The organism is Streptomyces sp. NPDC101178 (assembly GCF_044767965.1).
Taxonomy (GTDB): Bacteria; Actinomycetota; Actinomycetes; order Streptomycetales; family Streptomycetaceae; genus Streptomyces.
Genome location: NZ_JBIWOZ010000004.1, coordinates 605625 through 720967, shown reverse-complemented (window position 1 = coordinate 720967; position 115343 = coordinate 605625). Strand labels below are relative to the sequence as shown.

The window sequence follows — 115343 nt, the reverse complement described above, 5'->3', positions numbered from 1 at the left end:
TCCAGCGCCTTGCGCTCCGTCGCGGTGGGCGCGTCCAGATCCGAGAGTTCGCACTTGGTGGAGAGCGCCCGTTCGGGGTCGTTGCCCACCATCTGCACCCGGGGCCGGCCGCTCGGTCCGACGACCACGTCGGAGGCGATCCCCGCCCGGTTCAGGCACTCCGCGTTCCGGTCGGCCATCCGCCGCAGCGCCGTACGCTCGGCCGCCGGCAGCAGGAACGGCCCCACCGCCCGCGGGTCGATCCGGTCCGCGGCCGTGCCCTGCCCCTCGGTGGACCGGGCGGCGAGCACGGTGTCCACGGACAGCGGGTCGACCACCGCCGAGGCCTCCGGCGGCAGCGCGGGCGGGGTCGTCGCGGTGGCGGAGTCGGCGAGCGGCTGCCGGTTCTGCATGGTGAGCGCCACCCGGCGGCCCGACTGCTCGGCCAGCTCCCGCACCGTCGCGTCCACCCCGTCCCAGGTCCGGTTGCGGGCGGCATAACCGAGCAGCGTGTCGTAGATGCGGGCGTCGGCGGTCAGGTTCTGGCCCTGCTCCTGCAGAATCGCACCCGAGGTGGTCTGGACGGCCAGCCAGGCGGTGGCCGCCACCGAACACGCGGCGACCAGCGCCGACACCCCGAGCAGCCGCCCCAGCAGACTCCGCCGCAACGGCACCCGCGAGGCCCTGGGGGGTGTCTTGCCGATCATGCCGGGCTCGCGGGGTCCGGTGCCGCACCTCGCGGCGTTGTCGTCACTCGCCGGCGCTCCTTCGCCGGATCGGTCAGCTTGTAGCCGACCCCGAAGACGGTGAGCAGGCGCACCGGCCGCCGGGGCGCGGGCTCGATCTTCTTGCGCAGGTTCATCACGTGCACGTCGACCGTCCGGTCGCTGATGTAGCGGTCGAAGCCGTGCAGCTCCTCCAGCAGCCGCTGACGGCTGAACACCCGGTCCGGACCGGCCGCCAGCGCGGCCAGGATCCGGAACTCGCCCCGGGTGCACTCCACCGGCTCGCCGTCCACCGTCACCTCGTGCCGCTCCGGATCGACCACGAGCCCACCCACCCGCAGCACGTGGTCGTCGGCCGCTGATGCCGCACCACCCGGCCGCCGGGCGCGGCGCAGCAGCGTACGGACCCGGGCCATCAGCTCGCGCGGGCTGTACGGCTTGGTCATGTAGTCGTCCGCGCCGAGGTCGAGCCCGAGCAGCAGATCGTCCTCGGTGGACCGCGCGGTGAGCATCAGCACCGGCAGCTCCCGCGCCTCGGCCCGCAGCACGCGCACCACGTCGAGACCGTCCGCCCGAGGCATCATCACATCGAGCACCAGCAGGTCGGGCTCCCGGTTCCGGACGGCGTCGAGCGCGGCGAGCCCGTCGCCCACGATCCGTACGGCGTGTCCTTCCCGCTCCAGATAGCGGCGTACGAGCTCGGCCTGCTTCTCGTCGTCCTCGGCAACTATGACGTCTGCGCACACGCCCCCGATCGTAGAGCGCGGCTGCGGTGCGGGGCCGGGGCGGGTTCCGGAACACGGAAGCGGGGGAGGAGCCGGGTGGGCTGAAGGGCGGCGGCTGGTGGTCGTCCACGCCACCTGGAGCCGCCACTCCCTGCTCGGCCCTGAACCGGAGGCACCGGTTCCAATGTCGATCTTGTGATCAAACCTGTGCAGATGTCGTACGAGAGCGGTCAACTCGGTAGGTGCGAGCGGCCAAGACCATGCAGAAAAGCGCGTGATTCGGCCCCTCCGGTTCACCGAACCTCCTTATAGTGGTGCCGCGTTGATCGTATGGTCGCAACGCGCGAAGCCGTCGCCACTGGAGTCCGTACGATGACGAACCCCTCGTCCGCCATGCCCGCGCCCTCGGCCGGTGAAGGCGGTGGCTGCCCCATGGGCCACGGCACGGGAGCCGTTCCGCTCAGCGGACCCGGCTTCCACACCGAACCGCAGGCGCTCTACCGCACCATGCGGCGCGATCACGGCCCCGTCGTCCCGGTCGAGCTGCCCGGCGGATTCCCCGCCTGGCTGGTGATCGGCTACCGGGAGCTCCACCAGGTCACCAGCGACGGGGAGTTGTTCCCCCGGGACGTCTCCCTGTGGAACCAATGGGAGAACATCCCCGCGGACTGGCCGCTGCTGCCCATGGTCGGCACTCCCATGCCGTCCATCTACTTCACCGCCGGAGCCGAGCACCGGCGCCATGTGGAGATGGTCGTCCCCGCGCTCGAAGCCGCCGACCCCTTCGAGATCCGGCAGCACTGCGAGCAGCTGGCGGACCGGCTCATCGACGCCGTGTGCAGCCGCGGCACCGCCGACCTGGTCGCCGAGTTCGCCGAGCCGCTCCCCGTCCTCGTCCTCGCCCGCCTCGTCGGCTTCCCCGATGACGAGGGCGCCGACATCGCCCAGGTGCTCAAGGATCTGGCCGACGGCGGCCCCGGAGCCCAGAAGGCGCACCTCCGCTTCGGTGAGCACATGCACCGGCTCGTCGCGGCCAAGCGGGCACGCCCCGGCGACGACGTGACCTCGCGGATGCTGGCCCACCCGGCCCCGTTCACCGACGAGGAGTACGCGCTCGACCTCATGGCCGTCACGGCCGCCGGCCACCTCCCCACCGCCGACTGGATCAGCAACTCCACCCGGCTGATGCTCACGGAGGACCAGTTCGCCGACGCCCTCTCCGGCGGCCGGCACAGCGTCGCCGAGGCCATGAACGAGGTGCTCTGGGAGGACGCGCCGACCCAGATCCTGGCCGGCCGGTGGGCCGCGCGCGACGCCCGGCTCGGCGGCCAGAACATCGAGCGCGGCGACATGCTCCTCCTCGGTCTCGGTGCCGCCAACGGCGACCCGCACATCCGCCAGCAGGTCACGGATCTGGTGGTCCGCTCCGGGCGCGGCGGCAACAACGCCCACATGGCGTTCAGTCACGGCGAGTACCGCTGCCCCTTCCCCGCGCAGGAGATCGCCGAGATCATCGCCCGTACCGGCATCGAAGTCCTCCTCGACCGGCTGCCCGACCTCGAACTGGCGGTCCCCGCGGCGGATTTGGTGCGCAGGCCCTCCGCCTTCCTGCGCGGGATGACCTCACTGCCCGTCCGCTTCACCCCCGTACGCACGACAGGAGACGCGTTGTGACATGCCCGCACGCCGGCGCCGCCGGCACCGCCGCAGCAGACCTCGGTGCCGGGGCGATCACCATCGACCCCATGGTCCAGGATCTCGACGGAGAGACCGCACGGCTGCGTGACGCCGGTGTGTTCGCCCGGATCGAGCTGCTCGGCGTCCCCGCCTGGACGGTCACCCGCCACGCCGAGGCGCGCCAACTCCTGGTGGATCCACGGCTGGTGAAGGACATTGACGCCTGGGGCCTGTGGCGGAGCGGAGTGGTGACACGTGCCTGGCCGCTGATCGGCATGATCGACGCCGGGCGGTCCATGTTCACCGTGGACGGGGCCGAGCACCGGCGGCTGCGCACCAAGACCTCGCAGGCGCTCACCCCGCGCCGGCTCGAAGCGATCCGCCCCGCCATCGAGAAGTTCACCGACGAACTGCTGGACCGCCTCGACGCGGCGCGCGGCGAGGACGGGGTCGTCGACCTGAAGGCGGTCTTCGCCCAGCCGCTGCCGATGAAGGTGGTCGGCATGCTGATGGGCGTCGACGAGTCGCAGCACGCCATGCTGACCCGGCAGTACAAGGCGTTCTTCTCCATGCTCACCCCGCAGGACGAACGCCTCGCGTTGCTGGCCGAGTTGGACGTCTTCTACACCGACCTCGTACGCGAGAAGACCGCGCACCCGACGGACGACCTGACCAGCGCGCTGATCCTGGCCGAGGAGGGCGGCGAGCCGCTCACCGAGGAGGAGGTGGTGGGCAATCTGAAGGCGATGGTCGCCGCCGGGCACGAGACGACGATCGGCCTCATCCTCAACGCCGTACGTGCGCTGCTCTCCCACCCGGACCAGCTGGCGAAGGTGCTGTCCGGCGAGGTCGGCTGGGACGCGGTGATCGAGGAGACGCTGCGCTGGGACACGCCCACCACCCACCTCCTGATGCGGTTCGCGACCGAGGACATCACCGTCGGCGACACCGTGATCAAGGAAGGCGAAGGCGTCGTCATCTCCTACCGCGCCATCGGCCGCGACACCGGGCAGCACGGCGAGGACGCCGACGCCTTCGACATCACCCGCGCCACCCGCAACCGCCACATGACCTTCGGCCACGGCCCGCACATCTGCCCCGGTGCCGCGCTCTCCCGCGTCGAGGCGGCCGTCGCCCTGCCCGCGCTCTTCGCCCGCTTCCCCGGGCTGCGCCTCGCGATCCCGGACGCGGAGATCACCAAGCTGCCGGTGATGACCCAGAACGACATGGTGGCCTTCCCGGTGCTCCTGGGCTGAGACCCCGGGGGGCTCCGGAACGGTTCGCCGTACGCCGTCCACGAGCTCCCCGACGCGGCACCCTGGCGGGACACCCGCAGGTGTCCGCACGCATCTCCGAGTGAGGTGCGTCACGCAGAGTGAAATTCTTCGCATACATTCCGGCGGACGGGGGAGGGGCCCGGACCGCTGGTGTGGCCGTACCCCGGTCCGCCGCGCAGTACGCCCCCGTCCGAACCGAACGGGGGCATTTCGGGTACGGAAGGCGAAAAACGACATGTCGGCGCTCAGCACCATCCACATCGACGGCACCTGGCGGGCTGCCGGATCAGGCGCCACGCGCGAGATCCTCGACCCCGCCGACGCCACCGTCCTGGCCGTCGTCGCGGAGGGCGGCGTCGCGGACACCGATGCGGCGATCGCGGCGGCGCGGCGCGCCTTCGACGACGGCCCCTGGCCGCACAAGCCCGTCGCCGAGCGCGCCGGGCTGCTGCGCCGGGTCGCCGACCTCCTCCAGCGGGACCGCGAGGAGATCGCGATCACCGAGAGCCGCGACACCGGCAAGACCCTCGAAGAGGGCCGGGTCGACGTGGACGACGTGACGAACGCCTTCCGCTACTTCGCCGACCTCGTGATGAACGAGAGCGGCGGCCGGGTCGTCGACGCGGGCGACCCCGACGTCCACAGCATCGTCGTGCACGAGCCCGTCGGCGTCTGCGCCCTCATCGCTCCCTGGAACTACCCCCTTCTCCAGGCCAGCTGGAAGATCGCCCCGGCCCTCGCCGCAGGCAACACCTTCGTGCTCAAGCCCAGCGAGGTCACCCCGCTCTCCACCGTCCACCTGATCAAGCTGCTCGCCGAGGCCGGCCTGCCCGACGGCGCCGCCAACCTCGTCACCGGCGCGGGCGACCCGGTCGGCGCCCGGCTCTCCGAGCACCCGGACGTCGATCTGGTCTCCTTCACCGGCGGCCTCGCCAGCGGTACGAAGGTGGCGCAGGCGGCAGCCCCCACCGTGAAGAAGGTGGCTCTGGAGCTCGGCGGCAAGAACCCCAACGTGGTCTTCGCCGACGCCTGCGCCACCGAGGACGGCTTCGACACCGCCGTCGACCAGGCCCTGAACGCGGCTTTCTTCCACAGCGGCCAGGTCTGCTCCGCCGGCGCCCGTCTGATCATCCAGGACACGGTCAGCGAACGGTTCGTCACCGAGCTGGCCCGCCGCGCCGACGCCATCCGCCTCGGCCGGGGCACCCTCGACGGTGTGGAGTGCGGCCCGCTCGTCTCCGCCCAGCAGCTCGCCAAGGTCGAGGCGTACGTCGCCTCCGCCCGCGAGGAAGGCGCGGTCGTCCGGGCCGGCGGCGAACGCCCGAAGCCCAACGATGTACGCCCCGAAGGCGGCTACTTCTACCGGCCGACCGTCCTGGGCGGCTGCCACCGGGAGATGAAGGTGGTCCGCGAGGAGACCTTCGGCCCGATCCTCACCGTCGAGACCTTCCGTACCGAGGAAGAGGCCATCACGCTGGCCAACGACACCGACTACGGCCTCGCCGGCGCCGTCTGGACCACGGACGCGGGCCGGGCCCGCCGGGTCGCCGGACGGCTGCGCCACGGCACCGTCTGGATCAACGACTACCACCCCTACCTCCCGCAGGCCGAGTGGGGCGGCTTCGGCAAGTCCGGTACGGGACGAGAGCTCGGCCCCACCGGCCTCGCCGAGTACCGCGAGTCCAAGCACATCTACCAGAACCTCAACCCGCGCCCCCAGCGCTGGTTCGCCGGCTGACACCTGCGGGGGCCCCGTTCACAGCAACCCCGGGGCCCCGCCCGGCTGTTCGCAGCACCACGCACATGCACGAACCTTGCAGAAGGAGCAGTGACCGATGCCTCCCACCCCCCGCAGCACCGCGGTCCCCGACCCCGAAGGCCCCGTGGCCGACTACGTGATCGTCGGCGGCGGCACCGCCGGATCGGTCATCGCCTCCCGGCTCACCGAGGACCCCGACGTGAGCGTCACGGTCATCGAGGGCGGCCCGACCGACATCGACCGCGACGACGTGCTGACGCTGCGCCGCTGGCTCGGCCTCCTCGGCGGCGACCTCGACTACGACTACCCCACCACCGAGCAGCCGCGCGGCAATTCGCACATCCGCCACAGCCGCGCCCGGGTGCTGGGCGGCTGCTCCTCGCACAACACGCTGATCAGCTTCAAGCCGCTGCCCGGCGACTGGGACGAGTGGGCCGAGGCGGGCGCCGAGGGCTGGGACGCGGCCGCGATGGACCCGTACTTCGCCAAGCTGCGCAACAACATCGTGCCCGTGGACGAGAAGGACCGCAACGCCATCGCCCGCGACTTCGTCGACGCCGCGCAGGCGGCGGCCGGGGTCCCGCGCGTGGACAGCTTCAACAGCAAGCCGTTCCACGAAGGCGTCGGTTTCTTCGACCTGGCCTACCACCCGGAGAACAACAAGCGCTCCTCCGCGTCGGTCGCCTACCTCCACCCGCACATCGAGGCCGGCGACCGCCCGAACCTCCGCATCCTGCTGGAGACGTGGGCGTACCGCCTGGAGTTCGACGGCACCCGCGCCACCGGCGTACACGTCCGGACGAAGGACGGCGAGGAGATCCTGCTGCGCGCCGCCCGTGAGGTCATCGTCTGCGCGGGCGCGGTGGACACGCCCCGGCTGCTGCTGCACTCCGGGATCGGACCGCGCGAGGACCTGGAGGCGCTCGGCATCGAGGTGCGCCACGACCTGCCGGGCGTCGGCGAGAACCTGCTCGACCACCCGGAGTCCGTCATCGTCTGGGAGACCGACGGACCCATTCCGGAGAATTCCGCGATGGACTCCGACGCGGGACTCTTCGTCCGCCGCGACCCCGGATCCCGGGGCCCGGACCTGATGTTCCACTTCTACCAGATCCCGTTCACCGACAACCCCGAGCGCCTCGGCTACGAGAAGCCCGAGCACGGGGTGTCGATGACGCCGAACATCCCCAAGCCGCGCAGCCGCGGCCGCCTCTACCTCACGAGCGCCGACCCCGAGGTCAAGCCGGCTCTGGACTTCCGGTACTTCACCGACGAGGACGACCACGACGGCCGCACCCTGGTCGACGGCATCAGGCTCGCCCGCGAGATCGCCGCCACCGAACCGCTCGCCCACTGGCTGAAGCGCGAGGTCTGCCCCGGCCCCGAGGTCACCTCCGACGAGGAGATCAGCGAGTACGCCCGCAAGGTCGCCCACACCGTCTACCACCCGGCCGGCACCTGCAGGATGGGCGCCACCGACGACCAAGAGGCGGTCGTGGACCCGCAGTTGCGCATCCGCGGCCTGGACGGGATCCGGATCGCCGACGCGTCCGTCTTCCCGACCATGCCCGCCGTCAACCCGATGATCGGCGTCCTCATGGTCGGCGAGAAGTGCGCCGAACTCCTCGCCGGACAGGTGCACACCGCCGCTCCGGTCACCAGCACCAGTACCAGCACCGGAGGCGATGTCCGATGACCGGAACCGAGAAGCAGAGCGTGGAGAGCACGGACGACGCCGTGTTCTCCGTACGCAACCTCTGGAAGGTCTTCGGCCCCAAGGCCGACCGCGTCCCCGGCAGCGAGCACGCCTCGCTCCCGCCCGCCGAACTGCGCGAGGCCACCGGCTGCACCGCCGCCGTACGCGATGTCTCCTTCGACGTCCGCAAGGGTGAGGTCTTCGTCGTCATGGGCCTGTCGGGCTCCGGCAAGTCGACCCTCGTCCGCTGTCTGACCCGGCTGATCGAGCCCACCAGCGGCACGCTCGCCATCGACGGCGAGGACGTCCTCGCGATGGACCGCGCCCGGCTGCGCGAACTGCGCCGCCACCGCGCCGCGATGGTCTTCCAGCACTTCGGACTGCTGCCGCACCGCACGGTGTTGGACAACGTGGCCTACGGCCTGGAGATCCAGGGCCTGAGCAAGGGCGAACGCCGCGCCAAGGCAGCCGAGTTGGTGGAGAAGGTCGGCCTCGCCGGCCTGGAGGACCGCCGTCCGTCCCAGCTCTCCGGAGGTCAGCAGCAGCGCGTCGGCCTCGCCCGCGCACTCGCCGTCGACCCGTCCGTCCTCCTCTTCGACGAGCCGTTCAGCGCGCTGGACCCGCTGATCCGCCGCGAGATGCAGGACGAGGTGGTCCGGCTGCACCGCGAGGAGGGCCGCACCATGGTCTTCATCACCCACGACCTCAGCGAGGCGCTGCGCCTGGGCACCCGGATCGCGCTCATGCGCGACGGCGGCATCGTCCAGCTCGGCACGCCCGAGGAGATCGTGGGCTCGCCCGCCGACGACTACGTGCGCGAGTTCGTCCGGGACGTGCCGCGCGAACAGGTCCTCACCGTCGCCACCGCGATGCGCCCGCCGCTCGCCGGAGAGAGCGAACGCGGCCCGGCCGTGCGCCCCGACGCCACCGTGTACGAGGCCATCGAAGCGGTCTCCCGCTCCGGCGACCCCGCCGCCCGGGTGATGGACGAAGGCCGGCTCGTCGGCGTCGTCGACCAGGCCCGCCTGCTGGACGTGGTGGCCGGAACGGCCGCTGTCCACGCCCCCGACGCCCCGGACGGCACCCGCGAGGTGACCGTCTGATGGCCACCGCCCAGGCAACCCCGGTCCGCCCCGCGCGAGCGGGCGAGCGCCGAGGCCCGCTGGCCGCCCTCCGCGAGCGCCCGGCTGCCGGAAAGCTCCTGCTGCTCGCGCTCGCCGCCGTCATCCTCGTCCCGCTCGCGCACAGCCGCTGGGGCGGCGGCATCTGGCCGGACGCGCTCACCGCCGACCTGTCCGGGCCGCTCGGCGACGTCACCGACTGGATCGTCTCCAACCGGGACGACCACCCCCTCTTCCTCTACTTCTTCGGCCACATCAGCAACGCCGTCGTCCTCTCCGTACGCGGTGTCTACCTGCTGCTCCTGGCCCTCGGCTGGGCCGGCGTCACCGTGCTCGCCGCCGCCGTCGCCTGGCGGGTCGCGGGCATCCGGCTCGCGCTCACGGCGGCCGTGTCGTTCCTGGCCTGCGGGCTGCTCTCCATGTGGGTGCCGACCATGCAGACGCTCGCGCTGATGGTGGTCGCCGTCCTCGCCTCCGTCGTCCTCGGCCTTCTCCTCGGCCTGGCCGCCGGCCTCTCCGACCGCGTCTTCCGCATCCTGCGTCCGGTGCTCGACACCATGCAGGTGCTGCCCGCCTTCGCGTACCTGCTGCCCGTGGTGCTGATCTTCGGCATCGGCGTGCCCGGAGCGGTCCTCGCCACCGTCGTGTACGCGGCTCCGCCGATGGCCCGGCTCACCGCGCTCGGCCTGCGCGGCGCGGACGGCGGCGTCATGGAGGCCGTGGCCTCGCTCGGCGCGACCGGACGGCAGCGGCTGCTGAGCGCCCGGCTCCCGCTGGCCCGCAAGGAACTGCTCCTCGGCCTGAACCAGACCATCATGATGGCGCTCTCCATGGCCGTCATCGCCTCCGTGATCGGCGCCGGCGGCCTCGGCGACCGCGTCTACCAGGCGCTCTCCTCCGTCGACGTGGGCGCCGCCCTCGCCGCCGGCATCCCGATCGTGCTGCTGGCCGTCGTCCTGGACCGTACGACGGAGGCGGCCGGCCGCCGCATCGGCGCCGAGCCCACCGGCCCGGCCCTGCTGCGCGGTTGGCGCGGCTGGACCCTGGTCGCCGTGGCCACCGCCGCCGTGGCCCTCGTCGGACGGCTCACCGACGGCCGCGTCTGGCCCGACGACGTCACCGTGGCCATCGCCGGACCGGTGAACACCGCCAAGGACTGGATGGTCGACCACCTCTACACCGGCGTGCCCGTCGTCGGCGGCACCGCCGACCTGGCCTCGCACTTCACCAGCGGCGTCCTCAACCCGCTGCGCAGCGGACTCACCGGCCTGCCCTGGTGGTCGGTGCTGCTCATCGTCGCCGCGCTCGCCTGGACCATCGGCACCTGGCGGACCGCCGCCACCGCCGTCCTCGCGATGGCCGCGATCGGCGTGCTCGGCGTCTGGGAGCCCTCGATGGACACGCTCAGCCAGGTGCTCGCCGCCGTGGCGGTGACCCTGGTCATCGGCTTCGCCATCGCGATCGGCGCGGCCCGCAGCGAACGCCTGGAACGGCTGCTGCGACCGGTTCTGGACATCTTCCAGACCATGCCGCAGTTCGTCTACCTGATCCCGGTCGTCGCCCTCTTCGGCGTCGGCCGCGCCCCCGCCGCCGCGGCGGCCGTCGTCTACGCGCTGCCCGCCGTCGTCCGCATCACCACGCAGGGCCTGCGGGGCGTCGACCCGGCCGCGATGGAGTGCGCCCGCTCGCTCGGCGCGACGCCGGGCCAGCAACTGCGCCAGGTCCAGATCCCGCTGGCCCGGCCCTCCCTGCTGCTCGCCGTCAACCAGGCGGTGGTCCTGGTCCTCGCGGTCGTCATCATCGGCGGACTCGTCGGCTCCGGCGCACTCGGTTACGAGGTCGTCCTCGGCCTCGCCCAGGGCGACCTGGCCACCGGGCTGGTCGCCGGAGCGGCGATCGTCTGCCTCGGGCTGATGCTCGACCGGGTCACCCAGCCCACCATCCGCCGCCAGCGACAGGAGAGCTGAGATGAACCGCTCCCGAACACGCCTGCTCGTGGCGCTCGCCTCGGCCACCGCACTGCTCACCACGGCGGGCTGCGGCGCCGCCGACATGACGAAGCAGTCCTCCCCGTTCGCCGCACCCGCCGGGGTCAAGACGGTGACCCTCTCCGTCCAGTCCTGGGTCGGCGCGCAGGCGAACGTCGCCGTGGCCGAACAACTCCTCAAGGAGAAGCTCGGCTACCGCGTCGACCTCGTCCAGACCGACGAGGTTCCCGCCTGGGACGCCCTCAGCCAGGGCCGCGTCGACGCGATCCTGGAGGACTGGGGCCACCCGGACCAGGAGAAGCTGTACGTCGACGAGAAGAAGACCATCGTCCGCGGCGGCGACCTCGGCGTGACCGGCCACATCGGCTGGTACGTGCCGAAGTACTGGGCCGACGAGAACCCGGACGTCACGGACTGGAAGAACCTCAACAAGTACGCGAAGGAACTGCGGACCGCCGAGAGCGGCGGCAAGGGCCAGCTCATGGACGGCTCGCCGTCCTACGTCACCAACGACGTGGCCCTGGTGAAGAACCTGGACCTGGACTACAAGGTGGTCTTCGCCGGCTCCGAGGCGGCCCAGATCACCCAGATCCAGCAGTTCGCCAAGGAGAAGAAGCCCTTCCTGAGCTACTGGTACCAGCCGCAGTGGCTGTTCAACGAGGTGCCGATGGTCGAGGTGAAGCTCCCCGAGTACACCGACGAGTGCGCGGCCAAGGACCCGAAGGACATCGACTGCGCCTATCCGACGACGCCGTTGCAGAAGTTCCTCAACGCCGACTTCGTCGAGCGCGGCGGTGACGCGGCCTCGTTCCTCAAGAAGTTCCGGTGGTCGGAGAAGGACCAGAACGAGGTCTCCGAGATGATCGCCTCCCAGCGGCTCACACCGCAGGAGGCGGCGAAGCGCTGGATCGACCGCCACCCGGACGTCTGGAAGAAGTGGCTTCCCCGGAGCTGACGGCCCGGCGCCCGGCTCCGTGACGGAGCCGGGCGCCCAGCGGACCGGCTACCGCGCGCGCACCGTCGCCAGCACATCCCGGTCCGGCTGAAGCGTCAGGCTGGGTACGGGCTCGACGGTGCCCGGGTCGACGTCCAGGTCGAAGCGTCGGGCCAGTACGGCCAGGATGAGGACCGCCTCCACCATCGCGAAGCGCGTACCGATGCACACCCTGGGTCCGCCGCCGAACGGGAACCACGCGTACTCCGCGATCTCGTCGCCGCCCGTGGCGTCCCAGCGCTCCGGCCGGAACTCCTCCGGCTCGGGGAACCACCGCGCGTCGCGATGCGTGGCCCACTGGCTCGTCCACACCCGGGTGCCCTCGGCCATCGGCAGGCCTCCGATCGTCGCTCCTTCCTTCGCGACGCCGGTGATCAGCCAGATCGTCGGATAGAGGCGCAGGGTCTCCTTCACCACCGCCTGGGCGTACGTGAGTCGGGCGTAGTCGTCGAACTCGGGCTCCCGGTCGCCGAGCACCCGGTCCAGCTCCTCGGTGAGCGCCTCGCGGACGCGCGGGTTGCGGGAGAGCAGGTACCAGGCCCACACCAGTGTCGAACTCGTCGTCTCATGGCCGCCGATGTACAGGGTGACCGTCTCGTCGCGGATCTCCTCGTCGCTGAGCCGCGTGCCGCTCTCGTCGACGGCGGTGAGCAACCGGCTGAGCAGATCGGGCCGTTCGGTCTCGCCGTCCCGGTGCCGGGCCACGACCCGGCCCACCTCGGCGTCGATCACAGCCGCCGCCTTCCTGATCCGCGCCCGGCCCGGAGTCGGCACCCAGTCCGGCAGCAACGCCCCGATCCCGGCGAACTCCTTGCCGATCTCCATCTGGGCGACGTCCATCGCCCGGCCCATCGCCTCCGAGTCCGCCGGAGTGTCCACGCCGAAGATGGTGCGCACCGCTATCTTCTGCGTCAGAGCCGCCATCTCCCGCTTGATGTCGACGCGTTGGCCGTCCGACCAGGTGTCGGCCAGGTCCACCGCGGAGGACGCCATGGTGGCCGCGTACGACTTGACCTGCTTGGGTCGCACCGAGGGCTGCACCAGCGAACGTTTACGCCGCCAGTCCCGGCCGCGCGCCACGATGATGCCGTTGCCCATGACGGCCCGGAACGCGACGCCGAGCGAGGGCTGGTCGAACGTGCCCTCCGTCTCGGTCAGCAACTCGCCGATGCACTCCGGATCGGCGATGAACACGCACCGGTTGCGTCCGAACCGCCACCGCACCATGTCCCCGTGCCCCCGCAGGAGTTCGAAGAAGGTGAGGGGGTTCTTACCGAACTGCGGCAGGTTCCCGAGCAGCGGCAGCCCCTTGGGGCCCGCGACGATCTCATGGCCGCGGGACGGGGTGTCGAGCGCCGGGCCGGTCTGCGTGGACATCGAAAGGACTCCGCTCCCTGGGATGCGCCACGGGTGGCGCGCCATCGTTCGAACCTCATCGAACGCGATGAGGGCGGTACTCCGCCAGGGCGCCGGTCCGGCGTGGCCGGAATCCGTCATCAGCCTCGTGGAGTACGCGAGTTGTCGAGCGTAGTCGCAGCGGCCACCAGGTTCGAACAAAAGATGACGGCAGATTTTCCCTCTCATGTGACAATCCCGTCATGTCGATCGATGCAACGCCGGACCGCGCCAGGGCGCTGTGGCGGGAGCTGGCAGCCGCACCGGACGCCGCCTTCGGAACTCCCGGAGTATGCGTCTCCCCGGGCTCGTCCCTGGCGCCGCCGTCCTGGGTGGGCGTGGTGACCATCGGGGACACGGCCCTGATCACCACGCCCACCGACCGGGCGGCCGATTCCGTGCGAACGGCCCTGAACGGCCTCCCCGCCACACGCCTCACCGATCCGGCGGCCCTCACCGCCCTCCTCCCGGTGTCCGACACCCTCGGCCCTGCGGTCCTCGCCTACCTGACCCCGGACGCCCTCCGCCCGCCCGGGCCCACCGACACCCCGACCGAGCGCCTGACCCCCGGTGACACGGCGCTGCGAGCCCTGTCGGAGGAGGCGGGGGAGGCGGACGCGGGGGAGAGCGGGCTGGAGGAGATCACCTCACCGGTCTTCGCCGTGCGGGACGAGGGCGCGCGGGTCCTCGCCGCCGCCGGCTACGCCCACTGGCCGCGCGACACCGCCCACCTCTGCGTCCTGACCGCACCGGACGCACGGGGCCGCGGCCTCGCCCGGCAGGTGGCGTCCGAGGCCACCGCCCATGCCCTCGCCGCCGGACTGCTCCCGCAGTGGCGGGCCCGGCCGGCCGCCTCCCGCCGGGTCGCGGCGGCGCTGGGCTACCGGGAGCTGGGGGCCCAGCTGAGCGTACGGCTGCGGTGAGGGCGGTCCGAGGGCTCCCCGCGGACCGGGTAACGTCTTCGGGGTGTTCTTCCAGGCGCCGACGGACGGGTGAGAGCGTGCCGGGCCCCGCTGACGTCCTTCACCGCCGCATCCGTAGATCACTTCACTTCATCGACCGGGAGAACCCGTGACCGACAGCAAGAACATCAACAACCCCGTCGGCCAGGGCGGCGGTCAGCGCAAGCGGCAGTCCCGCGCGGAACGGCAGAACAACGGCCCGCACCGCAACCTCGACCGTCAGAACGCGGCCGACCGGAAGGCGGAGCTGGTGCGCAAGATGCGGGAGAAGGCGGGCGCGGCCGAGAGGGCCGGGCAGTCGGACGACGACACCGCACAGAGCTGAGACCGCCCGACCCGGCGATCGCCCCCGGGGAGCCGGGCAGGGACCGGCTCAGAGCCCCACGATCAGCTGGATGCAGACGATCTTGACCAGGATGGCCAGCGCGAAGAGCGTCGAGTAGCCGTTGTTGATCCGGCTGTCGCTCGCGCGGCTGTTCGCGTACGCCACGAGCGCCGGGTTGCCCACATAGCCCGACAGCAGCCCCATCGTCCGCTGCCGGCTCTGGCCGAGCCCCTTCGCGATCAGCACCATCAGCGAATAGCTCACCACCGCGCCGATCGCCAGCACGGCCGCCAGCTTCAGGCCGAAGAGCGAGAAGACGTTCTCGCGGAACGAGTAGCCCGAGGTCAGCCCCACCACCGCGAGGAAGAGCAGCAGGCCGATCTGGCGCAGGGTGAGGTTGGCGCGGGTCGGCAGGGTCCAGACGAGCGGGCCCGTGCGGCGGCGCCAGCCGAGGATCATGCCCATCACCAGCGGGCCGGCACCCGTGCCCAGCGCCAGCGTGGTGGAGCCGAGCGTGAGGGACGGGATGCCGATCAGGAAGCCCAGCGTGAGACCCAGGCCCAGGCTGACCGCGCTCACCTCGCTGACCTTCGCCTCCGTGTCGCCCAAGTACGTGGTGACCTCACCCGTCCGCTCGCGCGGCATCACCACCCGGATCCGGTCGTCGAGCTGGAGCAGCAGGTCGTCGTGGGCCAGCATGTCGAAGTCGCCGCGCCGGACCCGGCTCACCACGGCCCCGTACTTCTCGCCCAGACCCAGTTCGGCGACCGTGTGCCCGGCCAGCTCCGGATTGGTGAGCAGGACCCGCCGGTAGTCCACCGTGGAGCGGTCGTCCAGCAGGTCGCGCGGGGCGAGAGCGCCGAGCGCCTCCGTCGCCTTCCGCACGTCGTCCTCGCCGCCCACCAGGACGACCTGGTCGCCGGGGGACAGGCGGTCCAGGTGCCGGGCGACCCGGGTGGTGGCCCCGGCGGGGCGGTACTCGCTCGCCAGCACCCGGTGGCCGGCCACTCCGGGGACCTCGGCCCAGCGGGTTTCGCGGGCCACCTGGACCGTACGGGTGACGAGCGTGGACGGAAGGCCCGAGTCCGGGTCCCGGCGCGCGGCCCAGTGGCGGCGGGCCGCGACGGCCGCGAGGAACAGGATCGTGATCACCACGGCCAGCGGATAGCCGATGGCGTACCCGACGGCGGGCTGGGTCGGGTCCGCCGAGGCGTCCTGGGCGGCGGCCAGGCCCGGAGTGGTCGTCCCGATGCCCGCGTACCCGCCCGCCAGGAACGGGCCGCTGATCCCGAACCAGCCGTGTCCGACCAGGCCGACCACCACCGCCGTCACCGCGAGGGCCACCACCGCCCCGGCCATCACCGCCAGCTGGCCGCGCAGTTCACGGAAGAACGCGGGCCCCGACTCCAGCCCGACCGTGTACACGTACAGGGCCAGACCCAGCGCCGACACCCCGGCCGGTACGGCGGCGGCGATGTCCTCGTCCAGCGCGCCCACGAAGAGGCCGACGAAGAGGACACCGGCCGCTCCCAGCCGTACCGGGCCGAAGCGCACCATGCCGAGCAGTGCGCCGAGCGTGACCACCGCGAACACGGTCACCCACGGGTTGTCCGCGAAGAACTGCCACACCGGCGGTGCCTCCCCGTCTCGAAGCGAACCCGTTCAGGATCTTCGAGGAGCGGGGAGGCCGCCACCTGACATCAAGGAGCGTCAGGCCCCGTGCGGCACGTGCGCCGGGCGGCCGCGGCCGCGCGTCAGCGAGTAGCCGAACACGGCAGCGAGCGCGGCGAGCACGCCGCCGCCCACCGTCCACAGCCAGCGGGTCGTCCACCAGCCCGAGGCCCAGCCGTCCTCCGGCTCACCGGTGGTCCGGGCCTGCGTGGCTCCCGACGCGTCCGTCACCGAGATGCCCGGCACCAGCGGCTCTGCGAGCGTGCCGTCCACGTGGTGGGCGCCGCCGGCGTCCACCATGTCGGCCCGGACCTCGGCCTCGAACGGCAGGCCCAGGTCGTCGGCCGGGAGGTTCACCACCGTCAGCCGCACGTAGTAGCTGCCCGGCAGCGGGTCATTCGACCACGGCTCGGACCAGGACCGTACGGTGCGCAGCACACAGGACAGCTCGACCGCCGAAGCGTCGGCCGCCGCCTTCCTGGTCTGGTGGCCGTACTGGCACGCCTGGCGGCGGCGCAGCCCGTCGTACACGTCGATCTGCCAGGTGGAGCCCGAGCGCTCCACCTCGCTCGTAGGCAGCTTCACCGTCGCCTTCACGGTGGCGCGCTGTCCGGCGTCGGCCGGGAACACCCAGTACAGGTAGTCGCCCGACGACGCCTGCGCGGTGCCGGTCCGACCCTGCTGGAGCGCGGTCGCCGTACGGAACGTGGTGCCGGCCTCGGTGGGCCCTGGTCCCTCGTCGCCGGGGCTCGCGCTCGCCGACGGGTCGTCGGCCACGGCCGTGCCCGCCGAGGTGAGCAGGGTCAGCCCGGCGAGCAGCGCACCGGCGAACGCGCGCCGAACGCCACGGGCGCGGCGGGAAGTCGTCGTCACCATCAGTTGGTCCTCCATACGGCGATGCGCCAGCGCGAGATCCAGCCGAACAGCAGCCCCGCGACCAGTCCGGCCAGGACGAGGACGCCGAGCAGCCACCAGCCGCGGCCGAGCCCGAAGGCCGCCACGTCGGACGCCTGGTCCGGTCCGTCCACCACGTCCACGGTCAGCTCGACCGGCAGACCGGGCGTCCGCTTCACCGAGGCGGGCGCGGAGAAGGCGTGGGAGAGCTGGAGGCAGACCGTCTCGGCGGCGGGCTTGCCGCTGTCGTTGTCGCCGTCCTCGATCTCGGCCTTCGGGTAGCGCAGGCCGGACGAGATCACATCCGTACGTCCGGTGCCGGACGCCTCGCCCCGGACGATCTCGCGTCCGGCATCCGTCGCCGCGCGCAGCAGCACGCCGTAGTCGTCGTCGACCGCACGGTCGGCCGCCACGCTCACCGAGGCGCGCAGCTCCTGGCCGGGCAGCACGTCGACCCGGTACCAGCGGTGCTCACCGATCACCTGGCGGTCGGTGTAGAGGCCCGGCTTCAGCACGGGCGCGGCGGAGCAGCTGTCCGCGCCTTCGGTGGCGACCGGGGTCACGACCGGCTCGGCCGCCCGGTCCACCAACTGCTTCACGCGGCGCGAGAGGTCGTCCTTGTGCTGGACGGCCGTGTACGTGCCCCCGGTCGCCTCGGCGATGCAGGTGAGCTGCTGGCGGATCTTGGCGTTCGGCACCAGGCCGAGCGTGTCGATGACCAGGTGCGTGCCGCGCGCGGCGATCTCGCGGGCCACCTCGCACGGGTCGAGCGGGCCGCAGGTGTCCTCGCCGTCCGTGATGAGGACGATCCGGCGGGTCGCCTCGCCGCCTTCGAGGTCGTCGGCCGCGCCGAGCAGCGCGGGGCCGATCGGGGTCCAGCCGGTGGGCGCGAGGGTGGCGACGGCGGTCTTGGCCTCGGTGCGGTCCAGCGGGCCGACCGGGTAGAGCTGCGCGGTGTCCTTGCAGCCGACCTTGCGGTCGTCGCCCGGATAGTCGGCGCCGAGCGTGCGGATGCCGAGGTGGACCTCTTCGGGCACCGCGTCCAGGACGTCGTTGAACGCCTGCTTGGCGGCGGTCATCCGGGACTGGCCGTCGATGTCGCGGGTGCGCATGGAGCCGCTGACGTCGAGGACGAGTTCGACCTTGGGAGCGGAGGTGGCCGGTGGTTCGTCGGCGGCTGCGGGGAGCACGGAGCCGAGCCCGGCGGCCAGGGTGGCCAGCGCTATGCACACCCCGGTCGTCAGCCGATTTCTTGTGATCATCGCCGGATCTTATGGAAAATCAGTTCGTATTCCCAACCGGGGCCTTGAGCCGCCGGACCCGGCTCGTCCCTCAGCCGCCGAGCAGCGGCTCCGCGGCCCGGTCCAGTACCGAGGTGACCCGCTGCCAGGTCTCCATGTCCCTCTCCTGGGCGTCCAGTTGACTGCCCGTGTCGCCCGCACCCCAGGAGGTCGCGAGCGCCACCGGGTCGCCGCCGCCCGCGGCCGACGCGGCGAGCGCTGCCGCGCCCAGGGCGACCAGCTCACCGCCCGCCGGGATGACGAGCGGGCGTCCGGAGAGCCGGCCCACCGTCTCCACCCAGCTCCGTCCCTGCGCGCCGCCGCCGATCAACCGCAGCGGACGGGCGGCCACTTCGGGTGCGTCCGGGTCCAGGCCGCAGGCCCGTAGCAATGTGTCCAGAGCCCGCAGCACGGTGACGGCCGCGCCTTCGTAGGCGGCGCCGAGCAGTTGCTGCGGGGTCGTGTCGTGGCGCAGTCCGGTGAGGAGCCCGGAGGCGGTCGGCAGGTCGGGCGTGCGCTCGCCGTCGAGGTACGGCAGGAGTACGGCTTCGCCACCGGGGGTCGTGTCCTCGCGGTGCAGGCCGAGCAGCGAGGCGACCTTGTCCACGGCGAGCGTGCAGTTGAGGGTGCAGGCCAGCGGGAGGTACGTGCCGTCGGCGGCGGCGAACCCGGAGAGCGCCGGTGCGGTGGAGCGGGTGCGGGAGGCGGCGAAGACCACGCCGGAGGTGCCGAGGGAGAGGACCGGGTGGTCCAGCAGCCCGGCGCCGCCGAGCCCGAGGCCCACGGCCGCGCTCATGTTGTCGCCGGTCCCGGCCGCGACCGCGATCCCGGCGGGCAGCCCGAGCGCCTCGGCCGCCGCGTCGGTGAGCGAGCCGATCCGGGTGGCCCCGGTCGGTGCGACCTCGGGGAGGAGGGCCGGGTCCAGGCCGAGGAGGTTCAGCGACTCCGGGTCGTACGCGCCGGTGGCGGTGGCGTACCAGCCGGTGCCGGAGGCGTCCCCGGGATCGGTCGCCGCGACGCCCGCGAGGCGCTCGGTGAGGAAGTCGTGCGGCAGCCGTACGCCCGCGGCTCCCTTCGCCGCTTCCGGATCGTTCTCGCGCAGCCACTGCCACTTGGAGGCGGTGATCGAGGCGACCGGTACGGAACCGGTCCGCGCGGTCCAGGCGTCAGGACCGCCGAGCGAGGCGGTGAGGGCGGCGGCCTGCGGAGCGGAGCGGGTGTCGTTCCACAGCAGCGCGGGCCGCAGCGGACGGCCCGAGCGGTCCACCACGACGAGCCCGTGCTGCTGTCCGGCCACCGCGATCCCGGTGACCGAGCGTGCGGGCAGGCCCGACTCCTTCAGTCCGGCCGCCACCGCGTCACCGAGCGCCCGCCACCAGACCTCCGGATCGCTCTCCCGGGCGCCGCCCTCGCCGGTGACGACGTGCGGGGCGCGGCCCACCGCGAGCTGCTCGCCGGTCACGGCGTCGATCACGGCGGCCTTGGTGGACTGGGTGGAGCTGTCCACGCCGATGACGACGGTACGGGACGACATGGGCGGCCTCTTTCGCGGGGATCGGGCTCATTCGGCTGTGCCGCGAACAAATTACGTGATGCGCGGCCTCGGGAACAGGCCCCGGAGCCACCCGCCGCCGACCAGGGGGTTACGCCGGACGGCGACCCCGTGCATGATTAGTCATGACACTGAACAAATAGGGGCTCAAGGCTTCCGGCCCAGCCCCGACGGCAGGCGAAGGCGGTCGGACGACGATGACGGAACGCTTCACCCCCACCCCCGAGGACAAGTTCAGCTTCGGCCTGTGGACCGTGGGCTGGCAGGGCCGCGACCCCTTCGGCGACGCCACCCGCGCGGCCATCGACCCCGTCGAGTCCGTCCAGCGCCTCGCCGAGCTGGGTGCCTGGGGTGTGACCTTCCACGACGACGACCTGATCCCCTTCGGCGCGCCGGAGACCGAGCGCGAGGCGATCGTCAAGCGGTTCCGCCAGGCCGTCGACGCGAGCGGCCTCGTCGTGCCGATGGTGACGACCAACCTCTTCACCCACCCGGTCTTCAAGGACGGCGGGTTCACCGCCAACGACCGCGACGTACGCCGTTACGCGCTCCGCAAGACCCTGCGCAACATCGACCTGGCCGCCGAGCTCGGCGCCACCACCTTCGTCGCGTGGGGCGGCCGCGAAGGCGCGGAGTCCGGCGGCGCCAAGGACGTACGCCTCGCGCTGCACCGGATGAAGGAGGCCTTCGACCTGCTCGGCGAGTACGTCACCGAGCAGGGGTACGACCTCCGCTTCGCCATCGAGCCCAAGCCGAACGAGCCGCGCGGCGACATCCTGCTGCCCACCATCGGCCACGCCCTCGCCTTCATCGAGCGCCTGGAGCGGCCCGAACTGGTCGGCGTCAACCCGGAGACCGGGCACGAGCAGATGGCCGGGCTCAACTTCCCGCACGGCATCGCCCAGGCCATGTGGGCCGGCAAGCTCTTCCACATCGACCTCAACGGCCAGTCCGGCATCAAGTACGACCAGGACCTCCGCTTCGGCGCCGGCGACCTGCGCCAGGCGTTCTGGCTCGTCGACCTGCTGGAGAGCGGCTACGAGGGCCCGCGCCACTTCGACTTCAAGCCGCCGCGCACCGAGGACTACGACGGCGTCTGGGCCTCGGCCGCCGGGTGCATGCGCAACTACCTGATCCTCAAGGAGCGGGCGGCGGCCTTCCGCGCCGACCCCGAGGTCCGGGCCGCGCTGCGCGCCTCCCGCCTGGACGAGCTGGCGCGGCCCACCGCCGGGGACGGCCTGGCCGCCCTGCTCGCCGACCGCACGGCGTACGAGGAGTTCGACGTGGAGGCCGCCGCGACACGCGGCATGGCCTTCGAGGCGCTGGACCAGCTGGCCATGGACCACCTGCTCGCGGTGCGCTGACACGACGGACGGGTGAGCCGGGAGGCGCGGGCCTTCCGGCTCACCCGTCCGACGGCTCCGCGTACGCCACCGGGTCGTCCAGCACGTCCTGCACCACCAGCGCCGCCGCGCCCCGCGCCGCGTCCCCCGCCACCGACGACGCGCGGAGCCGGCCGCTGCCCGGGGACCAGAGCCCCGACACCACCCGGCGGGTCAGCTCCTCGTCGGCCGGAGGCGCCAGCCACGGCATCAGCCCCCGGTAGATCCCGCCGAGCACCACCGCGTCCGGGTCGACCAGGTTCACCGCCCCCGACACCACCCGGCCCAGCATCCGCCCCGCCTCGGCGAGAGCCGCCACCGCCCGCCCGTCCCCGGCCCGCGCGCGCCGCTCCAGCTCCAGCACGCCGGAGCCGCCCCCGGCCTCCGGCCCGTCGACCCCGGCCGCCCGCAGGAGCGCGCTCTGGCCGGCGTACTGCTCCAGGCAGCCCCTGGACCCGCACCGGCACTCCGGCCCGTCCGGGTCCACCACCACATGCCCGATCTCCCCGGCGAACCCGTGCGCCCCACGCAGCAGTTCGCCGCCCAGCACCAGCGCGCCGCCGACGCCGATCTCACCGGTCAGATACAGGAAGCTGCGTACGTCACCGAGGCCGCCGAACCACAGCTCGGCCAGCGCGGCGAGATTGGCCTCGTTCTCCGAGGCGACCGGAAGCACGGGGCGGCCGGGGCGCAGCGCGGCGAGCGCGTCGCCGAAGAGGGCCTGCGCCGGTACCTCGTTCCAGCCGAGGTTGGGGGCCTGCCGTACCGCGCCGCCGGAGACCAGGCCGGGCAGCGCCAGCGCGGCGCCCACCGGGCGTAGCTCCTGCTCGCGCGCCGAGTCCAGGGTCCGCGCGGCGATCGCGGCGGCGCGGGCGAGCACGTCCTCGGCGGGCGCGCCCCGGTTGTCGAGGTGTTCGGTCTGCCGGACCCGGCCGGTGCCCGCGAGGTCGACGACGCAGACCGAGACGTAGTCGATGTTGATCTCCACACCGAGTCCGGCGGGACCGGTGCGGGCCACCTTGAGCGCGGTGCCGGGACGCCCGGCCTGGCCGCTGAACGTCTTGCCCGACTCGGTGAGGAACCCGCTCTCCATGAGCTGCTCGACGAGCGAGGAGACCGCGGCCCGGGTCAGTCCGACCCGAGCGGCCACTCCGGCGCGGGTCGCCTCACCGCTCTCGCCCTCGTCCCGCACGGCGCGCAGTACCAGGCTCAGATTGTGCCGTCGCACGGTGTCCTTGTCGGCCTTGGGCCCCAGCGGAGTGAGGATGCTCTTCATATCGTCGCCGAGCCTATGCGATGGCGGGCACGGCGGGCAGCACGGCGGAGCCGGCCCCCTCCGCGACGTGCGGGAGGGGGCCGGTCCTCGGTGGGTCAGGGCTTCGCGCCCCGGGCCTTCAGCATGTCCGCCATCAGCCCGATCTCGGACTGCTGGCCGCTGACCATGCCCTGCGCCAGGTTCCGGATGACGTCCGTTCCCGCACCCTCGGCGCCGGCCCGCGCCATGTCCACACCGGCGCGGTGGTGCACGGTCATCAGCCGCAGGAACAGCACCTCGGCCGCCTTGCCCTCGGCCGCCTTCAGCGCCTCCAGCTCGGCGTCGGTGGCCATGCCCGGCATCAGCGAACCGTCCCCGGTCGGCTTGACGGTGTGGCCCATCCACGCCATCGGCGGCTTCGCCGAACTCTTCGGCAGCCCCCACTGGTCCAGCCAGCCCAGCATCATGCCGCGCTGGTTGGCCTGGGTGTTGATGATGTCGTACGCCAGGCGCCGCACGTCCTCGTCCTCGGTCCGGTCCCGCACGATGAACGACATCTCCACCGCCTGCTGGTGGTGGATCGCCATGTCCCGGGCGAAGCCCGCGTCCACCGACTCCTCCGCCGGAGCGGAGAGCGACGCCTTCGCGGACGGGGACGCCGCGGACGGCCGTACCACCATCACCACCACCAGACCCACCGCGAGCAGCAGCACGGCGGCGCCCGCGAGCACCATCCGCCGGGTGGCGGAGAACGGGCCCGTCGCGGAGGTCACTTGTCGAGCCCGCCGGTGCAGGCGGCACCCGGCTCAGGGGTCTGCGGGCCCTGCACGTACTTGCTGAAGAACTGCCCGACGCGGGAGTCGGAGGCGTCCTTGACCGCCACCTGCTTACCCCACGCGCTGAGCATGAGGGGTTCCTTCTGGTCCTTGACCGGGCTGATGAAGCTGTACGGGGTGGACTTGACCTTGTCCGTGAGCGCCTTGACGTCCGCCTCCGGAGCCTTGTCGTTGTACGTGACCCAGACGGCGCCGTGCTCCAGGGAGTGGACGGCGTTCTCCTTCGGTATCTCGGCGGTGTAGACGTCCGCGTTGCAGTTCATCCAGACCTGGCTGTGGTCGCCGCCGACGGGCGGGTTCATCGGGTAGTCGACCTTGGTCGCCACGTGCTCCCGGCCCAGGTCGTCCCAGCTGCGCTCACCGGTGACGGGGGAGGCCTTGGCCTGCTCCTCCTTCGCCTCCTTCTCGTTCGCCTGGTACACCAGGTAGCCGCCTCCGGCGACCAGCGCGAGGACGACGGCGACCGACGCGCCGATGGTGATGAGGCGGCCCCGGCGCTCACGGGCGCGCTCCTTGCGGCGGGCCTCCTCCAGCTTGGCGCGGCGCGCGTTGGCGGGGGAGTTCTGGTTCTTGGCGGAAGCCATGGAAGGTCCTCGTCGTTCAGCGGATGCGGGATGCAAACGGAGAGACATGCGGGGATGCATGCGGGATGCGGGTGCGGAGGGTCGTGCGGGAAAGCGGCGGGGAGCGGACCCGGCTCTAGATCCGCTGGACCTGAAGACGCAGCTGATCGACGGAGTGGACGCCGTCGTGGGAGGGCCCGCGGATGGCGGCCGCGCCGCTCAGCGGGGCGGCGGGCACGAAGGCCACGGGCGAGGGGAGCGCCACCGGGGCCGACGCCACCGGCAGCACGACGGCCGCGGAGTGGGTCGAGCCGCCGTGGCAGGAGGTCCCGAGGCCCCGGTCGGCCGGGGCGGCCAGGACGACCGGCTCGACGGCGAGATGAGGCACCGGCGTCAGCGTCCGTACGGGGGCCGGGTCCGGAGCCTCCACCGCCACCGGCACGGTGGCGGCGGCCGAGGTGGTGACGGAGCAGCAGAAGAGCAGCGCCAGCAGGGCGAACAGCGGACCCAGGGAGGCGGGCAGGCGTGAGCGGTACCGCTGCCGGTCGATCCGAGCGCTCACCCTGGTCATGGCCCGTCATCGTAGTAGGTGCATGAAGATTCAAAGAATATGGGTCACCGTTCCGCGGGCCAGTGTGCCGGACGCTCGCGAGGTGCGACAGAGGGTATTTCTTTTACGGGTGTAATACCTGTTAACGTGTTTTGGGTGAGTGATACATCCACCCGGCCTCTGCGACTCTTCGTCCGTCCCCTTCCCCTCGCCGCCGCGCTCCGGCTCGGCCGCCCCTCGGAGACCTGGTTCAAGCCCGCGCTCAGCGTGGTCGTCGCCTCCGCCGTACCGCATCTGACGCTTCTGGTACTCGGCCGGCTCGACCTCGTGATGTACACGATGGCCGGTTCGCTCTGCGCGCTGTACGGCCACGGCCTGCCGTACGCCCGGCGGACCAGGACCGTGGGCGGCGTCGTGCTCGCCATGACCGCCGGGCTCGCGGTCGCGCTGGTCACCGCCTCGCTCACGCATTCCACCGCCGTGCTCGTCGCCGTCGGCGCGCTCCTCGCCGCCGCGCAGAAAGCGGCGTGCGACGCGGTCCGGATCGGCCCGCCCGGCCACGTCATCCTCACCTTCGTCAGCTCCGCCGCGCTGTTCGCCCCGCAGCGCCTCGCCCAGCTCCCGGCCCACCTCGCGCTGACCCTGGCCGGGGGCGCGGTCGCCTGGCTCGTCTGCACGGGGCCCGCGCTGATCCGCCGCGAGGGACCCGAGCGCCGTGCGGTCGCCCGCGCCCTCGAAGCCGCCGCCGACTGCGCGGCCGAACCCGGACCCCGTACGCGCCACAGTGCGGCCGCCGCCGTGCACGCGGCCTGGCAGTGCCTGCTCGCCTCCGGCCGGCCCACCCCCGTACGCCGCTCGCTGGAACGGCTGGTGGTGCACGCCGAGACGGCCGTCGCCTCCGCGCACCCGGACGACGCCGAACGGCTGCGCGCCTGGGCCGCGCAGACCCGGGCCCGGGTGCCGGTCCCGGAACCGGCGCCCGCGCCCGGCACGACCGCCGAGCTGTACGGGATCGCGGCCGAGCGGGCCTCCGGTGGCCGCCGGGCCCTGCTCCGCGGCCTCGGCCCCGGATCGCACCTGCTGCCCATCGCCGTGCGCACGCTCACCGGCTGCGCGCTCGCCGGATACCTGTGCGCCGCCCTCGGTGTCGGCCGCCCCTACTGGGCCATCGTCACCGCCGCCTCCCTCTACCAGGCCAACACCACCCTGACCTGGAACCGGGCCCTCCAGCGCACCCTCGGCAACGTCCTCGGCGTTCTCGTCTTCGCCGCGGTCCTGCCGCTGTCCCGCACCGGCCCGCTCGCGCTCGTCCTGTGCTGCCTCTTCTTCAGCTTCGCCGCCGAGGCCCTGATCACCCGGAACTACTGGCTCGGCTCCGTCGCCGTCACCCCGATGGCCCTCCTGGTCCTGGAGTTCGGCGGGGCCCACCCGGCCGGCGAGCTGATCGGCGACCGGGTCCTCGACACCGTCCTCGGCGCGCTCGCCGGATTCCTCGCGGCGGCACTCGTCACCAACCGGAGGGCGGCGGGCCGCGTCGAGCGCGCCCTCGAAGCCGTCGCGAAGGCCCGTACGGAAGCGGAGCGGTCCCTGGAGCGTCCGCACGCCGAGCGGGCGCGGGCCCGCCGCGCGCTGACCGCGAGCCTCGTCGAACTCCGCGAGGCCGCCGACATCGCGGCGGGGGAGTGGTGGCAGCGCGCCCTGCCCGAGCAGGAGCTTCTCGCGGCCGAGCGGGCCGGACACCGTACGCTCGCTGCGACAGCACAACGGCTCGGCCCGCCGGCCCGTGCCCCGTGGACGCGGCGCGGTGAGGCGGCCCGGGCCCCTTCGATCGGAGCGGCGTGAGCGACGACATCGTGGCCTCGGTGGTGCGGCAGTGGCAGGCCGTCAACCCCGAGCTCGACACCGGCCCGATGGAGATCATCGGCCGGATCAACCGCTGCGCCGCGCTCCTCCAGCAGGCGGAGGACGCCCCGCTGCGGTCCGCCGGACTGACCCGCCCCGAGTTCGACCTCCTCGGCGCGGTACGCCGTACCGACCGGGAACTCACGCCGGGCGAGCTCGCCCGGGAGACCTTCTCCTCCGGCGCCGCCGTCACCAAGCGGCTGCGGGCCCTCCAGGAACGCGGCCTGGTGGACCGCCGGGGCGACGAGCGCGACCGGCGCGTCGCCCACGTCCGCCTCACCGGGGAGGGACGCGCCCTGGTCGACCGGCTGCTGCCCGAGCAACTCGCGTACGAGCGGGCGGTACTGTCGGGCCTCGGCGAGGAGAGCCGGGGCGAACTCGGCTCGGCGCTCAGTGAGTTGCTGGTACAGCTGGAGGGGCGGATCGGCGGGGCGCGGCGCTGAGGGCTTCGTACGAACGGGGTGGGAACCGGTCAGGCCGGTGGTGGCGCGGCCGCCGGCAGGGCCGCCGACTGCCTTAGCCGCTCGGCCCGTTCGGCCACCTCCGCCTCGCCCGACCGGTCCGCCGGAGCCGCGGCGACCAGGGCGAGCCGGTCCCGCCAGCTGGATCCGGCCAGCGGGACGGCGACCGTCGTCATGCCCGGGACCGCCGCGCCCCGGCTGACCGCGTGGCCCGTCCGCCGGATCAGCGCCAGCTCGTCCAGCAGGGCCGTCCGCGAGGTGAGCGTGGCCGCAGTGACCGCCTCCAGCTCCTCGTACGGGTACAGCGCGCACACCTGGTCCGCCGTCATGCGGGAGAGCAGCAACAGGCCGCCCGAGCCCGCGTGGGCCGGGCCTGTCCGCCCCAACTCCAGCGCCACCCGCACCGGATGGGACGATTCGCGGCCGTCGGTGACGATGACATGGTCGCCGATGAGCGCCACGCTCCACACCGTCTCACCGGTCCGCCTGGCCGCGTCCTCCAGCACGGGCCCCAGCCGCTCGCGGGCCGCGCGGCCGAAACCGGCGGGCCGGCCGAGCCGCACCAGCTCCGGCCCCGCCGCGTAACCGCGTCCCGAGGTGTCCCGGATCGCGAACCCCCGGCTCTCCAGCGTGCTCAGCACCCGGTGCGCGGTGGACCGTCCGACGTGGAGGCGCTCGGCGGCCTCGGTGACGGTGAGGGTGTCATGGGTGAGGAAGAGCCGCATGGCGCGGAGCCCCGTATCCAGCGAAGCGATCGTGTAGTCACCTGTCGCCGCCATGGTTCCGCCCGCTCCCTCTCGTCACTCCGGGTACCCGCCGACACCGCCACCGGGCAGTCGCCGACCGCCATGATCGCCGCTGCGGCACCGCTCGCGCGGGGTGCCCGACGAGTCCGTGGAATCTGCGGCCGTATACGCGTCAGCGCGGCGATTTTCCGGGTCACCCCTGGAGTGGTCGGGAATCCGCACCTTTCGATCCAGCTCGATCATGTGTGCCTCTGTCCTGTTCTGCGGTATGAAATTCACTGCGAGGAAGGTGAATTGAGCTGGTATCACCGATATCGGAGTCAACTCCGTCCTGACGAGCGGGACGCAGACGCCGAACTGTGGTCCATTTCCGGACGTCGTCACTCCTCGCGCACGCTCCACAGCGGTGCGTGCGAAAACTGGCGAGTGTATTCCCCTTCTCGGGCTCCCGCAGGGGGTTGGGTGAATATGCCGATCCCCTGTTCTGATCTGGCTAAGCTCACGCGCAGTGAAGTCGAGTTGATGCGAATTCGAGCACTTGTTCCTGAGTCTCCGCTCACGTGCGTATACATCCCGGAATCAACCGCCAGAGGGTTTAGATGGTCCGTGTTGAATCACCGCCGACCGACAGAGCAGTTCCCGTCGTCCGCGTAGTCCTGCCGCCCGTGGTCCTGCTGGCCGGCGCCACCGCCGCGGGCGCGGCCCTGGTGGTCCCGGCCGCGCGGATACCAGTCGCCGTGTGCGGCGCGATCACCACGCTGGTGGTCGCCGTGCTCACCGCGGCGCTGCACCGCCGCAGGCGCGCCATGGCCGCCCAGCGCGCGGAGTACGAGCAGCGCATCGCCTACCTGGAACACCGCATCCTCAGCCATGACTCCGAGACCGTACGGCTCACCAAGGAGGTCATGCCCGCCGCCATCCGGCGTCTGCGGGTGGGCAATTCGCCCGAGGAGGTCATGCGCGACATCGTCGACGCGGATGTGGCCAACCGGCATCTGCCCAAGGCGCTGCGCGAGCAGATCTACCAGGTCCTCGAAGTCATCGACAACGAGGAGGCCCGGCGTGACTCCGCCCAGCGCGCCTTCGTCAGCGTGGCCCGCCGCGTCCAGGCGATCGTGCACCGCCAGGCCAGTGAGCTCCGTGAGATGGAGGACCACTACGGGCGCAACCCCGAGGTCTTCGACGACCTGCTGCGCATCGACCACGGCACCGCGCTGATCGGCCGGCTCGCCGACTCCATCGCCGTCCTCGGCGGTGCCCGGCCCAGCCGCCAGTGGCCCAAGCCCGTACCGCTGTTCAGCGTCCTGCGCGGCGCGATGTCCCGGATCCTGGAGTACCAGCGCGTCGATCTGCACTCGATCGCCAAGGTCGCCATCGTCGGCACCTCGGTCGAACCGCTCATCCACGCCTGCGCCGAACTCCTCGACAACGCGACCCGCTACTCGCCGCCGCAGACCCGGGTGCACGTCACCGCGGTCGAGGTGCAGACCGGCATCGCCATCGAGATCGAGGACGGCGGCGTCAGCCTCAGCGAGGAGGCCCGCGCCCGGGCCGAGAACATGCTCGCCCAGGCCCAGGCCGGCATCAACATGAACGACCTCGGCGAGTCCCCGCGGCTCGGCATGGCCGTCGTCGGACGCCTCTCGCGGATGTACCAGCTCCAGGTGTCGCTGCGTCAGTCGGCGTACGGCGGTGTGCGCGCGGTCCTCATCGTGCCGCGCGACATGATCACCACCGGCCCGGCACCCGGCATCGCCCACGGCATCGGCGCCACCTCGCGGCCCACCAGCTCGCTGGACATGTCGCAGCTCCAGCACGTGGTGCCGCCGCCCGGCAAGCGCAAGCCCAAGCCCAAGCCCGCCGCCACCGGCCCGGTGCCCTCCGTGGCCGCACCGGTCCCCACCGGCACCCCCGTGGCCGCCGCCCGCCCGGCCGCGCCCGCACCGGCCATGGAGGACGACGTCCCGGTGGTCACCGAGTGGACCGAGAACGGACTGCCGCAGCGCCGCAGCCGGGGCCGCGCCCCGCTCGGCTCGCACAACCTGCCGCAGCAGCCCGCGCCCCCCGCCCCCGTCAACGGCCAACTGCCGGGCCGGGGCGGACACCCGGACGGCGGCTACGGCGGATCTGCCGGACACGGCGGTTCCGGTGGCTCCGGCGGTTCCGGTGGCGAGAAGCCGCCCGGCCTCTGGCTGGAGGCCTTCACCAAGGCCGTCAACGGCGTACCGCAGGAACCGAAGCACGGCGAAGACTCCGACGACGCGTGGGACAAGGGAGACCTGAAGTGATCCAGCAGCGGGGAAACATGGACTGGATGCTCAAGGAGCTGGCCGACGACGTGCCGAGCATCCACCAGATCGTGGTGCTCTCCTCCGACGGGCTGCGCATCGCCATGCACGGCGGCGATCCGGACGTCGCCGACCGGCTGGCGGCCGCCTGTGCCGGGTTGCAGAGCCTGGCCGCCGCGGTGGCCACCGAGATCCCGTACAGCGACGGGCTGATGAAGCTCGTCGTCATCGAGGTCACCGGCGGGTTCTTCTACCTGATGGCCGCCGGGACCGGCGCGTATCTCGCCGTGCTGGCCGGTGAGACCGTGGACGCCGGCCTGGTCGGAGCCCGTATGCGGGACATGGTTGTGCGGATCGGCGCCCACCTGACCAGTCCGCCCCGCCACGGCGGGCAGTCCGGATGAGCGGACCCCGACGAGAACGCCGCACCACCGATCCGGCGCTCAGCGACCCGGAACGGCTGTACGTGATCACCGGCGATCTCGACGACAGCGAGCGCGCCGCGCTCGACCTGGTCACGATGGTCGTCGCGCAGGCCGAGCCCTCGCCGACGTTCCAGCCGGAGCAGGCCGCGATCCTGCGGCTCTGCCAGGCCCCGTTATCGGTCGCCGAGATCTCCGCCTACCTCAGCCTGCCGTTCAGCGTGGTCACCTCGCTCCTGAGCGATCTCCTCGCGACCGAACTCATCGAGTCGCGTGCGCCGATCGTCCGCGCCACACTCCCCGACAGGTCCCTTCTCGAAGCGGTGATGCATGGACTTCAGAAGCTCTGACACGATCACCGGACCCCGCACCGAGGACGTCCTTCCGACCACGGCCACCGCTGCGGTGAAGGTCGTGATCGTCGGCGGGTTCGGGGTCGGCAAGACGACCATGGTCGGCTCGGTCAGCGAGATCCGGCCCCTGACGACCGAAGAGACCATGACCCAGGCCGGCGTCGGCGTGGACGACAACGCCGGGGTCGAGACGAAGACCGCCACCACCGTGGCGATGGACTTCGGCCGGATCAGCCTCAGCGAGGAGCTGATCCTCTATCTGTTCGGCACGCCCGGCCAGGAGCGGTTCTGGTTCCTGTGGAACGGCCTCTTCGAAGGAGCCCTCGGCGCGGTCGTCCTCATCGACACGAGACGGCTCGAAGTCAGCTTCGACGTCATCGGCCGGCTGGAGGAGCGCGGAGTGCCGTTCGTGGTGGCCGTCAACACCTTCCCCGACGCACCGCACCACCCGGTCGAGGCCCTGCGCAGAGCGCTCGACCTGCCGGACGAGGTCCCGATGATCGACTGCGACGCCCGGCTGCGGGCCTCCAGCCGCGATGTGCTGATGACCCTGATGCGCTATCTGCACAGCCTGGCGGTCCCGCTGGCCTGACGGCTCCGGCCGGTCGGCGCCGGGACGGTTTCCAGGCCGCCCCGGCGCCGGGGCCGCGCGCCGTTCCCCCGGCGCGCTGCCCGTACACCCCGTACAGCTCTTTCCCACCCCTGTCCGATCCATGGCCGTCCTGATCCCTGGAGCCACTGTGACCACCCCCTTCCACCACGAACCCGGCGCCGTCCCGCCGCCCCAGTGCCCGGCCCACAACCTCGGCACCGGCCCCGGCGGCCTGCGCCGGCTGTACGGCCCCGAGGCGGAGAACGACCCCGCCGGCCTCTACGACAAGCTCCGCGCCGAACACGGCACCGTCGCCCCGGTCCTCCTCCACGGCGACGTCCCCGCCTGGCTCGTCCTCGGCCACAGCGAGAACCTCCACCTCACCCGTACGCCGTCCCAGTTCTCCCGGGACTCCCGCCGCTGGCGGGCCCTCCAGGACGGCAGCGTCGCCCCGGACCACCCGCTCGCCCCGATCTTCACCTGGCAGCCCGTCTGCGTCTTCGCCGACGGCGCCAAGCACGAGCGGCAGCGCGGCGCGGTCACCGACAGCATGGAGCGCATCGACACCCGTGGCGTGCGCCGCCACATCAACCGCTTCAGCAACCGCCTGGTCAACGACTTCTCCGAGAAGGGCAGCGCCGACCTGGTCAGCCAGTTCGCGGACCATCTGCCGATGATGGTGATGTGCGCGATCTTCGGCATGCCCGAGGAGTACGACGAGCGGCTCGTCCAGGCCGCCCGCGACATGACCCGTGGCACCGAGACCGCCGTGGCCAGCAACGCCCACATCGTCGGCGTGCTGACCCGCCTGGTGGAGAGCCGCCGCGCCGCCCCGGCCCCCGACTTCGCCTCCTGGCTGGTCGAGCACCCCGCGACCATGACCGACATCGAGGTCGTCGAGCACCTGCGCCTCATCCTCATCGCGGCCTACGAGTCCACCGCCAACCTCATCGCCAACGTGCTGCGCATGGTCCTCACCGACCCGCGCTTCCGCGCCCGGCTCAGCGGCGGCCATATGACCGTGCCGGAGGCGGTGGAGCAGACCCTCTGGGACGAACCGCCGTTCACCGCCGTCTTCGGCCGCTGGGCGGTCGGCGACACCGAGCTCGGCGGCCAGCAGATCAAGGCGGGCGACGCACTGCTCGTCGGCATCGCCCCGGCCAACACCGACCCCACCGTCCGCCCGGACCTCACCGCCAACATGGAGGGCAACCGCGCCCACCTCGCGTTCAGCGGCGGCCCGCACGAGTGCCCCGGCCAGGACATCGGCCGGGCGATCGCGGACGTGGGCGTCGACGCGCTGCTGATGCGGCTGCCGGACCTGGAGCTCGGTGTGGAGGAGAGCGAGCTGCACCGGGTCGGCAACATCATGTCCCGCCACCTGGTGGAGCTGCCGGTGAAGTTCGCGCCCAGCCCGCAGCAGAAGCTGGACGCCGACCCGCTCTCGGTGATGGCCCGCGCGACCCGTCCGGCCGGCGACTGGGAGATCTCCTCCCCGGCCCGTCAGGTCCCCGAGCCCGCGCACTCGCCGGCCGGAACGCAGCCCGCCCACGCCCCGGGCGCGGCCCCGCAGCCCCGCCAGGCACCGGCGCCCGCCGAGCCGGCGCCGGGAGGTGCCGTGGTCCCCCAGCAGCGCCGCCCGGCCGCTCCCGCGCGGCTCTGGCAGGCCGTCTCCCGCTGGTGGAACGGCTACTGACCCGTTCCGGCGGTGGCACCGGGCCCGTACGACAGGCCCGAGGCTCCGGTGCCGCCGCCGACCTGCGCGGGGCGCACCCCCGTACCATCGAGCAGCGTGAAGCTGACAATTCTTGGCGGTGGCGGATTCCGGGTGCCTCTCGTGTACGGGGCCCTGCTCGGCGATCACGCCGAGGGCCGCGTCTCGCAGGTCACTCTGTACGACACCGACGCCGACCGGCTCACCGCCGTCGCCCGGGTCCTGGAGGAGCAGGCGCGGGGCATCCCGGACGCGCCCGCCGTCGTCGCCATCACCGAGCTGGACGAGGCGCTGCGCGGCGCCGACTTCGTCTTCTCCGCGATCCGCGTCGGCGGCCTCGCCGGACGGGCCGCCGACGAACGCGTCGCCCTGGACCTCGGCGTGCTCGGCCAGGAGACGGTCGGCGCCGGAGGCATCGCGTACGGACTGCGCACGGTCCCCGTAGCCGTGGACCTCGCCCGGCGCATCGCCCGGCTCGCCCCGCACGCCTGGACCATCAACTTCACCAACCCGGCCGGGCTGGTCACCGAGGCCATGTCCCGCCACCTCGGTGACCGGGTCATCGGCATCTGCGACTCACCGGTCGGGCTCGGCCGCCGCATCGCCCGGATCCTCGGCGCCGCCCCGGACCGGGCCTGGATCGACTACGCCGGGCTCAACCACCTCGGCTGGGTGCGCGGCCTGTACGTCGACGGGCGCGATGAACTGCCCCGGCTGCTGGCCGATCCGGAGCTGCTGGGCTCCTTCGAGGAGGGCCGGCTCTTCGGCCCGGAGCTGCTCCGGTCGCTCGGCGCGGTCCCCAACGAGTACCTGCACTACTACTACTTCAACCGCGAGACCGTCCGCTCCTACCAGGAGGCCGAGCAGACCCGGGGCGCCTTCCTCCGCGACCAGCAGGAGGGTTTCTACGCCCGGATGCGGGAGCCCGGCACACCTGCCCTCGCCACCTGGGACCGCACCCGTGCCGAGCGCGAGGCCACGTACATGGCGGAGAACCGGGACGTCGCCGGAGCGGGCGAGCGGGAGGAGAGCGACCTGGAGTCCGGCGGTTACGAACAGGTGGCCCTCGCGCTGATGCGGGCCATCGCCCGCAACGAACGCACCTCGCTGATCCTCAACGTCCGCAACCGCACGGCCCTTTCGGCCCTGGACGCCGAAGCCGTCGTGGAGGTGCCCTGCCTGGTCGACGCCAACGGCGCCCATCCGGTGGCCGTTTCGCCACTTCCGTACGACGCCGTCGGTCTCGTCACAGCGGTGAAGGCCGTGGAGCGTACGGTGCTGGAGGCGGCGGAGAGCGGATCGCGGGCGGCGGCGGTACGGGCCTTCGCGCTGCACCCGCTGGTCGACTCCGCGGCGGTGGCGGCGAAGCTGGTGGACGGCTACCTCGCGGCCCACCCGCAACTCGCCTATCTCGACCGGCCGTAGCGGGCCGGCTCAAGGGGCCGGGACGACACTCCTGGCCCAGGTCGGAGCCACCCCCGCCACCTGGCAGACCATCAGGAAGAGCGGAATGGGCGGGGTGTACGGGGTGAGGCCGTCCGGCGAGTGGATCAGGCGCGGCCGCACGGCGGGGACGTCGGCGCCCCGGGCGTACATCACCTGCTCCGGCCAGTCCAGATCCAGATCGGAACCGGCCGGGACGATCCACCACCAGCGGTCCGCGTCGGCGAACACACAGCCCGTACGCGGGAGATGGGACATCAGCCGGAATCCGTGCCGGGCGGGCACGCCGACCGCGTCGCACCCCAGGCTGGTCGACATCGCGGGCGGCAGCGACAACCGCACCCGCCCGCCCCGCGGTTCCTCGGCCGTCCGCGGCCGGTGCGCACCGCGCAGCCGGGACAGCGCGTTTTTCAGCATGGCTGCTCCACGCCGTGCGGCAGCTCCGCCCACACGATGCGCCCCGAGTCGTCCCCGGCGTCATGGGACCCCCACGAGCTGCTCATCGTGTCCACCAGCAGCAGCCCGCGCCCGTGCTCGTCGTCGGAACAGCGGCGCAGCCGGGGGCCGCCGGGCTGGTGGCCCTGGTCCTGGACGGCTATCCGCAGACGTCTGCCGAGACACCGCAGCTCGCACACCACCCGGGTGCTCGCGGTGTGCACGACCGCGTTGGTGACCAGCTCGGACACGATGAGCACGGCCGCGTCGTACACGTCGCCGCCCAGCTTCCAGCTCTCCAGCCGCGCCCGGGTCAGCTGTCGCGCACCGGCCACCGACTCCGGGTGCGCGGGCAGCGCGAAGCAGTAACGGAGCGCTTCCGTCCCGGGGCTGAGATCCATGAGCCGGGGGATGAGCGCACTGCCAGGTGCCACGACCGATTCCTCACAGTGGGGGCTGCGTCACGCCTCATTCCCCGGTGTGGTGAGGAGCGGGCATGACTGAGCGAACTGGTTCGATGGCCAACTCTCCCCCTGTCGAGGACACTTGGCAAGAGGCACTCTGAATATTTCAGAGTGCCTGTGTCGTTGGGGGCGCACGCGTGGCACACTGCTCGCAAAACAGCGCATGGGGAGGTCTCAAGTGAGCGAACCGCGGTCCGCCCCGACCGTGGGCCAGGTGGTGCTCGGCAAGCGGCTGCAGGATCTGCGGGAGCGCGTCGGCCTGACCCGCGACCAGGCGGCGAAGGTGCTCAGGGTCGCTCCCGCGACGATACGCCGGATGGAGACGGCCGAGGTCGGCCTCAAGATCCCCTACGTCCAGCTGCTGCTGAAGGCCTACGGCATCGCAGACGACGAGGCCGAGGCCTTCGTCGGCCTCGCCGAGGAGGCCAACAAGCCGGGCTGGTGGCAGCGGTTCCACGACGTGCTGCCGGACTGGTTCAGCATGTACGTCAGCCTGGAGGGAGCCGCGAGCCTCCTGCGCATGTACGAGCCGCACTTCGTGCCCGGCCTGCTCCAGACCGAGGAGTACGCACGCTCGGTGATGCGCACCGGAGCCGTCGGCCAGACCCGGCCCGAGGAGATCGAAGGCCATGTGGCCCTGCGCATGGAACGCCAGTCGCTGCTCACCAAGGACGACGCGCCGCGACTCTGGGTGATCATGGACGAGACCGTCCTGCGGCGGCCGGTGGGCGGCGCACAGGTGATGCGCGCCCAGATCGACAAGCTGCTCGAATCCGCCGAGCTGCCCCATGTCACCCTGCAGATGGCGGAGTTCGCGAGCGGTCACCACCCGGGCACCTACGGTCCGTTCGTCCTCTTCCGCTTCGCCATCCCCGAACTCCCGGACATGGTCTTCAGCGAGTACCTCACCGGAGCGGTCTACTTCGACGCCCGGCCCGAGGTTGCCTCGTACCTCGAAGTCATGGACCGCATGGCGGCTCAGGCCGCGACTGCACAACGCACGAAGGAAATCCTCCGGGACTTCCGCAAGGAGCTGTGATGAACCACATATACAACGGCATGCCGGCCGCCGACCTCGGCTCCGAAGGCTGGTACAAGCCCTGGAGCGGCGGCAACGGGGGCAACTGCATCGAGGCCATGAAGCTCGCCGACGGCCGGGTCGCGGTGCGCCAGTCCGCCGATCCGGACGGCCCCGCGCTCATCTACTCCAACGGCGAGATCGCCGCGTTCATCCAGGGCGCCAAGGCGGGCCAGGCGGACTTCCTTCTCACCTGACGCACCACCACTCATCCTGTCCGACCCCTATCCATGGAGTACGCCATGACCGGGCAAGACCCCCAGGCCATCGAGATCGACACGAGCAAGCCGCATCCCGCCCGGATGTACGACTGGTTCCTCGGCGGCAAGGACAATTACCCGGTCGACGAACAGATGGCGCGCCAGCTGCTCAAGCTGGACGCGCGGGGCCGGGACATGGCCCGCGTCAACCGGGCGTTCATGCACCGGGCCACCCGCTGGCTCGCCGAGAGGGGTGTGCGCCAGTTCCTGGACATCGGCACCGGCATACCCACCGAGCCGAACCTCCACCAGGTCGCGCAGCAGACCGCCCCCGACGCCCGGATCGTCTACTGCGACAACGACCCGATCGTCCTCGCCCACGCGGCGGCCCTGCTGCGCTCCACGCCCGAGGGCGCCACCGAGTACATCCAGGCCGACGCCCGCAAGCCCGAGGCGATCCTGGCCGAGGCCGGAAAGGTCCTGGACTTCGGGAAGCCGATCGCGCTCTCGCTGCTGGCGCTGCTGCACTTCATCGACGACGAGGACGGCGCTGCCGAGCTGGTCGACAAGCTGGTCGACCAGCTCCCGTCCGGCAGCTACCTGGTGCTCTCGCACACCACCGGCGACTTCAACCCGGAGGGCGCGGCCCAGGCGCGGGCCATGTACAAGGAGCGCGGGATGACCCTGCGCCCCCGCTCGCGCGCCGAGCTCACCGCCTTCTTCGACGGCCTGGAACTGGTCGAGCCGGGCGTCTGCCTCGCCGCCGACTGGCGTCCGGAGCTCGGCGAGGTCATCGACGTACCGGGTGACGAGCCGATCCCCGGTTACGCGGGAGTCGCGCGCAAGCCCTGACCCTCACCGGGTGGCCCGTCGTCGTGTCCACATGGCCCGGTACGGGTCGTGGGCGTCGCCCACGACCCCGTACCGGAGGGCTCGAAGAGCAGCAGGGCGGCACCGTCCGCCGAGCGCGGGCGGTGCCGGACGGAGCGCGGACCGCCGCCGGTTCGCGGCGGGGCGGTGAGCGGCGGGCTCCGCGGACGCCGCCGAACCCGGCCGGGTGACAATGGACCCATGTCACGACGCACCTCCCGCCCCCGGCAGCCCGCCACCCCGCGGGTACCGCGCACCACCCCCGCCTCGCCCTGCCCCTGCGGCCTGACCGCGACGTACGGGGAGTGCTGCGGCCGCTTCCATTCCGGCAGCTCCGCCGCTCCGACCTGCGAAGCCCTGATGCGCTCCCGGTACGCGGCGTTCGTCGTCCAGGACGCGGCGTACCTCCTGCGCACCTGGCACCCCGAGACCCGGCCGCCGGGTGTCGACTTCGACCCCGCGATGCGCTGGACGGGTCTGGAGATCCTGGACACCACCGAGGGCAGCGGCTTCCACACCACCGGGACCGTCACCTTCCGCGCCCACTACACCGACGACGGCCGCCCCGACTCGCTCCACGAACACAGCCGCTTCGTCCGCCACGAGGGTGCCTGGGTCTACGCGACGGCCGTCTTCGTCGACTGAGGACCGGGCGAGCAGACCGGGCGGGGCCTTCAGGCCGGCGCCCCCACCCGCGTGGACCCTCCCGGGTGCGGGGCCGGCGACAGCTCCTGCGCCAGGTCCTCCGCCAGGAGCCGTTTCGCGATCATGTCCACGGCGATGCGGAGCTGTCCGTCGTCGGGCCGGGCCCCGTCCTCCGCGAGCCGCTCGTTGAGCCAGCGGCCCCAGGCGTCGGAGATCACGTTCGCCTCGCGCCGGCCCGCCGCCGTATGCGAGAAGAGGCGGCCGTCCCCGGTCAGATAGCCCTCCTCGATCATCCGGTCGAAGACGGGCACCAGCACCTCCGGCGGCAGGCGGTGCCGGGCCGCGATCAGCCGCAGCCCCGCGTGGCCGACCATCCGGGTGAAGAGGTCCACCTGCATCACCGCCCACGCGCCCGCCATGTCCAGCCGGGTATCGGACTCCCTGATGATCCGCCGGGCCGTGTCCGGGCCGGCGCCGTGCAGGATCTGGGCCACCGCGATCTCCAGGAGCTTCTCCGAGTCGCCGCTGCCGGGCTGGGCGAAGCCGTCACCCATGTCCGTCGAGGCGAGCCGGGCCGAGTCGCGGAGCTTCACCTCCTTGAGGAACAGCGCGACGACGAAGCCGGTCAGCGCAACCGGGACCGTCCACAGGAACACGGTGTGCAGGGTCTGCGCGTACGCCTGGGCCAGCGGTTCCACCTGGGCGGCGGGCAGCGCGTGCAGGGCCTGCGGGCTCTCCGAGGCCCTCGCCAGGACCGCCGGGTCACCGCCCGCCGCCACCGCCTGGCCGACCCCGTCCCGGAGGTTGGGCGTCAGGGCGTTGGCGTAGATCGTCCCGAAGACCGCCGTGCCGAAGGCGCTGCCGAGCGTACGGAAGAACGTCACGCCCGAGGTCGCCGTGCCCAGGTCCGCGTAGTCGACGGTGTTCTGCACGGCGATCGTCAGCACCTGCATGGCCAGCCCGATACCGAGCCCCAGCACCACCATGTAGAGCGACTCCAGCCACACCCCGCTCTCCGGCCCCATCCGCGACAGCAGAAACAGCCCGGCCGCCATGATCAGCGTCCCGACGATCGGGAAGACGCGGTAGCGGCCGGTCCTGCTGACCACGGTCCCGCTGAAGATCGAGGCGACCAGCAGCGCGGCGACCAGCGGCAGGGTCCGCACGCCGGAGAGCGTCGCCGAGTCCCCGTCCACGTACTGGAGATAGGTCGGCAGGAAGATCATCGAGCCGAGCATCGCGAAACCCACGATGAAGCTGAGGATCGAGCAGACGGTGAACACCGGATTCCGGAACAGCCGCATCGGCAGCATCGGTTCCTTCGCCCGCGTCTCCACCAGGCAGAACAGCGTCAGGGCGATGATCCCGCCGATGAACAGCCCGATGATCGTGGGCGAGCCCCAGCCGTACTCGTTCCCGCCCCAGCTCGTCGCGAGGATCAGCGCGCTCGCGCCGACGGCGACCAGCGCGATGCCCGCGTAGTCGATGACCGGCCGTCCGGCGGCCTTCACCGACGGGATGTTGCGGGCGGCGGCGATCACCACCACGATCGCGATCGGCACGTTGACGTAGAAGGCCCAGCGCCAGGTCAGATGGTCGGTGAAGAGCCCGCCGAGCAGCGGTCCGATCACCGTCGAGATGCCGAAGACCGCTCCGATCGCGCCCTGGTACTTGCCGCGCTCGCGCAGCGGGATCACATCCGCGATCAGCGCCATCGACGTGACCATGAGGCCGCCGGCGCCGATGCCCTGCATCCCGCGCCAGATGATCAGCAGCAGCATGTCCGAGGCGAGACCGCAGAGGAACGAGCCGGTGATGAAGACGATCGCCGAAACCTGGAAGACCAGCTTCCGCCCGAACAGGTCACCGAACTTGCCGACCAGCACGGTGGCGACCGTCTCGGCGAGCAGATACGCGGTGACCACCCATGACATGTGCTCGGCCCCGCCCAGGTCCGAGACGATCGTCGGCAGGGCCGTGCCGACGATCGTCTGGTCCAGCGCAGCCAGCAGCATGCCGAGCACGATCGTGGCGAAGACGATGTTGCGCCGCCGCCGGTCGAGGACGGGCGGCGGCGCGGCGGCACTCTGCGCGGCGGGGGCTTGCTCGCTGGCAGTGGTCACCCCTGCACCCTCACACCGCGCTCCGCCGCCCGCATGCGGGGACCGTCCGGATGGGCGTCAGCCGATCAGCGAGGCGATCGACGCCTTCAGCCGCGCCACGAACGCCTCCCGGACCTCCTCGTCCACCCGGTCGAGCGAGAGGTACGGGTTGAGGTCCTCCAGCTCCACGAGGAGCAGCCCGCCCTCCTCCGTACGGCAGGCGTCGACCCGCTGGATGCCGTGACCGAGCGCGTTCCACGCGATGAACCGGCGGGCGAACGCCAGATCCCCGGCACTCGCCGCGTAGGGCTCCAGCACCCACCGCCGCTCCGGGTCCGGCGCGTACAGCGCGTACTGGAAGTCGTGGTCCACGAAGTAGAAGGACACCTCGTACCGGAAGCCGATCCGCGGCTGCACGAGCAGCACGCCCTCGTCCTCCCGCTCCAGCTCGGCCGCCGCCTCCGCCCCCGCGACGAACCGCAGCCCGACCGAGTCCGCCCCCAGCTTCGGCTTGACCGCGTACTCCCGCGCCTCGGGCAGCAGCCCCAGATCCGCCGCCCGGTCCACCGTCGGGATCACCGGGAACCCGGCCCGGCTCAGCTCCACCAGATACTCCTTGCCCGCCATGTCGCCGCGCCCGTCCAGCGGGTTGTAGACCGGCACCCCCGATTCCAGGGCGCGTGCGCGGAACGTGTCGTACGCCTCCCGGTAGTGCAGGACGGGACCGCTGTTGCGTACGAGGGCGAGGTCGAAGCGGTCCAGCAGCGCGGCCGCGTCCCGGGGGTGGCAGAGCGCGACGTCGAAGGCCTCGCGGAGCCGGGAGGCCAGGTGGATGTCCTCGTCGCAGTAGCGGCGGCCGCGCGCCTCGTACCCGAGATCGGTGACGAGGAGGAGGCAGGGGCGGTGGGCACCGGCGGGGGCGGTCATGGCTTCTCCGGGGTGAGCGCGGGGCGGGCGAGGGTGACTCCGCTTCCGCGCAGGATGCCGCACGGAGAGCCCGCGTGCCGAATTCCGGTCGTGCGGCGAGGCCGCCTCATCCCCTTTTGCGGTGAAGTCCTCCTCAGTCTCCTGAGCCGGTGGCGCCCGGTGCCGACCATGGCAGCGTGCCGGGTGCCCGTCGGCACCCGTCTCGTCCCCGTCCGGTCCGCGGCCTCACAGCTCCTCGTCCCGGGCCAGCCTCCGTGCCCCCGGCAGGTGCCGGTCGAGTTCCCCCGCGGCGAACCTCGTCATGCCCACCACGTGCCAGAACTCACCCGCCACTTCGCCCTCGGACTTGTACCCCCCGTCCGGTGTCAGGGCCGCCCAGCCGCCCTGCACCCCGATGAGTGTGGCCTTCCGCGTCACGGTCGCCGTGCCGGCCGGGCCCGGGTCCGAACCCACCCGCCACAACCGGACCGTTCCGTCGTCCCCCGCGCTCGCGAGGTGATTCCCGTCCGGGCTGAACGAGAGCGAGTAGATCCGTCCGCTGTGCCCGTGCAGGACATCCCTCTCCTCCCCTGTCTCCGGGTCCCAGAGCCTGATGACGCGGTCGTCACCCGCCGTCGCGAGCAGCGGAAGCGTCGGGTGCGCGGCCGCCGTCCAGAGCTTGCCCGTGCTGTGCCGCAGCACGTGCCGGGCGACGCCGTCACGCCAGATCACCGCTGTGCCGTCCCATGAGGCGCTGGCGAGCCAGGAGAGGTCCGGGCCGAAGGCCACGGCGTAGACCCGGTCGCCATGGCCGCGCAGGGTCTTGGCGAGGGTGCCGTCCCGGGTGCGCCAGACGCGTACGCGCCCGTCGTCGCAGCCGGTCGCCACGGAGGCACCGTCCTTGGCGAACGCGACGGACCGCACCCGGCCCTGGTGGCCGTCGAGATGGAGGTCGTGGGAGCCGGTGGCGCGCCGCCACAGGCTCACCGAGTCGTCGTCGTTGGCCGTGGCGATCTGCTCGCCGTCCGCGCTGAACGCCTCGGCCCAGCTGCGGTCGGTCTCGATGTCCAGCTCGCGCAGGAACGTACCGCCCTCGGCATCCCACAGCGAGACGTGCCCCGTGCTGCCCGCCGTGGCGAGGACACTGCCCACGGGACTGAACACGGCCGAGATCAACCGGTCGCCCCGGCCGACGAGCTCGTGCAGACAGCGGCCGGTGCGCACGTCCCACAGGCGGACGATCCCGTCGCTTCCCGCGCTCGCGAGGCAGCGTCCCGTCACGTCGAAGGAGACCGCGTTGACGCGCCGCCCGTGCCCGCGCAGGATCGGCTTGCCCTGGCCCGTCGCGGCGTCCCAGATCTGCACGCCGTCGTCCCCGGCCGTCACGAGCTGCGAGTCCTCCGGCCGGAACCGGCACGACCAGGCCGAGCCCTGGTGCCGGGTCGGCTGCAGGCGCTCGGGCACGGCCTCGTAGCCCTCGTGACCCGCCGAGAGCTGCCAGAGGCGGACGGCGCCGGTCGAGTCGCAGGCCGCGAGGCGGCGGCCGTCGTCGGCGAAGACGATCTGGTAGACACCTCCCGAGCCCTTTTCGAGCGGCGGCCCCGGCAGCCCGGTGCGCGGGTCCCACAACCGCACCCCGCCGTCGGTGTCACCGCTCGCCAGGAGGTCGCCCCCGGGGTGGAAGTCCAGGGTGTAGACGCGGCCCGAGTGTCCCCGCAGCTCGTGCAGGAGCCGCTGGTCACGGGCGCGCCAGATACGTACGGTTCCGCGGTCCGCGACGCCTTCGTCGGCGGTGGCCAGGAGACTTCCGTCCGGACTGAAGCGGACCCGGAACACGGGGCCGTCGTGCTCCGGGAGGCTGGCGATGAGTTCTCCCGTCGCCGTGTCCCAGATCCGCACGGTCCCGCTCCGGTCGCCCGTGGCGAGGGTGCGCCCGTCGGGGCTGAAGACGGTCGTGTAGACGAGGACGGTGTGTCCGGGGAACGCGTGCAGCCGTTCGCCGCTCGCGGTGTCCCAGAGCCGTACGACGCCGTCGCCGTCACCCGTGGCGAGCATGGTGCCGGTCGGGTTGAGCGTGATCGGCCAGACGCCGTCCGGATGGACGGAGAGCTTGGCACGGCAGCGGCCCGATACCGGGTCCCACAGGGCCACGGTGCCGTCCGCGCTGCCCGTCGCCAGGACGGAGTCGCGGAACCGGACGGCGTAGACCCGGGCGGTGTGGCCGTGCAGGACGCGCAGCGCCCCGCCGTTCTCGGGCGCGCAGATCAGGACGCTGCCGTCCTGGCTGCCCGCGGCGAGCAGTTCCCCGTCCGGGCTGTACGCGACGGGCTCGGGCAGTCGTCCCTGCTGCCGGCTGAAGCCGTAGGGGACGCTGACGGAGGCCGGGCGCAGCACGGTCTCCAGGGGTACCCCCGGGGCGATGCTCGCGGAGGCCAGCTCCTCCGACCGGGCCGCCTCGTCGTCGAGTTCGGTGCGGATGAGGACGGCGCGCCGCCAGCGGCTCCCGGCGAGCTGCGCCCCGCGCAGGTCCGAGCCGATGAACCGGGAACGGCGCAGGTCGGCGCCCCGCAGGTCGGCCCCGTGCAGGTTCGCGCCGTCGAGCCGGGCACCGGTGAGGCGGGCGCCCCGCAGGACGGCACCGGAGAGGTTGGCACCGGTGAGCTGGGTGTCCGTGAGGTTGGCTCCGGTGAGGTCGAGGCCCGACAGATCGCGGCCGGAGAGGTCCTCGCCGGGGAAGTGCACGCCGCGCAGGTCGGCGTCGACCGACACACGGCGCCGCCGGGTGAAGCGGTAGGCGTTGGTACGGGCGGCGTCGGTGGCGGCCGCGGCGGTGCCGCGCCCGGCGGCCGCCCCCGCTCGCCCGGTGCCCGCGGTTCCTCCGGCCCTCTCGTCGGGGTCCTGCCCGGGGCTCTCCAGCGTCTGCCGTACCCACTCGGTGATCTGCTCCGAGTCCGCCAGGTCGCAGAAGAAGTCGACGGCGAGCGGCGAGAGTTCCCGCTTCGTGAGGAGTGTGTCGTCACCCTGGCCGAGGCGTCGCGCGGCCTCTCTCGCCACGAGCCACTCGATGACCGACTCATGGATGAAGTGGAAGACGCCGTCGTCGACACGGACGAGGAGGGTGCCCGCGCCGACCGCCTGGGCCTCGTGCGTGAAGAGCGCCCTGTCGTCGCGTTGTCCGAAGGTCTCGGTGACGATCTGGGTCAGCTCGGCGAGGGGGAGACTGCCGCGCCCGCTCTCCCACAGGCGCAGTGCCAGCGCGGTGACGGACCGCCACAACTGGTCGAGCTCCAGCCCCGGCGCGGCGCCCGGGCCGCCCTGCCCGCGCCGCTCCTCGAAGCGGAGCCACGTACTGAAGACGTCCTCGTACAGCCGGGCCGCGCTGAGTGTTCCCCCGGAGCGGGCGACGGCCCGGATCTGCTGCTCGTCGAGCGCCGCCACGAAACTGAGCAGCCGGGGGTTGCCGCACAGCTCCAGCAGTTCGGGGATGCCGAGGAGCAGCTCGTACCGGCGGGCGGCCGCCGCGTCCTCTCCGTAGCAGTTGGTGAGGTAGCGGCGGATCTGGTGGGGCGTGAAGCCCTCGACGGACAGGAGCCGGCGCTGTGGGAGGAGTCCGATCTGCTCGCCGAGCGGGGTGAGGACCTGCTCGCGGGAGCGGAAGTGCTGGGTGCGGCCGCTGATGACGATCTTGGCGTGGTCGACCGCGGCCTTGAGGAGCGTGTGCAGGTGTTCGGCCGCCCGTTCGTAGCTGACCCGGTTGACGAGTTCGTCGAAGCCGTCGAAGAGGAGGACGACGCGCCCCTGGCGCAGCATGTAACGCAGGGCGCGCAGGTCGATGACATCGACACCGCGGTTGGCGAGATGGGCGGCGACGAGGCCTTCGAGGCTGTGCGAGCGGTCCAGCGAGCGGAGGGGGATGAGCAGCGGGGCCAGGTGCGGGAGGCGTTCGGGGATGCGACGGGCCAGCTCCCGCAGTGCGAAGGTCTTGCCGTGGCCGAAGCTGCCCAGGAGGAGGATCACGCGGCCCTGGTCGGTCTCCAGGAGCCGGAGCATCTCGTCGACGAGGTCATCACCCTCCCCGTCGCCCGGGTGGACCTCGTCACGGTAGCGCTGCGGGAGGTACAGCTCGGGGGCGTAGGGCCCTTCGGCGGAGAGCTCCGCCGTCTGCGTGGCGACGTAGCCGCGCAGGTCGATGAGGCCCTGCAACTCCAGAAAGCTGCGCACCCGTACTCCACGGCGCGCCGCACGCTCGCGCAGTCCGGGATCGGGCCGCTCACCCGCGTACACCAATTCGGCGTCGGTTCCCGAGTCGTCGGCGTGGACCAGGGCGAGCAGGCGGTCGAGATCGTCGTCGGTGGGGGTGCCGGGCTGGACCGCGAGGCGCAGCAGCCGCACGACGTCGTCCTCGTCCCAGGCGGCGACGATCTGGGTCAGGTCATCGGGCGCGACGGGCCGTACGTCACGCAGGCGCACGTCCGGGCGACGGGCCCGCAGGACGTCCTTGACCCGCTCGGCGAGCTGGGCGCCCGGGTCGTTGACGGTGCGGTTGTCCGAGCTCGCCGACCCGTGCGCGGGGATCTCCTCGTCGCCGGTGTCGTCGGGGAACCGGGGCGCGGAGTGCCAGTCGACCGGATGGACGACGGGCTCGGCGGTGGAACCCTCCTCATGGGGTGTCCACCGCTTGACCCCCCGCGCATCGACGCGCAGGAGGCTGAACCGCCCCGGCCCCGCGGCCCCGAGCAGAGGCAGGGCGCCGGTGGCGGAGGCCAGTTCGGCGTGGGTCGGCGTGGCATTCAGGTCCCTGCCGTCCCCGCCGGGGCCGTGCAGAAGGAGGTGGAGGCGGGGTGCGAGGAGCCGTTGGAAGACATCGGTGTCGCGCAGCGGTCCGGGCGCCTCCCCGGTACCGCTGCCCGGCCCGGACCCCCCTCCACCGCGGGCGTGGGGGAGGAGCGGGTGCCGGATGAGCCCGACCCGGAGCCAGCCCTCCTCCTCGTACTGGCGGAGCGTCTCGGCGAACCAGGCTGCCTGTGCCCGCCCGACCAGTCCGTACCGGTCCTCCAGGCGGTGGGTGCGGGCGATCGAGGAGTTGAAGCCGGCGACGACCGTGCGCAGTTCCGGTACGGGGAAGAGCGTCCACGGCTGGTCGGAACCGAAGACGGTGTCGAGTCCCTGGTACAGCCCCTCGAACAGCCGGCTGAAGTGACGCCACTTCTGCCAGTACGGCGGCTGCGGACGGATCTCGTCGGCCTCGCAGCTGTGGAAGTACGCCTGGCAGGCGGCGTCGCTGACGTCCTGGTTGCCCGGCACGACGAGCACCCGGTGCGGGGCGAGGCGGAGCTGTGCGCGCAGCCCGGTCAGGAAGTCGAGCGCCTGCGCGCAGTTGCGGGGCGAGCCCGATGCGGTCACGTCGCCGGAGACGAGGACCAGGTCCGGTGAGGGAGCGCCGCCGTCCCGCAGCTCGATCAGCCCGCTCTGGACGTCGCGGAGCAGTTCCTCGGGCTCCCGGCCGCGCCCGAACTCGGGCCCCGCGAGGTGCAGGATGTTCACGGCTTCCTGCCGGGCGCCGCCCGGCACCGCCGGAGGGTAGTACGGGGCGGCGTCCGGCCTTCGCCGGCCACCCCGTTCGGCACTCCCGGTCAGCGGCTGCCGCCAGGATTGCGCGGGCACGGCGGGGGACAGGGTCTGCCCCCCGCCCGGGTACGAGGGGCTGTCGGCGGGGCGCGCGTGACCGTCGAGCGCCTGCTCGACCCGGGTGAGGAGCAGCCCGCGTGCGGTGCGCGCGTCGGGAACGCCGACCAGGTCGACGTAGGTGATCGTCGCGAGCAGCCCCTCGACGGGCGCCTCGTCCACGCGCACGGTCAGCAGCCTGCGGTCGGGCTGGTCCGGCTCGGAGCGCAGCGCCGCCTGCCACTCCATCCGCCCGTACCGGGAGCCCTGGTAGTTCCGGGAGAGGACGGCGATGACGGCGACGGACTCGCTGACACCGCGGTCCATGTAGTCGATGAAGTTGCTGCCCGCGACGAAGTCCCAGGCCTGGATGACCGTACGGAAGCCGGCTTCCTCCAGCGTCCAGGCGATCCAGGAGGCCCATGCCTCGTCGGCCGGGGAGTAGCTGATGAAGAAAGTGCCTTGCCGCTGCGGCGTGCCCGTGCTGCCCGTCATCATCCGCCCATCCTAGAAACCCCGGACGAAACCCTGCCGCTGGACAACCGGCCAAATTGGCGTCCGTGATGCGGAGTTGACGCGAAATGGTGGGACGGAGCGGGCGGCTGCGCCCCGTGGGGAGTACCTCTCGCGCGGATGTGCCAGTTGACCGGGTCCGCTGGCCGGTTCCCGTTCCTCCCGCCCGCCACATCCCCGCGCGTCACTTGGGCAACCTTGCTTCTCACCCGTACCGGTGTGCGAACCTTGCGCAGTGCCGACACCCGAATCCCCGCGCAGACGCTTGCACCCCCTGGACCTGCTGGCCTGTTCGCTGCTCGCGATCGGCCTGGCCCTGCTGGCGACCGGCGCCCTGCCCGTCCAGGCGGCCGGCGACGTGGCACACCGGACGGCACCCCTGCTCGTCTTCCTCGCCACCGTCATCGTCATGGCCGAACTCATGGGCCGCGCGCAAGTCTTCGACGTGCTGGCCGGGGGGATCTCGCGCATCGGCAGGGGCAGCTACGTACGCCTGTTCGGCCTCTGCGTGCTCTTCGCCTCGGCGACCACGCTCGTTCTCAACCTCGACACGACGGCGGTCCTGCTCACCCCCGTCATGCTGGCGATGGCGGCCCGGGCGGGCATCGCGCCCCTGCCGCTCGCCATGACCACCGTGTGGCTCGCCAACACCGCGAGCCTGCTGCTGCCCGTCTCCAACCTGACGAACCTCCTCGCGGCCGACCGCGTCGGCCTCTCCGCCGGCGGCTTCGCGGCCCGTATGTGGGCCCCGCAGGTGGCGGCCGTCGCCGCGACGGCGGTGTGCTTGTGGGCGATGTACTGGAGGAGGGGACGGCGCGGTGCCGACCGCTACGTGCCGACCGCCGCGTTCCGTCCCGCGGATCCCGTCCTCTTCCGCGTCTGTGCCCTGGTCTGCGCGGGCTTCCTCGTCGCCATCCTGGTGGCTCCCGTACCGCTGTGGGTGAACTCCCTCGCCGCCGCGCTCGTCGTGCTCGTCGCCTTCGCGCTCCGCCGACCGGGCGAACTGCGGCTGTCGCTCGTGCCCTGGCGGCTGCTGGTCATGGTGCCCGGCATGTTCCTCGTCGTGGAGACCGTCAACGTCCACGGTCTGCACAGCCTGCTGACGCACGCCATGGGAGCGGGCGAGCACGCGGCCGGCCTCTTCCGCTCCGCCGCGGTCGGCGCCGGGTTCTCCAACGTGCTCAACAACCTGCCGGTCTACCTCGCGGGCGAGTCCGCTGTCCCGGAGGGCAACCGGGACCAGTTGCTCGCCCTCCTCATCGGTACCAACGTCGGTGCCCTGGTGACCCCCTGGGCCTCACTCGCCACCCTGCTGTGGTTCGAACGCTGCCGCACCGCCGGGGTCAGGATCCCGCTGGCCCGCTTCATGGGCACCGGGCTCGTCCTGGCGGTCACCGGCACGGCGGCGGCAACCGGCGCACTCGCCCTGACGAACTGATCACGTCGACGCCACGGGCCTCACACCAACGAGGCTCCCGTCGCCTCCCGCGTGAGCGCCACCAGCCGGTCGATGACGTCGGGCCGCCCTGCCACGAAGCAGCGCGTCGTGTCGGGACCGGTGAAGCCGATCCGGAACGGGCCCCCCTCCAGCGTACGGAACTCGCACCCCGCCTCCAGTGCGAGCAGCGCGCCGGGCGGGAAGTCCACCGCCTCCGCGCAGTACCCCACGAAGCCGTCGATCGTCCCGCGCGCCAGCATCGACCACCCGATCAGCGGCGCCCACAGGGCGAGGACGCGCCGAGTGTGGCGTTCCAGCGCGATCCGCAGCGCCGAGGCGACCGGATCGTCCTTGCGCACCGAGTGCCCCTGCGTCCACGCCACGACGAGGCGTGATGCGGAGGCGGTCACCGGGGTGTCGGCAAGGGGCACCCCGGCGACGGATACCGCTTCGGGCGCCGGTGCCGGCCGTTCGCCACCCCCGTCGGGTCCTCCTCCGCGCCGGTGCGTCCCGCCGCCCCGCACCGCGTGCCAGGTCACGCCGGTATGCGGCTCGTGGACCACGCCGAGGACGGGCGCTCCCGCCACGCACAGCCCGATCCCCACCGCGTACACGGGCAGCCCGGCAGCGACGTTGTTGCTCCCGTCGAGCGGGTCGACGAGCCAGGTCCGGTCGGCCGCGCCCGGGAGGATCCCTGCCTCCTCCGACCAGACGCGATCCTCGGGGAACCCCTCGCGGAGACGGTCGAGCACGATCCGCTCCGCCGCCAGGTCGAGTTCGGTGACGACGTCGCCGTCCTCGCCCTTGACACCGATCCGCCACACGTCGCCGAAACGGCCGCGCAGCATCCTCCCCGCCTCCTCGGCCGCGGCCAGGGCGACCGCCAGTTCGGCCGCGTACCCGCGGTGCCCGTCAGCCGTCCGTTGCATCGATCCTCCTCAGAGCGGCCCGTACCGCCACGACGGTCTCCTCCCTGCCGCAGATCTCCCGTACCGAACGGTGGCCTTCTCCGGACAGGAGCCCCAGGGACATGTCCTTGCTTCCGGGCTGTGTCTCGCCGAGCACCAGTGTGGCCGCCGGACGGCCGTCGGCCACCACCGTCGCGTGGAACTCACCGGGCCTGACGACGTAGACGTCACCGGTCGTGCTGTGTCCGAAACCGTCCGGTACTCCGCGGACGAACCGCGTGGTACGGAGCACCTCGTCCGTGCCGTCCGGGCCGCTGCGCACCTCGTACACGCGGTGGGTCGGCGCCACGGGATCGTCGACGACCCGCACGGAGTGGTTCGTCACCTGCCCGAACAGGACGAGGCTCACGAGCGACCAGCTGTGGGCGTGGACGAGCGGCGCATCGCCCTCGCCCCCTTCGCCGCCGCCCGTCCCGGCGTCGAACAGATGTACGCACACGCCTTTGGTCCCGTCCCTGAGAACCGGCAGGCACAGGAAGCCGAGGGGGTGGCGGACCGCGGACAGGCTCCGGCGTCCTTCGGCGACCGCCCGCAGGACGGAGACGGCGAGGTCGCCCGCGGCGGCACGGTCCGCCGACGACGGCCCGGCGCCCGGTGAGGGGCCTGGACCGGGGTCCGGGGCGAGCAGCCTGCGCAGAGCGTCGTAGTCGATGTCCGGACCGTGGGGGGCATCCATGGCGTGGCGCGTCCTCGCCTTTCGGATCGGTGCGGCCGGTGGCCGGCGACGGGTCAGATCGGGTACGGATTCTCCGCGCGCAGGGCCTTGTCGACGACATCCCGCACCGCTCCGTCGGAGTAGCTCGTGGGCAGCGGCAGGCCGACGCTCTCGAAGAAGGCCCGTGCCTGGTCGGCGGTCGGATCGGCGTCGAGGGCCCGGGCCTGGCTCAGTTCGATCTCGCGGGCCTGGCTGCGGCTCTGCCGGAGCTCGACGCCGTAGTAGCGGTACAGCGGATGGTTCTCGGTGACCAGGAGTCCGGGTTGCGCGGGATCGTCCTGAGTGATGATCAGGCGGGATGGCGAGACGTCGAAGCGCAGCGTCGGCGCGGTCGAGGACAGGTAGAGGTGCACGGTCATGCCGGGGAAGCGCTGGAGGTGCCAGCCCGCCGCCAGGACGGTCGCGTACGACTCGTTGCTCGTCCGCTCCGGGGTCCACGTCTCCGGGGCGGAGGAATTCTGCCGCCGCGCGTACAGGCGGCGGAAATTCGCGTAGGCGGCGCAGGCGCGGGCGTCGGCCGGGTCGACGACCTCGATCGAGAACGTGAAATTCGAGCGGTTGCGGCGGGCCCGGTCCACGCATTCGGGCAGTGTCACGGCCCGCAGGTAGGTGCCGGTGCCGCCCTTGAACTCCCAGGAGCCGCCGCGCTCCCGCGCCGTGCGCAGCTCGGCGCCGATCTCGCTCCCCGTGAGGGTACGGACCATCTCCATGCCCTCGAAGGCCCGCTGGATGCCGTCGACCGCGTCGGCGAGGTGATCGGCGCGGGCCCGCTGGCGCAGCGATCCGGCGGCGATGGCGCCGAGCACGAGAACGGTGGCCGCGGCCGTCGCGTCGTCTCCCAGGGTGTCACCGAACAGGTCCATGACGCCGACGGTGATCGCGCCGACCACTGCGAGCAGCAACTCGAAGTTCCGCGCGATCCAGTTGAGCAGCCTCTCCAGGCGCCCCGGCCTCTCCGGTCCGCCGACCATGCTCTCCTCCATCGTCCCCCGTGAACACCGACCGCACCGATGCTAGGGGCGGGGTCGCGAGCCCACCAGAACGTCTTTCAGCCGCCGGGGAGCGCGAGGGTGGTACCGAGATCGGGAGCCCCGCGCCCGGGCTCGTCCCCGCGCGCCGACGACCGCGCGCGCCGCTGATGCCGCCCGATCACGCGAACGATCCCGGCACCACCGCGAGCCGGGGGTGGTGAGCGGCCAGGATCTTGTTGGCGCGGGCCAGCTCCGCCAGAGCCTGCTCGCGGTCGGCCTGGTCCTCGACGCCCAGCCGGGGGCCCCGGAACCTGCGGACCTCACGGGCCGCGCAGTCGGCCTCGAACTCCGCCTCCAGGATGCGCGGCGGGATGCACGAGCCGATCAGCGCCGCGACCCGGTCCGGGATCGGCACGGGGACGAGGAGGTGCGAGGCGGTCATGGGGTGTTCCCTCTCGGATGGTCGGCCAGGAGGCGGTACGTGAGTGCTGCCGCCGGATGAGCGGCAGACTCCTCCTTGTGTACGGGACGTGGTTCCGGGTTTCTCGTCGGAGACGTCTCCGTGTCGCAACCGTTTGGGACTGACCGTCTATTTCGCCTTACGCGCGAGTAAGTTGACCTGTCGCGCCGAACGTGATCCAAACGAGAGGCTCGATCGAGCCCGGCATGATCGGCAGCACGCCTCCTAGGGGGATGTGCCGGCCGAGCGGGTGCGCAGCCGTAACGCGCGGAGCACGGCCTCGGTGGCGAAACGGCTTTCGGGGTCGACGAGTTGATCACCGAAGATGGTCTCCAGGCTGCGCATGCGGTAGCGCACGGTCTGCGGGTGCACATCGAGCAGTTCGCCCATCTGGGCCGCCGTGCCCCGGGTGTCGAGCCAGATCCGCAGCGTCTCGATCAGCCGCTCGCGGCGGGTGGTGCTGATCCCGGCCACGGCGGCCAGCTCCCGCTGGGCGAGCTGGTCGAGCAGGGCCGGGTCGGAGAGCAGCCACAGGGTGATGAGGTGGTCCTCGCAGCGGATGACCGGGGCGTCGTCGATCACGCCGGAGTCGACGAGCTCCAGCACCCGGCGGGCCCACCGGATCGAGTCGCAGGCCAGGCCCGTCGGAACGGTCAGCCCGATCGCCGCGCGGCCGGCCGGCAGGGCCTGTTCCAGCATGGACCTTCGGGCCTCGTCCACCGGGCCGGGGATGAGCAGGTGCGGCTGCGGGTCGCTGAGATCGAGGAGGAGGTCCCGGTCGGCGCCGAGCCGGTCGAGCGCGGCCGGGGCGCGGACGGCGACCAGTGTGACCTCGTCGGGCAGTGTCCAGCCGGTCTGCTCGCAGAGGTCGGCAATGGCGCTGCGCGGGGCGGGGCGTCCGGCGAGGATGAGGTGGAGCAGGCGCCGGCGCAGCGCCTCGCTCTGCTCCCCGGACTGCGACTGGACCTCCAGGAAGCCCTCGCGGGAAAGCGATTCCAGCTCGTCGACGTAGGCGAAGAGCGCGTCGGCGAAGCTGAGCATGAGGGTGGGGGAGAGGTGGTAGCTCTGCCCCACCTTCTTGGCCCGCCGCAGCGCCACCCGCGCGCCGAGCCGGTAGGCGCCCTGGAGGGTGTCCATGGTCCGGCCCTCGTACGCCTCGAAGCGGCCGAACCGCCGGCACATGTCGTCCCGGAGCGTGGTGGGGGTGGTGGGCTCGGCCACCAGGTCGACGAAGGAGGCCAGGCTCTGCTCCACGCCGACCCTGATGGCCTGGCCGTTGGGACCGTCCAGGAGCCGGGCGTACTCCGGATAGGCGCGGGTGACCTCCACGCCGATCTCCTTGATGAGGCTGGGGAGTTCGGGTCGCATGATCGCGGCGAATTCCTGGGGGAGCGGCCCCAGGGGGTCATCGGTGTCCAACGGCTGTACGAGGCGTGCCATGCCATGTCCCCTCTGCTCTCGGCGCCCGGTGGTGGGGTGGGACGGTGAGGGAAAGCGCTCCCACGAACCGACAGGTGCGGACAGCAAGTCCGCGACGAAGATAGACCAAGGAACAGGCACTGCACACCACTTGGACAAGATCGGAGTGCAGGGGCCACGCATCGTGTCCACGCGGTGGGACTTCCGCGCAGGTCGGACACTGCTGCGCGCTTTCGGACAATGAATTTCGGCCGCCTGCTCAGGTGGTGACAAGACACGTGACAAGGCGCGTGGCACATCCTCCGACGCCGGCTCCGGGGAGGTTCCGCGCAGGCGCGGGAGGCCCGGTTCCGGCGGCCGGTCCGCATTCCGGCACCTCCGGATGCGCATTCCTTGATAAGAGGGTGACCCCCGGTTACTCATCCGCGGATCAAAAACGGGGCCGCGCAAAAATTCTTGGGCGGACGGATTGTGTCGCTGTGTTTCCCGCGAGTAACATCACGCTTCGTTCAATTGGGCCATGAAATCTGCCCGAAATTTGACGCTCAGATCTTTCTCCCCGGGTCCACCCCGCGGCTCCACCACCGCCGACGAATCCGTCGCGGTGCGGGCATGCGCGGAGAACCGGTCAACTTCGCGCACCAGGCCGCAATGTGGCGGCTCACCAGAGGGGACGACATGAGATCCGTTTCCAACCGCACCCGCATAGGGCTGCTCGCGGCATTCACCGCCTTCAGCGCCGTGCTCTCCACCGGCTCGGCCGCCGCGGCGACCGAACTCAACGGCGACTGGGCGCCGTTCGACCGCTGCCCGGTGGACGCGCCCGCCATGCTCGCTGCGGACGGCGTCAACACCATCGCCACCTGCATCGCGTCGAGTTCGGTCACCGGCTCCATCACGCTCGGCAAGAGCAAGGTGCCGACCGGCAACAGTGATCTGCAACTCGGCGTCATCCAGCGCAGCGACGGCACCAACTCCCTGGTGGCGCCGCCCGAAGGGGCGCTCACCGCCGACGCGGCAGAGGTCCCCGGCGGACTGCTCGGACTGATGTGCCCCAGCGCCATCCCGTTCGTCTCGGCGATCTGCCGCCAGTTGACGGACAACAACCTCAACCGGATCACGGCCACCATCGAACCGGCGGGCGCACCAAGGGACTTCAGTATGGTGGCGGCCTTCTCCACCGGTGAACCCATTCTCACGATTCCGGTCCGTATCCACCTCAGGAACCCGTTCCTCGGCGACAAGTGCTACATCGGCACCACCGCCGATCCGGTGCTGCTGAAGCCGCAGAACCTGAACGTGCCGAGCCTCTCGCTCCAGCGGTTCGCGGCCGACGGAACCCGCGACGACGAGGGCGAGATGGGCCGCTACACCTTCGCCGGCGCCGACCAGGGCGATGCCACGTTCGCCGTGCCGGGAGCCAGCGGCTGCGGAGCCGGACTCCTGGACTGGGCGGTGAACCTCAAGACCGGTCTCCCGTCCGCCGCCGGCAAGAACAGCGTGAAGCTCAACGACACCTCGACCTACTTCGGCAGCCCCTACGACCCGGCCGGCCTGGCGCCGGACGAGGGCAAGAAGCTGTCGGAATTCTGGCACTCCGCGGTGCGGTAGGAGCCGACGCCCTCCATTCCTCCGGGGGCTTTGCGGAACCCGAAGAAGGAGGTGGTACGACAGCCGCCCGACCGTTCATGACAGAAGACCGCCCACAAAAGGATCCGCGCCTTCTCCAGTCCAGTTCGAAGCGTGCCGCCCACATTTCCCGTGCGCACGTCCACTCGTATCCCCAACGGGACAAGAAAAGGGAGTCATTCCATGATCAAGCGATCCGGTGTACTGACCGCGATCGGTGCCGCCGTGGCATCCGTCGCGCTGGCCGCTCCGTCGGCCATCGCCGCCCCGACCAGCTGGACCATCACGCCGACGGGCGCCTTCACCGGCAGCGCCGGCGTGACCGTCCTGACCGACAACAACGGCAACAAGATCCAGTGCGCGACCTCCGCCGCGTCCGGCTCCGCCCCCACCTCCCCGGTGGCCGGCTCCCCGGCGCAGCTCGCCTCCATCTCGGCGATCTCGTTCAACTCGCCCTGCACCGGCCCCTTCAGCTCCACGTGGACCGTGACCACCACGCCTCCGTGGCAGATCTGGGGTCTTGACTACACGGCGGGCGCCGGCACCAACTCCACCGGCCAGGTGACCGGTGAGATCAGAGCGATCAAGGCGAAGGTGAGCGGCAGCAGCGTGCTGGGCCCGTGCACCTTCGACGTCACCGGAAAGGTGGCGGCCAAGTACAACAACCCGAGCGCCGGCGGCAGCAACGGGACGCTGAACACGGCGGGCGGCGGTCTCACGCTGACCATCGCCAACAAGGTCGGCGGCGGCTGCGGCATCGTCGGCACCACCGCCAGCTTCCAGGGCCTCTACACCATCAAGAACACGGCCTCCGGCAAGTCCCCGGTCATCAGCGGCTGATCCCGTACGCCTCTGATGCTCAGCACATGAGCGCAGTGCCCGGCCGTGCGCCCTCGACGGCCGGGCACCTCGCGCTTCTCCACTCACTCGCCGATAACTCCACGGGCGGGAATTGTCATCGTCTGCCAAAAACCGGGCCTCCGTGAAACAGCGTAATTCCCGGCCCTTCCCAGAGTGCTGACCTTATGCGTAGCGTACCGGTCGGTAGGAGGATCATTCCCGGTCCGTCCGAAAGGCCGTTGCCGAGAAGTGGACCCCATTTCGCAGCCATCGGAACGATTGGCCCGCGCGCGCCGGAAGGACACCATCCGCATGACCCTCGATGCACGCGCCGCGGCGAGACGTCCGCTCCATCTCGCCCTGGGCGGGGCGCTCGTCGTCGCCACCGCGCTCATTCCCAGCGCCGAATCGGTGGCGGCCGACCAGACGTCCGAAGTCACGCTTCCTTATACATGCTCCTTTCCGTCCGGCGAGGAGAAGGCCGACGTCACGGTCAAGGCGGTGCTGCCCGTCTCGGTCCGTACGGAGGAGGAGATCCGGCCCGGTGACGTCTCCGTCGACGTGAGCCTGGCACGGTCGGCGCTGGCGCAGTTCACCGCGCTGGAGGCGTCCACGCTGTCGGCCGTCGCCGAGCTGACCGTACGGAACACCATCGGCGAGCATTCGGCCGACGCCTCCTGGCAGCAGCTCGAAGCTCCTGCGGTCCCGCTGCCACCGGAGGGCGAAGGCGGGGGCGAGGAAGGTGTCGTGCTCGCCGCCACCGGCGACGTCCCCACCGTCGCGTTCGGCAGCCCCGGACGCGCGACCATCACCCCGGCCGCGCTCGGTCTCACCCTCGCCTCCTTCACCGAGGACGGCGCGCCGACCTCGCCTCCGCAGCTCACCGTCGTCTGCGAGCCCGACGACGACGAGGAGCGGCCTCTCGCCGACATCACCGTCCGCGACAGCGTCGGCCCGCCTGCCCCGACGCCCGGCCCGGACGAGCCCGCGCCTGGGAAGGAGGAGCCGGCCGAACCGCCCGAGCAGCCGGCCCCGCCGGCCCCCGGCCTCGACCCCGACGCCCACCGCAAGATCGACGACCTCGCCGAGGAGCGGCGCGAAGCCCTCGACGAAGCGGACCCCGGAAGCTGCCCGATCGAGATCCCGCCCGAGTGGGTGATGACCACCGCCGAGACGTACGCCGCCGGGTACGCCAACGCCGTGAAGCTGGACGGTGCGGCGGCGCTCGGCCCCGCGTTCATGAAGGTGGTCCTCAACAAGCGGTACATCAACGACTCCTGCGCCTCCACCGTCGACGTCACCTCCGAGGTCGATTTCGAGTACGAGGGCAAGCGGCAGCTCCCTCCGACACAGGCCACCTTCCTCAGTTACGGGTTCATGCCGACGACCGCCACGATGGTGCTGGAGCAGGTGGGCCCGCCGGCCGTCGTCCAGACCCACACGGTCACCAACACCCCGACCTACCCCGAGGAATCCACGGTCACCGCCCAGCTCTCCATGCGCCTGTACGACGTGAAGGTGAACGGTGTCCCGCTGGACGTGGGCCCGGACTGCCGCACCGAGCGGCCCTTCGAGCAGGTCCTGAAGGGGTACGGCCAGAGCTATCCGCCGGCCGGCTACCTCGTGGCGACCGGCGGCAATCTGACCGGTTACGCGCACATCCCGCCGTTCAAGGGATGCGGCGTCGGCGAGAACCTCGATCCGCTCTTCACCTCGGCCATCTCCAGCGTCGGCAAGAAGGCCGACAACTACACCAAGATGACGCAGGCGCCGCTCTGCGTGGCGACGAACCCGGACGGCCCGGACTGCCCGCCGAAGGTGCCGAAGCCCGAGCGGTGACCGTACCGCCGGTGATCCGCCGGTGTTCCTCCGGTGATCTGGACCAACCCCGCAGCCCTTCCGGCCGAGCGACGGCCGGGAGGGCTCTTCGGCAGGGAAAGACGTCCGCCACCGAGCGGAAAACTCATCAAAGATTAACAGGTTTGACGCGCCGATCACTCACTCGGAAACAAGTAATCCGGGCGTCGCGATCACGCCGCAGAAAGTTCCGTATCCAGTATTGCGAACTGAGGTTACCGAGCCGTAGCGTCCCGGTTGAGCGGCCCGAAACCCCTCCGTACCTGCTTGTTTTCCGAGAGCCGGAGCGTTGACAGATGACCGAAGTCGCCACCACGTCGAAGGAGGGTCGATGGGAATCGAAGTCGTCGTCGAAGGCCTGACGAAGTCCTTCGGCAAGCAGAACATCTGGCAGGACGTCAGCCTCACCCTGCCCGCCGGTGAGGTGAGTGTCATGCTCGGTCCTTCCGGCACCGGAAAGACCGTCTTCCTGAAATCCATCATCGGACTTCTGAAGCCGGAACAGGGACGCGTCCTCATCAACGGCGTCGACATGGTGAACAGCTCCGAACGCGACATCATGGAGACGCGGAAGCTCTTCGGCCTCATGTTCCAGGACGGCGCGCTCTTCGGCTCGATGTCCCTCTTCGACAACATCGCCTTCCCGCTGCGCGAGCACACCCGCAAGAAGGAGTCCGAGATCCGCCGCATCGTCATGGAGCGGATCGACATCGTCGGACTGCTCGGTGCCGAGGGGAAGCTCCCGGGCGAGATCTCCGGCGGCATGCGCAAACGCGCCGGCCTCGCCCGGGCCCTCGTCCTGGACCCGCAGATCATCCTCTGCGACGAACCGGACTCCGGACTCGACCCGGTGCGCACCGCGTACCTCTCGCAGCTCCTCATCGACCTCAACGCGCAGATCGACGCGACGATGCTGATCGTCACCCACAACCTCGACATCGCGGCGACCGTCCCGGACAACATGGGGATGCTGTTCTGCCGCAACCTCGTCACCTTCGGCCCGCGCGAGGTGCTGCTCACCAGTGACACCCCGGTCGTCTCGCAGTTCCTCGCCGGACGCCGCGAAGGGCCCATCGGGATGTCCGAGGAGAAGGACGCCGCCACGCTCGCCGCCGAGCAGCGACGTAGCGACTCCCTCGGCCATGCCGACACGATCGCCGTGCCGAGAACCGTCGTCCCGCAGCTGGAGCCCTCGCCCGGCATGCCCGTACGCCAGGGAGCGCTGCGCCGCCGTGAGCGGGTCATGGCGATGATGGGCCAGCTGCCGGAGGCCGCCCGTACGGCCATCCTCAACAGCTACGCCCCGGCCGCGGGAGGTGCGAGAGCGTGACCGCCCCGATGCCGGTGCGGCCGCCGGAGCCGCCGGAGAAGGCCCCGCCGGTCCTCTCCAGGAGTCCCGGGCAGCGCCGGCCCAGCCGACTGCTCGCCCCGCTCCGCGAGACCGGGAAGCTGTTCGCGCTCGGTATCGCCGTGGGCCGGGCCATCTTCCGCAGGCCCTTCCAGTTACGCGAGTTCATCGAGCAGTTCTGGTTCGTCGCCAGCGTCACCATCCTGCCCGCCGCCCTCGTCTCCATCCCGTTCGGCGCGGTCATCGCCCTCCAGGTCGGCTCGCTCACCCAGCAGCTCGGCGCCCAGTCCTTCACCGGCGGCGCCAGCGTCCTCGCGGTGATCCAGCAGGCCAGCCCGATCATCGTGGCGCTGCTCATCTCGGGCGCCGCCGGCTCCGCGATCTGCGCCGACCTGGGCTCCCGCAAGATCCGCGAGGAGCTGGACGCGATGGAGGTCATGGGCGTCTCGCCCATCCAGCGCCTCGTCGTCCCGCGCGTCCTCGCCACCATGCTCGTCGCCGTCCTGCTCAACGGCCTGATCTCGGTGGTCGGCACGCTCGGCGGCTATTTCTTCAACGTGATCATGCAGGACGGCACACCGGGTGCCTACCTGGCGAGCTTCTCCGCCCTCGCCCAGCTGCCCGACCTGTACGTCAGCGAGCTCAAGGCCCTCATCTTCGGCTTCATCGCGGGCATCGTCGCCGCCCACCGCGGCCTCAACCCGCGCGGCGGTCCCAAGGGCGTCGGCGACGCGGTCAACCAGTCCGTCGTCATCACCTTCATGCTGCTGTTCTTCGTGAACATGGTGCTCACGGCGATCTACCTCCAGATCGTCCCCGCGAAGGGGGGCTGAGGACGATGGCGATGCTCAGCTGGCTCGACCGTTCCGGCGACCAACTCACCTTCTACGCAAGGGCCCTGGTCTGGATCCCGCGCACCCTGCGCCGCTACCTCAAGGAGGTGCAGCGGCTCCTGGCCGAGGTCGCCTTCGGCAGCGGCGGCCTCGGTGTCATCGGCGGCACCATCGGTGTGATGGTCGCGATGACCCTGTTCACCGGCACGGTCGTCGGCCTCCAGGGCTACGCGGCGCTCGACCAGATCGGCACCTCGGCGTTCACCGGGTTCATCTCCGCCTACTTCAACACCCGTGAGATCGCGCCCCTGGTCGCCGGGCTCGCCCTCTCCGCCACCGTCGGCGCCGGCTTCACCGCGCAGCTCGGCGCGATGCGGATCAACGAGGAGGTCGACGCGCTGGAGGCGATGGGCGTGCGGTCGATGCCCTACCTCGTCACCACCCGGATCATCGCCGGCGTCGTCGCGATCATCCCGCTGTACGCGATCGGCCTGCTCTCCTCGTACCTCGCCTCCCGCTACATCACCATTCTCTTCAACGGCCAGTCGGCGGGCACCTACGACCACTACTTCAACCTCTTCCTCTCCCCGGACGACGTGCTGCTGTCGGTGCTCAAGGTGCTGATCTTCAGCGTGCTGGTGATCCTCGCCCACTGCTACTACGGCTTCCACGCCACCGGCGGCCCCGCCGGAGTGGGTGTGGCGGTCGGGCGGTCGGTGCGGAACGCGATCGTGCTCATCAGCGTCACCGACTTCTTCCTCTCGCTCGCCATCTGGGGCGCCACGACGACGGTGAAGGTGGCCGGCTGATGAGTGCGAGTGCCACGCGAACCCTCCGCCGCAGAGCCGCCGGAGTCGCCTTCCTCCTGGTCCCCGCCGTCCTGGTGTGGGTCTCGGTCGCGGTGTACGACAAGGAGTTCACCGACGACGCCACCGTCACCGTACGGACCGGTCCGGTCGGCAACGAGATGCACGAGAACGCCGATGTGAAGCTGCGCGGAGTCGTCATCGGCCAGGTCAGGTCCATCGCCACCGACGCAGAGGGCGCCCGCCTCACGCTCGCCATCGACCCGGACCAGCTGGACCGGATCCCGGCCGACGTCACCGCGCAGATGCTGCCCACCACCCTCTTCGGCCAGCGTTTCGTCGCCCTGGTCCCGCCGCGCGTCCCCTCCTCGCGTGCCCTCAGCGCCGGCGCGGTGATCCCGCAGGACCGCTCCAGCAACGCCATCGAGCTGGAGGAGGTGCTGGACAACGTGCTGCCGCTCCTGACGGCCGTGAAGCCCGAGAAGCTCTCCGCCACGCTCGGCGCCGTCTCCCAGGCGCTCGAAGGCCGCGGCGACAAGCTTGGCGAGACGCTGACCACGCTGGACGCCCACCTGAAGAAGTTCAACCCCCAACTCCCCACCCTCAACGAGGACATCAAGCAGCTCGTCAAGGTCAGCACGCTCTACGCGGACGCCTCGCCGGACATCCTCGATGCCCTCACCGACGCCACCACCACGAGCGGCACGATCGCCGAACAGGAGGCGCGGCTCGCCGCGTTGTACGGCACCACCACCGCCTCCGCACGCGACGTCACCTCCTTCCTCCGGGAGAACAAGGAGAACCTCATCCGGCTCTCCTCATCCGGCCGTCCCACGCTCGAACTCCTCGCCAAATATGCCGACGCGTTCCCGTGCACGCTCCGCACGGTCGCCGGCTTCGTGCCCGCCATGGACAAGGCGCTCGGCAAGGGAACGAACGAGCCAGGCCTGCACGTGACCGTCAAGTCCGTCCCGTCCCAAGGGGAATACATCCCCGGCAAGGACACCCCGGCCTACAACTCCACCGGCGGCCCGCGCTGTTACTCGGTGCCGTACGTCGGCAAGGGCGGCGCCCCGACCGCCGACAACCGCCGCGCCACCGACGTCACCGCACCACCACCGGCCGCCCGGGACACCGCGCTCGGCCTGCCCAACTCCCCCCAGGAGTCCCAGCTCGTCAACGAGTTGGTCGCTCCGTCACTGAAAGTCCAGCCGCAGACCCTGCCCGACTGGAGCAGCGTGCTCATCGGACCGGCCTTCCGCGGTGCGGAGGTGAAGCTCAAGTGAAACGCCGCTCCCTCGCGGGACCGCTCACCAAGTCCCTTGTCTTCGTCCTGGTGACCGTCCTCGCCACCACCGTCCTCGGGCTCTCCATCGCCAACACGGGCGTCGGCGACACCACCACGTACAAGGCGCGGTTCACCGACGCCACCGGTCTCATCCCCGGCGACAGCGTCCGCATCGCCGGAGTGAAGGTCGGCCAGGTCGAGTCCGTCCGCGTCGCCGACCGCAGGGTCGCCGAGGTCACCTTCGGCGTACGGAAAGGGCGTACGCTCCCCGCCTCCGTGACGGCGTCCATCAAGTACCTGAACATGGTCGGCCAGCGCTATGTCGACCTGGACCGGGGCGCAGGGCCGGTCGGCCGGACCTTCGCGGCCGGGGCCACCATCCCCCTCGACCGCACCACCCCGGCGCTCGACCTCACCCAGCTCTTCAACGGCTTCCAGCCCCTCTTCGAAGGCCTCTCCCCGCCGGACGTCAACCAGCTCGCCGGCTCCATCGTCCAGGTCCTCCAGGGCGAGGGCGGCACCGTCGACTCCATCCTGCGCCACGTCGGCTCGCTCACCAGCACCGTCGCCGCCAAGGACAAGGTGATCGGCGAGGTGATCAGGAACCTCAACACGGTCCTGAAGACGGTCAACGACCGCGAGGCCGGGTTCGACGACCTCGTCGTCACGCTGGAGAAGCTCGTCACCGGCTTCTCCGGCGACCGCAAACCCCTTGGCGAGGCCGTCACCGCCATGGGCGCCCTGACCACCGTCACCGCGGACCTCTTCCAGGACGGCCGGAAGCCCCTCAAGGAGAACATCCGGCAACTGGGGCGACTGAGCGGCCAGCTGGACAAGGGGACACCCCAGATCGAGAACTTCCTCGACAAGACCCCGGCCAAGATGGAGGCGATCAGCCGCCTCACCTCCTACGGCTCCTGGCTCAACCTCTACCTCTGCGAGGCCACGGTCGGCGGGGTGGCCACCGACGACGGCTCCGCGCCGCCCACCGGCATCGCCATCACCCAGCCGAGGTGCCTGGCATGACACTCACCCCGATCCGGGAACGCAACCCGGTCGCCGTCGCCACCGTCGGGCTCCTCGTCCTCACCCTCCTGGCCCTCGCCGCCTGGCGCGCCGACTCCCTGCCCTTCATCGGCGGCGGAACCTCGTACAGCGCCGACTTCAGCGAATCCGCCGGGCTCTCCGACGGCGACGAGGTGCGGATCGCCGGAGTCAAGGTCGGCGAGGTCACCGGCGTCTCGCTCGACGGGCCGCGCGTGAAGGTCGACTTCACGGTCGAGGACGCCTGGATCGGCAACGCCTCCACCGTCGGTATCGCCGTCAAGACCCTCCTCGGCGAGAAGTACCTCGCCGTCGACCCGCTCGGCAACGCCCCGCAGGACCCCGGCTCCCGCATCACCGCGAGCCGCACGACCTCCCCGTACGACGTCACCCAGGCGTTCAACGGGCTCGGCGAGACCATCGAGGCGATCGACACCGAGCAGCTGGCCAGGAGCTTCGAGACGATCTCCGCCACCTTCAAGGACTCCCCGCCGCACGTCCGCAGCGCGGCGGAAGGGCTCTCCGCCCTCTCCCGTACGGTCTCCCAGCGCGACGCCCAGCTCGCCACGCTGCTCCAGGGGAGCAAACGCCTCACGAAGACGCTCGCGGGGAAGAAGAGCAGCTTCGAGACCCTCCTGGAGGACGGCAACCTGCTGCTCGGCGAGCTCCAGGCCCGCCGCGACGCCATCCACCTGCTGCTCACCGGCACCCGCAGCCTCGGCGTCCAGCTCACCGGACTCGTCGAGGAGAACGACAAGCAGCTCGGGCCGACGCTGGCCTCGCTCGGCCGGGTCACCGCCGTCCTCGCGAAGAACCGGAAGAGCCTGGACAAGGTGCTCGCCATGACCGGCACCTACAGCCGGCTCGTCGGCAACACCCTGGGCAACGGCCGCTGGTTCGACACGTACGCCTGCGGGGTCGTGCCCCGGAACTACCTGCCCGCCGGTACGCCACCGACCACCGGATGCATGCCACCGAAGCAAGGCGGCCGCTGACATGAGACGCACACGCATCATCGGCATCGGCGCCGGACTCGCGGTCGTCGCCGTCGCCGCCACCACCGGGGTCAGCGCGGTGCGGGAGGACTCCCGGACCACCGTCACCGCCTACTTCGAGCGGGCGACGGGCGTCTACGCCGGGTCCGACCTGCGGATCCTCGGCGTCCGGGTCGGCACGGTCGAGTCCGTCACGCCCGAAGGCCGGGAGGTGAAGGTCGTCCTCCGGCTGGACGAAGGTGTCAAGGTGCCGAAGGGCGCCCACGCGGTCGTCGTCGCCCCCAGCCTCGTCGCCGACCGGTACGTCCAGCTCGCCCCGGCCTACGACGGTGGACCGCTCCTCGCGGATGGCGCCCAGCTCCCCGCCGCACGCAACGCCACACCTGTGGAGGTCGACCAGCTGTACGCCTCCATCACCGAGATCACCACGGCGCTCGGCCCGAACGGGGCCAACGCCGACGGGGCACTGGCCCGGCTCCTGGAGACCGGTGCCAGGAACCTGGACGGCAACGGCAAGGCCATCGGGGACTCCGTCGAGCAGTTCGGCAAGGCCGCCAAGACCCTCGACAGGAGCAGCGGCGACCTCTTCGACACCCTCGCCTACCTCCAGTCCTTCACCACCATGCTCAAGGAGAACGACAGCGAGGTCCGCACCGCCGAGCAGCAGCTGAACTCGGTCACCTCGTTCCTCGCGGACGACAAGAAGAACCTCAGCGCGGCGCTGAAGGAGCTGGGCGCCGCGCTCGGCCAGGTGAAGACGTTCATCGCCAAGAACCGGGGCGCGCTGAAGAAGAACGTCGACGCGCTGGTCCCGATCACCCAGGCCCTGGCCGACCAACGCGCCTCGCTGGCCGAGGCGATGGACACGCTGCCGCTGGCGGCGGGCAACGTCCTGAACGCGTACGACCCGGCCAACCGGACCCTGAACGGCCGCGCCAACCTCAACGAGCTCTCCATGGGCGGCCCGCTCGTCGACCCGGACGCGGCCGCCGGCCCGCCGCCCGGGCTCGCGCCCGTCGACGCCAACCGCCGGAAGGCTCTGCCGGTGCTGCCGCTGCCGGAGGTCGGGACGGTCTTCGGGACGCCGGAGAAACAGCCGGCGCAGCAGAAGCCGGACGACAGGAAGGGGGCGGAACGATGAGCGGTTCCTCGCGCACCACCGGGAAGCGCGCCACCGGCACGCGTACCGCTGTCCGGGCGGCGACCGGAGCCGTGGCCCTGCTGGCCACCGGCGCGCTGATCGCGCTGGTCGTGGTCCGCACCGACGGCCCGGTCCTCACCGGCATCGAGCAGATCACGCTGCCCGGCGGCGCCGACCTCGGCGACCGGCCGTACGAGATCACCGCCGAGTTCGGCGACGTGCTCAGCCTGGCACCGCAGTCCTCGGTCAAGGTCAACGACGTCTCCGTGGGACGCGTCACCAGGATCGACCTCGCCGCCGACGGCTGGAGCGCCAGGGTCACCATGCGGGTCAACGGGGACATCGAGCTCCCGGCCAACGCCTACGCCCGCCTCGAACAGTCCAGCCTCCTCGGCGAGAAGTTCATCCAGCTCACCCCGCCGGCCGAAGGCACCGCCCGCGGCTCGCTGGCGGAGACCGGCCGCATCCCGCTCACCCGCACCAACCGCAACCCGGAGGTCGAAGAGGTCTTCGGCGCCCTCTCCCTGCTGCTCAACGGCGGCGGGATCAACCAGCTCAAGACCATCACCACCGAGCTGAACAAGGCGCTCACGGGCCAGGAGCCGCAGATCCGCTCGATGCTGAAGCGGGTCGACACCCTCGTCACCGACCTGGACAGCAACAAGGGCGACATCACGCGGGCCCTGGACGGCGTGAACCGGCTCGCCGCCACGCTCGCCACCCGCAAGCAGGACGTCGGAACGGTCCTCACCGGCCTGAGCCCCGGACTGAAGGTCCTGGAGAAGCAGCGCGGCTCGCTGCTCACCATGCTGCGCTCGCTCGACACGCTCTCCACGGTGGCAGTCGACACGGTCAACCGGAGCAAGGCGGACATGATCGCCGACCTGAAGGCGCTCGCCCCGACCCTGAAGGCGCTCGCCGACTCCGGCCAGGACCTGCCCGACGCGCTCCAGGCCTCGCTGACGTACCCGTTCACGGACGAGGTGCTGCGCGGCGTGAAGGGCGACTATCTGAACGTCTACCTGGACGTCACGGCCGCACCCGGCACCCGGATCATCCCGGCCCTCACGCCGGACGACCCGACCCTGCCCCCGCCACCGCACGAGCCGCCCGGCGAGGACGGCGGAGGCGGTACGGAGGGTGCGTCGGCGGCCCGCGGCGCGCTGCCGTTTCCGCTGCCGGCCGTGTCGCGTACGTCGGGCCCCGAGGCCTCGGAGAAGGGCGGCACCCCGTGATCACTCCCGCCATCCGGCTCAAGAACATCGCCTTCCTCGTCATCGCCGTGCTCGTCCTGGGCTACCTCGGCGTCCGGTACGCCGGCCTCGGCCACTACGTCGGACTGCGCAGCTACTACACCGTCACGGTCCAACTCCCGCAGACCGGCGGTCTCTACACCCACTCCAACGTCACCTACCGGGGCGTCTCGGTAGGGCGGGTCGGGCCCATCGAGCTGACCGAGGACGGTGTCGAGGCCGAGCTGCGGATCGAGAAGGACGCCCCGCCCATCCCGGACGGCCTGAAGGCCGTCGTCGCCAACCTCTCGGCGGTCGGCGAGCAGTACGTCGACCTGCGCCCGACCCGCTCCGCCGGCCCCTACCTGGGCAACGGCTCGGTGATCGAGGCGGCCGACACCACCCTCCCGGCACCGCCCACCGAGGTTCTCACCAGCGTCAACGACTTCGCGAGCTCGGTCGACCTGGAGCATCTGCGCACGGTGGTCGAGGAGTTCGGCACCGCCTTCGAAGGGCGCGGCGACGACCTCCAGGTGCTGCTGGACAGCGGCGGCGACTTCGTCGAAGCGGCCGACCGGGCACTGCCGACGACCACCCGGCTGATGGCCGACGGCGAGAGAGTGCTGCGCACCCAGGCCGAACAGGGCGCGGCGCTCAAGGGGTTCGCCTCCGGCGCCAAGGAGCTGGCGGCCGAACTCAAGAGCTCCGACGGCGACCTGCGGCGGCTGATCGCGACGACGCCGGACGCCGCCGTACAGATCAGCGGACTGCTGCGCGACCTGGACCCGGCCTTCGGAGTCGTCGTCGCCAACCTGCTCACCACCTCGGAGGTCGCCGTCACCCGCCAACGAGGCCTGGAGGAACTGCTGGTGAAGCTGCCGGCGGTGGCGGCGGCCGGATCGAGCGCGGTCGACGAGGACGGGGCCCGGTTCGGTATGTCGGTCACCTTCTTCGAGCCGCTGCCCTGCACCGCCGGATACGGCGCCACGACCTACCGCAACGGACTCGACACCTCACCGGCTCCCGCGCTCAACTCCGGTGCCCGGTGCTCCTCTTCAGCCGGTACCGGCATCAACGTCCGAGGAAGCGCCAACGCGCCGAAGGGCGGCCCGGTGCCCGCACCCGCCCAGCCCGGCTCGATGCTGCTGGGGGAGGGGGCCGGCACTGACGTGAAGGACCGGCTCCCCGGCGCACTCGGCACCACGCCCGGTACCGCACCTCCCGCCCCCGGCATGGCCGGACTCCTGGGTTTGGGAGGCGGTGGCTCATGACGCTCCGCACCCGGCACCTCGGCGGCTGGGCCGTCCTGCTGGCCGCCGCGCTCGTCTGCGGACTCGGCACCTGGTCGTACGCCCAGGCGCGCGGCGACCGCACCCTCGCGTACGCCAAGGCCCGCGACGCGGCACTGGCGCAGGGCAAGCGGCACCTGGCCACGCTGAACAGCCTGGACGGCAAGGACGCCACCAGTGTCTCCGCCGGGCTGCGGGCCTGGCGCGAGGCCGCGACGGGACCGCTCCACGACCAGCTGAAGCGGACCTCCGCCGCCGACGCGAAGGCGCTCACCGAAGCGGGCGACACCGCCGACTCCGAGGTGACCTCGGCGGCGCTCACCGCCCTGGACGACCGCACCGGCACGGCGGAGCTGATCGCCACCGTGGACGTCGAGGTCACTCCGCGCACGGGCGCACCCGGCACCCAGCGCAAGCGCTTCACCGCCACGCTCGCCCGTACCGAGGCCGGCTGGAAAGTGAAGGCGCTCACGGCGATGGCGGCGGGAGACGGCGGATGAGCGAACGAACAGTGGTGCTGAGCAAAGCCGTTGAGGGCGAGGAGCAGGTCGGCGCCGTCCAACCCGACGCCGTCGAACCGGACAGCACCGACGAGCCCGGCCGGTGTCCCCGGTGGCCTCGCGTCCTCGGCGCCGTCCTGGCGCTCGCTCTCCTCGTGACCGGCGGCCTCCTCTTCGCCGAAGGCCGCGAGCTGCGCGACACACCGGCCACCACCAACCTCGCCCTCACCGACACCGAGGCCACCACCCGGGTCACCGGCGACGTCAGCAACGCGCTCGGCCGCGTCTTCTCGTACGGCCCCGACGCCACCGGCCTCACGAAGGAGGCCGCGCAGGAGGTCCTCGCGGGCAAGGCGCTCCAGCAGTACGCGGCCCTGTTCGGCCAGGTCGAGAAGCAGGCCGCCGACCAGAAGCTGACGCTCACCACCCATGTCGTACGGGCCGGAGTGACCCGGCTGACCGGCACCGGCGCCCACCTCCTGGTCTTCCTCGACCAGGTCTACGAACGCCGGGGCCGGCCCGCCACCACCGCCTCCGCACAGCTCTCCGTCACCGCCGAACTGCGGGACGAGCGCTGGCGGATCGTCGAGATCAGCTCCATATGACGGCAGGGGAGAGGCAGCACATGGCAGGCGCGGGAACGATGAGAAACCCCCTGGTGATCGCGGCGACGGCGCTCGCGGTCGTAGCGGCCGGAGCGGCGGGGTACGGCGGCTGGCAGCGCTACGACGCCGCTCACGACGGATCGGCCTCGTACGCGCAGGCGAGGGACGACGCGCTGGCGGCGGGCGAGCAGGCGGTGCAGAACATGAACACCCTGGACCACCGCACGCTGGAGAGGGGACTCGACAGCTGGGAGGAGTCGACCACCGGCGACCTCCACCGCCAACTCGTCGAAGGGCGCGACGCGTTCGCGAAACAGATCGTGGCGGCGAAGACGGTCAGCACCGCGAAGGTCCTCTCCGGCGCGGTGACCGAACTCGACGAACGAGCGGGCCGGGCAGGGGTCATGGTGGCGCTCCGGGTCACCGTCACCGCACCCAAGGGCGACCCGGCGGTGAAGGAGAGCCGGATGCTCGGCACCCTCACCCGGACCTCCGCGGGCTGGAAGCTCAGCGCCCTCGGCCAGGCACCCGTCGGCTCCACGGCGGGCTGAACCCCGCCCCGTACCCGCGCAGGCCCCGCCGCCCCGCATCCGAGAGGACCCTCCGACATGTCGACCACGCGCCACCTGGTCAACCGCCGCCGAAGAATGGCCACTTCGCCATCCCGGCCGAGCCCGTCGACCGAGCCGGTCTCCAAGCCCGTCACGGAAGTGGAGGCGGAGGCCGCAACGCCGATTGAGCGCGAGCCGCAGGCCGTAACCGAGTCCCGGAGCGAGCCGGAGGCTGTCACCGGGGCCGGGTCCGAGCCGGTGGCTGTCACCGGGTCCGAGCCGGAGCCCGAGGCGGCAGCCACCCCCCGGCGGCGGCTCCGCCCCCGCCTTCCCGCACTCCTCTGCGCCCTCACCGTCCTCCTCGGGACCTTCGCCGCCTGGGCGTTCGCCTCGGCCGCGAGTCTGCGGGACGAGCCCGCCCGGCAGAACACCGCGCTCACCGACATCGCCCGCACCAGCGAGGTGAAGGGCCGGATCGGTGAGGCGGTCGGTGCGGTGTTCTCGTACGACTACGCCTCGCCCGCCCGCTCGGACCGTGCGGCTAAGACGTACCTGACCGGCAGGGCCGTGCAGCAGCACCAGGACATGCTCGCGGAGGTACGGGAGCAGGCACCGCGGCAGAAGCTCGTCCTGACCACGACCGTCACCGCGAGCGGAGTTGCGTATCTGGACGGCGACCGCGCCCGGCTGCTGATCTTCGCCGACCAGAGCAACACCCGTACCGGCAAGGACGAGGAGACGACCTTCGCTGCGGCCATGTTCGCCGTGGACGCCGTCCGCCGTGGGGACACCTGGCGGATCGCCGCCATCGACACGTTCACCCGCTGAACCGCCAGGCCGGGCAGCCGGGGAGAGGGGATCAGCTATGAGGTTCAACGGTACGGTGCGCCGCCAGCTCACCGGTACGGTCACGGCGGTCGCCGCGATGGCCGCGCTCACCGCGTCCCAGGCGCCCGGCTTCGGTGACGCGGACGCGGTGGCGGCGACACGCGAAGGGCGGGCCGCGTCGGGCACGGACGACGTGGTGTGGAGCGAGGTGGAGGGCGACGACTCCTACCACACCGAGCTGCCACCGCTGGAGAGCCCGCGGCCGCCCGCGCCCCTGAAGCCGCCACGGGCCGGGACGCAACCGACGCTTCCGCTGGTCGCCCGGCCCCGTTCCGAGGCGGGCATCCCGGCGACCGTGCTCACCGCGTACCGGAACGCCGAGCGGTCCCTACGCCGCAGCGACCCCGGCTGCCGGCTCCCCTGGCAGCTGCTGGCGGCGATCGGCAAGGTGGAGTCCGGGCAGGCGGCGGGCGGGCGGGTCGATGCGCGGGGCACGACGCTCACGCCGATCCTGGGGCCCGCGCTCGACGGAGTGGGCTTCGCGCTGATCCGGGACACGGACGACGGGGTGTTCGACGGCGACCGGACGTACGACCGGGCCGTCGGGCCGATGCAGTTCATCCCGTCCACCTGGGTGAACTGGGCCAAGGACGGCAACGGCGACGGCCGCAAGGACCCGAACAACATCTACGACGCCGCTCTCGCCGCCGGGGACTACCTCTGCGCCGGGGGCCGCGATCTGACCGTCCGGGCCGACCTGGACCGGGCGATCCTCAGCTACAACCGCTCCGGCGCCTATCTCCGTACGGTGCTGTCCTGGCTGGAGTTCTACCGCCAGGGCACCCATCCGGTCGCCGATGGGCAAGGCGTCCTTCCCGTCAGTCCCGGGCCCGGTGGCGTGAACCGGCCGAAGGCACCGGTCGGCTCCGGTGCGTCCGAGGAGCCCGGCAAGGGTGGCGGCGGCATCGTCATCGGCCCCCAGCCCACTCGCCCGCCGGGCCCCAGGCCCACACCCGCCCCCACGCAACCCGGCTCCCCGAGCCCGAGCCCCTCCGACCCCGGCACCCCGACCCCGACGCCCGGCCCGACGGATCCCACCCCCGACCCCACAGATCCCGGCCCCGGCCCGACCGACCCCGGACCCACCGACCCGGGCCCCACCCCCACCGAACCCACCCCCACCGACCCGACACCCACCCCCACTCCCACCGATCCCGGCCCCGGCCCCACCGACCCGGGCCCGACCGACCCCACCCCCACCGACGCAGCCCCCACCGACCCGGGAACCGCCGACCCCGCGACCCCTGACCCCGCGACCACCGCCCCGTCCGCCACCTGAGCCGAAAATGTGTGAAGTTATCGAAAGAGTGACGTGACCATCCTGTGCCACAGGTGACCCGCACGGTGGACGCACACGGGATCGGGTTGATATTTGGGGCGGCCTCCGAGATGTTTGCCCGAAGGAAACAGTTCGTTCCGACCGGAAGGTGGTGCGACTCGCCGCAGGCGGGTCCCCCCTCATGGCTTCACCCAAGGCAGACACCGGCACACCCACGAAGGAGCGATCCACTCCGACAGACTGGGGCCGGCCGCCGCACGCCGCGATCGTGGTCGTCGACCGCGCCGGAACGGCCGTACGGATCGGCGGGGACACGAGCATGCTCCCGGGCGTCCGGCAGGACGCCCCGCTGCCGGACCGCCTCGCCTGGCTGGCCCGGGCCACCGCCGCGGTGGCCGAGGACGCCGTGCACCAGGGCGGCTCGCGGCTCCCCGCCGTCCAAGGCGGGTTCGAGGGCCGGCGTTTCGAGGCCCATCCGACCCGGCGCGCGGACGGCGAGGTGGTGTGGTGGCTGGTCGACCAGACGGCCCGGTATGCCGCCGAGGAGGCGCTGACCACCGAACGCGAACGCACCAGGTTCCTCGCCGAGGCGTCCAACGTCCTGCTGTCCTCGCTCAACTTCGAGCGGTGCATGGCCGCCACCGCCCGGCTGGCCGCCGGATTCCTGGCCGACGCGGCCGTCGTGGTGGCGCCGGCGGCGGGCCGCCGGCTCCCCGTGACCTTTGCCGTGCAGGGCCAGGACGCCAGGCAGGACATGATCGCGGCCGAGCCCTCCGACGTACCGGGTCTCGCCGAGGCGCTGAGGGGCTTCCCGCCCGTCCCGTCGCGGTGGATCGACGCGACGTCGCTGCCCGACTGGCTCGTGCCCGAGGGCTTCGGTACGGCGGTCGGCTCGGTGGCCGTGACCCCGCTGCCCGGCCACGGCGTGCCCGCCGGGGCGCTGATCCTGCTCCGCGCGGACACCCGGAGCGGGTTCAGCGAGACGGAGGAGACGTTCGCCCGGCTGTTCGCGGCCCGCGCCGGAGCCGCCCTGTCCGCGGCCCGCCTCTACGCCGAACAGCACAGCATCACCCGCACGCTGATGCGCGATCTGCTGCCGCCGCGCCTCCACCGGGTGCACGGCGTCGAGTTCGCCGGCGGCTACCGCCCCTCCAGCTCCCACGAGCGGGTCGGCGGCGACTTCTACGACGTCCACCCCGGCCCCACGCCCTCCGACCCGTCACTCGTGGTGCTCGGCGACGTCTGCGGCAAGGGGCTGGAGGCCGCGGTCCTCACCGGCAAGATCCGCAACACGCTCCAGGCCCTGATGCCGATGGCCGACGACCACGAACGGGTGCTGCAACTCCTCAACGGAGCGCTGCTGAACACCGACAACACCCGGTTCGCCACGCTGGTCCTGGCATCCGTCCGGCGCACGGAGAACCAGGTGCGCCTGCGCCTCACCTCGGCGGGCCACCCGGCGCCGCTGGTGGTGCGCGACGACGGCCGGGTCGAGGAGGTGCCCACCCGCGGCACCCTGGTCGGAGCCCTGGACCAGGTGACGGCCCGGACCGTCGAGTCCGTCCTGTTCCCCGGCGACACGTGCCTGCTCTACACCGACGGCGTCACCGAGGCGCGCGGCGGCCCGCTCGGCGGTGAACTCTTCGGCGAAGAACGGCTGAAGCGGGCGCTGACCGAGTGCGGCGGCATGCCCGGCGAGGCGATGGTGGAGCACATCAGGATGCTCACCGCGCAGTGGCTGCGCGGCGGCGGCCACGACGATCAGGCGATGGTCGCCATCACCGCACCGCGGACCACCCATCTGAGCGCGGTGGACGGCCATACACGGGGCAGGTACACCTCATGACCACCACCGTCGACGCTCCCGGTCTCGACACGCTGCGCGCCGACCTGTGGACCGCGGTGACCGGCCGGGACGAGTACCGCGCCGCGGACATCGTGCTGCGGGCCCTGGACGCCGGGACATCCGCCGAGTCGGTCCTGCTCGACGTGATCGCCCCCGTGCAGGCCCGGGTCGGCCACGCCTGGCAGGCCGACCGGCTGACCGTCGCCCAGGAGCACGCGGCCACCGCGATCGCCGAGCGGGTGATCGCCGCGCTCGCGCACCACCCGGCCCACCGGCCCGCTCCTTACGGCGGCCGGATCACCGTCGCCTGCGTGGACCGGGAGTGGCACAGCCTGCCCGCCCGGCTGCTCGCCGAGGTCCTCACCCTGCGGGGCTGGCGGGTCGACTTCCTCGGCGCGCAGGTGCCCACCCCGCACCTGGTGGCCCATCTGCACAACACCGGCGCGGACGCGGTGGCCCTCTCCTCGTCCCTCGCCACCCGGCTGCCCACCGCCCACACCGCGATCACCGCGTGCCAGGCGGTGGGCGTGCCCGTGCTGGCGGGCGGCGCGGCGTTCGGCCCGGACGGCCGCTACGCCCATCTGCTCGGCGCCGACGCCTGGGCGCCCGACGCGCGCGCCGCGGCCCGGCGGCTGGCCGACGGCATCCCGGCCCCCGATCTGGCGCCAGGCCGGCGCGAGGCCGACGGCCTGGCGCACCTCACCGACCAGGAGTACACCCTCGTCGCACGGGCCGGAGCCCGGCTCGTCCGGGTGGTGCTGGCGTACCTGGAGGAGAACTTCCCGGCGATGGCGGAGTACTCCGGACCGCAGCGCGAGCGGACCGCCGAGGACATCGCCCACATCGTGGAGTTCCTCGGCGTGGCCCTCTACACCGACAGCGACGACCTCTTCACCGACTTCATCCGGTGGACCGCCGCCGTCCTGACGGCCCGCAACGTGCCCGCCCGGTCCCTGCGCCCCGCGCTGGACGCCCTGGGCGCCGAGCTCAAGGACTTCCCGCGGGCCACCCGCATGCTCGACCGTGCCCGCCTCCACCTGGACGAGGCCGTGCCCACCACCGACCAGTCACCCGGAGCCTCCGCATGACCGCCCTGCCCACGCCGTACTTCACCGTCACCGCCGAGGAGGGCCGGGGCTGGGTCCGGCTGCGCCTCACCGGGGACCTGGACTACGACACCAGCCGCGAACTGGTGGTGCGGGCGGGGGACTGGCTGGCCGTCCGGCCGGAGCTGCGTGACCTCCGCCTGAACTGCGCGGAGCTGAGGCTGTGCGACTCCATGGGCGTATCGGCCCTGCTGCAGGTCCACCGGGACGCGGCTGCCGAAGGCGTGTACCTGCATGTGGAGGACGCGCCGCCGTTCCTGGTCCGGATCATGCGGATCACCGGGATCCAGCACCTCTTCGCCTCGCAGCGGGACCGGCACAGCGCCGGCGAGGCGGCACCGTCCACCGAGCAGCGTCCGTCACCCTCGTCCTGAGCCGCAGCCGCCGGGCGCCGAGCCGGGCGGCGCGGCGGCTCAGAACAGGGCCACCACGGCGACGATGCGCTTGCCGCCCTGGTGGGAGGTGACGGACAGCTGCCGGGTGAGCCGGTGGACCAGCGACCAGCCGTAACCGCCCTCGCCGACCGACCCGGGTGGCGGGTCCTGCAGCACCGGATGGAGCGGGTCCGCGTCGTCGACGACGAGCCGGAGCCCGCCGTCGGTGATCCGGGCCGAGAAGCCGGTGAGGCCGCCGCCGTGCCGCAGTGCGTTGGTGACGATCTCCGAGGTCACCAGCAGGGCGTCCGCCACGACCACGTTCGAGAGGATCTCGTCCGACAACTCGTCGAACTCCGCCGCCAGCAGCCGGGTCACGACATCGCGCGCCTCGCCCGCGGTCCGCGGAGTCTCCGAGGAGGGATCGTCCGTGTGACGTACGGGAGGGGTGCTGTACACGCCCGTACCTCCTTCCGTGCCGTCGATCTCGTCCACTCCGGGTAGAAACCACCGCATTCCCCCTGTCGCCACCTCCATACCTGGCTCACCCCGATGGCTCACCCGCCGGCCCCGCCCTCAGGGCCGCTCGGGATGGTCGCCCGGCCCGTGGGCCCGGGTGGCCAGCGGGGTGGGGGAGAGGTCGGACCGCTCCTCGCCCGGTTCCAGGAGCGTGTCCGCGGCGCCGATGATCAGCGGGTCCGGCGTGCCGACGGCCTTGTCGTCCTTGCTGTCGTAGTCGAACCGCCACAGCAGACTGCGCATCGCCTCAAGGCGGCCGCGCTTCTTGTCGTTGCTCTTCACCACCGTCCACGGCGCGTGTTCGGTGTCCGTGGCCCGGAACATGTCGACCTTCGCCGCCGTGTAGTCGTCCCAGAGGTCGAGCGAGGCCAGGTCGGTGGGTGACAGCTTCCACTGGCGCACCGGGTCGACCTGCCGGATCGCGAACCGGGTGCGCTGCTCGTTGCGGGAGACCGAGAACCAGAACTTCACCAGCAGCACACCGTCGTCGACGAGCATCCGCTCGAACAGCGGCGCCTGCTCCAGGAAATGGCCGTGCTGCTCCGGCGTACAGAACCCCATCACCCGCTCCACCCCGGCCCGGTTGTACCAGGAGCGATCGAAGAAGACGATCTCGCCGGCGGTCGGCAGATGGGACACGTACCGCTGGAAGTACCACTGACCGCTCTCGCGCTCGGTCGGCTTCTCCAGGGCGACCACGCCCGCCCCACGCGGGTTGAGACGCTCCGTGAACCGCTTGATCGTCCCGCCCTTGCCCGCTGCGTCGCGGCCCTCGCAGAGGACCACCAGCCGCTGTCCGCTCTCCCGCACCCAGCGCTGGAGCTTCAGCAGCTCGATCTGGAGTATGCGCTTCTCCTTCTCGTACTCCCTGCGCCGCATCCGCTGTTCGTACGGGTAGTTCTCCCGCCAGGTCTCCAGCGGGCGGCCCCGCTCGTCGAGCAGCACCGGCTGCTCGGGCCGCCGTCCGTCGACGGTCAGCCCCTTCAGCAGCTCCGCCGGGTCGCTCGTCGGGCCGTCGGTCATCGCTTTGTTCCCCGTTCTCCTCGGCACACCCCCGCTCGCAGCCTGGTGCCCCCGTCACCGCCACTCATGTCCGCGGAGGCGGCCCTGCCGGATCAGCCGCCCGCGAACACCCGCGCCAGGTCGTAGGAGACGACCTCCTCCAGCTGCCCGTACGTACAGCCGGCCGGGTCCCGGTCGGGGCGCCACCGCCGGAACTGCGTCGTATGGCGGAACCGGTCGCCCTCCATGTGGTCGTACGCCACCTCGCAGACCCGTTCCGGCCGCAGCGGCACCCACGACTGGTCCTTCTTGCCCGACCAGCGGTTCTGCGTCCCCGGCAGCCGCGCGGCCTCGCGTGCCGCCGCCTCGGCCCATGCTCCCCACGGATGGTCGGTGAACGCGCAGCGCAGCGGGGCCAGCTCCTCCGCCAGTTCGGCCCGCCGCTTCATCGGGAAGGCCGCGCAGACCCCGACGTGCTGGAGCACGCCCCCGGTGTCGTACAGGCCGAGCAGGAGCGAGCCGACGACCGGGCCGCTCTTGTGCTCCCGGTAGCCGGCCACCACGACATCGGCGGTCCGCTCGTGCTTGATCTTGTACATCACGCGGGTGTCGGGCCGGTACGGCAGGTCCGGCGGCTTGGCCACGATCCCGTCCAGCCCCGCTCCCTCGTACCGGTCGAACCACTCGCGGGCCAGCTCGATGTCCGTGGTGGACGGAGCGAGGAGTACGGGCGCCAAGGCGCCGGAGAGAGCGGCCGTCAGGACGGCGCGGCGATCCACCTGCGGGGTGCTCAACAGGGAAGTGTCGTCGACCGCGAGGACGTCGAAGGCGACGAAGCTGGCCGGGGTCCGCCCGGCCAGCATCCGCACCCGGGAGTCGGCCGGATGGATGCGCTCGCTGAGCCGGTCGAAGTCGAGCCGTCCCTCGTGGGCGATGACGATCTCGCCGTCGAGCACACAGCGCGGCGGCAGGTTGTCCCGTACGGAGTCGACCAGGTCCGGGAAGTAGCGGGTCAGGGACTTGCCCGTACGGCTGCCGATCTCCACCTCGTCACCGTCCCGGTACACGATCGCCCGGAAACCGTCCCACTTGGCCTCGTAGCTCATGCCCGGCGGGATCTTGGCCACCGACTTGGCGAGCATCGGCTTCACGGGCGGCATCACCGGCAGGTCCATGGCCCGATTCTGGACCGGCCATCTGACCGTGTCTCCCGATATGCGGCATATGTGCGACCAGCCTACGGTGGCCGTCATGGGAGCTGCGGTGGAGCTGGACGCGGGCGGACGAGCGGTGAGGCTCTCCAACCCGGACAAGGTGTACTTCCCGGCGAAGGGCTACACGAAGAGGGACGTGGCCGAGTACTTCCTGGCCGTGGGTCCGGGGATCACCCGTGCCCTCAATCACCGGCCGACCACGCTCCAGCGGTTCGTGGACGGTGTGGAGGGCGACTTCTTCTACCAGAAGCGCGCCCCGAAGAACCTCCCCGAGTGGATCCCCACCGCCCGCATCGCCTTCCCCAGCGGCCGCCCCGCCGACGAGCTCTGCCCCACCGAACTCGCCGCCGTCATCTGGGCCGCCAACCTCGGCACCCTCACCTTCCACCCCTGGCCGGTCCGGGCCGGCGACACCGACCACCCGGACGAACTCCGCATCGACCTCGACCCGCAGCCCGGCACCGACTACGCCGACGCGGTCACCGCCGCCCACGAGCTGCGCTCGGTCCTGGAGGACCACGGCGTACGCGGCTGGCCCAAGACCTCCGGCGGGCGCGGCATGCACGTCTTCGTCCCCATCGAGCCCGCCTGGACCTTCACCGAGGTCCGGCGTGCCGCCATCGCCGCCGGGCGCGAGCTGGAGCGGCGGATGCCGGAGCGGGTGACGACGGCCTGGTGGAAGGAGGAGCGCGGCGAGCGGATCTTCGTCGACTTCAACCAGACAGCCCGCGACCGCACGATCGCCTCCGCCTACTCCGTACGCCCCTTCCCGCACGCCCCGGTCTCGGCACCGCTGCGCTGGGAGGAGATCGACGACGCCGAACCGCGCGACTTCGACATCCGCACGCTGCCGGTGCGGTACGCCGAACTCGGCGACGTCCACGCGGACATGGACCAGGAGGCGTTCCGGCTGGACGGGCTGCTGGAGCTGGCGGACCGGGACGAGAAGGAGCGCGGGCTCGGGGACATGCCGTACCCGCCGGAGTACCCGAAGATGCCCGGCGAACCGAAGCGGGTGCAGCCCAGCCGCGCACGCCACGACGACGGTGACGATCCCGCGTGAGCGGCAGCAGTGAGAAGCACGGCGCCCACGGCCGGCCGCTGACACCGCGCGAGCGCTGGGAGGCGTACAAGAACAGCCCGTTCCTCCCGGCGACCGTCCTGGTCCTCATCGTCGCCGCCGCGGCCGGACTCTTCGCCGGCTCCTACACCTACGCGATGGCCAACCCCACCCCGCACCGCATCCCGGCCGCCCTGGTCACCCAGCCGGAGGTGGAGCGCGGCGAGGCGTTCGTCACCGGGATGGAGAAGGCGCTCGACGCCTCGCTCGAACTGCGTGAGTATCCGGACGTCGCCGACGCCCGCCGCGCCCTGGACGAGCAGAAGGTCTTCGCGATCGTCCGCGCCGCCGACACCGGCGTTGCGCTCGACGTGGCCGGGGCGTCCGGCGCCTCCGTGGCCGAGCTGCTCGGCAAGGCGGGGCTCGAAGTGGGCGATGCCACCGGGGTCGACGTCACCGTCCGGGACGTCAAGCCGCTCCAGCGGGGCGACCCGCGCGGGCTCGCGCTGTTCTACATCTCGCTGGCCGCCGTCATCATGGGCTTCCTCGGCGCGATCCAGCTCAGCGTCCACGCGCACGGCCTCAACCCGGCGGAACGCATCGCGTTCACCGCCGCGTACGCCCTGCTCGGCGGGTTCGCCATCGCGGCGGCCGTGGACTGGTGGCTGGGGGCGGTGGACCTGCCCTTCGTCCAGTCCTGGCTGATCCTGGCCTTCACGATGTTCACCTCCGGCATGGTCTTCACCATGTTCAACACCCTGATGGGCCGCTGGGCGATGATCCCGACCTGGGGCGTCATGGTGCTGCTCGGCAACCCGTCCTCCGGCGGCGCGGTCTCCTGGCCGCTGCTGCCGTCCGCGCTCGGGCACATCGGCCGCTGGCTGCCGCCGGGCGCCTCGGTCAACGCGCAGCACACCGCCGTCTACTACCAGGGCCACCAGTTCGTCTTCCCGTATCTGGTGCTCGCCGCCTGGGCGCTGGTCTCCTGCACGGTGTTCTGGGTGTGGCGCCACCGGCACCCAGGAGGCCGCGCCCGCACGCCCGAGCATGCGGCCACGGCCTCCTGAGACCCTTCCGTACGGCTTACAGCATCCTGTACGGCTTACAGCTCCTTGATCCGGATGTCGCGGTACGAGATAACGTCCGTGACCCCGTGGACCTGGAGCCCGATGTAACCGGAGGCGAACCGACGGCCGTCGGTGCCCGGGTCGTCACCGCGCGGCGGCTCGAAGAGCTGGCCGCCGGTGTTGTCGAACTCGTTGATCAGGACACCGTTGCGGTAGATCTCGTAGTGCTGGCCGACCACCTTGATCTCGTAGTCGTTCCAGGTGCCCTTGGGCGTGACCCCGGCGCCGCCGAGGCCCACCCGGTCGAAGCCGTAGACCGAACCGGTCTTGTACATGTCGCCGTCCGGCCGGTCGTTGACCTGGATCTCATGGCCGTACTTGATGGCGACCCACTCCGGACGGGACTCCTCCGGGTGGTCGTGGACCTTCGGGAAGCGGACGAAGACCCCGCCGTTGGCGTTGCCCGCGCCCGGGGCGTCGTCCCTCCACTGGAGCTTCAGCGAGAAGTCACCGTACGCACGGGTCGGGAACCAGAGCATGCCCATGCCGCCGACCGTGGTGGAGCTGGTGATGGACCCCTCCTCCTCGTTCAGCCCGAACTGCCCGCCGCCCACGTGTTGCCACTTGGCGAGCGAGGCCGCCGTACCGTCGAAGAGCTTGGTGTACCCCTCGGACTGGCCCGGCTTGCCGATGCCCGACTGCTTGGCGGCCTGGTTGATCGCCTTGCGCTCGCGCTGGTCGATGACGCCGTCGGTCTTCAGCTTGTCCAGGACCGTCGTCACGTGCTTGAGGAACAGCGCGTGCGAGGACCAGTCCTTCTCGTCCTCGATCAGCTCGTTGATCGTGCAGCGGTTGCGGGTGATCCGGTTCGGCACGCCCGTGTCGACCGTGCCGACGAAGACGGTGTGCCGCTCGTCGAACTCCGCGCAGTTCGGCGCCGGGACCCCGCCGCCCTGGGCGATGGTGAACGAGACCCTCTTCGCCTCGGAGGTGTTGCCCGCCTTGTCCGTCGCCCGGTGTGCCACCGTGTGGTGGCCGACCCGGTCGACGATCACGGGAGTGGTGTACGCGAGGTAGGGGCCGCCGTCCAGGCTGTACTCCACCTTGTCCACGCCCGAGTCGTCGTCGGTCGCGGTGATCGTGGCCTTGGCGCTGGTGATGAACGCGCCGTCGGAGTTCTTGTTCCCCTCCAGCTTCACCGAGGTCTCCGGAGCCGTCTGGTCCTGCGACGGCGGCTCGATGACGGTGAACGTGACGGTCTTCTCGGCCGCGACGTTCCCCGACCGGTCGGTGGCCCGGTAGCGGACGGTGTGCTCGCCCACCTCGTGAACCATCACCGGTGCGGTGTACGGCTGCCACTCACCATCCGCGCCGAGCGCGTACTCGATGGTGTTGACGCCGGACCCGGTGTCGGACGCGGTCACGGTGACCGTGGCCATGCCCAGGTACGCGCCGTCGCCGTCCTGCTCGCCCGAGACGGTCGCCGAGGTCTCCGGCGGTGTCTCGTCGTCCGTCGGCGGCGCCGCGACCGCGAAGTCGACGGACTTCTCCGCCGCCACGTTGCCCGCCTTGTCGGTGGCCCGGTAGCGGACCGTGTGGTCGCCGACCTCGTTCACCACGACGGGCGCGGTGTACGGCTGCCATTCCCCGTCGGCGCCGAGCGCGTACTCCACGGTGTCGACGCCGGAGCCCGCGTCGGTGGCCTCGACGGTGACGGTGGCCTGGCCGATGTACGCGCCGTCGCCGTTCTGGTCGCCGTCGACCTTCGCCGAGGTCGCGGGGGCCTCGGTGTCCTCCTCGCCACCGCCCTCGGTGACGGTCAGGACGCCCTTCATCTCGCCGTGGCCCGGGATCGTGCAGTAGTAGAGGTACGTGCCCGGCGTCAGCGTGACCTCCACGCTGTGCTTGCCGCCTTCGGAGTCACCGGGGTTGGCCAGGATGTTCACCTGGACGTCGTTGTTGTGCTCCGGGTCCGAGACGCTGAACGTCAGCGTGTGCGGCATGCTCGTGGTGTTGCCGGTGGCCGTGCTGTTCTCGAAGACGATGGTCGCCTTGCCGGCCACCGCCGTCTGCGGAGCGGTGAGATAGTGGTCGATCGGGTCGCCGGCCGTCCAGGTCAGCACCTGGTCGGCGGCCTGGGCGGCGGGAGCGTCATCCCCCTTGCCGTACGCGGCCGTCGAGGTCAGCCCGAGGACCATGAGCAGGGAGGCCATCAGGGCCACCCAGAAGCTGGGCGGCCGATGCCGCCGCCGGGCGAGGTACGTGGGGTGTCTCACTGCGCTGCCGCCTTTCCAACCAGATCCTTGGCGGCCGGAGTCGCCGCGCCGCCCTTGTAGGTCACGCGCCAGAGCGCGGACTTGGAGTCGGAGGTGAAGAAGCCACGCCCGTAGTCCAGGACGTAGAGCGAACCGTCCGGTGCGAACTTCCAGTCCATGAGGTTGCGGATACCGTCGTTGCCGACCGGGATGATCTTCTTCAACGACTCGGCGTGGACGGGCAGTCCGCCCTTCCCGACCGTCTTCGGGTCGGTGATCACCGCGTGGCGCGGCTGCGTGTCGTCGTAGAAGTCACCGACGAACCACTTGCCGTCCCAGTACGCGGGCCACTTCGCCGTCGACTCGCTCTGCGCGTCGAATCGGTAGACCGGGCCGTTCATGGTCGCCTGGCCGCCGCCCTTCAGCCAGGGCAGCAGCTCCTTCTGCTCCTCGGCCTTGTAGCTCGGCACACCGTTGGCGTCGCGCGGGTAGTCGACCCCGCCGCCCTGCGGTGAGTACCAGATGGTGTTCGGGGTCACCGGCGGCAGCTTGACCAGGCCGTCGTTGTGCGGCGACTCGTTCTTCGGCGCGTTGCAGTCGTACCAGCCGAGCGGCTTGGACGGGTCCGGCAGATTGCGGTCCCGGTAGGGCTGGTTGTTGCCCATGCAGTACGGCCAGCCGTGGTTCCCCGCCTTGGTGATCGCGGCGAACGTGTCGTACTTCGCCGGGCCCCAGGTGGTGGAGGCCGCGCCCGCGTCGGGGCCGACCCAGCCCGCGTACAGCGTGTCGGTGGCGGGGTCGATCGAGATCCGGGCCGGGTTCCGTACGCCCATCACATAGATCTCGCCCCGGGTCTTCCCGCCGCCCTCGTCCGGTTCCTTGCCGGTGAAGAGATTGCCGGAGGGGAGGGTGTAGGTGCCGTCGTCCTCGGGGTGGATGCGGAGGATCTTGCCGTTGAGGTTGTTGGTGTTGCCCGAGGTGCGGCGGGCGTCGGCGAAGGAGACGCCCTTGAAGTTCGGCTCCGGGTTGTTGCCGGAGTAACCGCTGCTGAAACCGGAGGAGTTGGTGTCACCGGTCGCGATGTACAGGTTGCCCTTCGAGTCCCACGCCATGCCACCGCCCGCGTGGCAGCAGCTGTGGATCTGCACCGGCCAGCCGAGCAGCACCTTCTCCGAGGCGAGGTCCAGCTTCCCCGAGGCCGAGTCGTAGGTGAAACGCGAGACCTGACGGGTCGCCATGTGCTTGTCCCGGTCGATCTTCGCGTGCGGGGTGTAGTGGAGGTAGACCCAGCCGTTGGAGGTGAAGTCCGGGTCCAGCTCGATGCCGAGCAACCCTTCCTCGTTCTTGGTGAGTTCGTCGCCGCCGCCCTTGTTGCCGAAGACGTCCAGGGCACCGGCGAGGGTGACCTTCTTGGTCGCCGGGTCGTAGACGTGGATCTCGCCCTTGCCCTTGCCGACGTTCGGGTTGTTCCAGTCGGTGACGACCGGGACACTGCTCGCGGCGCCGCCGCGCCCGATGTAGAAGACCTTGCCGTCCGGAGCGGTGACGAGCCCGTGCGGCTCACCGATCTGGTCGTTCTGGCCCGGCTGGTTGGGCTGGGTGAGGCGCTCGGCCGTGTAGTTGGAGGTGATGGTGGCCTTGCAGTCGGCCTGCGAGGACCGGTTGGTCCAGGCGAGGGCGCCGCGCAGATGGTCGCGGAAGTCGGCCTCGGCGAAGCTGTCCGCCGTACCGCCCATCGCCGTGTAGAAGGAGCGGCCGCCGTCGTAGTCGCGGCACCAGGAGACCGGGTGGTCCCAGCCGTTGGCGCTCGCGCCCGGCTTGTACGTCAACTCCCTTACGCGCGCCACGGTGTGGACCTCACCGGACGGGTTCTTCGTCCAGTTCAGCCACTTGTCGGGGCGCTTCCACTCCAGCGGCAGGCTCTTGGTGGCCGGGTGGACCCGGTCGCCGATCTCGACGGTCGCGCGCTGCACGGCGGTCGGGCTGTTCGCCGCCGGACGGGCGCCCACCAGGCCGGTGAACCAGTCCGAGTACGGCTCGGTGCGTGCCGCGTCATGGATGCCGAGGAAGCCGCCGCCCGCCTCCATGTACGCCTCCAGGCCGGCCTCCTGCTCCGGGTCCAGGACATCGCCGCCGCCGGTGAGGAAGACCACCGCGTGGAAGGAGCCGAGCCGCTTTCCGTTGGTGAAGACGTTCGGGTTGGCGGTGGCCACGGTGGTGAACCTGCCGGCCTCCGGGCCGCTCTGCCCGATCTTCTCGATCGCCGCGATCCCGGCGTCCGTGTACGGCGCCTCGTCGCCCGCCGACGCGTGGAAGACCAGCACCTTCACCTGGTTCTTCGCGCCCGGCGGAGACGGCAGGGACAACGTTGTCGCCATCTTCTCGACCAGATCCCGGTCCGGCGACGTGCCCGCGTTCGCCGGACCGCCCGCGCTCAGCAAGGACACGGTCAGTGCGCCGGCCGCCACGACCGCCGCGAGGCCGCGTCGGTGTCGTGATCTGGACCGGTGATGCGGTGCGCCGTGCATGTGGGTCACCCAACCCTTCTGTGGTCACTGCAGCGTTGACTGCGACAGCGCACGAAGCTAGACCTCTTTTCGTGGCCCGCCAATAGCTATGGCAGCAATCGCACAAACTTTGTCCTGAGTGTGGATAAACGCTCGGCCCCCGGCTACGGTGTGGCCCGTTCCGGTAGTTCCGGGGCTCTCCGTCTCCGCCAGTTTCCTTATCCCAGTGGGGAGTTCGACATGGACCGAAGGACCTTCAGCCGGCGGATGCTGATCGGCGGCGCGGCCGCGGCGGCCACCGGGGTGACATCGTTGTCGCTCGGCGCGGTGGAGGCAAGCTCCGCCGAGAACCCGCCGCGTACCGCCCCGGACGGGGGAGCGGTGCGCCGGATCAAGATGTACGCCGAGAAGCTGCCGAACGGCGAGCTGGGCTACGGCTTCGAGAAGGGCAAGGCGTCGATCCCCGGCCCGCTCATCGAGCTGAACGAAGGCGACACGCTGCACATCGACTTCGAGAACCTCACCGACGTGGACGCCAGCCTCCATGTCCACGGTGTCGACTACGACATCGCCAACGACGGCACCCGGATGAACAAGAGTCACGTCGAGGCCGGCGGCAGCCGTACGTACACCTGGCGCACGCACAAGCCGGGCCGCCGGAAGGACGGAACGTACGAGCCGGGCAGCGCGGGCTACTGGCACTACCACGACCACGTCGTCGGTACGGACCACGGCACCGGCGGTATCCGCAAGGGGCTGTACGGGCCGCTCGTGGTGCGCAGGAAGGGCGACCTGCTGCCCGATCAGACGTGCACGGTCGTCTTCAACGACATGATGATCAACAACAAGACCGCTCACAACAGCGTCAACTTCGAGGCCACGGTGGGCGACCGGCTCGAATTCGTGATGATCACCCACGGCGAGTACTACCACACCTTCCACATCCACGGTCACCGCTGGGCCGACAACCGGACCGGGATCCTGACCGGCCCGGACGACCCCAGCCGGGTCATCGACAACAAGATCTGCGGGCCCGCCGACTCCTTCGGCCTCCAGATCATCGCGGGCGAACGCGTGGGCGCCGGCGCCTGGATGTACCACTGCCATGTGCAGAGCCACTCGGACATGGGGATGGCCGGACTGCTGCTGATCAAGAAGCCGGACGGCACGATCCCGGGGTACGAGCCGCACCACGTGGCGGGTGGTGCCGAGAAGAAGTCAGCCGACGGCAAGGGAGAGAACACGGGCGCGGCGGAGCACCAGCACTGACCGTCCGTCACGCAGGCGGGCGAGTCGGTCGCCGCTGCTCCTCCTCGGCGATCCGACGGGCCGGCTCAATCGGTGTTCCATGATGGACACACCGATTGAGCCGGCCCTGTACCCCGGCTTGCGCCCGTCCCGCTTGAGGAGGGTGCTGGTGAGCGCGGTGGCGGTGCCCTCCTGCCTGATCACGGCCGGCGTCCGGTCGCTCAGCGGCGGAGCGGCCCCGTGGCGGGGCCGCTCCGAACGCTGAATACCTGCTGAGCGGGCGGAGAATGACCGGGTGAGGTGTCAATCGCCGGAGCCGGCGATCGCGGTGACGCGGATCTCCACGCGCATGGCGGCAAGGCCGAGGACGGTGACGCCGGTCTCGGTCCAGATCGGCGCGCGGCCGTCCAGACGGAGGCGGAACTGCTCGGCCATGATGCGGTTGACGTCCTCGCTGATGACCGGCTCTCCGGGCGCCACCTTGTGGTACGAGTTGACGTGGATGACGTCACGCCAGGTCGCCCCGACCGTGGCGAGCGCGCGTCCCACGTTCTCGAAGGCCTGGACGATCTCCTCCTCCAGCGAGTCGGGGATGTTCAGGTCGTCGTCCACACCTGCCTGGCCGGAAATTTCGACCCGGTCTCCGACGCGGACGGCGCTGCTGTAGCCCAGGGCATCGTGAAGCTTCTCGCCATAGCCCGGAACGATGCCGAAAGTGACAGTGTCCATGGTGCTCCTTCTTCCCTCTCCAGGGCCGCGCGTTGCCCTGACATGACTTCACGCGTAAAGTGACTGTAGCGGGAGATGACTTCAAGTGCAAAGTGAAGAGGGGTCTCCCCGAGGAGCGGTGACCCCAGGAGGAGAGTTCGTGAGCGGCAGGGACGAGCGTGAGAGTGACGAGGAACTGCGCTGGCTCGACAGCCAGGAGAAGGCAACCTGGACAGGGTTGATCTCCCTGGTCCTGCTGCTGCCGGGCAAGCTGGAATCGCCGCTACGGGAAGAGCACGGCATCACCTTGTTCGAGTACCTCGTGCTCAGCCATCTCTCCGAAGCCCCACGGCGCCGGCTGCGGATGGGTGAGCTCGCCTTCCTCGCCAGCGGGTCCCTCTCCCGGCTGTCCAACGTCATCAAACGGTGTGAACAGCGCGGCTGGGTCGTCCGAAGCCCTGACCCGGCCGACGGGCGTTACACCCTCGCCGAACTCACCGACACGGGCTTCGAGATCGTGGACCAGGCGGCGCCCACCCACCTGCGCGCCGTTCGCGGTATCGTCCTGGATTCCCTCAGCACCGCCGACCAGAAGGCCCTCGCCCGGATCGCGGAGAAGATGCACATCGTCCCCGACGACTTCGCCTGAGGTCCGTCCGGACCCGGCCCGAAGGCGTTCTTCGCCCGCGCGGAACGACATGCGGTGAGCTGCTGGTCCTGCTGTCACCGCTGGAAACACCCCGAGTTCGGCACGCATCCGGGAGGCTTGCCGGCGGAGGGGTTCCGGACGGCCACCGCGGAGCGGGTGGACGCACCATGGCCCCGTCTCACACCCGCCCCACTGGGCATCCGCTCCTGGCTACGCCCGGCGCGCAGCCAAGGCCCATGACGGCATGTTCTGTTCCGCCCAGACGATCTTGCCGGTCGCCGTGCGGGACGAGCCCCAGCGGCGGCACAGCATGTTGATGAGCTGAAGGCCCCGTCCGCCCTCGTCGCTGAGGCCCGCGTGCTGGATCTGGGGCAGGTCGGGGCCGGTGTCCGACACCTCCACCACGAGCCGTTCCCCGCGCAGCAGCCGTAGCGTGCCGGGGCCGTTCCCGTAGCGCAGTGCGTTGCCGACCAGTTCGGAGACGACGAGCTCGGAGACGTCGGCGAGCTCATCGAGGCCCCATGACGCGAGCTGGCCGGTGACGAGACCCCGGGCGGCCGAGGCGGCCCGGCCGTCCTGGGGCAGCTCCCACACCTTCAGGTCCCCCGCCGGGAGCGCGGCGCTCGTGGTGACGAGGAGCACCGCCTCGTCGAACCGGGCGGCGGCGGCCGGGGCGCGTTCCACCAGACCGCCCTTCTCCAGCGATCCGGGCGGAAGGCCCAGGGCCGCCGTACGCAGCCGGTCCAACTGGGCGTCCACATCGGCGTCCCGGGACTTGATCAGGCCGTCTGTGTACATGACCAGGTGGGCACCGTCCGGGACGCGCAGCCGCAGGGGGTCGTACGGGATCACGCCCGCCCCCAGTGGAGCGCCGGTCGGCACCGGGACGAGGTCGGCGGCTCCGTGTCCGTCGAGGAGCAGAGGTGGCAGGTGCCCGGCGCTCGCCAGCGTGTAGGTGGAGTCCGCTGGGTCGTAGACCGCGCACAGGCAGGTGGAGACCTGATCGTCCTCCAGGTCACGGGTGGCCAGGTCGAGCCGCGCGAGGATCCGCTCAGGGGCCATGTCCAGGGTCATCAGCGCGCGGGCCACCGTCCGCAGGCGCCCCATGGTCGCGGCGGCGGCCAACCCGTGCCCCATCACATCGCCCACCATCAGGGCCGTCCGTCCGCCGGGCAGGGCCATCACGTCGTACCAGTCCCCGCCCACGCCGTTGTGCACCGCTGCGGGCTCGTACTCGGAGTGCACGAGTAGCCCCGGCGTCGCCGGGGTGACGCGCGGCAGCAAGGAACGCTGCAACGAGACGACGTGCTCGCGCTCCCGCCCGTACAGTCGCGCGTTGTCGATGAAGACCGCCGCCTTGGAGGCGAGCTGCTCCGCCAGCGCCAGGTCGGTCGTGGAGAACGGCGGGGTTCCACGGCCGCGCACGAAGTCGGCGCTGCCGAGCAGCAGCCCACGGGCGATCAAGGGCACGGCCAGGTAGCTGTGCACACCGGCGGCACGCAACTGGGCGGCGGCGCTCGCGGTGGGCGCGACGCGGATGTAATCGTCGTCGCGCACCTTGCTCAGCAGCACAGGCTTGCCTTGTCTGAGGACGTACCGGTGGAGCAGCGTTTCGTGCGGCTCCTTGGCGTGCACGAAGGTCTCGCCCACCGGGGTCGGCTCCAGGTCGGAGAGCTCCTCGATGGCGCACAGCGCCGTGGCTCGCATCTGTGGGACGCCGGGTCCGGTCTGCCGGGAGCCCTCGTCACCTCGCAGAACGCTCTCCAGGATGTCCACAGCCGCTCCGTCGGCGAAACTGGGCACAGTGAACTCGGCGAGTTCTCGAGCAGTGCGTTCCAGATCCAGAGTCGTGCCGATGCGGGAGCTGGCGGAATTCAGCCAGGCAAGTCGGCTACGGGTGGTGAAGCGGTCCGGTGGCAGGAGGCCTTTGCTGCGGCGGAACCGCACGTTCGCGCCGGTCGAGCGCCGCCCGGCGGAGCCCCGGCCGGACAGGCGCCGTTTACCACTGCCGGAGTTCACTCTTCTGCCTCCAAAGCAGGACTCGACGCCTCTTGGTGCCCAGTGTGCACCGGAAACAGCGGCGGCACCTCCGGGTGACCCTGGTTGGACCGCCTGCCCAGTAAGGGGGCTTCGGGGACGGGAGTGTGAGGGGGCATCGCGGGTGGCGTTGGTCGGCCTGTCCGTACAGGCTGATCCTCTGCACCACCGTACGCGCCTCAGGTCGCACCGAATCGCGACGTCAGGCCGGTGCGGCTCGGTGCCGGCCACCCGGACGATGAGTCCATGCCTTCAACGATCAGCGGCCTCCCCTTGTCCGGCCCGGAGGCTCCCACCGTCTTCGGCGCCATCACCGTCGTACTGGCCCGCCGGCTTCCCCACCGCTTCGGCGGCCCGGCCGCGCTCGCGCCAACAGTCCTGCGACGGACCGGACGCACCCGCTACGACGTCGACAGACACCGCCGCCTCCGGTGGGTGAGACAGCGACCTGCCATCAGGCTGCTCCTCGCCGAGAGTTGAATCGCTGTGCCGCGAGCGCGAGGACAGCGCACCCGGTCGTCTCGTGTCCCGCTCTACTTCACGGTTTCCTGGCGACCGCTCCGTACATGGCGATGTCGCGGCCGTCGACGCCGTTCTGCTCCGGGCCGGGGCGCCAGGCATGCACCTGGGTGACCCCCGGGTCCTGCAGTTCCAGGCCGTCGAAGAACGAGGTGGCGGTTCGTAGATCCCGCAGGACGAAGGGCATGCCTTGCTCGCGGTACTCCTGGGCGACCCGGTTCACCTCCTCCGGCGCGAAGTCCGCGGTCCCGATGGTCATCGCGAGGTAGCTGCCGGAGGGCAGCGGGTCCAGCAGGTGTTGGACCAGACGCAGGTCGTCGGGCGGCAGGATGAAGTGCATGATGCCGATCACCATGAGGCCGACGGGCCGGTTCAGGTCGATGAGTTCGCGGAACTCGGGACTGTCGAGGATGGTGCCGGGGTCGTGCATGTTCGCGTCCACGTAGGCGGTTGCGCCCTCGGGCGAACTCTGCAGCAGGGCGCGGGCGTGAGCCAGGACGATGGGATCGTTGTCGACGTAGACCACGTGCGATTCCGGGGCCACCTCCTGCACGATCTCGTGCAGGTTGGGAGACGTCGGAAGACCGGTTCCGATGTCGAGGAACTGGCGGATGCCTCGCTCCTCTGCCAGGAAGCGCGCCGCGCGGTGCATGAACCGGCGGTTCTCCATCATGTGCACGGGCAGGGCGGGCCAGTGCCGGCACATGGCGTCGCCCGCTTCCTCATCCACGGGATAGTGGTCTTTGCCACCCAGGATGTAGTCGTACACCCGGGCGGAGTGGGCGCGTGAGGTCGCCAGTCCGCCCTGACGGTCGTTCGGCGCGTTCATACGGTGCCTCTCTCCTCCGAGGACGGGCCTTTCCGACGGTATAGAGACACTCTTCCGGGTGCAAACGATGAGACTCGCGAGCGACGCGGTCATGAGTCCGGCAGGACCTGCAGGGCGATGATGGCGATGTCGTCCCGGCGGTGGTGCACAGGTGGCAGAAGGCTGCGGATGAAGGAAGACAGGGGCATACTCCGGCGGGCCAGCACGTCGGAGCGTTCACGCAACCGCCGGAGGTTGTCGCCGATGTCCGTCTCTCGCGTCTCCACCAGCCCGTCGGTGTAGAGCACCAGGATGTCGCCTGCGTGCAGGTCCGCGTCGAGGGTGGTGCGGGCGAGGGAGTCGGTGACGCACAGGGGCGGGTCCGGGGCTGTGAGGGCGTTCAGATACTGCGATGGGGCGTCCGCCGGGATGACCAGGGGCGGCGGGTGCCCGGCGTTGGACAGGGCGATGTGCCAGCTACCGCGCATCCGTCGGCGCAGGACCGCGTGCACCGCCGTGACCATCGAAGGACTGTCGAGCGCCTGCACGATGCGGTCGAGACGACCCAGCGTGGACGCCGGACTGGCGGCCGGGCCGCGGTCGTAGGCGAGTCCCCGCAGGATGCTGTTGACGCGTCCCATCGCCATGGCCGCGTCGAGGTCGTGCCCCGCGATATCGCCGATGGACAGGGCGAGGGCGTCGGCGGAGAGCCGGACGGCGTCGTACCAGTCCCCGCCGACCTCCGCCGCCGAATCCGCCGGATGGTAGAGCGCGGTGATCGTGAGACCGTCGATGGCCGGCGGAGCCGCCAGGAACGACTGCTGCAGCGCGAGTGCCTTACTGCGGATGCTCTGGAGCTCCATCGTCCGGCGCAGCGGCCCGCTCATCTGCTGGAAGACGTCCCGCAGCAGTGAGAGGTCGGCCTCGTCCGGGGGCGGGTTGCCGCGGCAGGTCGCGATCGTCGCCAGCGCGACGGTCCGGCCGTCCACCACCACGGGCACCAACGCCATACCGGTCGCTCCGGCCTCGCGCAGCCACCGTACGGAAACGTTTGAGAGCCCTTCGTCGGGCGGCCCGTCGGGTGGGAAGACCAGCAGTCGGGCCTCCTGGCTCCTGATGGCCCGCTGGGCGACCGGCCCCAGCATGAAATCGGAGTCCAGAGGGGGCAGGGAAGGCAGGCCGGGGGCAAGCCCCACACGCTCCGGCGGCGTTGGGTCGGATGCGCGGGCAGGCTGCACACCCTCTTCGACGCCGTCCGCCACGCGGAAGATGGCCACTGCGTCGGCGAGCTCGGGCACGACGGCCGCAGCGGTCGTCAGGAAGGCCTCCGAAAGATCGCGGGCCGCGGGCACCGCCGCCATACGCGCCAGCAACTTCTCCCGCATACGGGCGCGCCAATGCTGCTCGGCGTCGGCGGCAGTGCCGACAAACTCCACTTCCCCGTTCTCGTCGGTGGCGGGCGCAGCGATGATCTTGACGTGGCGGAAGCGGTCGACGGCTCCGTCGAGCCGCACCCTGACGATCGCGTCGAGCGTCGAGCGCTCACGGGTAGCCCTGCGCCATGCACGTCGGAACCAGTCCCGGTCCTTGGGATGCACGGCGTCCATCCACGAGGCAGCGGTGCCGGGAGTCCACAGCGTCTCGGCGATCCCACCGCGGGACAGTACGGAGACGTCACCGCCGGACGACATCACCCACACCGACTGCGGCAGGGCCCCCATGAGTGCCCGGTACCGACGGAGGAGCTGCTCCTCGTTCACGGCCGTGCCCTCCGCCATGGGGCTGACGAGCCCGGGATCCAGGCCGACGGCATGGCATCGTCCGACGCCGACGCCGATCGCCTCCGCCCACCCCACTCTCCGGACGACGGCAGGAGACCATCACCACTCATGCCCCGATGATCCCCCGCACCCGGGACATCAGCACGCCCAGGCGTTCCACCCGGCCACAGAGCCTCCGGCTCGGCCGACGGGCCGCCCACCGCGGCGTCACCGCCCTGTACCGGCGCCGTGGTCCGAGGTAGCCGACGACGAGCCCGTCTTCGGTGTCGGCGTGCCCGATCCTCAGCCCCGTGCAGCTGTGGCTGCCCGCACCGCAGGCGGCTGCCGGGGCACCGGTTCTTCCTGTCCACCTTGTTCCCGTCCTACGGAGACGTGATCGCGCGGGCAGTCAGAACTGGAGACGGCCCTCCCGGCCTTGGAGGTACGCCGCTGACCTGCGGAGAAGCGAGGTGCGGCCCCGGTCGGCCCCGCGCGGACTGCGGTGGCCGACGGCCGGTGCGAGACTCGTCGGGACAGGGAACAGCCCCGCCCCGCCGGAGTGCGGCGGACAGGGAACAGCCCCGCCGTGCGCGAGCGGGGCCACGGGATCCGCTGAAGGAGCACGCCATGCTCAACCCCGCCTTCCCCGACGGAGCACCCAACTGGGTCGATCTCGGCACGCCCGATGTCGACGGGGCCGCCGCCTTCTACGGAGGCCTCCTGGGCTGGGAACACGTCCCGGGCGGCGACGAGGTCGGGGGGTACGGGATGTTCACCCTGGACGGCCACACCGTCGCCGGTGTCATGGCCGTCCCGGAGGAGCAGTCCGCCAGCGCATGGTCCCTCTACTTCCAGTCGCCGGACGCCAACGCCGTCGCCCAGCTGGTGAACCGGGCCGGCGGCCGTTCCGCCTTCGAGCCGATGGACGTCCTGGACTACGGCCGCATGGGCGGCTTCACCGACCCGGCCGGAGCCTATTTCGGCGTATGGCAGCCCCGGCGGAACCCGGGCCTCGGCGTCATCCAGCAGCCGGGCTCGCTCCTGTGGGCCGAGCTGTACACCCCGGACGTCCCGGCGGCGGCCGCCTTCTTCGGCGAGGTCTTCGGCTGGAAGACCGAAGCGATGAAGGTGGAGGGCACCGAGTACGTCTACACGACGGTCCACCCCGCCGGCACCGGCCCGGAGCTGTCGTTCGGCGGACTGGTCACGATGGACGACGTCCCGGCCGAGGCGGCGCGCGGCCCGCACTGGATGCCGTACTTCGCGGTCGAGGACGTCGCGGCGACGGTGGACGCCGCCAAGCGGCTCGGCGGTGCGGAGGCGCTGCCGGCGATGGAGGTGCCGGGCGTCGGCACCATGGCCAACGTCACCGATCCCTTCGGAGCGGTCTTCGCGGTGATGAAGCCCCTGCCGAGGCAGTAGAAGCGGGGCAGTGGAAGCGAGGCAGCGGAAGGGGGCGCGCCGGACGATTGATGGATCGTTGATCAGTCGTTTATCGCACCCGCGCACCGTAGGTCCCATGCTGATCAATATGGTGACCGAGGACGCGCTCGACTGGCAGGAGACCGCGTTGTGCGCGCAGGCCGGACCCGAGTTCTTCTTCCCGGCCCCGGGCAGTTCGACGCGTGAGGCCAAGCAGCTCTGCGGAGCCTGCGAGGGACGCGTGGCCTGCCTGGAGTACGCACTCGCCAACGACGAGCGGTTCGGCGTCTGGGGCGGGCTCTCCGAGAAGGAGCGCGAACGGCTGCGCCGGGAAGAGCGCGACCAGGGCTGAACCTCCCGGTAGGTGCCGGGATTCCGCGCCGTGACACGGGCTCACCGGACGTCCGCAGAACCCTCCAGGACCGCCTGTCCTCGCCGTCACCGTGCGCTGCCCTCTGCCCACGGCCCGCTGCCGGCCGCCTCCTCCCGGTCTGACCGGCAAATGGCGGGGCAGGAGATCCTGGGCCGGGCAGGGAAGCTCCCCCCGGCGACGACGAGAGGGAGAAACGCACCGATGTCTCCGGTTACCGAAGAGTGGGGCGAGGTCCTGCGCACGCATCTGGCTCTCGGCGAGAAGGGCTCGCCTGTCCTGGCAGCCGCCGCGTTCTCCGCCGAGGCCGGCTTCTTCGCCGTCGTGGGGCGGGGTGACGAGGACGGCCGGCCGTACTTCCGCTCGATGCCGTACGACGCCGAAAGCGTGGCCCCGGATGATGTCGAGGCCCTGTGCACCGTGTGCGAGGAGGCCGTTCACCCCCGGGGCCTCCGCATCGCGGGCACGCTCTGGCGACGTGAGAGCCGTGAGGTGATCAGCGATGCCGTCACCGGGAGTGAGCTGGAACTCGCTCTGCTGCGGGACGGCGACCGCGCCATGTGGGTCGTCCGGGCTGCCCAGGGGATCTGCACGTTCGTGCTGGTGGACGGAGACAGCGGAGCCCACGTCACCGAGGCCCGGTCCCTGGCGCTGGACTTCGACTCCTTCCTGGTCGGCCAGGGGTACTGAGCCCGGCCGGACCGGCCGATACACGATCGGCCGGGGCCATCGGGTCAGAGGTAGCGGCGGATCGGCACGACGGCCGCCTCCCGCACCCGCTGGAGGGCATCGCGCCGCTTCCACCGGCCGCGCTCGATCTGCACGCTCTTCTCGCGGTCCTCGTCGAAGTGGGCGTCGAGCGCGTCGGTGAACTCGCAGTCCATGACCGCGAGCATGACCTCCTCGTCATGTTCGAGGGAGCGCCGGTTGAAGTTGGTGGAGCCGATGAGCGAAGCGACCCGGTCGATCGTGAGTACTTTCGCGTGCATCATCGTGGGCTGGTACTGGTAGATCTTCACCCCGCACGCCGTCAGCTCCTCGTAGTGGCGCTGCCCGGCGAGCTGGCAGACCCGCTTGTCGGTGTGCGGGCCCGGCAGCAGGATCTCGACCTCCACCCCGCGCCGGGCGGCGGCGCAGAGCAGAGAGGTGAAGTAGTCGTCGGGCGCGAAGTAGGCGGTGGTGAGGCGGATGCGCTCCTCGGCAGATTCCAGGACGACCCGCATCAGGGTCTGCATGTCCTGCCAGCCGAAGGACGAGGAGCCGCGCACGACCTGGACGACCGCGTCACCGTGGTGGTCGCTCGCCACGAACCGGTCGCGCTCGTCGAACAGTTCGTCCTGGCACTCGGCCCAGTTCTGCGCGAACGCGGCGGCAAGACCGTCCACGGCGGGACCGCGGACCTGGACGTGGGTGTCCCGCCACTCGTGCTCGTTGCGCGCGTCACCGCACCACTCCTCGGCTATCCCGACGCCGCCGGTGAACGCGGTGGACTCGTCGGTGATGAGGACCTTGCGGTGGCAGCGGTGGTTCTGCTTGAGCGGCGAGAGGTAGAGCGGCTTCCTGAACCAGGCCACCGTCACCCCGGCCTCGTCCATCATGTCCAGCTGGTCCTTCTCGATCAGCCGCGACCCGAACCCGTCCAGCATCAACCGGACCCGCACACCGGCCCGGGCCCGCTCGGCCAACGCCTCGGCGAACTCGTTCGCGATGTCGCCGCGCCAGTAGACGAAGGTCATCATGTCGACGGTGTGCTCGGCGGACCGGATCGCCTTCAGCATCGCACCGAAGATCTGATCACCGTTACGGAGCGGGAGCAGCGAATTCCCCTCCGTCGCCGCGATCCCGATCAACCGCTCCAGTCGGCGTCTGAGCCGCAGAGAGCGTCGCTCGCACACCTCCGGATCGAGTTCGGCCGGATCGTGCGACGGCGTACCGACGGGGCTTTCGATGACCTCGGACATGGTGCACCTCTGTGTGCGTGAGGCTGCGCATGGGCAGCGTTCCGGCGCTACGTGACGGGCGTCAAGCAGCGACCGTCTACCCCCTGATGGCCCGGGAATTCAACTGACCGAGCGGCTGGTGCGCAGAAGACACAGAGCGTCCTGAAGTCGGCGGTCCGGTGCCCGGGTCGGCGAGGCGGCACGGAGTCGCCGGGCGCCCGCGGCTCATGCGTCGCACCACGGAGAGGAGCGCGGCGCGCTCCGGTGGACCGTGATGGGCACGGTCCACCGGAGCGCGCCGTCGCGAGGGTCTTCGGGCGCTCGGCCGGCCGAGCGCCCGAAGACCTGGTGGACGAGCTAGAGGACGGTCGCCCCGTACGCGCTGAGCGCCTCGGTGACGGGCTGGTAGAACGTCGTGCCGCCGGTCCGGCAGTTGCCGCTGCCGCCGGAGGTGAGACCCAGAGCGGTGCTGCCCGCGAAGAGCGCTCCACCGCTGTCGCCCGGCTCGGCGCAGACGTTGGTCTGGATCATGCCGTACACGATCCCGCTGGAACCGTAGTTGACCGTGGCGTTGAGGCCGGTGACCGAGCCGCTGCGCAGCCCGGTGGTGCTGCCGCTGCGGCGGACGGACTGGCCCACGAAGGCGTTGCCCGCCGTGGTGATGTCCTGGTACGAGCCGTTGTACAGGTAGACCCGGCCGTCGGCCGCCGCCGGGTTGGAGTGGCGGATGATCCCGTAGTCGTTGTTCGGGAAGCTCGTTCCGGTCCGCGTCCCGATGGACCAGTTGGCGCTGATGTTGGTGCAGTGGCCGGCGGTCAGCGCGTGGGCGACGCCGTTGACCGACACGTTGAAGCCGAGCGAACAGCGGCTGCCACCGGTGGTGATGGCTTCGCCGCCGGCGATCAGCGGGCTGAACTTGCCCTCGGTGCGGTTGACCGTGAGTTCCGCCTTGGACGTTGCCAGCGCGTTCTTGATCTTGTTCAGTTCGGACTTCGACACGGTGCTGTCGGCGGTGAGCACGATCTTGCCGGTGCTCGCCTCCGTGTACCAGGCGGTGCCCGCCACGTCGGCGGCGAGGACGGCGGAGCTGGCGTCGGCGAGCTGTGAGACGGTCGCCTTGGCCTCCGCCTCAGGAGCGGCGACGGCCGAGGGTGTCGCCAGGGCCACGGCGGCCACCAGGCCGGACGCCACGGCGAGGAACCGTGCGTGTCTGGACGTGCTGCTGACCGGCGAGAAGCGCTTGAAGGTCACGAGGTCCTCCGAGGTATGGGGGGCAGCCCCGGTCGGGTGAGGTGGGGCTGTTGGTGCGGGAGGTTCCCACCCAACGATCATTGGGCGTGAACCTGTCAAGCTGCACGCTGGAATCGTTGACGGCCGAGGCCGCTGGCGCAAGGTCGGATTCGCGCCCGCGAGCCCGGATTGCAGTGGGGGGGGAGGTGCGGGGCGTGGGGGCGTGGCCCATCGGGCTTAAATGCCTCTGATGAGGACATTGGTGCCTATGGCCTCAATATCCCGTGAGCCTTAGCGAATTTGTCATCTCTTTACATAGCGTTACCGCTGGTTATGCCATAGCCGCGTACAATTCGCTCCGCGTCGGAGGTTCGTGCGACTCACTTGCGCCGGCCGTGGAAGGTGCTTAGGCGGCAATTCTCCTTGATGGGGTGAAAAGGGGGACTCCGACACCGCATTGCCTATTTGCCCAACTTTAGGGCTGGCTGAATACATGCCTCCGCCCTCGGAGAGCCGGCATCTCCGGCCCTGAATGCGTCCGGAGATGCGTTCTTGCCAACTGGTTCGCCTTATGCGCGTGCCCGCTGCGGCCACCCTGCGGTGGACCATCCCGCTCCATCGTGCGCCGATCCCGCCCGGGGCCGGGAGGACGGCCGACGGCGCCGGGGGGAACGGGACCGCGCTGCCGGTCAGCGCCACGGACGGCTGACCGGGGCGCCGAACGGCAAGGGAAAGATCCGTGAGAGCGCGGGCCTAAGGCGTCAGGCCCGGCCGCGCGCGGCCATCCGCGCCTTGCGGGCGGCGAGCTTCTCGTCGAACTTCGACGCCTCGCTGTCCAGCCCGCGCATGTACAGGCCGAGCTCCTCCTGCGCCTTCGCGCCCTCGGGGCCGAGCCCGTCGATGTCCATGACCTTCAGGAAGCGCAGCACCGGCTGGATCACATCGTCGTGGTGGATGCGCATGTTGTAGATCTCGCCGATCGCCATCTGCGCGGCGGCCCGCTCGAAGCCGGGCATGCCGTGGCCGGGCATCCGGAAGTCGACGACGACATCGCGCACGGCCTGCATGGTCAGGTCCGGGGCCAGCTCGAAGGCGGCGCCCAGCAGGTTGCGGTAGAAGACCATGTGCAGGTTCTCGTCGGTCGCGATCCGGGCCAGCATCCGGTCGCAGACCGGGTCACCGGACTGGTGGCCGGTGTTGCGGTGCGAGACGCGGGTGGCCAGCTCCTGGAAGGCGACGTACGCCACCGAGTGCAGCATCGAGTGCCGGTTGTCCGACTCGAAGCCCTCCGCCATGTGTGCCATCCGGAACTGCTCCAGCTTGTCCGGGTCGACGGCGCGCGAGGTGAGCAGGTAGTCGCGCATCACGATGCCGTGGCGGCCCTCCTCCGCCGTCCAGCGGTGCACCCAGGTGCCCCAGGCGCCGTCGCGGCCGAAGAGGGAGGCGATCTCGTGGTGGTAGCTGGGGAGGTTGTCCTCGGTGAGGAGGTTCACCACGAGCGCGATCTTGCCGATGTCGGTGACCTTGGACTGGTCTGCCGCCCACGCCTCGCCGTCCTCGAAGATGCCCGGGAAGTTCCGGCCGTCGGAGAAGGGGACGTACTCGTGGGGCATCCAGTCCTTGGCGACCTTGAGATGGCGGTTGAGCTCCTTCTCCACCACCTCTTCCAGCGCGTACAGCAGCTGGGCGTCGGTCCACGCCTTCGAACTGCCGAGGTGGGGAGAGGTGATCGTCACGGGGAGCTCCTGGGGACGGGAGTGGGGGACGGGAGTGAGGGACGGAAGTTACCTACGGCTTCGTAGGTTACGTGACCGTAGGTTAAGGCGACGGTAAGGGGTAAGCCAAGCCCGTCCCCGCGGGCACCCGATCACGTACCGTCAAGCGCGCAGCTCACGACGGGCTTCTGTGAGCTGCGCGGGTCTTCAGGTCAGCGGGGGTCCTCAGGCAGGCCCAGATCTCGGCGCAGATACCGGGCGGTAACCGAGGTGCGGTCCGTCAGCAGTCCTTCCGGCGTGCCTTCGAAGACCAGCTTGCCGCCCTTCTTCCCGCCGTCCGGGCCGAGGTCGATCACCCAGTCCGCCCGCTTGAGCACCTCCAGGTTGTGTTCGACGCAGATCACCGTGTTCCCCGCGTCGACGAGCCGGTCCAGCAGATCGACCAGCGCACCGGTGTCGGCCAGGTGCAGTCCGGTCGTCGGCTCGTCCAGGACGTACACGCTGGAGGTGCGGTGCAGCTGGGTGGCGAGCTTGATCCGCTGGCGTTCGCCGCCCGAGAGCGTGCTGAGCGGCTGCCCGAGCGTGAGGTAGGTGAGGCCGACCTCGTCCAGGGTGCGCAGTTTCCGCAGCAGTGCGCGGTCCTCGAACAGCCCGACCGCCTGCGCCGCCGTCATCTCCAGCACGTCCGCGATGGAGCGGCCGCCGACCCGGTGCTTCAGTACGTCGTCGTGGAAGCGGCGGCCCTCGCACTCCTGGCAGGTCGTGGTGACCGGGTCCATGAACGCCAGGTCGGTGGAGATCTCCCCGCGCCCCGAGCAACCCGGGCACGCCCCGGCGGAGTTGAAGCTGAACAGCCCGGCGTCCACGCCGTTCTCCCGGGCGAAGACCTTGCGGATGGTGTCCAGCGCGCCGATGTACGAGGCCGGGGTCGAGCGGGACGAGGCGGTGATCGCGCTCTGGTCGATGACCACCGCCTGCGGGTGGGCCGCCGTGAACACCCCCGACACCAGCGTCGACTTGCCCGAACCCGCGACCCCGGTCACCACGGTCAGCACCCCGGCCGGGAACGATACGTCGAGCCCTTTCAGGTTGTGCAGATCGGCCCCACTGACCGGCAGCCGGCCGGTGGGGGAGCGGAAATCGCCCTTGACGCCGGTCCGTTGACGCAGGTAGCGGCCGGTGAGCGTGTCCGCCTCGCGCAGCCGGTCGAACGGCCCCTCGAAGACCACATGGCCGCCCTCCGCTCCGGCGCGCGGGCCCATGTCGACGATGTGGTCCGCCACCGCCATCACATCCGGGTCGTGCTCGACGACCAGCACCGTGTTGCCCTTGTCCCGCAGCCGCACCAGCAGATCGCCGAGCCGTCCGACGTCCCGTGGGTGCAGCCCGACGCTCGGCTCGTCGAAGACGAAGGTCAGCCCGGTCAGCGAGCTCCCCAGATGCCGCACCATCTTGAGCCGCTGCCCCTCACCACCGGAGAGCGTGGTCGTCTCCCGGTCCAGGCTGAGATAGCCGAGCCCGATCCCCACGAGCCGCTCCAGCCGCTCACGCGCCGCCGCCGCGATCGGACCGCCCACCGGATCGTCGATCCCGGCCAGTACGGAGACGAGGTCGGCGACCTCCATCCGCCCGTAGTCCGCCGGCGACAGCCCGTCGATGCGGGTGGCGAGCGCCGCCGCGTTCAGCCGCGCACCACCGCAGGAGGCGCAGACCCGCTCGACGGTGAACCGGTCGGCCGCCGCACGCCGCTTGTCCGACAGCGACGCCGTGTCCCGCTTGAGGTAGAGCCGCTCGAACCGCGTCACCACCCCCTCGAACCGCATATCGGCCGACCCCGTCCGCAGGTCGAGCCGGACGGTGAACCCGGATCCGTACAGCAGGAGTTGCCGGTCCTCCTCGCTGAACTCCCGCAGCGGCAGGTCGTTGTCGAACCGCCCTGACCCCCCGTACAGATTCCACTCCCAGCTGCCGACTCCGAGCCCCGGCAGCAGCAGCGCACCCTCGTTGAGCGACTTCGACCAGTCGACCGCCCGGTCCAGATCGAGCCGGACGGTACGCCCCACCCCGTCGCACTCCGGGCACATCCCCGTCGGGTCGTTGAAGGAGTACGCGGTGGCTCCACCGGCGCTCGGCGTGCCGTACCGGGAGAACAGGACCCGGATCATCGACCAGATGTCCGTCGCCGTGCCCACGGTCGAGCGGATGTTGCCGCCCAACGGCTTCTGGTCGATGACCACGGCCACGGACAGGTCCTCCATGGACTCCGCCCGTGGCCGCTCGTACTTCGGCAGCCGGTTGCGCAGGAAAGAGGTGAAGGTCTCGTTCAGCTGCCGCTGGGACTCCACGGCGATCGTGTCGAAGACGACCGACGACTTCCCCGAGCCGGAGACCCCGGTGAAGACCGTGATCCTGCCCTTGGGCAGGGCGAGCGAGACGTCACGCAGATTGTTCTCGTGCGCTCCGGTGATGACGATGGAGCGCTCGGGGGAGTGGTGGCCGTTCGTGGCGGTGCTGCGTCCGGTGCTGTGATCCATACCGGCGACGCTAGGCGGGATACCCGACAGCTTCTGTCGGCTTTTCCCGCCGATCTTCGACCGTTCACCGACCCGCCCGCACCTCCTCCGGAGTCGTGTCCCGCAGCTGCCCGTCCAGCCGCAGCCACCGGGTGATCCCGATCGACTCCAGGAACGGCACGTCGTGGCTCGCCACGATCAGCGCCCCCTCGTACGCCTCCAGGGCCTCGGTCAGCCGCCGTACGCTGGCGAGATCGAGGCTGTTCGTCGGCTCGTCCAGCAACAGCAGCCGGGGCGCCGGGTCCGCCAGCAGCAGCATCGCCAGCGTCGCCCGGAACCGCTCCCCGCCCGACAGCGTCCCGGCCGCGTGGTCGGCGGCGCCTCCTTTGAACAGGAACCGCGCGAGCCGGGCCCGGACGGCGTTGTCGTTCAGGCCCGGGGCCGACCGCTTGACGTTGTCCGCCACCGACAGCGCCTCGTCCAGCGTGTCCAGCCGCTGCGGGAGGAAGCCCAGCGGCAGCGGCGTCACCGCCTCGCCGGAGAGCGGGGCCAGCTCGCCCGCGATCGTCCGCAGCAACGCCGTCTTGCCGGCGCCGTTGCGCCCGGTCAGCGCGATCCGCTCGGGCCCGCGCACCGTCAACTCCCCGTGCAGAGCGGGTCCGTAGGGTGGAACCGGATCACGCAGGAGCAGCACCTCGCTGCCCGGGTGGACGCGTGTGGCCGGCAGCTCGATACGGATCTCCTCGTCCTCACGCACCGCCGACTCCGCCTCTCCCAGACGCTCCTGGGCCTCCGCCAGCCGCTCGGTGTGCAGGATGCGGTGCCTGCCGGCCGACTCCTGGGCGGACCGCTTGCGCTGGCCCATCACCACCTTGGGCTCGCGCTTGGTGTCCCACATCTTCTGCCCGTAGCGCCTGCGCCGGGCCAACTTCACATGAGCGTCAGCCAGTTCGCGCTTCTGTCGCTGTACGTCGGACTCGGCTGCCCGCACCATGCGCTGCGCCGCCTCCTGCTCCACGGCGAGCGCCTCCTCGTACGCGGCGAGGTTTCCGCCGTACCAGGTGACCGAGCCCTCGCGCAGGTCCGCGATCCGGTCGACCCGCTCCAGCAGCTCCCGGTCGTGGCTCACCACGAGCAGCGCACCGGTCCAGGTGTCGACCGCGTCGTACAGCCGCCTGCGGGCGACCGCGTCCAGGTTGTTCGTCGGCTCGTCCAGCAGCAGCACCCCCGGGCGGGCCAGCAGCAGGGCCGCCAGCCGCAGGAGCACGCACTCGCCGCCGGACATCTCGCCGACGGTGCGGTCCAGGCCGATGCGGCCGAGGCCGAGCGCGTCCAGGGTGGCGCGGGCGCGCTGCTCCACGTCCCAGTCGTCGCCGATCACGGTGAACAGCGCCTCGCGTACGTCACCCGCCGCGACGGCGTCGATCGCCGCGCGCCGCTCCGCGATGCCGAGCACCTCGTCGACCCGCAGCGAGGTGTCCAGCGTCACGGTCTGCGGCAGATGGCCGAGTCCGCCACGAATCCTGATCTCGCCTTCCAGCGGGGCGAGTTCACCGGCGATCAACCGCAACAGGGTGGATTTGCCGCATCCGTTGAGCCCGATCAGCCCGGTGCGGCCGGGGCCCACGGTGAGGTCGAATCCGGAGAAGACCTCGGTGCCGTCGGGCCAGGCGAAGGAGAGGGAGGCACAGCTGACATGGGTGTCGGAAGCAGACATACGGATCTCCCGTGTACGTCGGAGGAGGGCAGGAGGACGGCTGGCGAGCTGAGATCGCACACGGGCGCCTCCGGCCACGACCAGGCGTGGCGGGCGCCGCACGGTGCGGGGAGCTCAGATCAGCAACGTCCCTCTCCGATCCGACGACAACAGGAACATCACAAAGGTAGAACCGGGGCGCGCGCCCCGGCAAACGATTTTCGGTTACAGCGGCGGTGGTCCGCCGGTCAGAAGGCGCCGCCGAGCAGATCGGTCAGGCTCCGGTCCAGGTCCAGATGGCGGTACTCGTCGCCCACCGGCACCAGCTCCTGCGCCCGCTCCAGAAAGCGGCGCAGCTCAGCGGTGCGTATGTGGACCATGGCGATGCCCTCGGCCGCGTGGAACTCCAGCACCGTACGCTCGTACCCGAACGGCCTGACCCGGACGTCGCCCTCGCCGGCAGGGGTGTCGATGCCGGCGGTCAGCAGCTCACGGGAGAACTCCCACGAGACCTCGGTTCCCTCCAGGGTCGCCGGGGCCGGGAACGCCATCCGCACGGCGAAGGGGTCCTTGCGGTCGTAACTCAGCGTGGCCGGCAGGGTTTCCATCCGCGGGGCGGACGCGACCATGCGGGCCTGCACGGACTGCTCGATAAGGCTGGACAAGACCTGCTCCCTCTCGCGGCTGGGTGAACGGTTCCCGGCATTGGAGTAGACGACGGAACGCATCGATCCGTGCACCGGCGGGTGGCGTGAGCTGCGTCACCGCCCACGCCTCGCTGCTCCTCCGGGCCCTCCTGCACCCTCGCCCTCCTGCCCCCTTCTGGGCCGCGCACCCTGACCGGCGTACGCTCCGGCCTGCGGAAAGCCGGGGGAGAGCGGTCCATCTGGCCTACTGGGCGGGCAACTCCTGCTTGAAGGAAGCCAGTTCGGGAGCGGTCCTGGTCGCGATGAATTCGGTGATCCGGTAGGCGCAGACCCCGTGCGCGGCGAAGGGATCGGCCGCGGCGATCTCCTCGATCCGCTTCCGGTCCTCCCCGACGGCGAGGATCACCCCGCCGTCCCGGGGGTTCTTGCGGCCCGACGCGATGAAGACACCGGTCGCGTAACTCTCGTCGAGCCAGGCGATGTGCTCCTTCATCAGCGCGTCCGCGCGCTCGACGGGGGCCGTGTAGGTCAATTCGAGTACGAACATGATCGCCAGGCTACGGGACGGAGGACGCCCGGGAACCGCCTAAGCTGCAGGTCATGACTACCCAGCCCACCCCCGCCCATGAGACCCCCGCAGACGAGGCCGAGGGCCGGGCGATCCAGGACCGCCTGCGCGGCCTGGTGGTGCTGGACGAGCCGGGCCCGCCGCCCGGCACCGGTCTGGTGACCGGGGTCGACGTGGCGTACGACGACGAGAAGGACGTCGTCGTCGCGGCCGCCGTGGTGCTGGACGCCGAGACGCTGGAGACCGTGGACGAGGCCACCGCCGTCGGCAAGATCGCCTTCCCCTACGTTCCCGGCCTGCTGGCCTTCCGCGAGATCCCGACCGTGCTGGAGGCCCTGGAGTCGCTGACCGTCGACCCCGGCCTCGTCATCTGCGACGGATACGGTCTCGCCCACCCGCGCCGCTTCGGCCTCGCCAGCCACCTCGGCGTACTCACCGGACTGCCGGTGATCGGCGTCGGCAAGAACCCCTTCACCTTTTCGTACGAAGCCCCCGGTCCCCGGCGCGGTGACTTCTCGCCCCTGGTGGACGGCGACGAGGTGGTGGGCCGGGCGCTGCGCACCCAGGAGAACACCAACCCCATCTTCGTCTCCGTCGGCCACCGGATCAGCCTCGACAACGCCTGCGCCCACACTTTGCGCCTGGCCCGCCGCTTCCGTCAGCCGGAGAGCACCCGCCGGGCGGACGCCCTGTCCCGGCAGACCTTGCGGGAAGCGACGGCCTGAGGACCACCGCTCTCCGCCGGATTCGATTGAGTATCCGTACGGATGGCATAAAGCGATCTTGCTGGGCAGGCTGAACACATGAACGCCTCTCGCGCAGCCGTCCGCCCCGCGCCCCTCGCCCCCGCCCAGCGCCGCATCGCGCTCGGGATGGCCCTCGGCGGGGTCGTCGGCCTCGTCTGGCTCGGAGCGATGCTCTACACGCTGGCCAGCTGGATCTTCTAGACCTCACCCGCCGGCCGGCTGGATCCTCCGGCGGACGCCGCTCACCGCACCGCCGCCACCCGGAAGCGGAGCCCCGCCGCCGTCAGCCGTTCCAGCAGCGCATCGCCCATCGCCGTGGCCGTGGTGACCTGGCCCGAAGTCTCCGGGAGCTCGTCCAGCGCGAGGCAGAGCGCCGACTCGGCGAGCATCTTGGCCGTCTCGCCGTAGCCCGGATCGCCGCCGGACACCTCCGTGAAGACCCGCCGGCCGCCGCCCTCCCCGACGAAGCGGACGGTGAACCAGCTCCGCCCCCGGCGCTCCGCGTCCGGCCCCTGCCCGGCCTCGTACCGCCCCATCAGCCACTCCCGTACGCCTTCGATCTGAGCGGCCGCGACCAGCGCACCCATGGCCGCCGGGCCGCCGAGGGCCATCGGCAGGGTCTTGACCGAGGCGAAGTGGCGGTAGCGGAAGTCGGGGCCGTACCGCTCCAGAGCCCGCGCCGAGCGGCCCACGATCGCCGGGTCCACGGTCGGCAGCGGCAGCGCCCAGGTGCCGGTGGACCCGTTGAAGTGCGGTGCGCCCATGGGCGTGCGGACCCGGCGGCCGACCTGGCGCGGCTCGTGCAGGCGTCGCTCCCGGGCCGCGAGCACCATCTGCGGACCGCGGCCCATCGCGGTGAGCGCCGAGGCGAACGTACCGCCGGAGAAGACGGCGTTGCTCCGGACGAACCCGTCGACGGTCAGCGGCACGCCCTCCGGCAGCTGCTTGACCGTGAAGTACGCGCCGAGGTCATGCGGTACGGAGTCGAAGCCGCAGGCGTGCACGATCCGGGCGCCCGTCTCCCGGGCCCGCGCGTCGTGGCGCACATACGTCCGGTCGACGAACTCCGCTTCGCCGGTGAGGTCCAGGTAGTCCGTCCCGGCCTCGGCGCAGGCGGCGACGAGCTTCTCGCCGTACAGGATGTACGGGCCCACGGTCGTGGCCACCACCCGCGCGGATGCGGCGAGTTCGCGCAGCGCGTCCTCGTCGTCGGCGTCGGTCTCCACCAACGGCAGCTCGGCGCAGGCGGGTTCGATCGCGGTGAGCCGCTCGCGCAGCCGCTCCAGCTTGGTGCGGCTGCGGCCGGCCAGCCCCCAGCGGAGCCCCTCGGGTGCGTGCGCCGCCAGGTACTCGGCCGTGAGAACCCCCACGAAGCCGGTGGCACCGAAAAGGACGACGTCCAAGGGGCGTGCCGCCCTGTTCTGCCTGTTCACGAGTACCTCCGGGAGGGCGGTGACGGGTGGAGACGTGGCAGGCAGGCTAGCGGAGGAGGGCGGCGTGCGGCCTGGCGGGGCGTGGAGGAGTACCGCCGGGACGTGGGAGCACGGCCAGGGCGTGGGCGTGGCCGCGTGGAAGGTCCGGCGGGGATGAGAGAGGATCGCCGGAAAAGAACTAAGCGCTTGCTCGGCCCAGGGGGTTGTGCCGAGCCGGACCCGTTCTTAGCATCGTTGATGTTACATCGGTTGTGTCACACCCCTGGGGGCTCACGGATGGCAAGGACCGGGCAGCACGGCCCGCTGGCGGGAGTCCGTGTCGTCGAGCTGGCGGGGATCGGCCCCGGGCCGTTCGCGGCGATGCTGCTGGCGGACCTCGGCGCCGACGTCGTACGCGTCGACCGGCCCGGCGGAGCGGGTCTCGGCATCGACCCGGCGTACGACATCACCAACCGCAACAAGCGATCGGTCCTGGTCGACCTCAAGACCGAGGGCGGCGCCGACCGCGTCCTGGAGCTGGCCGAACGCGCCGACATCCTCATCGAGGGATACCGCCCCGGCGTCGCCGAGCGGCTCGGCGTCGGGCCCGACGCCTGCCTCGCCCGCAACCCGAAGCTGGTCTACGGGCGGATGACCGGCTGGGGTCAGGACGGGCCGCTGGCGCAGCGCGCCGGGCACGACGTCGCGTACCTCGCGCTCACCGGCACACTCTCCATGATCGGCAGTCCGGACGAGCCGCCCGTGGTCCCCGCCAACCTGGTCGGTGACTACGCGGGCGGCTCGCTCTACCTCGTCGTCGGGGTCCTCGCCGCGCTTCAGCACGCCCGCACGCCGGGCGGCGGGGGCCAGGTGGTGGACGCGGCGATCGTCGACGGCGCCGCCCACCTCGCCTCGATGATCCACGGCATGCTGGCCGCCGGGAGCTGGCAGGACCGGCGTGGCGCCAACCTGCTGGACGGCGGCTGCCCCTTCTACGGCACCTACGCCACCTCCGACGGCGGCCATATGGCGGTCGGGCCGCTGGAGGGCCGGTTCTACGACGAGTTCATCGGACTCCTCGGCCTCGCGGACGCCTTCCCCGACCGCTGGGAGCTGGCCCGCTGGGGCGAGCTGCGCGCCGCCGTCACCGAGCGCTTCCTGACCCGTACGCGTGCGGAGTGGACCGAGGTGTTCGAGGGCACCGACGCCTGCGTCGCCCCTGTCCTCTCGCTCCGCGAGGCCCCGCACCACCCGCACCTCGCCGCCCGCTCCACCTACGTCGAGCACAGCGGCATCACCCAGCCCGCCCCCGCCCCGCGCTTCTCCGCCACCCCCGCCTCCGTCCGCAGCGGCCCCGCACGACCGGGCGCCGACACGGACGCGGTCGCCGCCGACTGGGACGTACCGGCGCTCCGGCCCCATCCTCACGACTAAGGGGGTGTCCTGCCGATCCTGCCGGGCTCGCGTGCACGGCACCAGACCCCGCTCCCTGACCCGGCCCGCCCGACAAGACCCCCATAGGAGACCCCGTGCGACGCCAGATCTTCACCGAGGAGCACGACGCGTTCCGCGAGACCGTCCGGGCCTTCCTGGCCAAGGAGGTGCTCCCGTACTACGAGCAGTGGGAGCAGGACGGCATCGTCTCGCGCGAGGCGTGGCTCGCCGCCGGGCGCGCCGGGCTGCTCGGCCTCGCCGTCCCCGAGGAGTACGGGGGTGGCGGGTCGACCGACTTCCGCTACAGCGCCGTCCTGGCCGAGGAGTTCACCCGGGCCGGGGCGCCCGGCCTCGCGATCGGCCTGCACAACGACATCATCGGCCCGTACCTCACCGGCCTCGCCACCGACGAGCAGAAGCAGCGGTGGCTGCCGGGCTTCTGCTCCGGCGAGACCATCACCGCCATCGCCATGACCGAACCGGGCGCAGGATCCGACCTCCAGGCCATCCGCACCACCGCCGAGGACAAGGGCGACCACTGGCTGCTCAACGGCTCGAAGACCTTCATCTCCAACGGCATCCTCGCCGACCTGGTGATCGTCGTCGCCAGGACCACCCCCGACGGCGGCGCCAAGGGGCTCTCGCTGATCGTCGTCGAGCGGGGCGCGGAAGGGTTCGAGCGCGGCCGCAACCTCGACAAGATCGGCCAGAAGTCGCAGGACACCGCCGAGCTGTTCTTCAACGACGTCCGCGTGCCGAAGGAGAACCTCCTCGGTGAGCTGGACGGCGCGTTCATCCACCTCATGACCAACCTGGCCCAGGAGCGCATGGGCATAGCGGTCGCCGGGATCGCCGCCGCCGAACACCTGCTGGAGATCACCACGCGGTACGTGAAGGAGCGCGAGGCGTTCGGACGGCCGCTGGCCAAGCTCCAGCACATCCGGTTCGAGATCGCGGAGATGGCCACCGAGTGCGCCGTCACCCGCACCTTCCTGGACCGGTGCATCGTCGACCACTCGGACGGGGTGCTGGACGCCGTCCACGCCTCGATGGCCAAGTGGTGGGCCACCGAACTCCAGAAGCGCACCGCCGACCGCTGCCTCCAACTCCACGGCGGCTACGGCTACATGAGCGAGTACAAGGTCGCCAAGGCGTTCACCGACGGCCGTATCCAGACCATCTACGGCGGCACGACCGAGATCATGAAGGAGATCATCGGCCGCTCGCTGCTCGCCTGACGACCTCCTCTCCCTCCTCTCAACCACCCTCGAAAGGCAGCTGTCTTGAGTACCGAAGCATTCGTCTACGACGCGATCCGCACCCCGCGCGGCCGGGGCAAGGCCAACGGCGCCCTGCACGGCACCAAGCCGATCGACCTGGTCGTCGGCCTCATCCACGAGATCCAGGGCCGCTTCCCGGACCTGGACCCGGCCGCCATCGACGACATCGTCCTCGGCGTGGTCAGCCCGCTCGGCGACCAGGGCTCCGACATCGCCCGGATCGCCGCCATCGCCGCCGGACTGCCCGACTCCGTCGCGGGCGTCCAGGAGAACCGCTTCTGTGCCTCAGGCCTGGAAGCGGTCAACCTGGCCGCCGCCAAGGTCCGTTCGGGCTGGGAGGACCTGGTGCTCGCCGGTGGCGTCGAGTCGATGTCCCGGGTGCCGATGGGCTCCGACGGCGGAGCCTGGGCCATGGACCCGATGACCAGCTTCGAGACCGGCTTCGCCCCGCAGGGCATCGGCGCCGACCTCATCGCCACCGTCGAGGGTTTCAGCCGCCGCGATGTCGACGAGTACGCCGCCCTCTCCCAGGAGCGCGCGGCGGCGGCCTGGAAGGACGGCCGCTTCGCGCGCTCCGTCGTCCCGGTCAGGGACCGCAACGGCCTGCTCGTCCTGGACCACGACGAGCACATGCGCCCCGGCACCACCGCCGACTCCCTCGCCGGCCTGAAGCCCTCCTTCGCCGCCATCGGTGACATGGGTGGCTTCGACGCGGTGGCCCTGCAGAAGTACCACTGGGTCGAGAAGATCGACCACGTCCACCACGCGGGCAACTCCTCCGGCATCGTCGACGGCGCCGCCCTCGTCGCCATCGGCTCCAAGGAGGTCGGCGAACGCTACGGCCTCACCCCGCGCGCCCGCATCGTCTCCGCGGCCGTCTCCGGTTCCGAGCCCACCATCATGCTCACCGGACCCGCCCCCGCCACCCGCAAGGCGCTCGCCAAGGCCGGGCTGACCATCGACGACATCGACCTGGTCGAGATCAACGAGGCCTTCGCCGGAGTCGTCCTGCGCTTCGTCAAGGACATGGGTCTGAGCCTGGACAAGGTCAACGTCAACGGCGGCGCCATCGCCCTCGGCCATCCCCTCGGCGCGACCGGCGCGATGATCCTCGGCACCGTCATCGACGAATTGGAGCGCCGCGACCAGCGGTTCGGCCTGGTCACCCTCTGCGTCGGCGGCGGCATGGGCGTCGCGACCGTCGTCGAACGCATCTGACCTCCAGGGCCTGTCGTCAGACTGCCGCCTGCCGCGCGACGCCTGGCACGCACGCTCGCGGCGTTGCCGAAACGCCCTGGTAACTCCTTCCCCAAGCTCTCAACCGCGTTCGAGCAGGGGAGACCCCATCCAAGACCATCCCGGCGCCTTGCGATCGCACGCACCGGACGCCGCGCGGCCGCCCTCCGGGCGACGACGGCAGTTTGACGACAGGCCCTGGCCGGCCCCACCTGCTTACGGAGAAGACACCGACATGACCGAGAGCACCACCATCCGCTGGGAACAGGACGAGACCGGCGTCGTCACCCTCGTCCTCGACGACCCGAACCAGTCCGCGAACACGATGAACCAGGCCTTCAAGAACTCCATCGCGGCCATCGCGGACCGCGCCGAGGCCGAGAAGGACTCCATCCGCGGCATCATCTACACCTCCGCCAAGAAGACCTTCTTCGCGGGCGGCGACCTCAAGGACATGATCAAGGTCGGCCCGGAGAACGCCCAGGCCGCCTTCGACACCGGCACCGCCATCAAGCGCTCGCTCCGCCGCATCGAGACCCTCGGCAAGCCCGTCGTCGCCGCCATCAACGGCGCGGCCCTCGGCGGCGGTTACGAGATCGCGCTCGCCTCCCACCACCGCGTCGCCCTCGACGCCCCCGGCTCCCGCATCGGCCTCCCCGAGGTCACCCTCGGCCTGCTCCCGGCGGGCGGCGGCGTCACCCGTACCGTACGCCTCATGGGCATCGCCGACGCGCTGCTCAAGGTGCTCCTCCAGGGCACCCAGTACACCCCGCGGCGCGCCCTGGAGAACGGCCTCGTCCACGAAGTCGCCAGCAGCCGCGAGGAGATGATCGAGAAGGCCCGCGCCTTCATCGACGCCAACCCCGAGTCCCAGCAGCCCTGGGACGTCAAGGGCTACCGCATCCCCGGCGGAACCCCGTCCAACCCCAAGTTCGCCGCCAACCTCCCAGCGTTCCCGGCCAACTTGAAGAAGCAGCTCGCGGGCGCGCCGATGCCCGCGCCGCGCAACATCCTCGCGGCGGCCGTCGAGGGCTCGCAGGTCGACTTCGAGACGGCCCTGACCATCGAGGCCCGCTACTTCACCGAGCTGGTCACCGGCCAGGTCTCCAAGAACATGATCCAGGCGTTCTTCTTCGACCTCCAGGCCGTCAACTCCGGCGCCAACCGCCCGGGGGGCATCCCCGAGCGCCCCGTCCGCAAGGTCGCCGTGCTCGGCGCCGGGATGATGGGTGCGGGCATCGCCTACTCCTGCGCCAAGGCCGGGATCGACGTCGTCCTCAAGGACGTCTCCACGGAGGCGGCCGCCAAGGGCAAGGCATACAGCGAGAAGCTGCTCGCCAAGGCGCTCTCCCGTGGCCGTACGACGGAGGCGAAGCGCGACGAGCTGCTGGCCCGGATCGTCCCGACCGGCGACGCGGCCGACCTCGCGGGCTGCGACGCGGTGATCGAGGCCGTCTTCGAAGACACCGCGCTGAAGCACAAGGTGTTCCAGGAGATCCAGGACGTCATCGAGCCCGACGCCCTGCTCTGCTCCAACACCTCCACCCTCCCCATCACGGTCCTCGCCGAGGGAGTGTCCCGCCCGGCCGACTTCATCGGCCTGCACTTCTTCTCACCGGTCGACAAGATGCCGCTGGTCGAGATCATCAAGGGTGAGCGGACCGGCGACGAGGCGCTGGCCCGCGCCTTCGACCTCGTACGGCGCATCAAGAAGACGCCGATCGTCGTCAACGACTCGCGCGGCTTCTTCACCTCGCGCGTCATCGGCCAGTTCATCAACGAGGGCGTCGCGATGGTCGGCGAGGGCGTGGAGCCCGCCTCCATCGAACAGGCCGCCGCCCAGTCCGGCTACCCGGCCAAGGTGCTCTCCCTGATGGACGAGCTGACCCTGACCCTGCCGCGCAAGATCCGCAACGAGACCAAGCGCGCGGTCGAGGAGGCCGGCGGCACCTGGCCCGGCCACCCCTCCGACGAGGTCATCGACCGCATGGTCGACGAGTTCGGCCGCACGGGACGCAGCGGGGGAGCGGGCTTCTACGACTACGACGAGGAGGGCAAGCGCACCGGTCTCTGGCCGGGCCTGCGCGAGCACTTCACCACCACGGCCGACACGGACGTCCCCTTCGAGGACATGAAGGAGCGGATGCTCTTCTCCGAGGCGCTGGACAGCGTCCGCTGCCTGGAGGAGAACGTCCTCATCTCCGTCGCCGACGCCAACATCGGCTCCATCATGGGGATCGGCTTCCCGCCGTGGACCGGCGGCGTCCTCCAGTACATCAACGGGTACGAAGGCGGCCTGCCCGGCTTCGTCGCCCGCGCGCAGGAGTTGGCCGAGCGCTACGGCGACCGGTTCCTGCCGCCCGCGCTGCTCGTGGAGAAGGCGGAGAAGGGCGAAACGTTCCACGACTGAGCCTGTTCCGGGCCGCGTTCACCACCGTCACTCGGTGGTGAACGCGGCCCGCAGCTCCTCCTTCAGAGACCGCTGAAAGGCCGTCACCAACGCCTGCACGACGATCGGTTGCATGTGCGCGGAGAGCGACTTCATCGCCGCCACATGCTCCGGATCGCCCTCGCGCTCCCGGTACGGATTCCACACCTCGTCCCGGAAGAGCCGGGTCATCTCCTGCGCCGCGGACCGGGTGTGCTCCAGCAGCACGGTCCGCGCCGCCAGGATCGTCTCGTGCGCGATCGGCACGTCCAGCAGCTCTACGCCGAGCCGCAACAGCCCGAGATCCACCCGGTACGTCCCGCCGTCGTCCTCCGGACGCACCAGCACGCCCATCGCCGCCAGCCGCTCCACATCCGGCTCGTCGAGCACCCGCCCGGCCCGCTTCTCCAGCTCCGCCCGGGTCAGGTCCTCCGCCGTGTCCGGCGCCCAGGACGCCACCAGCGCCCGGTGGATCGCCAGATCGTGGGCGCTCAGGTCGGGTGGCAGCTGCTCCAGATAGCGCTCGATGGCGGCGAGCGTCATGCCCTGGTGCTGGAGCTCCTCGATCAGTGCGAGCCGCGAGAGGTGGTCGGCCCCGTAGTGCCCGACCCGACGTGGCCCGATGACCGGCGGCGGCAGCAGACCCCGGGTGCTGTAGAACCGCACGGTGCGCACGGTGACGCCGGCACGCGCCGCCAACTCGTCCACCGTGAGCGTGGGCTCGTCGGTCCCGGTCCCCGTCGCCATCTCTGCTCCCCGCCGTCGACCTCGTATCGGACAGTGCCGCTGTCTCACCATTTCTGCCAAAGTCTCCGGCACCGCGGCCCCGCCGTCCACCCCGGCCCGTTCCGCCGCTGGCACCGGGAGCGCGCGGGCAAAGATTTCGGCCTGGGCGCCTGACCGGGGAAGGCGTGCCCGTGACCGTGTACGACCACGACTGACCGCGACGCCGTCCCCCGGGCCCCGCCGCCACGTTCCTCCCGCCCGCGAGGGATCATGGAGAACACGGGACGGGCAGCGCACCGCAGGCCCGCCAGGAGTGCGGGAGCACCGGATGAGCAGCGCGAACGGCGTCGAGGAGCCCCTACCGCCCCCGCCCGGCGGCGTCCTCTGGAGCCTCTCCGGTGACATCCGGGCCCTGCTGATGCTGCCCGCCGCCCTCACCCTCCAGGTCGCCCACCCGGCCGTCGGCGCGGGCGTCGACGAGCACTCCGTCTTCCGCACCGACCCCTGGGGGCGCGGCGAACGCTCCCTGCGCTCGCTCCAGCTCTGGGTGTACGGCGGCGCGGAGGCCGCAGAGGAGGGCCGCAGGCTGCGCCGGCTCCACCGCACCATCCAGGGCACCGACACCCGGGGCCGCGCCTACCACGCGCTGACGCCCGGCCACTACGCCTGGGTGCACGCCACCGGGTTCCCCGTCTACCGGCACGCCGCGCGCTACCTGATCCGGCCCATGACCGCGGCGCAGGAACGCGCGCTGTACGCGGAGTGGCTCCAGGTGGGCCGGATCCTCGGCATCCACGACCGGGACATGCCGCAGACGATCGAGGAGTTCTGGCCGTACTGGGAGAAGATGCTCGCCGGCGAGATCGAGGCGACGACCGTGGTGCGCGAACTGGTCGACGTCGACCAGCCCGTGCCGCCGCCGGACCGTGGCCCGTGGGTGGTGCGGATGGTGCTGCGGGCCCTGTGGCCGGTGCTGCTGCCGCCGCTGGCCCGCGGTCGGCGGTTCCTCACCATCGGGCTCATGCCGCCGGACGCCCGCACGGCGATCGGCCTGCCGTGGACGGCGCCTCAGGAGAGGCGGCTGCGGCGGCTCTGCTCGGTGCTCCGGGTGGTCGTCCCCGTACTCCCGGAGCGGCTGCGGTACCTGCCGATGGCCCGCGCGGCTCGGGCCGCACACGCCGCCAGGGGCCGTCGGCACGGCTGAGCTTCGCCGTTCCGACGGCTCCCGACGGAGCACATACAGCGGGTCAGCGGTGGCCGTGACCGCCGTGACCGTGATCCCTGTGGCCCCGTGGTCATGGACCGTGTTCGTCGCCGCGATCTTCTTCCACGACGACGGCCGCTCCGGCCGGACCGCCGCTGCCCGGGATGACAGCGCGACCTCGGCGTGCCCGGCAGGCGGTGCCGCCGGCCGCTTCGGCTGGTACAGCCAGGTGTCGAACAGCGTCTCCAGCGGCCGGCCCGAGACCCGCTCCGCGTACCGCAGGAAGTCACCCACTGTCGCGTTGGAGTGCGCCCTCTCGGTCGGCCATCCCTTCAGCAGCGCGAAGAACGTCGCGTCACCGACCTCGTTGCGCAACGCCTGGAGCGCCAGCGCGCCCCGGTCGTAGACGGCGAGGACGAACTGCTTGTCCGGACCGGGATCGCCCGGCTTCACCTTCCAGAACGGGTCGTCCGCCGGATGCTGGGCGTAGACGTACTCCGCCAGCTCCTGCGCGGTGCCCTCGCCCTCCTTCTCCGACCAGAGCCACTGGCTGTAGCGGGCGAAGCCCTCGTTGATCCAGATGTCCTTCCAGCCGCC

Annotated in this window: 98 protein-coding genes and 1 pseudogene (2 of these 99 cut by a window edge); 58 read left to right on the top strand and 41 right to left on the bottom strand. The window is 71.3% G+C overall.

Going from position 1 to position 115343, the window contains the following annotated elements; all coding sequences use genetic code 11:
* Positions 1 to 686: the 5' portion of a sensor histidine kinase gene (locus tag ACIRR8_RS15515; protein WP_404064157.1), read on the bottom strand. It extends 1285 nt beyond the left edge of the window; only the first 686 of its 1971 coding nucleotides appear in the window; its start codon is at positions 684 to 686; the stop codon falls past the left edge of the window.
* Positions 683 to 1450 carry a response regulator transcription factor gene (locus tag ACIRR8_RS15510; RefSeq protein WP_404064154.1) on the bottom strand — a complete coding sequence of 256 codons (768 nt, stop codon included), beginning with the start codon at positions 1448 to 1450 and terminating at the stop codon, positions 683 to 685. Before ACIRR8_RS15510 ends, ACIRR8_RS15515 begins: the two co-directional genes overlap by 4 nt.
* Before the next feature lie 351 nt (positions 1451 to 1801).
* Between ACIRR8_RS15510 and ACIRR8_RS15505 the strand changes: the two genes are divergently transcribed.
* From ACIRR8_RS15505 to ACIRR8_RS15475, 7 genes are all read left to right on the top strand, one after another.
* On the top strand, positions 1802 to 3103 hold the full coding sequence (locus ACIRR8_RS15505; RefSeq protein ID WP_404064151.1) for a cytochrome P450: 1302 nt from the start codon (positions 1802 to 1804) through the stop codon (positions 3101 to 3103).
* Positions 3100 to 4362, top strand: coding sequence for a cytochrome P450 (locus ACIRR8_RS15500; RefSeq protein ID WP_404064148.1), 1263 nt, complete (start codon positions 3100 to 3102; stop codon positions 4360 to 4362). Before ACIRR8_RS15505 ends, ACIRR8_RS15500 begins: the two co-directional genes overlap by 4 nt.
* Positions 4363 to 4618: 256 nt before the next feature.
* The gene (locus ACIRR8_RS15495; RefSeq protein WP_404064145.1) at positions 4619 to 6121 is read left to right on the top strand and encodes an aldehyde dehydrogenase family protein; all 1503 of its coding nucleotides are present in this window, start codon (positions 4619 to 4621) and stop codon (positions 6119 to 6121) included.
* 97 nt (positions 6122 to 6218) lie between these two features.
* The gene (locus ACIRR8_RS15490; protein WP_404064142.1) at positions 6219 to 7838 is read left to right on the top strand and encodes a GMC family oxidoreductase; all 1620 of its coding nucleotides are present in this window, start codon (positions 6219 to 6221) and stop codon (positions 7836 to 7838) included.
* Positions 7835 to 8941, top strand: coding sequence for a glycine betaine/L-proline ABC transporter ATP-binding protein (locus tag ACIRR8_RS15485; RefSeq protein ID WP_404064139.1), 1107 nt, complete (start codon positions 7835 to 7837; stop codon positions 8939 to 8941). The genes ACIRR8_RS15490 and ACIRR8_RS15485 overlap by 4 nt, the downstream gene beginning before the upstream one ends.
* Positions 8941 to 10926: an ABC transporter permease gene (locus ACIRR8_RS15480; protein ID WP_404064136.1), complete on the top strand. Its 1986-nt coding sequence runs from the start codon at positions 8941 to 8943 to the stop codon at positions 10924 to 10926. The genes ACIRR8_RS15485 and ACIRR8_RS15480 overlap by 1 nt, the downstream gene beginning before the upstream one ends.
* A gap of 1 nt (position 10927) precedes the next feature.
* Entirely contained in the window at positions 10928 to 11902 is a 975-nt protein-coding gene (locus ACIRR8_RS15475) for an ABC transporter substrate-binding protein (RefSeq protein WP_404064134.1), read from the top strand.
* Between the two features lie 48 nt (positions 11903 to 11950).
* On the opposite strand, the gene ACIRR8_RS15470 is transcribed toward ACIRR8_RS15475, so the two are convergent.
* Positions 11951 to 13318 carry a cytochrome P450 gene (locus ACIRR8_RS15470; protein ID WP_404064131.1) on the bottom strand — a complete coding sequence of 456 codons (1368 nt, stop codon included), beginning with the start codon at positions 13316 to 13318 and terminating at the stop codon, positions 11951 to 11953.
* A 221-nt stretch (positions 13319 to 13539) separates the two neighbouring features.
* Between ACIRR8_RS15470 and ACIRR8_RS15465 the strand changes: the two genes are divergently transcribed.
* A complete protein-coding gene (locus ACIRR8_RS15465; RefSeq protein ID WP_404064129.1) occupies positions 13540 to 14259 on the top strand; it encodes a GNAT family N-acetyltransferase in 720 nt (239 codons plus the stop codon).
* A 148-nt stretch (positions 14260 to 14407) separates the two neighbouring features.
* Positions 14408 to 14623 carry a DUF6243 family protein gene (locus tag ACIRR8_RS15460; RefSeq protein ID WP_404064126.1) on the top strand — a complete coding sequence of 72 codons (216 nt, stop codon included), beginning with the start codon at positions 14408 to 14410 and terminating at the stop codon, positions 14621 to 14623.
* A gap of 48 nt (positions 14624 to 14671) precedes the next feature.
* Here the strand turns inward: ACIRR8_RS15460 and ACIRR8_RS15455 are convergent, their stop codons facing one another.
* From ACIRR8_RS15455 to xylB, 4 genes are all read right to left on the bottom strand, one after another.
* A complete protein-coding gene (locus ACIRR8_RS15455; RefSeq protein WP_404064124.1) occupies positions 14672 to 16252 on the bottom strand; it encodes an aspartate:alanine exchanger family transporter in 1581 nt (526 codons plus the stop codon).
* 81 nt (positions 16253 to 16333) lie between these two features.
* Positions 16334 to 17170: a hypothetical protein gene (locus ACIRR8_RS15450; protein ID WP_404064121.1), complete on the bottom strand. Its 837-nt coding sequence runs from the start codon at positions 17168 to 17170 to the stop codon at positions 16334 to 16336.
* Entirely contained in the window at positions 17170 to 18450 is a 1281-nt protein-coding gene (locus ACIRR8_RS15445) for a VWA domain-containing protein (protein WP_404064119.1), read from the bottom strand. Before ACIRR8_RS15445 ends, ACIRR8_RS15450 begins: the two co-directional genes overlap by 1 nt.
* Positions 18451 to 18520: 70 nt before the next feature.
* Complete coding sequence (gene xylB, locus ACIRR8_RS15440; RefSeq protein WP_404064116.1) at positions 18521 to 20002, bottom strand: xylulokinase; 1482 nt, start codon at positions 20000 to 20002, stop codon at positions 18521 to 18523.
* A 215-nt stretch (positions 20003 to 20217) separates the two neighbouring features.
* On the opposite strand from xylB, the gene xylA reads away from it, so the two are divergent.
* Positions 20218 to 21384 carry a xylose isomerase gene (xylA, locus tag ACIRR8_RS15435; protein ID WP_404064113.1) on the top strand — a complete coding sequence of 389 codons (1167 nt, stop codon included), beginning with the start codon at positions 20218 to 20220 and terminating at the stop codon, positions 21382 to 21384.
* 40 nt (positions 21385 to 21424) lie between these two features.
* On the opposite strand, the gene ACIRR8_RS15430 is transcribed toward xylA, so the two are convergent.
* The 4 genes from ACIRR8_RS15430 to ACIRR8_RS15415 form a co-directional block, all read right to left on the bottom strand.
* The gene (locus tag ACIRR8_RS15430) at positions 21425 to 22678 is read right to left on the bottom strand and encodes an ROK family protein (protein WP_404064110.1); all 1254 of its coding nucleotides are present in this window, start codon (positions 22676 to 22678) and stop codon (positions 21425 to 21427) included.
* 95 nt (positions 22679 to 22773) lie between these two features.
* Positions 22774 to 23391: a DUF305 domain-containing protein gene (locus ACIRR8_RS15425; protein WP_404064348.1), complete on the bottom strand. Its 618-nt coding sequence runs from the start codon at positions 23389 to 23391 to the stop codon at positions 22774 to 22776.
* 35 nt (positions 23392 to 23426) lie between these two features.
* Positions 23427 to 24077: a DUF3105 domain-containing protein gene (locus tag ACIRR8_RS15420; protein ID WP_404064109.1), complete on the bottom strand. Its 651-nt coding sequence runs from the start codon at positions 24075 to 24077 to the stop codon at positions 23427 to 23429.
* Positions 24078 to 24192: 115 nt separating this feature from the next.
* The gene (locus ACIRR8_RS15415) at positions 24193 to 24627 is read right to left on the bottom strand and encodes a hypothetical protein (protein ID WP_404064106.1); all 435 of its coding nucleotides are present in this window, start codon (positions 24625 to 24627) and stop codon (positions 24193 to 24195) included.
* Between the two features lie 135 nt (positions 24628 to 24762).
* Here ACIRR8_RS15415 and ACIRR8_RS15410 point away from each other — a divergent pair, with 135 nt between their 5' ends.
* Positions 24763 to 26448: an FUSC family protein gene (locus ACIRR8_RS15410; protein ID WP_404064103.1), complete on the top strand. Its 1686-nt coding sequence runs from the start codon at positions 24763 to 24765 to the stop codon at positions 26446 to 26448.
* The gene (locus tag ACIRR8_RS15405; RefSeq protein ID WP_404064100.1) at positions 26445 to 26951 is read left to right on the top strand and encodes a MarR family winged helix-turn-helix transcriptional regulator; all 507 of its coding nucleotides are present in this window, start codon (positions 26445 to 26447) and stop codon (positions 26949 to 26951) included. Before ACIRR8_RS15410 ends, ACIRR8_RS15405 begins: the two co-directional genes overlap by 4 nt.
* Positions 26952 to 26980: 29 nt before the next feature.
* On the opposite strand, the gene ACIRR8_RS15400 is transcribed toward ACIRR8_RS15405, so the two are convergent.
* Positions 26981 to 27748 carry an IclR family transcriptional regulator gene (locus ACIRR8_RS15400; protein ID WP_404064097.1) on the bottom strand — a complete coding sequence of 256 codons (768 nt, stop codon included), beginning with the start codon at positions 27746 to 27748 and terminating at the stop codon, positions 26981 to 26983.
* Positions 27749 to 28314: 566 nt separating this feature from the next.
* Between ACIRR8_RS15400 and ACIRR8_RS15395 the strand changes: the two genes are divergently transcribed.
* The 6 genes from ACIRR8_RS15395 (at position 28315) to ACIRR8_RS15370 (ending at position 34509) form a co-directional block, all read left to right on the top strand.
* Positions 28315 to 30003 (top strand): sensor histidine kinase, encoded by a 1689-nt coding sequence (locus ACIRR8_RS15395; protein WP_404064094.1) that lies wholly within the window; start codon positions 28315 to 28317, stop codon positions 30001 to 30003.
* Positions 30000 to 30407, top strand: a complete 408-nt coding sequence (locus ACIRR8_RS15390) for a roadblock/LC7 domain-containing protein (protein ID WP_006128841.1) — start codon at positions 30000 to 30002, stop codon at positions 30405 to 30407. The genes ACIRR8_RS15395 and ACIRR8_RS15390 overlap by 4 nt, the downstream gene beginning before the upstream one ends.
* Positions 30404 to 30775 carry a DUF742 domain-containing protein gene (locus ACIRR8_RS15385; RefSeq protein WP_356752910.1) on the top strand — a complete coding sequence of 124 codons (372 nt, stop codon included), beginning with the start codon at positions 30404 to 30406 and terminating at the stop codon, positions 30773 to 30775. The genes ACIRR8_RS15390 and ACIRR8_RS15385 overlap by 4 nt, the downstream gene beginning before the upstream one ends.
* Entirely contained in the window at positions 30756 to 31370 is a 615-nt protein-coding gene (locus ACIRR8_RS15380; RefSeq protein WP_010058144.1) for an ATP/GTP-binding protein, read from the top strand. Before ACIRR8_RS15385 ends, ACIRR8_RS15380 begins: the two co-directional genes overlap by 20 nt.
* A gap of 148 nt (positions 31371 to 31518) precedes the next feature.
* Positions 31519 to 33066, top strand: coding sequence for a cytochrome P450 (locus ACIRR8_RS15375; RefSeq protein ID WP_404064089.1), 1548 nt, complete (start codon positions 31519 to 31521; stop codon positions 33064 to 33066).
* Positions 33067 to 33162: 96 nt separating this feature from the next.
* Positions 33163 to 34509 (top strand): 6-phospho-beta-glucosidase, encoded by a 1347-nt coding sequence (locus ACIRR8_RS15370; protein ID WP_404064085.1) that lies wholly within the window; start codon positions 33163 to 33165, stop codon positions 34507 to 34509.
* A gap of 9 nt (positions 34510 to 34518) precedes the next feature.
* Here ACIRR8_RS15370 and ACIRR8_RS15365 read toward each other — a convergent pair whose 3' ends face one another.
* Entirely contained in the window at positions 34519 to 34944 is a 426-nt protein-coding gene (locus tag ACIRR8_RS15365) for a hypothetical protein (protein ID WP_404064082.1), read from the bottom strand.
* Positions 34938 to 35396 carry an ATP-binding protein gene (locus tag ACIRR8_RS15360; protein WP_398811554.1) on the bottom strand — a complete coding sequence of 153 codons (459 nt, stop codon included), beginning with the start codon at positions 35394 to 35396 and terminating at the stop codon, positions 34938 to 34940. The genes ACIRR8_RS15365 and ACIRR8_RS15360 overlap by 7 nt, the downstream gene beginning before the upstream one ends.
* Before the next feature lie 208 nt (positions 35397 to 35604).
* Between ACIRR8_RS15360 and ACIRR8_RS15355 the strand changes: the two genes are divergently transcribed.
* The 4 genes from ACIRR8_RS15355 (at position 35605) to ACIRR8_RS15340 (ending at position 38219) form a co-directional block, all read left to right on the top strand.
* The gene (locus ACIRR8_RS15355) at positions 35605 to 36465 is read left to right on the top strand and encodes a helix-turn-helix domain-containing protein (RefSeq protein WP_404064079.1); all 861 of its coding nucleotides are present in this window, start codon (positions 35605 to 35607) and stop codon (positions 36463 to 36465) included.
* Positions 36465 to 36701 carry a DUF397 domain-containing protein gene (locus ACIRR8_RS15350; RefSeq protein ID WP_030573999.1) on the top strand — a complete coding sequence of 79 codons (237 nt, stop codon included), beginning with the start codon at positions 36465 to 36467 and terminating at the stop codon, positions 36699 to 36701. Before ACIRR8_RS15355 ends, ACIRR8_RS15350 begins: the two co-directional genes overlap by 1 nt.
* A gap of 45 nt (positions 36702 to 36746) precedes the next feature.
* A complete protein-coding gene (locus ACIRR8_RS15345) occupies positions 36747 to 37556 on the top strand; it encodes an SAM-dependent methyltransferase (RefSeq protein ID WP_404064075.1) in 810 nt (269 codons plus the stop codon).
* A 219-nt stretch (positions 37557 to 37775) separates the two neighbouring features.
* Positions 37776 to 38219, top strand: a complete 444-nt coding sequence (locus ACIRR8_RS15340; RefSeq protein ID WP_404064072.1) for a YchJ family protein — start codon at positions 37776 to 37778, stop codon at positions 38217 to 38219.
* 29 nt (positions 38220 to 38248) lie between these two features.
* On the opposite strand, the gene ACIRR8_RS15335 is transcribed toward ACIRR8_RS15340, so the two are convergent.
* The 3 genes from ACIRR8_RS15335 to ACIRR8_RS15325 form a co-directional block, all read right to left on the bottom strand.
* On the bottom strand, positions 38249 to 40342 hold the full coding sequence (locus ACIRR8_RS15335; protein ID WP_404064069.1) for an MDR family MFS transporter: 2094 nt from the start codon (positions 40340 to 40342) through the stop codon (positions 38249 to 38251).
* Between the two features lie 57 nt (positions 40343 to 40399).
* A complete protein-coding gene (locus ACIRR8_RS15330) occupies positions 40400 to 41248 on the bottom strand; it encodes a hypothetical protein (protein ID WP_404064066.1) in 849 nt (282 codons plus the stop codon).
* 225 nt (positions 41249 to 41473) lie between these two features.
* Positions 41474 to 47389, bottom strand: a complete 5916-nt coding sequence (locus ACIRR8_RS15325; RefSeq protein ID WP_404064064.1) for a TIR domain-containing protein — start codon at positions 47387 to 47389, stop codon at positions 41474 to 41476.
* Positions 47390 to 47678: 289 nt separating this feature from the next.
* On the opposite strand from ACIRR8_RS15325, the gene ACIRR8_RS15320 reads away from it, so the two are divergent.
* On the top strand, positions 47679 to 48842 hold the full coding sequence (locus ACIRR8_RS15320) for an SLC13 family permease (RefSeq protein ID WP_404064345.1): 1164 nt from the start codon (positions 47679 to 47681) through the stop codon (positions 48840 to 48842).
* A gap of 20 nt (positions 48843 to 48862) precedes the next feature.
* On the opposite strand, the gene ACIRR8_RS15315 is transcribed toward ACIRR8_RS15320, so the two are convergent.
* The 5 genes from ACIRR8_RS15315 to ACIRR8_RS15295 all read right to left on the bottom strand — a co-directional run bounded on the left by ACIRR8_RS15315 (position 48863) and on the right by ACIRR8_RS15295 (position 53396).
* The gene (locus ACIRR8_RS15315) at positions 48863 to 49771 is read right to left on the bottom strand and encodes an inositol monophosphatase family protein (RefSeq protein WP_404064061.1); all 909 of its coding nucleotides are present in this window, start codon (positions 49769 to 49771) and stop codon (positions 48863 to 48865) included.
* Positions 49755 to 50486: a hypothetical protein gene (locus ACIRR8_RS15310; RefSeq protein ID WP_404064058.1), complete on the bottom strand. Its 732-nt coding sequence runs from the start codon at positions 50484 to 50486 to the stop codon at positions 49755 to 49757. Before ACIRR8_RS15310 ends, ACIRR8_RS15315 begins: the two co-directional genes overlap by 17 nt.
* A gap of 53 nt (positions 50487 to 50539) precedes the next feature.
* On the bottom strand, positions 50540 to 51496 hold the full coding sequence (locus tag ACIRR8_RS15305; protein WP_404064055.1) for a hypothetical protein: 957 nt from the start codon (positions 51494 to 51496) through the stop codon (positions 50540 to 50542).
* A 178-nt stretch (positions 51497 to 51674) separates the two neighbouring features.
* A complete protein-coding gene (locus tag ACIRR8_RS15300; protein WP_404064052.1) occupies positions 51675 to 51938 on the bottom strand; it encodes a hypothetical protein in 264 nt (87 codons plus the stop codon).
* Positions 51939 to 52181: 243 nt separating this feature from the next.
* Positions 52182 to 53396 (bottom strand): helix-turn-helix domain-containing protein, encoded by a 1215-nt coding sequence (locus tag ACIRR8_RS15295; RefSeq protein WP_404064049.1) that lies wholly within the window; start codon positions 53394 to 53396, stop codon positions 52182 to 52184.
* 657 nt (positions 53397 to 54053) lie between these two features.
* Here ACIRR8_RS15295 and ACIRR8_RS15290 point away from each other — a divergent pair.
* From ACIRR8_RS15290 to ACIRR8_RS15195, 20 genes are all read left to right on the top strand, one after another.
* A complete protein-coding gene (locus ACIRR8_RS15290) occupies positions 54054 to 54986 on the top strand; it encodes a hypothetical protein (protein WP_404064046.1) in 933 nt (310 codons plus the stop codon).
* 201 nt (positions 54987 to 55187) lie between these two features.
* A complete protein-coding gene (locus ACIRR8_RS15285) occupies positions 55188 to 55844 on the top strand; it encodes a hypothetical protein (protein ID WP_404064043.1) in 657 nt (218 codons plus the stop codon).
* A 312-nt stretch (positions 55845 to 56156) separates the two neighbouring features.
* The gene (locus tag ACIRR8_RS15280) at positions 56157 to 57683 is read left to right on the top strand and encodes a DUF6801 domain-containing protein (protein WP_404064040.1); all 1527 of its coding nucleotides are present in this window, start codon (positions 56157 to 56159) and stop codon (positions 57681 to 57683) included.
* Positions 57684 to 58032: 349 nt separating this feature from the next.
* Positions 58033 to 59031 (top strand): ABC transporter ATP-binding protein, encoded by a 999-nt coding sequence (locus ACIRR8_RS15275; RefSeq protein ID WP_404064037.1) that lies wholly within the window; start codon positions 58033 to 58035, stop codon positions 59029 to 59031.
* A complete protein-coding gene (locus tag ACIRR8_RS15270; protein WP_404064034.1) occupies positions 59028 to 59882 on the top strand; it encodes an MlaE family ABC transporter permease in 855 nt (284 codons plus the stop codon). The genes ACIRR8_RS15275 and ACIRR8_RS15270 overlap by 4 nt, the downstream gene beginning before the upstream one ends.
* Positions 59883 to 59887: 5 nt before the next feature.
* Positions 59888 to 60691 carry an MlaE family ABC transporter permease gene (locus ACIRR8_RS15265; RefSeq protein WP_404064031.1) on the top strand — a complete coding sequence of 268 codons (804 nt, stop codon included), beginning with the start codon at positions 59888 to 59890 and terminating at the stop codon, positions 60689 to 60691.
* On the top strand, positions 60691 to 61974 hold the full coding sequence (locus ACIRR8_RS15260) for an MCE family protein (protein ID WP_404064028.1): 1284 nt from the start codon (positions 60691 to 60693) through the stop codon (positions 61972 to 61974). Before ACIRR8_RS15265 ends, ACIRR8_RS15260 begins: the two co-directional genes overlap by 1 nt.
* Positions 61971 to 63002, top strand: coding sequence for an MCE family protein (locus tag ACIRR8_RS15255; RefSeq protein ID WP_404064025.1), 1032 nt, complete (start codon positions 61971 to 61973; stop codon positions 63000 to 63002). Before ACIRR8_RS15260 ends, ACIRR8_RS15255 begins: the two co-directional genes overlap by 4 nt.
* Positions 62999 to 64015: an MCE family protein gene (locus ACIRR8_RS15250; protein ID WP_404064023.1), complete on the top strand. Its 1017-nt coding sequence runs from the start codon at positions 62999 to 63001 to the stop codon at positions 64013 to 64015. Before ACIRR8_RS15255 ends, ACIRR8_RS15250 begins: the two co-directional genes overlap by 4 nt.
* Position 64016: 1 nt before the next feature.
* Complete coding sequence (locus ACIRR8_RS15245) at positions 64017 to 65156, top strand: MCE family protein (protein WP_404064021.1); 1140 nt, start codon at positions 64017 to 64019, stop codon at positions 65154 to 65156.
* Positions 65153 to 66391, top strand: coding sequence for an MCE family protein (locus tag ACIRR8_RS15240; protein ID WP_404064019.1), 1239 nt, complete (start codon positions 65153 to 65155; stop codon positions 66389 to 66391). Before ACIRR8_RS15245 ends, ACIRR8_RS15240 begins: the two co-directional genes overlap by 4 nt.
* A complete protein-coding gene (locus tag ACIRR8_RS15235; protein WP_404064016.1) occupies positions 66388 to 67659 on the top strand; it encodes an MlaD family protein in 1272 nt (423 codons plus the stop codon). The genes ACIRR8_RS15240 and ACIRR8_RS15235 overlap by 4 nt, the downstream gene beginning before the upstream one ends.
* On the top strand, positions 67656 to 68177 hold the full coding sequence (locus tag ACIRR8_RS15230) for a hypothetical protein (protein WP_404064013.1): 522 nt from the start codon (positions 67656 to 67658) through the stop codon (positions 68175 to 68177). The genes ACIRR8_RS15235 and ACIRR8_RS15230 overlap by 4 nt, the downstream gene beginning before the upstream one ends.
* The gene (locus ACIRR8_RS15225; protein ID WP_404064010.1) at positions 68174 to 68782 is read left to right on the top strand and encodes a hypothetical protein; all 609 of its coding nucleotides are present in this window, start codon (positions 68174 to 68176) and stop codon (positions 68780 to 68782) included. Before ACIRR8_RS15230 ends, ACIRR8_RS15225 begins: the two co-directional genes overlap by 4 nt.
* 20 nt (positions 68783 to 68802) lie before the next feature.
* On the top strand, positions 68803 to 69333 hold the full coding sequence (locus tag ACIRR8_RS15220) for a hypothetical protein (protein ID WP_404064008.1): 531 nt from the start codon (positions 68803 to 68805) through the stop codon (positions 69331 to 69333).
* 57 nt (positions 69334 to 69390) lie between these two features.
* Entirely contained in the window at positions 69391 to 70161 is a 771-nt protein-coding gene (locus tag ACIRR8_RS15215) for a hypothetical protein (RefSeq protein ID WP_404064005.1), read from the top strand.
* A 37-nt stretch (positions 70162 to 70198) separates the two neighbouring features.
* The gene (locus ACIRR8_RS15210) at positions 70199 to 71500 is read left to right on the top strand and encodes a lytic transglycosylase domain-containing protein (protein WP_404064002.1); all 1302 of its coding nucleotides are present in this window, start codon (positions 70199 to 70201) and stop codon (positions 71498 to 71500) included.
* A gap of 181 nt (positions 71501 to 71681) precedes the next feature.
* Positions 71682 to 73346, top strand: a complete 1665-nt coding sequence (locus ACIRR8_RS15205; protein ID WP_404063999.1) for a PP2C family protein-serine/threonine phosphatase — start codon at positions 71682 to 71684, stop codon at positions 73344 to 73346.
* On the top strand, positions 73343 to 74434 hold the full coding sequence (locus ACIRR8_RS15200; RefSeq protein ID WP_404063996.1) for a B12-binding domain-containing protein: 1092 nt from the start codon (positions 73343 to 73345) through the stop codon (positions 74432 to 74434). The genes ACIRR8_RS15205 and ACIRR8_RS15200 overlap by 4 nt, the downstream gene beginning before the upstream one ends.
* Entirely contained in the window at positions 74431 to 74826 is a 396-nt protein-coding gene (locus ACIRR8_RS15195; RefSeq protein ID WP_404063993.1) for an STAS domain-containing protein, read from the top strand. The genes ACIRR8_RS15200 and ACIRR8_RS15195 overlap by 4 nt, the downstream gene beginning before the upstream one ends.
* Positions 74827 to 74865: 39 nt before the next feature.
* Here ACIRR8_RS15195 and ACIRR8_RS15190 read toward each other — a convergent pair whose 3' ends face one another.
* From ACIRR8_RS15190 to ACIRR8_RS15180, 3 genes are all read right to left on the bottom strand, one after another.
* A complete protein-coding gene (locus tag ACIRR8_RS15190) occupies positions 74866 to 75285 on the bottom strand; it encodes an ATP-binding protein (RefSeq protein ID WP_404063990.1) in 420 nt (139 codons plus the stop codon).
* 117 nt (positions 75286 to 75402) lie between these two features.
* Positions 75403 to 76368 carry a polyphosphate kinase 2 gene (gene ppk2, locus ACIRR8_RS15185; protein ID WP_404063987.1) on the bottom strand — a complete coding sequence of 322 codons (966 nt, stop codon included), beginning with the start codon at positions 76366 to 76368 and terminating at the stop codon, positions 75403 to 75405.
* A 92-nt stretch (positions 76369 to 76460) separates the two neighbouring features.
* Positions 76461 to 77522, bottom strand: coding sequence for an ATP-dependent DNA ligase (locus ACIRR8_RS15180; protein ID WP_404063985.1), 1062 nt, complete (start codon positions 77520 to 77522; stop codon positions 76461 to 76463).
* 76 nt (positions 77523 to 77598) lie between these two features.
* Between ACIRR8_RS15180 and ligD the strand changes: the two genes are divergently transcribed.
* Together ligD and ACIRR8_RS15170 are read left to right on the top strand one after the other, a co-directional pair.
* Positions 77599 to 78624, top strand: coding sequence for a non-homologous end-joining DNA ligase (gene ligD, locus ACIRR8_RS15175; protein ID WP_404063983.1), 1026 nt, complete (start codon positions 77599 to 77601; stop codon positions 78622 to 78624).
* Positions 78621 to 79688 carry an ABC transporter permease gene (locus ACIRR8_RS15170; RefSeq protein WP_404063981.1) on the top strand — a complete coding sequence of 356 codons (1068 nt, stop codon included), beginning with the start codon at positions 78621 to 78623 and terminating at the stop codon, positions 79686 to 79688. Before ligD ends, ACIRR8_RS15170 begins: the two co-directional genes overlap by 4 nt.
* Before the next feature lie 35 nt (positions 79689 to 79723).
* Here ACIRR8_RS15170 and ACIRR8_RS15165 read toward each other — a convergent pair whose 3' ends face one another.
* Both ACIRR8_RS15165 and ACIRR8_RS15160 read right to left on the bottom strand, forming a co-directional pair.
* Positions 79724 to 81964: an OmpL47-type beta-barrel domain-containing protein gene (locus tag ACIRR8_RS15165; protein WP_404063979.1), complete on the bottom strand. Its 2241-nt coding sequence runs from the start codon at positions 81962 to 81964 to the stop codon at positions 79724 to 79726.
* On the bottom strand, positions 81961 to 84471 hold the full coding sequence (locus tag ACIRR8_RS15160; RefSeq protein WP_404064342.1) for a ThuA domain-containing protein: 2511 nt from the start codon (positions 84469 to 84471) through the stop codon (positions 81961 to 81963). The genes ACIRR8_RS15165 and ACIRR8_RS15160 overlap by 4 nt, the downstream gene beginning before the upstream one ends.
* Positions 84472 to 84690: 219 nt before the next feature.
* Here ACIRR8_RS15160 and ACIRR8_RS15155 point away from each other — a divergent pair, with 219 nt between their 5' ends.
* Positions 84691 to 85719, top strand: coding sequence for a multicopper oxidase domain-containing protein (locus ACIRR8_RS15155; protein WP_404063976.1), 1029 nt, complete (start codon positions 84691 to 84693; stop codon positions 85717 to 85719).
* 282 nt (positions 85720 to 86001) lie between these two features.
* Here ACIRR8_RS15155 and ACIRR8_RS15150 read toward each other — a convergent pair whose 3' ends face one another.
* Positions 86002 to 86427, bottom strand: a complete 426-nt coding sequence (locus tag ACIRR8_RS15150) for a Rid family hydrolase (protein WP_404063973.1) — start codon at positions 86425 to 86427, stop codon at positions 86002 to 86004.
* A 139-nt stretch (positions 86428 to 86566) separates the two neighbouring features.
* Between ACIRR8_RS15150 and ACIRR8_RS15145 the strand changes: the two genes are divergently transcribed.
* On the top strand, positions 86567 to 87055 hold the full coding sequence (locus ACIRR8_RS15145) for a MarR family winged helix-turn-helix transcriptional regulator (RefSeq protein WP_404063970.1): 489 nt from the start codon (positions 86567 to 86569) through the stop codon (positions 87053 to 87055).
* Positions 87056 to 87265: 210 nt separating this feature from the next.
* On the opposite strand, the gene ACIRR8_RS15140 is transcribed toward ACIRR8_RS15145, so the two are convergent.
* Positions 87266 to 89074 (bottom strand): SpoIIE family protein phosphatase, encoded by a 1809-nt coding sequence (locus ACIRR8_RS15140; protein WP_404063968.1) that lies wholly within the window; start codon positions 89072 to 89074, stop codon positions 87266 to 87268.
* A gap of 264 nt (positions 89075 to 89338) precedes the next feature.
* On the opposite strand from ACIRR8_RS15140, the gene ACIRR8_RS15135 reads away from it, so the two are divergent.
* Positions 89339 to 89572 carry a hypothetical protein gene (locus ACIRR8_RS15135; protein ID WP_404063965.1) on the top strand — a complete coding sequence of 78 codons (234 nt, stop codon included), beginning with the start codon at positions 89339 to 89341 and terminating at the stop codon, positions 89570 to 89572.
* Positions 89573 to 89630: 58 nt separating this feature from the next.
* Here ACIRR8_RS15135 and ACIRR8_RS15130 read toward each other — a convergent pair whose 3' ends face one another.
* Positions 89631 to 90440, bottom strand: a complete 810-nt coding sequence (locus ACIRR8_RS15130) for an SAM-dependent methyltransferase (RefSeq protein ID WP_404063962.1) — start codon at positions 90438 to 90440, stop codon at positions 89631 to 89633.
* A gap of 89 nt (positions 90441 to 90529) precedes the next feature.
* Entirely contained in the window at positions 90530 to 92179 is a 1650-nt protein-coding gene (locus ACIRR8_RS15125) for a SpoIIE family protein phosphatase (RefSeq protein ID WP_404064339.1), read from the bottom strand.
* A gap of 627 nt (positions 92180 to 92806) precedes the next feature.
* On the opposite strand from ACIRR8_RS15125, the gene ACIRR8_RS15120 reads away from it, so the two are divergent.
* The 3 genes from ACIRR8_RS15120 to ACIRR8_RS15110 all read left to right on the top strand — a co-directional run bounded on the left by ACIRR8_RS15120 (position 92807) and on the right by ACIRR8_RS15110 (position 94661).
* Positions 92807 to 93601, top strand: a complete 795-nt coding sequence (locus ACIRR8_RS15120; RefSeq protein WP_404063959.1) for a VOC family protein — start codon at positions 92807 to 92809, stop codon at positions 93599 to 93601.
* A 97-nt stretch (positions 93602 to 93698) separates the two neighbouring features.
* Complete coding sequence (locus ACIRR8_RS15115; RefSeq protein WP_026241705.1) at positions 93699 to 93953, top strand: WhiB family transcriptional regulator; 255 nt, start codon at positions 93699 to 93701, stop codon at positions 93951 to 93953.
* Positions 93954 to 94175: 222 nt separating this feature from the next.
* Entirely contained in the window at positions 94176 to 94661 is a 486-nt protein-coding gene (locus tag ACIRR8_RS15110; RefSeq protein ID WP_404063956.1) for a hypothetical protein, read from the top strand.
* Positions 94662 to 94705: 44 nt separating this feature from the next.
* Here the strand turns inward: ACIRR8_RS15110 and ACIRR8_RS15105 are convergent, their stop codons facing one another.
* The 7 genes from ACIRR8_RS15105 to ACIRR8_RS15075 all read right to left on the bottom strand — a co-directional run bounded on the left by ACIRR8_RS15105 (position 94706) and on the right by ACIRR8_RS15075 (position 104259).
* Positions 94706 to 95932, bottom strand: a complete 1227-nt coding sequence (locus tag ACIRR8_RS15105; protein WP_404063953.1) for a phosphatidylserine/phosphatidylglycerophosphate/cardiolipin synthase family protein — start codon at positions 95930 to 95932, stop codon at positions 94706 to 94708.
* Between the two features lie 336 nt (positions 95933 to 96268).
* A complete protein-coding gene (locus tag ACIRR8_RS15100) occupies positions 96269 to 97162 on the bottom strand; it encodes a S1 family peptidase (protein WP_404063950.1) in 894 nt (297 codons plus the stop codon).
* Positions 97163 to 97902: 740 nt separating this feature from the next.
* A complete protein-coding gene (locus ACIRR8_RS15095) occupies positions 97903 to 98877 on the bottom strand; it encodes an acyl-ACP desaturase (RefSeq protein WP_404063947.1) in 975 nt (324 codons plus the stop codon).
* 191 nt (positions 98878 to 99068) lie between these two features.
* Positions 99069 to 101390 carry an ATP-binding cassette domain-containing protein gene (locus tag ACIRR8_RS15090; RefSeq protein ID WP_404063944.1) on the bottom strand — a complete coding sequence of 774 codons (2322 nt, stop codon included), beginning with the start codon at positions 101388 to 101390 and terminating at the stop codon, positions 99069 to 99071.
* A 64-nt stretch (positions 101391 to 101454) separates the two neighbouring features.
* Positions 101455 to 103086, bottom strand: a complete 1632-nt coding sequence (locus ACIRR8_RS15085; RefSeq protein WP_404063941.1) for an ABC-F family ATP-binding cassette domain-containing protein — start codon at positions 103084 to 103086, stop codon at positions 101455 to 101457.
* Positions 103087 to 103313: 227 nt separating this feature from the next.
* Positions 103314 to 103730, bottom strand: coding sequence for an SsgA family sporulation/cell division regulator (locus ACIRR8_RS15080; RefSeq protein ID WP_404063938.1), 417 nt, complete (start codon positions 103728 to 103730; stop codon positions 103314 to 103316).
* A 226-nt stretch (positions 103731 to 103956) separates the two neighbouring features.
* Positions 103957 to 104259, bottom strand: coding sequence for a YciI family protein (locus ACIRR8_RS15075; protein ID WP_404063936.1), 303 nt, complete (start codon positions 104257 to 104259; stop codon positions 103957 to 103959).
* 53 nt (positions 104260 to 104312) lie between these two features.
* Between ACIRR8_RS15075 and ACIRR8_RS15070 the strand changes: the two genes are divergently transcribed.
* Positions 104313 to 105005, top strand: coding sequence for an endonuclease V (locus ACIRR8_RS15070; protein ID WP_404063933.1), 693 nt, complete (start codon positions 104313 to 104315; stop codon positions 105003 to 105005).
* 78 nt (positions 105006 to 105083) lie between these two features.
* Positions 105084 to 105227, top strand: coding sequence for a morphogenic membrane protein MmpA (gene mmpA / locus ACIRR8_RS15065; RefSeq protein WP_404063930.1), 144 nt, complete (start codon positions 105084 to 105086; stop codon positions 105225 to 105227).
* 41 nt (positions 105228 to 105268) lie between these two features.
* Here the strand turns inward: mmpA and ACIRR8_RS15060 are convergent, their stop codons facing one another.
* A complete protein-coding gene (locus ACIRR8_RS15060; protein WP_404063927.1) occupies positions 105269 to 106459 on the bottom strand; it encodes a saccharopine dehydrogenase family protein in 1191 nt (396 codons plus the stop codon).
* Positions 106460 to 106735: 276 nt separating this feature from the next.
* Between ACIRR8_RS15060 and ACIRR8_RS15055 the strand changes: the two genes are divergently transcribed.
* From ACIRR8_RS15055 to ACIRR8_RS15040, 4 genes are all read left to right on the top strand, one after another.
* Complete coding sequence (locus tag ACIRR8_RS15055; RefSeq protein ID WP_404063924.1) at positions 106736 to 107872, top strand: CaiB/BaiF CoA transferase family protein; 1137 nt, start codon at positions 106736 to 106738, stop codon at positions 107870 to 107872.
* A gap of 95 nt (positions 107873 to 107967) precedes the next feature.
* Positions 107968 to 109110 carry an acyl-CoA dehydrogenase family protein gene (locus tag ACIRR8_RS15050; RefSeq protein WP_404063922.1) on the top strand — a complete coding sequence of 381 codons (1143 nt, stop codon included), beginning with the start codon at positions 107968 to 107970 and terminating at the stop codon, positions 109108 to 109110.
* Positions 109111 to 109155: 45 nt separating this feature from the next.
* Positions 109156 to 110370, top strand: coding sequence for an acetyl-CoA C-acetyltransferase (locus tag ACIRR8_RS15045; RefSeq protein WP_404063919.1), 1215 nt, complete (start codon positions 109156 to 109158; stop codon positions 110368 to 110370).
* A gap of 253 nt (positions 110371 to 110623) precedes the next feature.
* Positions 110624 to 112798: a 3-hydroxyacyl-CoA dehydrogenase NAD-binding domain-containing protein gene (locus ACIRR8_RS15040; RefSeq protein WP_404063916.1), complete on the top strand. Its 2175-nt coding sequence runs from the start codon at positions 110624 to 110626 to the stop codon at positions 112796 to 112798.
* Between the two features lie 27 nt (positions 112799 to 112825).
* Here ACIRR8_RS15040 and ACIRR8_RS15035 read toward each other — a convergent pair whose 3' ends face one another.
* On the bottom strand, positions 112826 to 113563 hold the full coding sequence (locus ACIRR8_RS15035; protein ID WP_404063913.1) for a MerR family transcriptional regulator: 738 nt from the start codon (positions 113561 to 113563) through the stop codon (positions 112826 to 112828).
* A 307-nt stretch (positions 113564 to 113870) separates the two neighbouring features.
* Here ACIRR8_RS15035 and ACIRR8_RS15030 point away from each other — a divergent pair, with 307 nt between their 5' ends.
* Positions 113871 to 114746, top strand: coding sequence for an oxygenase MpaB family protein (locus ACIRR8_RS15030; RefSeq protein ID WP_404063910.1), 876 nt, complete (start codon positions 113871 to 113873; stop codon positions 114744 to 114746).
* A gap of 43 nt (positions 114747 to 114789) precedes the next feature.
* Here the strand turns inward: ACIRR8_RS15030 and ACIRR8_RS15025 are convergent.
* Positions 114790 to 115343, bottom strand: a pseudogene (locus ACIRR8_RS15025) (M1 family metallopeptidase); its annotated part runs 744 nt beyond the window's last position; the annotation flags it as partial.

Bases quoted from the DNA above. Each gene is read 5' to 3' on its own strand.
- ACIRR8_RS15505 (WP_404064151.1), top strand. From the start codon at position 1,802: ATGACGAACCCCTCGTCCGCCATGCCCGCGCCCTCGGCCGGTGAAGGC.
- ACIRR8_RS15495 (WP_404064145.1), top strand. From the start codon at position 4,619: ATGTCGGCGCTCAGCACCATCCACATCGACGGCACCTGGCGGGCTGCC.
- ACIRR8_RS15490 (WP_404064142.1), top strand. From the start codon at position 6,219: ATGCCTCCCACCCCCCGCAGCACCGCGGTCCCCGACCCCGAAGGCCCC.
- ACIRR8_RS15485 (WP_404064139.1), top strand. From the start codon at position 7,835: ATGACCGGAACCGAGAAGCAGAGCGTGGAGAGCACGGACGACGCCGTG.
- ACIRR8_RS15480 (WP_404064136.1), top strand. From the start codon at position 8,941: ATGGCCACCGCCCAGGCAACCCCGGTCCGCCCCGCGCGAGCGGGCGAG.
- ACIRR8_RS15475 (WP_404064134.1), top strand. From the start codon at position 10,928: ATGAACCGCTCCCGAACACGCCTGCTCGTGGCGCTCGCCTCGGCCACC.
- ACIRR8_RS15470 (WP_404064131.1), bottom strand. From the start codon at position 13,318: ATGTCCACGCAGACCGGCCCGGCGCTCGACACCCCGTCCCGCGGCCAT.
- ACIRR8_RS15465 (WP_404064129.1), top strand. From the start codon at position 13,540: ATGTCGATCGATGCAACGCCGGACCGCGCCAGGGCGCTGTGGCGGGAG.
- ACIRR8_RS15450 (WP_404064121.1), bottom strand. From the start codon at position 17,170: ATGGTGACGACGACTTCCCGCCGCGCCCGTGGCGTTCGGCGCGCGTTC.
- ACIRR8_RS15445 (WP_404064119.1), bottom strand. From the start codon at position 18,450: ATGATCACAAGAAATCGGCTGACGACCGGGGTGTGCATAGCGCTGGCC.
- xylB (WP_404064116.1), bottom strand. From the start codon at position 20,002: ATGTCGTCCCGTACCGTCGTCATCGGCGTGGACAGCTCCACCCAGTCC.
- xylA (WP_404064113.1), top strand. From the start codon at position 20,218: ATGACGGAACGCTTCACCCCCACCCCCGAGGACAAGTTCAGCTTCGGC.
- ACIRR8_RS15430 (WP_404064110.1), bottom strand. From the start codon at position 22,678: ATGAAGAGCATCCTCACTCCGCTGGGGCCCAAGGCCGACAAGGACACC.
- ACIRR8_RS15425 (WP_404064348.1), bottom strand. From the start codon at position 23,391: ATGGTGCTCGCGGGCGCCGCCGTGCTGCTGCTCGCGGTGGGTCTGGTG.
- ACIRR8_RS15420 (WP_404064109.1), bottom strand. From the start codon at position 24,077: ATGGCTTCCGCCAAGAACCAGAACTCCCCCGCCAACGCGCGCCGCGCC.
- ACIRR8_RS15415 (WP_404064106.1), bottom strand. From the start codon at position 24,627: ATGACCAGGGTGAGCGCTCGGATCGACCGGCAGCGGTACCGCTCACGC.
- ACIRR8_RS15400 (WP_404064097.1), bottom strand. From the start codon at position 27,748: ATGGCGGCGACAGGTGACTACACGATCGCTTCGCTGGATACGGGGCTC.
- ACIRR8_RS15395 (WP_404064094.1), top strand. From the start codon at position 28,315: ATGGTCCGTGTTGAATCACCGCCGACCGACAGAGCAGTTCCCGTCGTC.
- ACIRR8_RS15385 (WP_356752910.1), top strand. From the start codon at position 30,404: ATGAGCGGACCCCGACGAGAACGCCGCACCACCGATCCGGCGCTCAGC.
- ACIRR8_RS15380 (WP_010058144.1), top strand. From the start codon at position 30,756: ATGGACTTCAGAAGCTCTGACACGATCACCGGACCCCGCACCGAGGAC.
- ACIRR8_RS15365 (WP_404064082.1), bottom strand. From the start codon at position 34,944: ATGCTGAAAAACGCGCTGTCCCGGCTGCGCGGTGCGCACCGGCCGCGG.
- ACIRR8_RS15350 (WP_030573999.1), top strand. From the start codon at position 36,465: ATGAACCACATATACAACGGCATGCCGGCCGCCGACCTCGGCTCCGAA.
- ACIRR8_RS15345 (WP_404064075.1), top strand. From the start codon at position 36,747: ATGACCGGGCAAGACCCCCAGGCCATCGAGATCGACACGAGCAAGCCG.
- ACIRR8_RS15340 (WP_404064072.1), top strand. From the start codon at position 37,776: ATGTCACGACGCACCTCCCGCCCCCGGCAGCCCGCCACCCCGCGGGTA.
- ACIRR8_RS15330 (WP_404064066.1), bottom strand. From the start codon at position 41,248: ATGACCGCCCCCGCCGGTGCCCACCGCCCCTGCCTCCTCCTCGTCACC.
- ACIRR8_RS15325 (WP_404064064.1), bottom strand. From the start codon at position 47,389: ATGATGACGGGCAGCACGGGCACGCCGCAGCGGCAAGGCACTTTCTTC.
- ACIRR8_RS15315 (WP_404064061.1), bottom strand. From the start codon at position 49,771: ATGCAACGGACGGCTGACGGGCACCGCGGGTACGCGGCCGAACTGGCG.
- ACIRR8_RS15310 (WP_404064058.1), bottom strand. From the start codon at position 50,486: ATGGATGCCCCCCACGGTCCGGACATCGACTACGACGCTCTGCGCAGG.
- ACIRR8_RS15305 (WP_404064055.1), bottom strand. From the start codon at position 51,496: ATGGTCGGCGGACCGGAGAGGCCGGGGCGCCTGGAGAGGCTGCTCAAC.
- ACIRR8_RS15300 (WP_404064052.1), bottom strand. From the start codon at position 51,938: ATGACCGCCTCGCACCTCCTCGTCCCCGTGCCGATCCCGGACCGGGTC.
- ACIRR8_RS15295 (WP_404064049.1), bottom strand. From the start codon at position 53,396: ATGGCACGCCTCGTACAGCCGTTGGACACCGATGACCCCCTGGGGCCG.
- ACIRR8_RS15290 (WP_404064046.1), top strand. From the start codon at position 54,054: ATGAGATCCGTTTCCAACCGCACCCGCATAGGGCTGCTCGCGGCATTC.
- ACIRR8_RS15285 (WP_404064043.1), top strand. From the start codon at position 55,188: ATGATCAAGCGATCCGGTGTACTGACCGCGATCGGTGCCGCCGTGGCA.
- ACIRR8_RS15280 (WP_404064040.1), top strand. From the start codon at position 56,157: ATGACCCTCGATGCACGCGCCGCGGCGAGACGTCCGCTCCATCTCGCC.
- ACIRR8_RS15275 (WP_404064037.1), top strand. From the start codon at position 58,033: ATGGGAATCGAAGTCGTCGTCGAAGGCCTGACGAAGTCCTTCGGCAAG.
- ACIRR8_RS15265 (WP_404064031.1), top strand. From the start codon at position 59,888: ATGGCGATGCTCAGCTGGCTCGACCGTTCCGGCGACCAACTCACCTTC.
- ACIRR8_RS15260 (WP_404064028.1), top strand. From the start codon at position 60,691: ATGAGTGCGAGTGCCACGCGAACCCTCCGCCGCAGAGCCGCCGGAGTC.
- ACIRR8_RS15250 (WP_404064023.1), top strand. From the start codon at position 62,999: ATGACACTCACCCCGATCCGGGAACGCAACCCGGTCGCCGTCGCCACC.
- ACIRR8_RS15245 (WP_404064021.1), top strand. From the start codon at position 64,017: ATGAGACGCACACGCATCATCGGCATCGGCGCCGGACTCGCGGTCGTC.
- ACIRR8_RS15240 (WP_404064019.1), top strand. From the start codon at position 65,153: ATGAGCGGTTCCTCGCGCACCACCGGGAAGCGCGCCACCGGCACGCGT.
- ACIRR8_RS15230 (WP_404064013.1), top strand. From the start codon at position 67,656: ATGACGCTCCGCACCCGGCACCTCGGCGGCTGGGCCGTCCTGCTGGCC.
- ACIRR8_RS15225 (WP_404064010.1), top strand. From the start codon at position 68,174: ATGAGCGAACGAACAGTGGTGCTGAGCAAAGCCGTTGAGGGCGAGGAG.
- ACIRR8_RS15220 (WP_404064008.1), top strand. From the start codon at position 68,803: ATGGCAGGCGCGGGAACGATGAGAAACCCCCTGGTGATCGCGGCGACG.
- ACIRR8_RS15215 (WP_404064005.1), top strand. From the start codon at position 69,391: ATGTCGACCACGCGCCACCTGGTCAACCGCCGCCGAAGAATGGCCACT.
- ACIRR8_RS15210 (WP_404064002.1), top strand. From the start codon at position 70,199: ATGAGGTTCAACGGTACGGTGCGCCGCCAGCTCACCGGTACGGTCACG.
- ACIRR8_RS15205 (WP_404063999.1), top strand. From the start codon at position 71,682: ATGGCTTCACCCAAGGCAGACACCGGCACACCCACGAAGGAGCGATCC.
- ACIRR8_RS15200 (WP_404063996.1), top strand. From the start codon at position 73,343: ATGACCACCACCGTCGACGCTCCCGGTCTCGACACGCTGCGCGCCGAC.
- ACIRR8_RS15195 (WP_404063993.1), top strand. From the start codon at position 74,431: ATGACCGCCCTGCCCACGCCGTACTTCACCGTCACCGCCGAGGAGGGC.
- ppk2 (WP_404063987.1), bottom strand. From the start codon at position 76,368: ATGACCGACGGCCCGACGAGCGACCCGGCGGAGCTGCTGAAGGGGCTG.
- ACIRR8_RS15180 (WP_404063985.1), bottom strand. From the start codon at position 77,522: ATGGACCTGCCGGTGATGCCGCCCGTGAAGCCGATGCTCGCCAAGTCG.
- ligD (WP_404063983.1), top strand. From the start codon at position 77,599: ATGGGAGCTGCGGTGGAGCTGGACGCGGGCGGACGAGCGGTGAGGCTC.
- ACIRR8_RS15160 (WP_404064342.1), bottom strand. From the start codon at position 84,471: ATGCACGGCGCACCGCATCACCGGTCCAGATCACGACACCGACGCGGC.
- ACIRR8_RS15155 (WP_404063976.1), top strand. From the start codon at position 84,691: ATGGACCGAAGGACCTTCAGCCGGCGGATGCTGATCGGCGGCGCGGCC.
- ACIRR8_RS15150 (WP_404063973.1), bottom strand. From the start codon at position 86,427: ATGGACACTGTCACTTTCGGCATCGTTCCGGGCTATGGCGAGAAGCTT.
- ACIRR8_RS15135 (WP_404063965.1), top strand. From the start codon at position 89,339: ATGCCTTCAACGATCAGCGGCCTCCCCTTGTCCGGCCCGGAGGCTCCC.
- ACIRR8_RS15130 (WP_404063962.1), bottom strand. From the start codon at position 90,440: ATGAACGCGCCGAACGACCGTCAGGGCGGACTGGCGACCTCACGCGCC.
- ACIRR8_RS15120 (WP_404063959.1), top strand. From the start codon at position 92,807: ATGCTCAACCCCGCCTTCCCCGACGGAGCACCCAACTGGGTCGATCTC.
- ACIRR8_RS15115 (WP_026241705.1), top strand. From the start codon at position 93,699: ATGCTGATCAATATGGTGACCGAGGACGCGCTCGACTGGCAGGAGACC.
- ACIRR8_RS15110 (WP_404063956.1), top strand. From the start codon at position 94,176: ATGTCTCCGGTTACCGAAGAGTGGGGCGAGGTCCTGCGCACGCATCTG.
- ACIRR8_RS15105 (WP_404063953.1), bottom strand. From the start codon at position 95,932: ATGTCCGAGGTCATCGAAAGCCCCGTCGGTACGCCGTCGCACGATCCG.
- ACIRR8_RS15090 (WP_404063944.1), bottom strand. From the start codon at position 101,390: ATGGATCACAGCACCGGACGCAGCACCGCCACGAACGGCCACCACTCC.
- ACIRR8_RS15085 (WP_404063941.1), bottom strand. From the start codon at position 103,086: ATGTCTGCTTCCGACACCCATGTCAGCTGTGCCTCCCTCTCCTTCGCC.
- ACIRR8_RS15075 (WP_404063936.1), bottom strand. From the start codon at position 104,259: ATGTTCGTACTCGAATTGACCTACACGGCCCCCGTCGAGCGCGCGGAC.
- ACIRR8_RS15070 (WP_404063933.1), top strand. From the start codon at position 104,313: ATGACTACCCAGCCCACCCCCGCCCATGAGACCCCCGCAGACGAGGCC.
- mmpA (WP_404063930.1), top strand. From the start codon at position 105,084: ATGAACGCCTCTCGCGCAGCCGTCCGCCCCGCGCCCCTCGCCCCCGCC.
- ACIRR8_RS15055 (WP_404063924.1), top strand. From the start codon at position 106,736: ATGGCAAGGACCGGGCAGCACGGCCCGCTGGCGGGAGTCCGTGTCGTC.
- ACIRR8_RS15040 (WP_404063916.1), top strand. From the start codon at position 110,624: ATGACCGAGAGCACCACCATCCGCTGGGAACAGGACGAGACCGGCGTC.
- ACIRR8_RS15035 (WP_404063913.1), bottom strand. From the start codon at position 113,563: ATGGCGACGGGGACCGGGACCGACGAGCCCACGCTCACGGTGGACGAG.
- ACIRR8_RS15030 (WP_404063910.1), top strand. From the start codon at position 113,871: ATGAGCAGCGCGAACGGCGTCGAGGAGCCCCTACCGCCCCCGCCCGGC.